This is a genomic window from Terriglobales bacterium (genome assembly GCA_035651655.1).
GTDB lineage: Bacteria > Acidobacteriota > Terriglobia > Terriglobales > Acidobacteriaceae > DASRFG01.
The window spans coordinates 1-114,505 of sequence record DASRFG010000025.1 but is presented as its reverse complement, the minus strand read 5'-3'; the positions used below and the strand labels follow the sequence as shown (position 1 = coordinate 114,505).

107 protein-coding genes and 1 tRNA gene (1 of these 108 cut by a window edge) are annotated in these 114,505 nt (G+C 57.7%); 43 read left to right on the top strand and 65 right to left on the bottom strand.

Annotated features, from left to right (window positions below):
- The 3 genes from ccsA to VFA76_12615 form a co-directional block, all read right to left on the bottom strand.
- Positions 1–79 carry the start of a cytochrome c biogenesis protein CcsA gene (gene ccsA / locus VFA76_12625; GenBank protein ID HZR32683.1) on the bottom strand. 710 nt of this gene lie to the left of the window's left edge, so only the first 79 of its 789 coding nucleotides appear in the window; its start codon is at positions 77–79; its stop codon lies beyond the left edge, outside the window.
- Positions 80–602: 523 nt separating this feature from the next.
- Positions 603–977, bottom strand: a complete 375-nt coding sequence (locus VFA76_12620; GenBank protein HZR32682.1) for a hypothetical protein — start codon at positions 975–977, stop codon at positions 603–605.
- Between the two features lie 5 nt (positions 978–982).
- A complete protein-coding gene (locus VFA76_12615) occupies positions 983–1,975 on the bottom strand; it encodes a hypothetical protein (GenBank protein ID HZR32681.1) in 993 nt (330 codons plus the stop codon).
- A 116-nt stretch (positions 1,976–2,091) separates the two neighbouring features.
- Here VFA76_12615 and mutS point away from each other — a divergent pair, with 116 nt between their 5' ends.
- The 7 genes from mutS (at position 2,092) to VFA76_12580 (ending at position 12,289) form a co-directional block, all read left to right on the top strand.
- Positions 2,092–4,767: a DNA mismatch repair protein MutS gene (gene mutS, locus VFA76_12610; GenBank protein HZR32680.1), complete on the top strand. Its 2,676-nt coding sequence runs from the start codon at positions 2,092–2,094 to the stop codon at positions 4,765–4,767.
- Positions 4,768–4,826: 59 nt separating this feature from the next.
- On the top strand, positions 4,827–5,948 hold the full coding sequence (gene nagZ, locus VFA76_12605; protein ID HZR32679.1) for a beta-N-acetylhexosaminidase: 1,122 nt from the start codon (positions 4,827–4,829) through the stop codon (positions 5,946–5,948).
- On the top strand, positions 5,945–7,141 hold the full coding sequence (locus VFA76_12600; GenBank protein HZR32678.1) for an anhydro-N-acetylmuramic acid kinase: 1,197 nt from the start codon (positions 5,945–5,947) through the stop codon (positions 7,139–7,141). The genes nagZ and VFA76_12600 overlap by 4 nt, the downstream gene beginning before the upstream one ends.
- 118 nt (positions 7,142–7,259) lie before the next feature.
- Positions 7,260–8,780 (top strand): ABC transporter substrate-binding protein, encoded by a 1,521-nt coding sequence (locus tag VFA76_12595; protein HZR32677.1) that lies wholly within the window; start codon positions 7,260–7,262, stop codon positions 8,778–8,780.
- 68 nt (positions 8,781–8,848) lie between these two features.
- Positions 8,849–9,640 carry a TIGR00282 family metallophosphoesterase gene (locus VFA76_12590; protein HZR32676.1) on the top strand — a complete coding sequence of 264 codons (792 nt, stop codon included), beginning with the start codon at positions 8,849–8,851 and terminating at the stop codon, positions 9,638–9,640.
- 24 nt (positions 9,641–9,664) lie between these two features.
- The gene (locus tag VFA76_12585; GenBank protein ID HZR32675.1) at positions 9,665–10,378 is read left to right on the top strand and encodes an HAD hydrolase-like protein; all 714 of its coding nucleotides are present in this window, start codon (positions 9,665–9,667) and stop codon (positions 10,376–10,378) included.
- 90 nt (positions 10,379–10,468) lie between these two features.
- The gene (locus VFA76_12580) at positions 10,469–12,289 is read left to right on the top strand and encodes a hypothetical protein (protein ID HZR32674.1); all 1,821 of its coding nucleotides are present in this window, start codon (positions 10,469–10,471) and stop codon (positions 12,287–12,289) included.
- A gap of 21 nt (positions 12,290–12,310) precedes the next feature.
- On the opposite strand, the gene VFA76_12575 is transcribed toward VFA76_12580, so the two are convergent.
- The 5 genes from VFA76_12575 to VFA76_12555 form a co-directional block, all read right to left on the bottom strand.
- Positions 12,311–13,225 carry a thioredoxin domain-containing protein gene (locus VFA76_12575; protein ID HZR32673.1) on the bottom strand — a complete coding sequence of 305 codons (915 nt, stop codon included), beginning with the start codon at positions 13,223–13,225 and terminating at the stop codon, positions 12,311–12,313.
- A 12-nt stretch (positions 13,226–13,237) separates the two neighbouring features.
- Positions 13,238–14,878, bottom strand: coding sequence for an NAD+ synthase (locus VFA76_12570; protein ID HZR32672.1), 1,641 nt, complete (start codon positions 14,876–14,878; stop codon positions 13,238–13,240).
- Positions 14,879–14,959: 81 nt separating this feature from the next.
- Positions 14,960–15,928, bottom strand: a complete 969-nt coding sequence (locus VFA76_12565; protein HZR32671.1) for a carbohydrate kinase family protein — start codon at positions 15,926–15,928, stop codon at positions 14,960–14,962.
- Positions 15,929–15,969: 41 nt separating this feature from the next.
- Complete coding sequence (locus tag VFA76_12560) at positions 15,970–17,097, bottom strand: nucleoside hydrolase (protein HZR32670.1); 1,128 nt, start codon at positions 17,095–17,097, stop codon at positions 15,970–15,972.
- A 24-nt stretch (positions 17,098–17,121) separates the two neighbouring features.
- Positions 17,122–18,207, bottom strand: coding sequence for a queuosine salvage family protein (locus tag VFA76_12555; GenBank protein HZR32669.1), 1,086 nt, complete (start codon positions 18,205–18,207; stop codon positions 17,122–17,124).
- 603 nt (positions 18,208–18,810) lie between these two features.
- Between VFA76_12555 and VFA76_12550 the strand changes: the two genes are divergently transcribed.
- From VFA76_12550 to VFA76_12540, 3 genes are all read left to right on the top strand, one after another.
- Positions 18,811–19,401, top strand: coding sequence for a hypothetical protein (locus VFA76_12550; GenBank protein HZR32668.1), 591 nt, complete (start codon positions 18,811–18,813; stop codon positions 19,399–19,401).
- A gap of 77 nt (positions 19,402–19,478) precedes the next feature.
- Positions 19,479–20,753, top strand: coding sequence for a hypothetical protein (locus VFA76_12545; protein ID HZR32667.1), 1,275 nt, complete (start codon positions 19,479–19,481; stop codon positions 20,751–20,753).
- Complete coding sequence (locus tag VFA76_12540) at positions 20,750–21,856, top strand: putative Ig domain-containing protein (protein ID HZR32666.1); 1,107 nt, start codon at positions 20,750–20,752, stop codon at positions 21,854–21,856. Before VFA76_12545 ends, VFA76_12540 begins: the two co-directional genes overlap by 4 nt.
- A gap of 111 nt (positions 21,857–21,967) precedes the next feature.
- Here VFA76_12540 and VFA76_12535 read toward each other — a convergent pair whose 3' ends face one another.
- The 7 genes from VFA76_12535 to gnd form a co-directional block, all read right to left on the bottom strand.
- Positions 21,968–23,461 carry a hypothetical protein gene (locus tag VFA76_12535; GenBank protein ID HZR32665.1) on the bottom strand — a complete coding sequence of 498 codons (1,494 nt, stop codon included), beginning with the start codon at positions 23,459–23,461 and terminating at the stop codon, positions 21,968–21,970.
- 24 nt (positions 23,462–23,485) lie between these two features.
- Positions 23,486–24,880, bottom strand: coding sequence for an NAD-dependent succinate-semialdehyde dehydrogenase (locus VFA76_12530; GenBank protein HZR32664.1), 1,395 nt, complete (start codon positions 24,878–24,880; stop codon positions 23,486–23,488).
- Positions 24,881–24,996: 116 nt separating this feature from the next.
- The gene (rpiA, locus tag VFA76_12525; protein ID HZR32663.1) at positions 24,997–25,746 is read right to left on the bottom strand and encodes a ribose-5-phosphate isomerase RpiA; all 750 of its coding nucleotides are present in this window, start codon (positions 25,744–25,746) and stop codon (positions 24,997–24,999) included.
- 106 nt (positions 25,747–25,852) lie between these two features.
- On the bottom strand, positions 25,853–26,821 hold the full coding sequence (egtD, locus tag VFA76_12520; protein HZR32662.1) for an L-histidine N(alpha)-methyltransferase: 969 nt from the start codon (positions 26,819–26,821) through the stop codon (positions 25,853–25,855).
- Positions 26,822–26,836: 15 nt separating this feature from the next.
- Positions 26,837–28,198, bottom strand: coding sequence for an SUMF1/EgtB/PvdO family nonheme iron enzyme (locus tag VFA76_12515; protein ID HZR32661.1), 1,362 nt, complete (start codon positions 28,196–28,198; stop codon positions 26,837–26,839).
- 206 nt (positions 28,199–28,404) lie between these two features.
- Positions 28,405–29,106, bottom strand: a complete 702-nt coding sequence (locus VFA76_12510) for an HAD family hydrolase (GenBank protein HZR32660.1) — start codon at positions 29,104–29,106, stop codon at positions 28,405–28,407.
- 45 nt (positions 29,107–29,151) lie between these two features.
- On the bottom strand, positions 29,152–30,162 hold the full coding sequence (gene gnd, locus VFA76_12505) for a decarboxylating 6-phosphogluconate dehydrogenase (protein HZR32659.1): 1,011 nt from the start codon (positions 30,160–30,162) through the stop codon (positions 29,152–29,154).
- Positions 30,163–30,379: 217 nt separating this feature from the next.
- On the opposite strand from gnd, the gene VFA76_12500 reads away from it, so the two are divergent.
- Positions 30,380–30,456: transfer RNA gene (locus VFA76_12500), tRNA-Met, on the top strand.
- A 17-nt stretch (positions 30,457–30,473) separates the two neighbouring features.
- Here the strand turns inward: VFA76_12500 and VFA76_12495 are convergent.
- Positions 30,474–33,128, bottom strand: coding sequence for a protein kinase (locus tag VFA76_12495; protein HZR32658.1), 2,655 nt, complete (start codon positions 33,126–33,128; stop codon positions 30,474–30,476).
- A 660-nt stretch (positions 33,129–33,788) separates the two neighbouring features.
- On the opposite strand from VFA76_12495, the gene VFA76_12490 reads away from it, so the two are divergent.
- From VFA76_12490 to VFA76_12470, 5 genes are all read left to right on the top strand, one after another.
- Entirely contained in the window at positions 33,789–34,328 is a 540-nt protein-coding gene (locus tag VFA76_12490) for a CPBP family intramembrane glutamic endopeptidase (protein HZR32657.1), read from the top strand.
- Positions 34,329–34,736: 408 nt separating this feature from the next.
- Positions 34,737–35,366, top strand: coding sequence for a hypothetical protein (locus VFA76_12485; protein ID HZR32656.1), 630 nt, complete (start codon positions 34,737–34,739; stop codon positions 35,364–35,366).
- Positions 35,367–35,384: 18 nt separating this feature from the next.
- Positions 35,385–35,777 carry a GntR family transcriptional regulator gene (locus VFA76_12480; protein ID HZR32655.1) on the top strand — a complete coding sequence of 131 codons (393 nt, stop codon included), beginning with the start codon at positions 35,385–35,387 and terminating at the stop codon, positions 35,775–35,777.
- A gap of 4 nt (positions 35,778–35,781) precedes the next feature.
- Positions 35,782–36,657 carry an ABC transporter ATP-binding protein gene (locus VFA76_12475; GenBank protein HZR32654.1) on the top strand — a complete coding sequence of 292 codons (876 nt, stop codon included), beginning with the start codon at positions 35,782–35,784 and terminating at the stop codon, positions 36,655–36,657.
- Complete coding sequence (locus tag VFA76_12470; protein ID HZR32653.1) at positions 36,654–37,589, top strand: ABC transporter permease; 936 nt, start codon at positions 36,654–36,656, stop codon at positions 37,587–37,589. The genes VFA76_12475 and VFA76_12470 overlap by 4 nt, the downstream gene beginning before the upstream one ends.
- 23 nt (positions 37,590–37,612) lie before the next feature.
- Here VFA76_12470 and VFA76_12465 read toward each other — a convergent pair whose 3' ends face one another.
- The 3 genes from VFA76_12465 to VFA76_12455 all read right to left on the bottom strand — a co-directional run bounded on the left by VFA76_12465 (position 37,613) and on the right by VFA76_12455 (position 41,042).
- Complete coding sequence (locus VFA76_12465) at positions 37,613–38,668, bottom strand: class I SAM-dependent methyltransferase (protein HZR32652.1); 1,056 nt, start codon at positions 38,666–38,668, stop codon at positions 37,613–37,615.
- Positions 38,669–38,852: 184 nt separating this feature from the next.
- Positions 38,853–40,361, bottom strand: coding sequence for an AsmA-like C-terminal region-containing protein (locus tag VFA76_12460; GenBank protein ID HZR32651.1), 1,509 nt, complete (start codon positions 40,359–40,361; stop codon positions 38,853–38,855).
- Positions 40,362–40,643: 282 nt separating this feature from the next.
- Complete coding sequence (locus tag VFA76_12455; protein HZR32650.1) at positions 40,644–41,042, bottom strand: hypothetical protein; 399 nt, start codon at positions 41,040–41,042, stop codon at positions 40,644–40,646.
- Positions 41,043–41,176: 134 nt separating this feature from the next.
- Between VFA76_12455 and VFA76_12450 the strand changes: the two genes are divergently transcribed.
- On the top strand, positions 41,177–42,118 hold the full coding sequence (locus VFA76_12450; GenBank protein ID HZR32649.1) for a universal stress protein: 942 nt from the start codon (positions 41,177–41,179) through the stop codon (positions 42,116–42,118).
- Between the two features lie 62 nt (positions 42,119–42,180).
- Here the strand turns inward: VFA76_12450 and VFA76_12445 are convergent, their stop codons facing one another.
- Entirely contained in the window at positions 42,181–42,903 is a 723-nt protein-coding gene (locus tag VFA76_12445) for a Crp/Fnr family transcriptional regulator (protein HZR32648.1), read from the bottom strand.
- 246 nt (positions 42,904–43,149) lie between these two features.
- On the opposite strand from VFA76_12445, the gene VFA76_12440 reads away from it, so the two are divergent.
- Both VFA76_12440 and VFA76_12435 read left to right on the top strand, forming a co-directional pair.
- Entirely contained in the window at positions 43,150–43,398 is a 249-nt protein-coding gene (locus VFA76_12440) for a hypothetical protein (protein ID HZR32647.1), read from the top strand.
- Between the two features lie 26 nt (positions 43,399–43,424).
- Positions 43,425–44,528: an alcohol dehydrogenase catalytic domain-containing protein gene (locus tag VFA76_12435; GenBank protein HZR32646.1), complete on the top strand. Its 1,104-nt coding sequence runs from the start codon at positions 43,425–43,427 to the stop codon at positions 44,526–44,528.
- A 36-nt stretch (positions 44,529–44,564) separates the two neighbouring features.
- On the opposite strand, the gene modA is transcribed toward VFA76_12435, so the two are convergent.
- From modA to VFA76_12405, 6 genes are all read right to left on the bottom strand, one after another.
- Entirely contained in the window at positions 44,565–45,356 is a 792-nt protein-coding gene (gene modA / locus VFA76_12430; protein ID HZR32645.1) for a molybdate ABC transporter substrate-binding protein, read from the bottom strand.
- A 193-nt stretch (positions 45,357–45,549) separates the two neighbouring features.
- A complete protein-coding gene (locus VFA76_12425) occupies positions 45,550–47,007 on the bottom strand; it encodes a glycosyltransferase (protein ID HZR32644.1) in 1,458 nt (485 codons plus the stop codon).
- Complete coding sequence (locus VFA76_12420; protein HZR32643.1) at positions 47,004–48,239, bottom strand: HEAT repeat domain-containing protein; 1,236 nt, start codon at positions 48,237–48,239, stop codon at positions 47,004–47,006. Before VFA76_12420 ends, VFA76_12425 begins: the two co-directional genes overlap by 4 nt.
- Positions 48,240–48,336: 97 nt before the next feature.
- A complete protein-coding gene (locus VFA76_12415; GenBank protein ID HZR32642.1) occupies positions 48,337–49,575 on the bottom strand; it encodes a tetratricopeptide repeat protein in 1,239 nt (412 codons plus the stop codon).
- Positions 49,576–49,680: 105 nt separating this feature from the next.
- Positions 49,681–50,343 carry a cation transporter gene (locus VFA76_12410; protein ID HZR32641.1) on the bottom strand — a complete coding sequence of 221 codons (663 nt, stop codon included), beginning with the start codon at positions 50,341–50,343 and terminating at the stop codon, positions 49,681–49,683.
- Positions 50,344–50,348: 5 nt separating this feature from the next.
- The gene (locus VFA76_12405) at positions 50,349–51,731 is read right to left on the bottom strand and encodes a radical SAM protein (protein HZR32640.1); all 1,383 of its coding nucleotides are present in this window, start codon (positions 51,729–51,731) and stop codon (positions 50,349–50,351) included.
- Between the two features lie 332 nt (positions 51,732–52,063).
- Between VFA76_12405 and VFA76_12400 the strand changes: the two genes are divergently transcribed.
- Positions 52,064–54,190: a M13 family metallopeptidase gene (locus VFA76_12400; protein ID HZR32639.1), complete on the top strand. Its 2,127-nt coding sequence runs from the start codon at positions 52,064–52,066 to the stop codon at positions 54,188–54,190.
- Positions 54,191–54,229: 39 nt separating this feature from the next.
- On the opposite strand, the gene VFA76_12395 is transcribed toward VFA76_12400, so the two are convergent.
- The 9 genes from VFA76_12395 to VFA76_12355 are packed head-to-tail and all read right to left on the bottom strand — an operon-like array spanning position 54,230 to position 63,610.
- A complete protein-coding gene (locus tag VFA76_12395) occupies positions 54,230–55,531 on the bottom strand; it encodes a GRP family sugar transporter (protein HZR32638.1) in 1,302 nt (433 codons plus the stop codon).
- 19 nt (positions 55,532–55,550) lie between these two features.
- Positions 55,551–55,688, bottom strand: a complete 138-nt coding sequence (locus VFA76_12390) for a translocated intimin receptor Tir (protein HZR32637.1) — start codon at positions 55,686–55,688, stop codon at positions 55,551–55,553.
- Between the two features lie 16 nt (positions 55,689–55,704).
- The gene (gene iolB / locus VFA76_12385; protein HZR32636.1) at positions 55,705–56,559 is read right to left on the bottom strand and encodes a 5-deoxy-glucuronate isomerase; all 855 of its coding nucleotides are present in this window, start codon (positions 56,557–56,559) and stop codon (positions 55,705–55,707) included.
- Complete coding sequence (gene iolD, locus VFA76_12380; GenBank protein ID HZR32635.1) at positions 56,556–58,475, bottom strand: 3D-(3,5/4)-trihydroxycyclohexane-1,2-dione acylhydrolase (decyclizing); 1,920 nt, start codon at positions 58,473–58,475, stop codon at positions 56,556–56,558. The genes iolB and iolD overlap by 4 nt, the downstream gene beginning before the upstream one ends.
- A gap of 14 nt (positions 58,476–58,489) precedes the next feature.
- Positions 58,490–59,599: a LacI family DNA-binding transcriptional regulator gene (locus tag VFA76_12375; protein ID HZR32634.1), complete on the bottom strand. Its 1,110-nt coding sequence runs from the start codon at positions 59,597–59,599 to the stop codon at positions 58,490–58,492.
- 17 nt (positions 59,600–59,616) lie between these two features.
- On the bottom strand, positions 59,617–60,582 hold the full coding sequence (gene iolC / locus VFA76_12370) for a 5-dehydro-2-deoxygluconokinase (GenBank protein ID HZR32633.1): 966 nt from the start codon (positions 60,580–60,582) through the stop codon (positions 59,617–59,619).
- A complete protein-coding gene (locus tag VFA76_12365) occupies positions 60,579–61,658 on the bottom strand; it encodes a deoxyribose-phosphate aldolase (protein ID HZR32632.1) in 1,080 nt (359 codons plus the stop codon). The genes iolC and VFA76_12365 overlap by 4 nt, the downstream gene beginning before the upstream one ends.
- 6 nt (positions 61,659–61,664) lie before the next feature.
- A complete protein-coding gene (locus VFA76_12360; protein ID HZR32631.1) occupies positions 61,665–62,525 on the bottom strand; it encodes a TIM barrel protein in 861 nt (286 codons plus the stop codon).
- Positions 62,526–62,572: 47 nt separating this feature from the next.
- Positions 62,573–63,610 carry a Gfo/Idh/MocA family oxidoreductase gene (locus VFA76_12355; protein HZR32630.1) on the bottom strand — a complete coding sequence of 346 codons (1,038 nt, stop codon included), beginning with the start codon at positions 63,608–63,610 and terminating at the stop codon, positions 62,573–62,575.
- 314 nt (positions 63,611–63,924) lie between these two features.
- Between VFA76_12355 and VFA76_12350 the strand changes: the two genes are divergently transcribed.
- Positions 63,925–64,953: a threonine/serine dehydratase gene (locus VFA76_12350; GenBank protein HZR32629.1), complete on the top strand. Its 1,029-nt coding sequence runs from the start codon at positions 63,925–63,927 to the stop codon at positions 64,951–64,953.
- 49 nt (positions 64,954–65,002) lie between these two features.
- Here the strand turns inward: VFA76_12350 and VFA76_12345 are convergent, their stop codons facing one another.
- Both VFA76_12345 and VFA76_12340 read right to left on the bottom strand, forming a co-directional pair.
- A complete protein-coding gene (locus VFA76_12345; GenBank protein HZR32628.1) occupies positions 65,003–65,332 on the bottom strand; it encodes a redoxin domain-containing protein in 330 nt (109 codons plus the stop codon).
- A gap of 9 nt (positions 65,333–65,341) precedes the next feature.
- A complete protein-coding gene (locus VFA76_12340; protein HZR32627.1) occupies positions 65,342–65,614 on the bottom strand; it encodes a hypothetical protein in 273 nt (90 codons plus the stop codon).
- Positions 65,615–65,784: 170 nt separating this feature from the next.
- On the opposite strand from VFA76_12340, the gene VFA76_12335 reads away from it, so the two are divergent.
- The 3 genes from VFA76_12335 to VFA76_12325 all read left to right on the top strand — a co-directional run bounded on the left by VFA76_12335 (position 65,785) and on the right by VFA76_12325 (position 69,630).
- Positions 65,785–67,566 carry a long-chain fatty acid--CoA ligase gene (locus VFA76_12335; protein ID HZR32626.1) on the top strand — a complete coding sequence of 594 codons (1,782 nt, stop codon included), beginning with the start codon at positions 65,785–65,787 and terminating at the stop codon, positions 67,564–67,566.
- Positions 67,567–67,630: 64 nt separating this feature from the next.
- Complete coding sequence (locus tag VFA76_12330) at positions 67,631–68,806, top strand: hypothetical protein (protein HZR32625.1); 1,176 nt, start codon at positions 67,631–67,633, stop codon at positions 68,804–68,806.
- A 53-nt stretch (positions 68,807–68,859) separates the two neighbouring features.
- Positions 68,860–69,630 carry a thiazole synthase gene (locus VFA76_12325; GenBank protein ID HZR32624.1) on the top strand — a complete coding sequence of 257 codons (771 nt, stop codon included), beginning with the start codon at positions 68,860–68,862 and terminating at the stop codon, positions 69,628–69,630.
- A gap of 146 nt (positions 69,631–69,776) precedes the next feature.
- On the opposite strand, the gene VFA76_12320 is transcribed toward VFA76_12325, so the two are convergent.
- The 5 genes from VFA76_12320 to VFA76_12300 form a co-directional block, all read right to left on the bottom strand.
- Positions 69,777–70,535, bottom strand: coding sequence for a glucose 1-dehydrogenase (locus VFA76_12320; protein HZR32623.1), 759 nt, complete (start codon positions 70,533–70,535; stop codon positions 69,777–69,779).
- Positions 70,536–70,626: 91 nt separating this feature from the next.
- Positions 70,627–70,893 carry a helix-turn-helix domain-containing protein gene (locus tag VFA76_12315; GenBank protein ID HZR32622.1) on the bottom strand — a complete coding sequence of 89 codons (267 nt, stop codon included), beginning with the start codon at positions 70,891–70,893 and terminating at the stop codon, positions 70,627–70,629.
- Positions 70,894–71,075: 182 nt separating this feature from the next.
- The gene (locus VFA76_12310) at positions 71,076–71,453 is read right to left on the bottom strand and encodes a hypothetical protein (GenBank protein HZR32621.1); all 378 of its coding nucleotides are present in this window, start codon (positions 71,451–71,453) and stop codon (positions 71,076–71,078) included.
- A gap of 213 nt (positions 71,454–71,666) precedes the next feature.
- A complete protein-coding gene (locus VFA76_12305; GenBank protein ID HZR32620.1) occupies positions 71,667–72,059 on the bottom strand; it encodes a septum formation initiator family protein in 393 nt (130 codons plus the stop codon).
- Positions 72,044–73,456 (bottom strand): phosphoglucomutase/phosphomannomutase family protein, encoded by a 1,413-nt coding sequence (locus tag VFA76_12300; protein ID HZR32619.1) that lies wholly within the window; start codon positions 73,454–73,456, stop codon positions 72,044–72,046. The genes VFA76_12305 and VFA76_12300 overlap by 16 nt, the downstream gene beginning before the upstream one ends.
- A 105-nt stretch (positions 73,457–73,561) precedes the next feature.
- On the opposite strand from VFA76_12300, the gene cutA reads away from it, so the two are divergent.
- On the top strand, positions 73,562–73,876 hold the full coding sequence (gene cutA / locus VFA76_12295; protein ID HZR32618.1) for a divalent-cation tolerance protein CutA: 315 nt from the start codon (positions 73,562–73,564) through the stop codon (positions 73,874–73,876).
- A 3-nt stretch (positions 73,877–73,879) separates the two neighbouring features.
- On the opposite strand, the gene VFA76_12290 is transcribed toward cutA, so the two are convergent.
- From VFA76_12290 to VFA76_12275, 4 genes are all read right to left on the bottom strand, one after another.
- Positions 73,880–74,722, bottom strand: coding sequence for a methyltransferase domain-containing protein (locus tag VFA76_12290; protein ID HZR32617.1), 843 nt, complete (start codon positions 74,720–74,722; stop codon positions 73,880–73,882).
- Positions 74,723–74,735: 13 nt separating this feature from the next.
- A complete protein-coding gene (locus VFA76_12285) occupies positions 74,736–75,137 on the bottom strand; it encodes a DUF6496 domain-containing protein (GenBank protein HZR32616.1) in 402 nt (133 codons plus the stop codon).
- A gap of 123 nt (positions 75,138–75,260) precedes the next feature.
- A complete protein-coding gene (locus tag VFA76_12280) occupies positions 75,261–76,280 on the bottom strand; it encodes an aldo/keto reductase (protein ID HZR32615.1) in 1,020 nt (339 codons plus the stop codon).
- 57 nt (positions 76,281–76,337) lie between these two features.
- Entirely contained in the window at positions 76,338–77,762 is a 1,425-nt protein-coding gene (locus VFA76_12275) for a nicotinate phosphoribosyltransferase (GenBank protein ID HZR32614.1), read from the bottom strand.
- Positions 77,763–77,948: 186 nt separating this feature from the next.
- Here VFA76_12275 and VFA76_12270 point away from each other — a divergent pair, with 186 nt between their 5' ends.
- The 3 genes from VFA76_12270 to VFA76_12260 all read left to right on the top strand — a co-directional run bounded on the left by VFA76_12270 (position 77,949) and on the right by VFA76_12260 (position 79,910).
- On the top strand, positions 77,949–78,653 hold the full coding sequence (locus VFA76_12270) for a PilZ domain-containing protein (protein ID HZR32613.1): 705 nt from the start codon (positions 77,949–77,951) through the stop codon (positions 78,651–78,653).
- A 303-nt stretch (positions 78,654–78,956) separates the two neighbouring features.
- Entirely contained in the window at positions 78,957–79,184 is a 228-nt protein-coding gene (locus VFA76_12265; GenBank protein HZR32612.1) for a hypothetical protein, read from the top strand.
- Positions 79,185–79,286: 102 nt separating this feature from the next.
- The gene (locus VFA76_12260; GenBank protein ID HZR32611.1) at positions 79,287–79,910 is read left to right on the top strand and encodes a DUF4126 domain-containing protein; all 624 of its coding nucleotides are present in this window, start codon (positions 79,287–79,289) and stop codon (positions 79,908–79,910) included.
- An 8-nt stretch (positions 79,911–79,918) separates the two neighbouring features.
- Here VFA76_12260 and VFA76_12255 read toward each other — a convergent pair whose 3' ends face one another.
- From VFA76_12255 to VFA76_12235, 5 genes are all read right to left on the bottom strand, one after another.
- Positions 79,919–80,317, bottom strand: coding sequence for a response regulator (locus VFA76_12255; protein ID HZR32610.1), 399 nt, complete (start codon positions 80,315–80,317; stop codon positions 79,919–79,921).
- 27 nt (positions 80,318–80,344) lie between these two features.
- A complete protein-coding gene (locus VFA76_12250) occupies positions 80,345–80,653 on the bottom strand; it encodes a hypothetical protein (GenBank protein ID HZR32609.1) in 309 nt (102 codons plus the stop codon).
- 212 nt (positions 80,654–80,865) lie between these two features.
- On the bottom strand, positions 80,866–81,675 hold the full coding sequence (locus tag VFA76_12245; GenBank protein HZR32608.1) for an N-acetylmuramidase domain-containing protein: 810 nt from the start codon (positions 81,673–81,675) through the stop codon (positions 80,866–80,868).
- A 394-nt stretch (positions 81,676–82,069) separates the two neighbouring features.
- Complete coding sequence (locus tag VFA76_12240) at positions 82,070–82,633, bottom strand: hypothetical protein (protein HZR32607.1); 564 nt, start codon at positions 82,631–82,633, stop codon at positions 82,070–82,072.
- A 7-nt stretch (positions 82,634–82,640) separates the two neighbouring features.
- Entirely contained in the window at positions 82,641–83,108 is a 468-nt protein-coding gene (locus VFA76_12235; GenBank protein HZR32606.1) for a hypothetical protein, read from the bottom strand.
- Between the two features lie 1,188 nt (positions 83,109–84,296).
- Here VFA76_12235 and ribB point away from each other — a divergent pair.
- Entirely contained in the window at positions 84,297–85,526 is a 1,230-nt protein-coding gene (gene ribB, locus VFA76_12230; GenBank protein ID HZR32605.1) for a 3,4-dihydroxy-2-butanone-4-phosphate synthase, read from the top strand.
- Between the two features lie 105 nt (positions 85,527–85,631).
- On the opposite strand, the gene VFA76_12225 is transcribed toward ribB, so the two are convergent.
- From VFA76_12225 to VFA76_12200, 6 genes are all read right to left on the bottom strand, one after another.
- Complete coding sequence (locus VFA76_12225) at positions 85,632–85,895, bottom strand: hypothetical protein (GenBank protein ID HZR32604.1); 264 nt, start codon at positions 85,893–85,895, stop codon at positions 85,632–85,634.
- Positions 85,896–85,926: 31 nt separating this feature from the next.
- Complete coding sequence (locus VFA76_12220; GenBank protein ID HZR32603.1) at positions 85,927–86,400, bottom strand: MerR family transcriptional regulator; 474 nt, start codon at positions 86,398–86,400, stop codon at positions 85,927–85,929.
- 135 nt (positions 86,401–86,535) lie between these two features.
- Complete coding sequence (gene thiS / locus VFA76_12215) at positions 86,536–86,745, bottom strand: sulfur carrier protein ThiS (GenBank protein HZR32602.1); 210 nt, start codon at positions 86,743–86,745, stop codon at positions 86,536–86,538.
- Between the two features lie 47 nt (positions 86,746–86,792).
- The gene (locus VFA76_12210; protein ID HZR32601.1) at positions 86,793–87,293 is read right to left on the bottom strand and encodes a hypothetical protein; all 501 of its coding nucleotides are present in this window, start codon (positions 87,291–87,293) and stop codon (positions 86,793–86,795) included.
- 111 nt (positions 87,294–87,404) lie between these two features.
- Positions 87,405–88,352 (bottom strand): hypothetical protein, encoded by a 948-nt coding sequence (locus tag VFA76_12205; protein ID HZR32600.1) that lies wholly within the window; start codon positions 88,350–88,352, stop codon positions 87,405–87,407.
- Positions 88,353–88,525: 173 nt separating this feature from the next.
- Entirely contained in the window at positions 88,526–89,098 is a 573-nt protein-coding gene (locus VFA76_12200; protein HZR32599.1) for a hypothetical protein, read from the bottom strand.
- Positions 89,099–89,288: 190 nt separating this feature from the next.
- Between VFA76_12200 and ndhC the strand changes: the two genes are divergently transcribed.
- The 13 genes from ndhC to VFA76_12135 all read left to right on the top strand — a co-directional run bounded on the left by ndhC (position 89,289) and on the right by VFA76_12135 (position 103,132).
- Positions 89,289–89,678, top strand: coding sequence for an NADH-quinone oxidoreductase subunit A (gene ndhC / locus VFA76_12195; GenBank protein ID HZR32598.1), 390 nt, complete (start codon positions 89,289–89,291; stop codon positions 89,676–89,678).
- Between the two features lie 3 nt (positions 89,679–89,681).
- A complete protein-coding gene (locus tag VFA76_12190; protein HZR32597.1) occupies positions 89,682–90,179 on the top strand; it encodes an NADH-quinone oxidoreductase subunit C in 498 nt (165 codons plus the stop codon).
- A gap of 2 nt (positions 90,180–90,181) precedes the next feature.
- Positions 90,182–91,387: an NADH dehydrogenase (quinone) subunit D gene (nuoD, locus tag VFA76_12185; GenBank protein ID HZR32596.1), complete on the top strand. Its 1,206-nt coding sequence runs from the start codon at positions 90,182–90,184 to the stop codon at positions 91,385–91,387.
- 85 nt (positions 91,388–91,472) lie between these two features.
- Positions 91,473–91,871 (top strand): four helix bundle protein, encoded by a 399-nt coding sequence (locus VFA76_12180; protein HZR32595.1) that lies wholly within the window; start codon positions 91,473–91,475, stop codon positions 91,869–91,871.
- On the top strand, positions 91,868–92,344 hold the full coding sequence (locus tag VFA76_12175) for an NAD(P)H-dependent oxidoreductase subunit E (GenBank protein ID HZR32594.1): 477 nt from the start codon (positions 91,868–91,870) through the stop codon (positions 92,342–92,344). Before VFA76_12180 ends, VFA76_12175 begins: the two co-directional genes overlap by 4 nt.
- Before the next feature lie 61 nt (positions 92,345–92,405).
- On the top strand, positions 92,406–93,713 hold the full coding sequence (nuoF, locus tag VFA76_12170; protein ID HZR32593.1) for an NADH-quinone oxidoreductase subunit NuoF: 1,308 nt from the start codon (positions 92,406–92,408) through the stop codon (positions 93,711–93,713).
- A 78-nt stretch (positions 93,714–93,791) separates the two neighbouring features.
- The gene (nuoG, locus tag VFA76_12165; protein ID HZR32592.1) at positions 93,792–96,158 is read left to right on the top strand and encodes an NADH-quinone oxidoreductase subunit NuoG; all 2,367 of its coding nucleotides are present in this window, start codon (positions 93,792–93,794) and stop codon (positions 96,156–96,158) included.
- A gap of 12 nt (positions 96,159–96,170) precedes the next feature.
- A complete protein-coding gene (gene nuoH / locus VFA76_12160; protein ID HZR32591.1) occupies positions 96,171–97,208 on the top strand; it encodes an NADH-quinone oxidoreductase subunit NuoH in 1,038 nt (345 codons plus the stop codon).
- Between the two features lie 60 nt (positions 97,209–97,268).
- A complete protein-coding gene (locus tag VFA76_12155; protein ID HZR32590.1) occupies positions 97,269–97,841 on the top strand; it encodes an NADH-quinone oxidoreductase subunit J in 573 nt (190 codons plus the stop codon).
- Entirely contained in the window at positions 97,841–98,143 is a 303-nt protein-coding gene (gene nuoK / locus VFA76_12150; protein ID HZR32589.1) for an NADH-quinone oxidoreductase subunit NuoK, read from the top strand. Before VFA76_12155 ends, nuoK begins: the two co-directional genes overlap by 1 nt.
- The gene (nuoL, locus tag VFA76_12145; GenBank protein ID HZR32588.1) at positions 98,140–100,164 is read left to right on the top strand and encodes an NADH-quinone oxidoreductase subunit L; all 2,025 of its coding nucleotides are present in this window, start codon (positions 98,140–98,142) and stop codon (positions 100,162–100,164) included. The genes nuoK and nuoL overlap by 4 nt, the downstream gene beginning before the upstream one ends.
- Positions 100,161–101,675 (top strand): NADH-quinone oxidoreductase subunit M, encoded by a 1,515-nt coding sequence (locus VFA76_12140; protein HZR32587.1) that lies wholly within the window; start codon positions 100,161–100,163, stop codon positions 101,673–101,675. Before nuoL ends, VFA76_12140 begins: the two co-directional genes overlap by 4 nt.
- Entirely contained in the window at positions 101,675–103,132 is a 1,458-nt protein-coding gene (locus tag VFA76_12135; GenBank protein HZR32586.1) for an NADH-quinone oxidoreductase subunit N, read from the top strand. The genes VFA76_12140 and VFA76_12135 overlap by 1 nt, the downstream gene beginning before the upstream one ends.
- A 247-nt stretch (positions 103,133–103,379) precedes the next feature.
- Here the strand turns inward: VFA76_12135 and VFA76_12130 are convergent, their stop codons facing one another.
- Both VFA76_12130 and VFA76_12125 read right to left on the bottom strand, forming a co-directional pair.
- The gene (locus VFA76_12130; GenBank protein HZR32585.1) at positions 103,380–104,090 is read right to left on the bottom strand and encodes a hypothetical protein; all 711 of its coding nucleotides are present in this window, start codon (positions 104,088–104,090) and stop codon (positions 103,380–103,382) included.
- Entirely contained in the window at positions 104,087–105,001 is a 915-nt protein-coding gene (locus VFA76_12125) for an ABC transporter ATP-binding protein (GenBank protein HZR32584.1), read from the bottom strand. The genes VFA76_12130 and VFA76_12125 overlap by 4 nt, the downstream gene beginning before the upstream one ends.
- Before the next feature lie 181 nt (positions 105,002–105,182).
- On the opposite strand from VFA76_12125, the gene VFA76_12120 reads away from it, so the two are divergent.
- On the top strand, positions 105,183–108,443 hold the full coding sequence (locus tag VFA76_12120; protein ID HZR32583.1) for a hypothetical protein: 3,261 nt from the start codon (positions 105,183–105,185) through the stop codon (positions 108,441–108,443).
- 13 nt (positions 108,444–108,456) lie between these two features.
- On the opposite strand, the gene VFA76_12115 is transcribed toward VFA76_12120, so the two are convergent.
- The 6 genes from VFA76_12115 to VFA76_12090 all read right to left on the bottom strand — a co-directional run.
- Positions 108,457–109,491 (bottom strand): LacI family DNA-binding transcriptional regulator, encoded by a 1,035-nt coding sequence (locus VFA76_12115; GenBank protein HZR32582.1) that lies wholly within the window; start codon positions 109,489–109,491, stop codon positions 108,457–108,459.
- Positions 109,492–109,571: 80 nt separating this feature from the next.
- A complete protein-coding gene (gene pheA, locus VFA76_12110) occupies positions 109,572–110,378 on the bottom strand; it encodes a prephenate dehydratase (protein ID HZR32581.1) in 807 nt (268 codons plus the stop codon).
- Complete coding sequence (aroF, locus tag VFA76_12105) at positions 110,375–111,415, bottom strand: 3-deoxy-7-phosphoheptulonate synthase (GenBank protein HZR32580.1); 1,041 nt, start codon at positions 111,413–111,415, stop codon at positions 110,375–110,377. The genes pheA and aroF overlap by 4 nt, the downstream gene beginning before the upstream one ends.
- A 228-nt stretch (positions 111,416–111,643) precedes the next feature.
- On the bottom strand, positions 111,644–112,684 hold the full coding sequence (gene ilvC / locus VFA76_12100) for a ketol-acid reductoisomerase (protein HZR32579.1): 1,041 nt from the start codon (positions 112,682–112,684) through the stop codon (positions 111,644–111,646).
- 106 nt (positions 112,685–112,790) lie between these two features.
- A complete protein-coding gene (gene ilvN, locus VFA76_12095) occupies positions 112,791–113,348 on the bottom strand; it encodes an acetolactate synthase small subunit (GenBank protein HZR32578.1) in 558 nt (185 codons plus the stop codon).
- 4 nt (positions 113,349–113,352) lie between these two features.
- A partial coding sequence (locus VFA76_12090) for a thiamine pyrophosphate-dependent enzyme (protein HZR32577.1) occupies positions 113,353–114,505 on the bottom strand: 1,153 nt, incomplete at its 5' end.

Sequence of the window (114,505 nt, the reverse complement as noted above, 5' to 3'; positions counted from 1 at the left end):
GCGCGAGGCGAGCCAGCAGGTCGCTGCGCCGGGTCAGCAGAAGGAGCGCGTACACCATTCCCATGGCGTAGAAAACCACCGCTACTCGCAACCAGAGAAGAGGCATACCAGGAGCCGCACGTCCAAGCCCGCCTATTTGAGTCACGGGCAGGTGTCTCTATTTTTGTGCAGTAGCGATTATATTCTGCCCGCCCAGGGGAAACGAGAGTTTAAGCAGCCTCAGGTGCTGGGAAGGTCGGTTTCAGGACTGCGGCAGGGTTGGATAGTACGGGAGAGAGGACTATCATAGGTTCCAGCTGTAGCATCCTATCTGACATGCTGGCCTTGAACTGGAAGCCGTTAACCAGGGTGGTGAAGTCCCGCCTTCTGCTGGACACCAGCCGGGACCTGCTGACTGTCTCCCGACAGCTCATTCAGACCTCCCGTGGCAGGCGTGTCGCCGGCGAGATAGCGTGGGCTCGCCATCTCGCGCGCGCCTGCGCAGCGAGCAAGAAAAGTTAAGACCGTCCGCTGGGCTCAAGGCGGTGTGCAAGTCAAAAGGTCCATTCGTTAGCGCTTCGAGTTTTCAGTCAGCGCTCTCACAGGAATGACAAAAGAAGGTTTCATTCCAGGCGCAAGTCTGCCAGCAGCTCGTCGATGTTCGTGGCGTCCACGGACAAGCGACGGCTATCTTTTTTCAAGTTTTCGATCTCGTCGAAGCCGCGCAGCAGGCGCATCTTGGCGGCGGCGTATTGCTCGGTGTCGCTTAAATTGCGGCCGTGGGCGGCACGCCAGGATTCGAGGGCAGCGTCGCGCAGGAAAATGCTCACCGCGTAAGTGGTCTTGCGATCGGGAGTGACGTCGAAGATGTATTCCGTGGCGGGCGCTTCGGGAGCATCGGCCAGAGCGGGACGCTTGCCGACAAAGTAGTACTGGTAAACGTATCCCATCTGCCCGGTGTAGGTCTTCATGCGGCGAGGGTTGCCGATGGAGTTCATTGAAGTCAGGCTCCCGCAGAAGCTTCGCGCAGGCGCTGGGCGGCGGTTTCCGAGCTCAGCGGGCTGTAATACACCTCTTTGAAGGTGTAGGACTTGGCCTTGCTGGCGATGATGGGCATGATCTCGATGTGCCAGTGGTAGTCCTCGTCGATGGTCTTCCAATACTCCAAGCTGCTGGACTCATGCAAACTATTGGGCGATGTGTGCAGGACCAGATGGAAGTCCTCGGTGATGGAGCGAATGCGGTCCAAGGTCCGGCGCAAGAGGGTGGCAAGATCGAGCAACGCCCCTGGCCGAACCAGGGCCGCGCGCTCGAAGGCGGCTTCGTGGAAGCGGGGCACGATCCAGGTTTCATAGGGAACACGCGGGGCGTAAGGACAAAGAGCGGTGTAGTCGCCGCGAGTTTCGATGATGCGCACCCCTTGCCGCTCCTCCTGCGCCAGGATGTCGCAGAAGACGCAACGCTCTTTTTGGCCGTAATAGTCGCGGCTGGCGCGCAGCTCGTAGAGCACACGGCGGGGAACGAAGGTGGTGCCGGTGAGTTGCGAGGTGGGGTGCTCGAACTCCTGGCCGGCAACATTGCCGTAATCCTTGAAGATGCTGACGTATTTGAAACGCTGGTCGCGTTTTAGGTCCTGGATGCGTTGTCCGGCCAGGACCAGGAAGCGCTCGATTTCGGCATCGCTGGCCCGCCACAAATGGCGATCATGACGAACGTTCTCCACTAGCACCTCATGGGCCCCCACCGAAGACATGCGGTCGTAGATGCCCTCTCCGCGCCGTTGCGGATCTCCCTCCACCCGGTAGAGCGGCGCGGGATGCACCACGGCGCGCGCCGACCAGGGGCCGCCGTCGAGTGAAGGCATGGAGGAAACTACTTGCGGCTGCGAGGGCGCATCGGGACAGAAGCGGCAGAAGCGCTCCTCGCGGCGGGGCGCATCGGGAGCGTCTCCGGTGATCACCCAGGAGCGAGTGATGGGGTCCTTGCGCAGTTCCATGCACTGTAGGAAACCACCGCCGCGAGCTAGAGTCAACCGCGGGGTTGGCAGCTACCAAAGTGTGGCGAGTTCCCACAGCTGGCTTTGTTATAATCCGGCCACCTACTCCGGTGCAGATGACCGAGCCTTCCACGCCGTTGATGCGGCAGTACACCGCCATAAAAAAAGAGCACCCGCAGGCGTTGCTTTTCTTCCGGCTGGGCGATTTTTACGAGCTGTTCTTCGAAGACGCCGTTGTGGCGGCCCGCGAGCTGCAGATCACGCTGACGGCGCGCAATAAGGAAAAGGGCAATGCGGTGCCCATGTGCGGTGTGCCTTACCACAGCGCCGAGGGGTACATCTCCAAGCTGATCCGCAAGGGCTTCAAGGTAGCAATTTGCGACCAGATGGAAGACGCGCGCCTGGCCAAAAAGCTAGTACGGCGCGAGGTGACGCGGGTGGTCACGCCGGGAACGGCGGCCGATTCGTCACTTGGTTCCGAAGAAAACAATTTTCTGGCCGCGCTGGCCAAGGTGGGGAATGCGGTGGGTTTTGCCGCGCTCGACCTCTCAACCGGCGAGTTCCGGGCAACCGAGTTTCAGGGCGCCGACGCCGAGCGCCGCATCCGGGACGAGCTGCAGCAGTTGCGCCCGCGCGAGCTGCTGTTTGGGTCCTCGGCGCCGCTGTTTGAGGTGTCGCCAGTCAGGAATGGAAACCCTCAAGCGCGGCAAAAGACTGCGCCCGCTTCTCTGCCCCGCATGGCGGGCGATGGCATCGTCAGCTGGGCGGAGACGCCGCTGGATGACTGGATCTTCGCGCCCGATCATGCCATTCCGTTAGTAGAAAATCATTTTGGAGTGCTCTCGCTCGAGGGCTTTGGCCTGGCCGGGAAGCCGGCGGCGGCGACCGCGGCAGGCGCCATCCTGCACTACGCCCGCAGCACCCAGCGCGGCACGCTCGACCACATTGATCGCATCGGGTTTTATGAGCGCCAGAATTGCCTGGTGCTGGACGCGGTGACGGTGCGCAACCTGGAGCTGACGGAGCCGTTGTTCGCGGGCGCGGCGGATGGCGTAACTCTGTTCCGCGCCGTGGATGCGACGGTCACGCCCATGGGCAAGCGCCTGCTGCGCGCCTGGATGCTACGGCCCTCGGTTGATGTATCCGAGATCAATGGCCGGCTGGACGCCGTGGAAGCCGCGGTGAAGGACACGGTCGCCCGGGAAGACATGCGCCGGGCGCTGCAGGGAATTCTCGACCTGGAGCGACTGTTGAGCCGGGTGACCCTTGAAACCGCAAACCCGCGCGACGTGCTGGCGTTGGCTGCGTCGCTGGCGAAAATTCCGGCGGTGAAGGCGGCGCTGGGACAGCTCTCGGCGGAGCGGCTGCGCAGCCTACATGCGGCTTTGGATGAACTGGCGAACCTGCGGCACCGCATTGATACCACCATCGTGCCCGAGCCGCCGCTGAGCTTTGCCGATGGCGGCGTGATTCGCAGCGGTGTGGACGCCGCGCTCGACGAGTTGCGCGACCTGAGCCGCAACAGCAAGCAATATCTGGCGCAGGTGGAGCAGCGCGAGCGGCAGCGCACGGGAATCGCTTCCTTAAAGGTAAAGTTTAACTCTGTCTTCGGCTACTACCTGGAGATTTCGAAGGCCAACCAGCACCTGGCGCCGCAGGACTACGAGCGCAAACAGACGCTGGTGAATGCCGAGCGTTTCACCACGCCCGAGCTGAAAGAGTACGAAGCCAAGATCCTCGACGCCCAGGAAAAGATCGTCGAGATCGAGCGACGGCTGTTTACCGAGCTGCGGGGGGCCATCGCCACCGAGGCGCGACGGATTCGGCAAACCGCGCTGGCCATTGCCGAGGCCGACCTGCTGGCTGCTTTCGCGCATGTGGCCGCGGTGCGGAACTATTGCCGGCCGAAGTTTGACGATGGCGGCGACATTGAGATTGTCGAAGGTCGCCACCCGGTGATCGAGCAGCCTGAGCTGACTACGAGCAGCGAGCGCTTTATAGCCAACGATCTGTATCTCAACCCGACCACGGACACCATCCTCATCCTCACCGGGCCCAACATGGGCGGCAAGTCAACCTACCTGCGGCAGGCGGCGCTGATCGTGATCCTGGCGCAGATGGGATCGTTTGTGCCGGCGCGGGCGGCACGGCTGGGCGTAATTGACCGGGTATTTACCCGCATCGGCGCCAGCGACAACCTAGCCCGCGGGCGCTCGACGTTTATGGTGGAGATGACGGAAACCGCCGCCATCCTGCACACCGCGACGCCACGTTCGTTGGTGCTGCTCGATGAGGTCGGTCGCGGCACGGCGACTTACGATGGATTGGCCATTGCCTGGGCGGCCATTGAATATTTGCAAGCGCGAACCCGGGCAAAGACCCTCTTCGCGACCCACTACCACGAGCTGACCGAGCTGGCGGAAAAGCTCTCGGGCGTGAAGAACTATCACGTTTCCGTGAAGGAAACCGGCGGCGGGATTGTCTTCCTGCGCAAGGTTGAGCCGGGACCGGCTGACCGCAGCTACGGAATCGAGGTCGCCAAGTTGGCGGGATTGCCGCTGGAGGTGATCCATCGGGCGCGGGAAGTATTGGCGGAGCACGAGAGCGCAGAGCATCGGCTCACGGGCGAGCTGGCAGGGGATGAGGCCGCGCGATCCACGGTGCAGCTCACCATGTTCACGCCGCTCTCGGAAAAAATCCTGGAGCAGCTGCGGGCCGCCGACCTGGATCGGCTGACGCCCCTCGAAGCCATGAATCTGCTGGCGGAGCTGAAGAAGCAGGTGGCTGGTTGAAGATCTTTCCCTTCCAATCGGCGTTCTCGCCAGCTCGGCGCTGAGCAGGTTTTGATCTGATGGCGAAAACCACCGATCTCCGCGCTGCGGCGGGCCAAACCCTCATCATGGGCTTTTCGGGCGCGCAGATGTCGTCGAGCCTGCGCGGCCTGCTGCGCGAGATCCAGCCCGCTGGCGTGATCCTGTTTGCCCATAATATTCAGACTCCACAACAGACCTGGGAACTCTTGGACGATTGCGCGGCGCAGGTTTCGACACCGCTCCTCGCCTGCGTGGACATGGAGGGCGGCAAGGTGGACCGCTTGCGCAACGCGCTGGCGCCGTCACCTTCGGCCGCCGATGTGTTTGCTACCGGCGACAAGAAACTATTTCGCAAGCACGGGCAAATTATCGGGGAGGCGGTAAGCGCCTTTGGGTTTAATACGGATTTTGCCCCGGTGGTGGACCTGGCCTTTGAGGCTTCGCGGTCGGCATTGGCGTCGCGGGCGGTTTCGGCCGATCCGAAGCAGGTCATCACCTATGCACGTGAGTTTCTGGCCGGGCTGCGAAAGGCTCGCGTTCTGAGCTGCGGGAAGCATTTCCCCGGCCTGGGTGAAGGCACGCTGGACAGTCACTACGACCAGCCGGTAATCGAGAAAAGTTGGAAGAAATTGTGGGCGGAGGACTTGCTGCCTTACCGCAAACTCAGAAGCGACTTCCCTCTTGTGATTGTCGGACATGCTGCGTATCCGGCGATAACGCGAGACCACACGCCAGCATCGCTCTCCAAAAAACTCATTGGTGAGGTGTTGCGAAAAAAGATCGGGTATCGAGGGCTGGTGCTTTCCGACGATCTCGACATGGGCGGGGCGCTGGCGGGACGCTCGGTCGCGGAGGCAGCGGTGGCCAGTCTGCGCGCCGGGTGCGATATTTTTCTTCTCTGCCAGAAACAAGAAAACGTGCTGCCCGCCTGGGAGGCAGTGGTGCGGGAGACGGAGCGCGACCGCAAGTTCGCCAAGCAGGTACGCGCCGCCAGCCAGCGGGTGCTGAAGTTCAAGCGCAGGGCCCTGCCGCGCCGCCGGCAAGCGGCGCCTTGGCCGGCGGTGATTGAGCGGCTTGGCCGCGAGCTTTGGGAGCTGGGTGAGCAGGTGCGCATCGAAGGAATTAATCGCCCCGGCAATCGCGGTGAGGAGTCGGCGTGATCGTCGCCGGGGTGATGAGCGGCACATCCGCCGATGGCATCAACGTGGCGGTTTTGCGGGTCGGCGATTCTGGCGGCAGCCAGCAGAGTCTTCCGAAATTTGAGCTGCTGGCTCACGCCGAGTATCCCTTTCCGCGCCCGGTGAGGCAGAAAATTCTGGCCACCATGAACGCCGAGCAGGCGAGCGTCGCCGACCTGGCGCGGCTTAATTTTCTTCTGGGTGAGCTTTACGCGGAGGGGGTGCGCAATACACTGGAAAAACTCAACCGGGGCACCGTTAAAGTAATACTTGAACTTGTGGGCTGCCATGGGCAGACGCTCTATCACCAGGGCGAGCCGGCGGTCTTCCTCGGCCGGAAAGTGAGCACTACCTGGCAGACGGGCGAGGCGGCGATCATCGCTGCCCGCCTGGGTGTGCCGGTGGTGTCCGATTTTCGGCCGGCCGACATGGCCGCCGGGGGCAAGGGCGCGCCGCTGGTTCCCTTTCTCGATTATTTGCTGTACCGCGATGCGCGGGCAGGCCGTATCGTGCAAAACATCGGCGGCATCGCCAATCTGAGCGCGCTTCCGGCGGCCGCCACTCCTGAGCAGGTGATTGCCTTCGATACCGGGCCGGGGAACATGGTGATGGACGCGGTCGTCTCAAAACTTTTCGGCAAGAATTACGACCGCGATGGCCGCATCGCCGCTGGCGGAAGGGTTATGGAGAAGGTGGTCACTTCCCTGTTGCGGCAGCCGTTCTTCCTAAGGCAGCCGCCGAAGACCGCGGGACGCGAGGAATTCGGCCGCGAGTTCGTGCGCGATTTTCTGCGGCGCTGCGGAAAGGCCCCGAAGCAGGATGTTGTGGCCACGGCCACCGCGCTGACCTCGCGCTCGATTACGCAGGCGATCCGCGATTTTGTGCTGCGTGGAGCGCGCCCGGGGGGCTCAAACTCGGGAGCCTTCCGCGATTTCATCGTCTCTGGGGGCGGCGCCCGCAATCCCACGCTGATGGGCATGCTCGGCGACAAACTCAAGCCGCTGGGTTTGAAGGTGCGCCGGACTGATGAGTTTGGATTACCCGCCGAAGCCAAGGAGGCCGCGGCCTTTGCGCTGCTCGCCTACCAGACCTGGCGGCGGCTGCCCTCGAACATTCCCTCAGCCACAGGCGCGAAGCGTCCGGCAATCCTGGGCAAGGTTTCTTATGCCGGCTAACTTCAGCCGCACCGCGCACCCGATTGTCATCCCAGGCGAGGATCGACTGCTCCATCACACTGTCATCCCGAGCGAGGGCCGACTGAAAAGTCGAGGCCCGAGCCGAGGGAGCTTGGTTTTGCAATTCACCCCTCGCTTGCTTTTCCTTCTCTCCCTCCTCCTCGCCACACTCTCCTGCACACATGGCCCCGATCCCAACACGCTGGTGATGATCATCGAGAGCAGCCCCACGAACCTTGATCCGCGCGTTGGCCTGGACGCACAATCGGAGCGCATCGGCGGCCTGATCTTCGACGACCTGCTCACCCGGGACGAGCACATGAACGTGCAGCCCTGGCTGGCGGAGCGCTGGGAGATGCCGGATGCGCTCACCTACGTTTTTCATCTCCACCACGGCGTGCGCTTTCACGATGGCCGCCCGCTCACGTCGCGCGATGTGAAGTGGACCTTCGACTCGCTGCTCCAAGGCAAGATTCGCAGCACCAAGTCTGCCGCCTATCGTTTTGTTGACCGGGTGGAAGCGCCTGACGATTACACGGTTGTATTTCATTTAAAAGAGCCGTTCGCGACCCTGCCGTGGAACGTATCAGGGGGTGCGATCGGCATCGTGCCCTATGGCAGCGGACCGGAGATTGCGCTCCATCCCATCGGTTCGGGGCCGTATCGCTTTGTTTCGGCGCAACTGGACAAGGAAGTCATCATCGAACGCAACGACGATTACTGGGGCGCAAAGGCGAGGCTGAAGCGCGTGCGCTTCGCGGTGGTGCCGGACACCACCACGCGCGCTCTCGAACTGCGCAAGGGGAGCGCCGACCTTGCCATCAACGCGCTCACCTCTGACATGATCGTGGCCATACGCCGCGACCGGTCGCTCGAAATCCTGGACGGTCCGGGAACGATTTACGCCTACCTGGCGTTCAACGCCCGCGATCCCATTGTGAAGGACGCACGCGTGCGCCAGGCAATCGCTTACTCGATAGATCGCCGGCCGTTCATGCACTACCTGTGGCGAGATCTGGCGCGCCCTGCCAAAAGTCCGCTTCCGCCAGAGAGCTGGGCTTACGATCCCAGCCTCCCCGATTACGCATACGACCCCGAGCGAGCGCGGCGGTTGCTCGATGAGGCGGGATATCCGGCGACCAAAGGAGTGCGTTTTCACCTGACCATGAAGACCTCAACCGAGGAGAGCACGCGCCTGATTGCAGCCGTGCTGCAACAGCAATTGCGCGAGATCGGCATCGCGCTCGACATCCGGACCTTCGAGTTCGCAACCTTCTTCTCAGATGTGACCAAGGGCGCCTTCCAGATGTACTCGCTGCGCTGGATCGGCGGCAATCAGGACCCGGACATCTTCGAATACGTCTTCCATTCCGACAAATTTCCGCCGCATGGCGCCAATCGCAGCTACTACTCGAACCCGCAGGTGGATGCGCTGATTGACCGGGCGCGGCGCGAATCCGACCAGCAGCGGCGCAAGCACCTCTACCGCCGCATCCAGCAAATTCTGGCCAACGACTTGCCCTACATCAATCTCTGGTATTTGGACAACGTGCTGGTGCACACGCGACGGGTCAGGAATCTGGAGCTGAATCCGGCGGGCAATTACGACTTTCTGCGCAGTGCGGAATTGGCGAACTGAGTACCTCAGCCAGGCACGCGACGGTGCGTGTTACCATCGAAAGTTGGTTGAAGCTGGAGCTTCGCGCCGTGCGCATCCTCTTTATTGGCGATATTTTCGGCAAACCGGGACGTACCATCGTCCGCCAGAGGCTTGCCAGTCTGGCCAAGGAGAAGCGCGCCGATCTGATCATCGCCAACGGCGAGAACGCGGCCGCCGGCTTCGGCATTACTCCGCCGCTGGCGGAGGAGTTGTTCGACTGTGGGATCGAAGTAATCACCACCGGCAACCACGTCTGGGACAAGAAAGAAATCATCGCCTACTACGAGTCGGCGAACGGCAGCGGGCCGGCGCGGCGTCTGCTGCGCCCGGCGAATTATCCCGCGAGCCTGCCAGGGTGGGGAGTTTTTGAGGGTAAGACCCGCCAGGGCGAGGCCTACGCGGTGATGAATCTGCAGGGCCGGGTGTTCATGAGCGCCAATGACGATCCCTTTCGGAAAGCCGACGAATTGCTGTCGCAGATCAAGGCCAAGGTAATCTTTGTGGATTTCCACGCCGAAGCCACCTCGGAAAAAATCGCCCTGGGCTGGTACCTGGATGGAAAGGTTACGGCGTTGGTGGGAACGCATACCCACGTGCCTACCGCGGACGAGCGCATCCTGCCCAAAGGGACGGCGTATCTGACCGACGTGGGAATGACCGGGCCTTTCGACGGCGTCATTGGGGTGCAAAAGGAGCAGATCATCGCGCGTTTTCTGAACAACATGCCGGTGCGCTTTGAACCGGCGACCGGTGATGTGAAGCTCTGCGGAGTGGTGGTGGAGTGCGATGCCGCAACCGGCCGAGCCAGCGCGATTGAGCGGGTGATGATCCGCGAGTAAGCCGGCATTTCCGAAATTGATTTCATGTCTGCGCAGACCAAACCCCTCAGCAGCAACCATTCTTTCCGGTGGATGAGCGCCGACGCCTACCTGTTTGATATTGACGGCACACTGGTCAATTCGCGCGACGGTGTGCACTACAACGCCTTTCACGTTGCGTTGCAGAAGGTGTACGGGCTGACGACAAAAATTGATAGCGTGCCGGTACATGGTAATACCGACCTGGGAATTCTGCGGGCGGTGACTCTGAACGGCGGCATCTCAGAGGCTGATTTTCTAGCCAAGCTGCCGGCGGCGATTGACATTATGTGCGAGGAAGCCAGGCGCAATGCGGGCAAGATGGCGCCACAGGTCTGCCCCTCGGTGGTAGAAATGCTTTTGAGGTTGCAGACCGCAGGAAAATTGCTCGGAGTGGTCTCGGGAAATCTGGAACCCATTGGCTGGTTGAAATTGCAAGCAGCGGAACTACGGCAGTTCTTTGCTTTTGGTTCTTTCAGCGGGCCGAACGAATTGCGGGCCGATATCTTCCGGCAGGGGATTGGCGAGGCCCGGCGGCAATTGGGGGAGGGGGCGCAGGTCTGCATTGTGGGCGACACGCCTTCGGACATCCAAGCGGCCCGCCAACTGCAAGTGCCCGTGATCTCCGTGGCGACGGGCATGTTCAGCCAGGAAGAACTGTTGTCGCATGGCCCTGATACCTGCGTAACCTGCTGCACCGATCTGCTGCAACTGGCGTGAGCTTTGCCGTTCCCTGTTGTATGGAGCCGGAAACAATCCTCTGATTAAAGCGCTGCAATTCGGCCATGGACGGGTAAAATCGGGGTACGAATGAGAATTCTGGTGGCCATTTTAGCCATGGTGGGTGCTGCGGCTGGGGCCGGAGACCTCCCGCCCGCAACTTCCTGCCAACCGGGCGCGGCAAAGTGCTCGCACTCCAAGGATGACCTGAAGCAGGCACGCGAGGCCTTCGAGCGCGGAGTGAAGCTGCGGCGCTCGGGGAAGAATCGGGAGGCGTTCGAATCGTTTGAGCATGCGGCCCGGCTGGTCCCGGAAAACACCGACTATCTGAGCGCGCAGGAGATCACGCGTCAACAAGTTGTGTTTGAGCATTTGCAACGTGGCAACGCGAGTCTTCTGGCGAAAAAACAGGTGGAGGCGCAAGCGGAATTTCGTGCGGCCTCGCAACTCGACCCTAGCAACGAATTTGCCAGGCAACGTATGCGCGACGCGCTGGGCGAGTGGACGCCTGGTGCCAGGCCGGCGCAGACACGCGTCCTCGCCGAGGCGGGTGAGATTCAGGTCCGGCCCCAAGAGGTTGTGGCCGACTTCCACTTTACCGGCGATTCAAGAGAGCTGTTGCAGCAGGTCGTGAAAACCTACGGCCTTACCGCCATAATGGATGAGTCGGTGCAGCCGCGGCGGGTGAAATTCGACGTCACCAACGTGAATTTTTTTACCGCCATGCGGCAGGCCTGCCTGGTGACCAAAACTTTTTGGGCGCCACTCGACGAAAAGCAACTGATGATCGCGGCTGACACGCAACAGAACCATCGGCAATTTGACCGCATGGCGATGCGCACCATTTACATTCCAGCGGTCACCTCACCGCAGCAACTAAATGATGTGGTCAACATGCTGCGCACGCTTTTTGAGGTGCGCTTCGTGAGCCAACAGGTGGCCAGCTCCACCATTACGGTCCGCGCTCCGCAGCAGGTTCTGGAGGCGGCCACCCGGCTGCTCGAAAATCTCGACGAGTCTCGTCCGCAGGTGCTGCTGGATGTGCAATTGTTCGAAGTGAGCCACACCTTCACGCGGAATATGGGAATCAATGCACCGGCACAGTTCAGCATCTTCAATATTCCCGCGGGCGCACTGGCGTTGCTCGGGGGACAGAACATTCAGCAGCTCATCAATCAGCTGATCTCGAGCGGCGGAATCAACCAGGCCGATACCACCAAGCTTTCGGCGCTCTTGGCACAACTTCAGAACCAGCAGAGTAATTCGATTTTTTCTCAGCCCCTGGCCACCTTCGGAGGCGGCAAAACCTTGACGGGAATTTCCATTCCGCAAGTGACCGCCACCCTCTCCTTGAATGAGTCCTGGGCGACCACCCTCGACCACGTGACCCTGCATGCTGCTCAGGGCGATTCTGCGACCTTTCGCGCTGGAACACGGTTTCCGATTTTGAATGCCAGCTTTGCCCCCGTGTTCAATACGCCTGCGATTGCGAACGTAATTCAGAATGGCAGCTTCACCGCGCCCTTCCCGTCCTTTAATTACGAGGACTTGGGGCTAACGTTGAAGGCCAAGCCGGCGATTCACGGCAGTTCCAGTGTGACCCTGAACCTGGAACTTCAGCTGCGGGCACTCGGCGGACAGAGCATTAATGGCGTGCCCATCATCAATACCCGCGAATATAAGGGCATGATCATGGTGAAAAACGGAGAGCCGGCCGTGGTGGCAGGCACAATTTCCAACCAGGAGATCAAGAGCCTGCAAGGCCTACCGTTAGTTGCGCAGGTGCCGGGAATAAACAAGATCACAGGATCGAACCAGAACCAGCAGGACGACAACGAACTGCTGGTGGTGATTACCCCCCACGTGTTGAGCACGCCCACCTCGGAGAGCACCGAGGTGTGGTTGCCGTAGTAAGCCTGATCGGCGGTCGACCTACTTCGCCGGTTTCGCCTGGTAGTCCACCATGCTTTTCAGCAGTTCGTAAGGCACGCCACCGATTCCCATCTTTCGACCGTTGATGAAGAGGGTTGGAGTGCTGTTCACGTCCACTACTTTGCCCAATTGGAGAGACTGCTCCACCCGAGCACGAGCATTGGCGGAGGCGGCGCAGGTGGAGGCGGTTTGGCCATTGGCGCCGGCGGCGGTGGCTGCTGCGGTGAGCTTCTCTTCGGCGTTGGACTCGGTGATGTTCTGCTGATCGTCGTACACCGCCTTTATGAATTTCCAAAAGGCGTCGTTGTTCTGCTGGGCAACGCAGTCGGCGAAGGCCGCGGCTTTGTAGGCCCAGTTGTGCATGGGAAGAGGAAAATTCTGGAAGACAAAACGGACGTTGGGTTCTTCGCTCAGCAACCGGTCAATGGTGGGCTGCGCGTCTTTGCAGTGCGGGCACTGTAGATCGCTGAATTCCACCAGCAGGACGGGAGCGTTCGCCGGACCACGCGCCGGACCGCGGGCAGCTTTTTCCAACTCGGCTCGCGCGGGCGCGAACGGATCGGCGCCGAAAGGGATCATCTCGCCGGTGACGGCATAGTGCTGGCCGGGAGTGACGAAGAAGGTGGCCATCTGCTGCCCTTGCGCGTTGCTCATCAATACCGACACCTCGGCGATGGTAGGGTCGTGCGACGGCCGGATGGAGTCGATCTTCCAGGTGACCGACGGATCATGCCCGAACATGCTTTTCATGAAGGCGTTGACCGTATCTTCCGAAGGCAATGTGCCGGGCGCATCCGCCTTCACCGGAGCGTTAGCCGCAGCGGGATGAGGTTTGGACGGCGCAGGCTTGTGCTGGGCGGCGGCCAGGCTGACGATCAAGATTGTAAGAACCAGATAAGAGCAGTAGCGGTGCATTGATTCCTTTCGTTAATACTCATATTTTGCGGCAATCGGGAAACGACGGCCGATACCGAAGGCCTTCTCGGAAATCTTGATTCCCGGCGCCGCCTGCTGGCGCTTGTACTCGGAGCGATCAATCATGCAGATCACCCGCCGGACCAGCGCCAAATCGAATTTGCGCTCGCGGGCGATCTGTTCCGCTGTCTTCAGGTCTTCAACATAGTCTTCGAGAATGCGATCGAGAACATCGTAGGGCGGTAAAGTGTCGGTATCTTTTTGGTGGGGGCGCAATTCGGCGGAGGGCGGTTTCTCGAAGATGGACTCGGGAATGACAGTACGGCGTGAATTTACGTACTTCGCCAAACGGTATACCAGTATCTTAGGAACATCGGAGATGACTGCCAAGCCACCGGCCATGTCGCCGTAGAGAGTGCAGTAGCCGACTGCGAGCTCCGACTTGTTCCCGGTGCTGAGCACGATGCCGCCAAACTTGTTGGAGAGTGCCATCAGCAGGTTACCGCGGATGCGTGACTGGATGTTCTCTTCCGTCACATCCGGAGGCAGCCCGGCAAAGATCGGATCGAGCGCCTGACGATAGCTGGCGAATAGTCCGCTAATCGGGATGGTCTCAAAACGAATGCCGAGATTATCGGCGAGAGCTTGAGAATCCGCGATGCTGCTCTGGGAAGAATAGGGACTGGGCATGGTCACACCCAGAACGTTCTCCGGACCCAGAGCGTTGACCGCGATCGTGGCAGTGAGTGAGGAATCGATGCCGCCGCTGAGGCCGATGGTGACCCGGTCGAAACCGCACTTGCGGCAGTAATCGCGGGTGCCGAGCACCAGCGCGGCATACACGCTGGCCTCGCCCTCTTCTATTTGCTGGTGCATTTCGCCGGTGAGCGCGTCGGGATCGAAGTAGATCAGGTCTTCCTCAAAGGATTTTCCCTGGGCGACGACGCGGCCGTCGGGAGCGATCACCACACTGGCACCATCGAAGACCAGGCTGTCGTTTCCGCCGACCAGATTGACCATAACGACAGGTACGCGGTTGTTGGTGGCGATGGAGGCGAGCATCTTGCGCCGCAATTCACGTTTGCCCATCCAAAAGGGCGAGGCGGAGATGTTAAGCACGAAATTGCCACCGCCGGTGATCAGCGCCTCGATGGGATCGAAACCATAGAGGCGGCGGTCCCAGAAGTGTTTGTCATTCCATGCGTCTTCGCATATGGTGAGCGCCATTTGTTTGCCGCAAAATTGGAATATTTCTTGTTTCTGCGCGGGAGCGAAGTTGCGCATTTCGTCGAAAACGTCGTAGGTGGGCAGGAGCATTTTCGACTGCACGAGGGCGACCTCACCGTCGCGCAGCAACGCTCCGGAGTTCATCACTCGCTTGCCGGTTTCGGCTTGCGCCGGAGTGGCCACCCCGCAGATGACCGCGATACCGCGTGTCTCTTTGGCAATGCGCTCGAGCGCCTCCTGATTGTGGGCGATGAAATTGGGGCGCTCCACCAGATCGCGCGGCGGGTAGCCGCAAATGGCCAGCTCAGGAAAAAGAATGAGGCCGGCGCCGGCGGCTTGCGCACGCCGAGAAAAATCAATGATCTTCGCGGCATTGCCGCTGAAATCACCGATGGTGGTGTTGATTTGCCCCAGGGCAATCTTCACACTTTAAGTGTAAAGCAGCGGGTGGGCGCGGGACTAGCGTAGCATCACCGCTGCGCTCGGAATGACAACACGAATTTTCTGCTACACCGCCACTGCGCCCTCAGCCCTGGAAGCGACCAGCGCATTGACCTCTCCGAGGCTGGCCATGGCGCGAGCGCCAACTTTGGTGCAGCACAGGGCGGCGCAGGCATTGGCGAACTGACCGACGCGTTCGTGGTCCCAGCCCTGAAGCAGACCATAAGATAGTCCGCCCATAAAGGCGTCACCGGCGCCGGTTGTGTCCACCACCTTGACCTTGAAAGACGGGATGTGGCTGCTGCGATCGCCGGCGGCAACCATGCACCCTTCCGCGCCCATGGTGATGGCCACCAACTTCGGCCCCAAAGCGAGCATCTTTTTTGCGATGCGGTCGTAGTCGGTTTCACCGGTCAGCTCTCGGGCGGCAGCCTTGCAAGGCTTCAGCACGTCAATGGTGCGCAGAATGCCCGTCAGCTCCGCTTCGCTGCCGAGGCCAGACGTGACTACATACGAGGGGGCGACATCGAGATCGAAGATCGTCTTCACTCCGGCGCTGCGGGCCACGCGAATGGCTTCGAGCACGGGCGCCAGCGGCAACTGAGAAGCTTCGGTATGGAAGTGTCGCGAATCGCGGATGTCCTTGGCGAAGCGCGATTGGATATCTTTCGGTGTAATCCTGGCGGTGATATTGGGAAACATATAGATGCAGCGCTCGCCTTCGGAATCTACCGGAATCCAGGTGAGCGAGGAGAGCTCTCCTTTCCGCACTTCGACGCCGGACAAGTCCATACCGTCGTCCTCAAAAGCCTTAGTGATAATGCGGCCGTTTTCGTCGTCGCCGATGAAGCCGATCCAGCCGGTCTTTGCGCCCAAGCGGGCGACCTGCGTGAGGTTGTTGGCGGTGACCCCGCCTGCGTGCACTTCAAGACGGGTAGCGTTGACCTTCTCGTCCGCGCCGATCAGCTTGGGCACGATGGCGAAGAAGTCAACCGTGCAACTGCCAAGCCCGATCACATCCATCTTCGTCGCCATAAATACTCCTTAAAGTAACGCTTTAATAATGAACTGATCTTCTAGCGCCCTGCCCTCGCCGGCGGCGTCGGACGCTTCATCAAATCTATGAACATGGAATAAAACTTATCTTTGTTCAGGTCTTCCTGCACGATGGCTAGTTGCTCGCCCAAACCGGGGTTCTGGCCCTCAGCCCAGCTCAGAGTGTTTCCGTAACTGGCACCGTGGTCAATATCAATGTCCAGGTAGACCTTGCGCTGCTTGGTAATGATCGAAGGATCGAGCCAGGCGGCAGCGGCAAGCTCGTCCCACATGTATTCCTCGTCCGCCCACTTGGCCAGATACTGCGCAGCCGGAGTATTGGCGGCGGCGATCTGCGCGATCATAGGTTTCTTCAGCCGAGTTTTGATAGAAATATCGACCGTCGTGACCGTAATCTTCGGCCAGGGCGCGCGCAGCACCATGTGCGTGGCCTCAGGGTCCCACCAGAAATTAAATTCGCGGCGCGGGTTGCTGGCAAATTCGGCATCTTCGGGCGCGGGATTCAAGCTGCCGCCCATCACTACTAATTCTTTAGCCAGACTGGGAAACTCGTGGTCGAGTGCGATGGCCAGCGCCAGGTTAGTTAAAGGCCCGCCGGCGTAGATGGTGACCTCGTGCGGATATTGGCGAACCATGCGGACCAGGAAGTGAGCGGCATCCTCGTTGGCCGGCTTGGTAGTGGGATTGCCTTCGGGGAGCGTCGGCACCACGAATGGCCCGTGGTAGTCCTGGTTCCAGGCGCCGGTGTAATTCCCCAGCTTGCGTTCGTTCCATGCGCCTTTGTAGGGAACCTTGCCGTACAATTTTTCCCAGCGGGTGATCTCTTCCTTATTGTTGATCAGAGGAAAAATTGCGCCGGGGACAACCGGAATGTCGGTGCGACCGATGATCTCCAACATGCGCAGCGTGTGCGCAACCTCTTCGTCGCGCCACTGGTCGCCACTTACGACGGTGATGCCCAGGGTCTCGACCTCGGGAGATTGGACAAATACGAGGATGGCTTGATGGTCGGTGGTGGCTGGCCCACGACAGTCCTGATCAATGATGACTTTGCGGCGGTTTCCGGCTTGCGGGTAGGCGGTCTGAATAGAAAGTAACAGGGCTGCAGAGATGACGGCGAACCGCAGACATCGGGTAGATACGGGCATTCGTTTTTCCTCAAGTGGCCGCTATCAATACATGATGGTGCGAGTGAGATGGTGCGGCCAGAATGTCGTGTGGTAATGCGTCCATAAGCGAGCGTCAATCTGCGGAATAATCACTTGCATGTCTGATGGACGCCGCTTGTTGACCTCTTCCCGCAGCAGCGCCGTGGCATAGAGCGTGTGCGCGCGAATTTCGATTTCCTGGGTGCTGTCGCGCGGCACCATGCGGTGCTGGTTGATGGTTTCTTCCAGCCCCGGCGAATATTGCAGGATGTCCATCACGCGTAACGCCGCCGGAACAATGTAGTCGGCAAAGGCGGTCATCTTTTCGGGATCTTGCAGCTGGAAGCCGCCTTTGGCATGTAACGCACTGTAAAGCATCCAGACACCGAGCTGCGGAAGCTTGTAGATCTTTATCTGTTTGCCGTCGTAGGTGCTCACATCATTGAAGCGAGGAAACTCGGCGACGAGTTTGTCCACCAGTCCCCTTCCGTTGTCATAAACCCGCGGCGATGCCGATTTGACGAAATTGTAAAAGTGCCCGTCATAGCGCGACGCCAGGACGCCGCCCACTTCGTGAAAGATGGCGACGCGCTCGTCCAGCATGGGCATCTCGATGTTGCCCCGGAAAATGCGCTCGAGCTCGGCACGGGTCACCCGGCTGAGGAACTTGCCATCCAGAATTGGGATGTTCTCGTCGAGGGCACGCTTGAGGCAGCCAAACATCGCGTCCGAATCCGACCAATGCTTGCCGGCGAAGTCCACCTGGAACTTGATATTGGTGCTGAAGTCGGTGAAGGCGAAGTCAATGGCGTCAGCCACCAGGATGAAATCAATCGCCTGCCGGGGATTGTCGCCGATCCCGAAGGGTAGGCCGAACTCGGGCAGAGGCAGCTCTTCATAGGCCATCCAACCGGCGTGCTCCCCAATTTTGGCGACATTGGTGTGGACGTCGCGGGAGTTCTCAATGACTGGACGGAGGCTGTCCAGGACGGGGCTGCCGATGGGTTGGGGCCAGCGCAGCTGGGAGGCGGCGTTGCGATTGTCAGTCCCAGGGACTGAGCGGGGTTGTTTTATAGGGGCCAAGCTGCGCGCAAGCGGCAGAGCGACCACACTCCCTCCCATCTTTTTCAAAAAGTCACGGCGATCTGGACGACCGCTCGCATCTTCCGTGGGTCCGGTCCGCTGCATGTTGGGAAGGCGGTGGAATTAAACGATTAAACCCCAGGCGGTGTCAAGCCACGAGAGATCGAGGCTCACCGAATGGACACCAGATAGGAGGCATGTAACGGTTCGTTCATCTGTCGGGTCAATCCTCCACAGTGTGTTCCAATAATTAAAAATGGAAGTTTGCTTCCTACGATAGTGGAAATTGTGCTCAGCAGTGTGTGGCGGAGATAACTATGCCCGACTTGAGTTCATCGGTTCATTCCTGTTGATCCTTCAAGGGATAAGAGCGTTTTGCGCATTCCAACTTAAGAATGGAGCAACTCTGGAACTAAAGATGCTGGCAGCTTCGGAGGACGTGTATTTTCTCTGTTCGCAAAATCGGAAAATGCGAATTAGGGGGTTGCATTCGGTGCCATCTCTGCTAACATACCCCTCCACTTTAGGCACCGCAGTTCGGCGCTTTAGGTTTTAAGACTATTTGTGGGTTATATGTACCGTATTTCCCGAAGTCACGCCACCGCCATCTCACCCCACCGGGAGTTTTCGATGCAATTCCTCCGAGCTCTCTGCTTCGTGCTTACCGTATGCCTGGCGGTTTCGGGCTGGGCGCAACACGGCGCCGTCACTGCGCCGCAAAATCTGTCTGCCCTGGTTAGCAACGCCGGGACAATCGTTCATGGGCACGTTCTTTTTGCGCGGGTTGAGCCGCATCCCCAGTTCCAGAACCTACCTACGGTGGTAGTCACCATGAAGGTGGACGAAGTGATGAAGGGACAAGCCGACAAGACCTTCACTTTTCGGCAGTTTCTCTGGGACATTCGCGACCGTTTGAATGCCGGGGGCTATCGCAAAGGGGAGGAATTAGTGCTCATGCTGACTACTCCCAGCGAATACGGCTTGTCGGCGCCGGTGGGCATGGAGCAAGGCCGCTTCCGGATATCCCAATTATCAGGTCGCCTGGTAGCTGAGAACGGTCGCGGCAACATCGGCTTGCTTGCCGGGGTGCAGCGGGACGCAGCAATGCGGGGAGTGTCACTTTCCGAGCGGTCGGTGCGGGCGCTGACGGCGCAGGCCGGGCCATTGCCGCTGAACGACATGAAGCAACTGGTAGCCGACTTAGCCAGGAGCAACCGATGAACATTCGTGGCAGGCACCTCCTCCTATTTGCGTTTGTATTGGCTGCCTGTTGCGCGGCCTTTGCCGGCGGACCTCTGATGCTGAGCAGTTCCGGCGCGCCTCTGGTCTGGAGAACATTCCCCGTCAGTTATCGGGTGGACAGCGGGCCGATGTCTATCGACAAGTCGGGTAAGGTGAAAATTACACACGCGCAGGGCGTAGCCCGCGTTAACAGCATGTTCGCCAACTGGTCCAATGTTCCGACAGCCGCCATCAGCTATGCGAATGCGGGTCCGCTTCTTGGGGTGGCGGGGGGAGACGCCAAGACGGTGGGCGACCTGAACACATTATTCAGCTCCTGCTCCCACAGACAACAGAACCCGGTAGTTTTTGACGCCAATGGAAGCATACTCACCGGACTTTTTGGCGCGCGGAGCGGGGTAATTGGGTTTAGTTCTCTCTGCGCGGTGGATCCCAGCGCTGGAACGATTCTTTCAGCCATGTTGCTGATGGGTGGCGAGTGGCAGGACTTGGATCCCAGCAACGGCGAGTTATCGAACAGCCAGTTCGATGAGGCGATCACGCATGAAATTGGTCATCTTTCGGGGCTGGGACACTCGCAAATCAACTTTGATGTGTTGTTCCAGCCTCAGGATCATTGCTCCCCCACCGACGTGGCCGGCTTGCCCTTGATGTTCCCCTTCGCCCATTGCCAGACTCGGCCTAGTCCACTGTCTCCCGATGACATGGCGTGGATATCCTTTCTCTACCCCGTGGCCACGACGGGTGGGGGAAAAACTGCCTTCAGCTCGGTGTATGGGATCGTCACCGGAACCATCTTTTTTTCCGATGGTAAGACGCCGGTGCAAGGTGCGAATGTAATTGCACGCCAGGTCGGCAATCCTAGAGCGGTGGCGGTTTCGTCGGTCTCGGGGTACCAATTCACGGGCAACCTGGGCCAGTCAATCACCAGCAACTATCTGCAATGCGCACCGGCGAGCCAATGTCCACCTCGTGGTTTTCTTGATGACAACACGGGTGGCGACGTCTTCGGTGGACGCGCCCCCGGAATGTTGGGTTCTTACCAGATGCCTGTGCCTGGGGGCAACCAGTACACGATAGAGGCGGAATCTGTGTTCGGTGCATTTACGGCTGGTTCGAGCGTGGGGCCGCTGGATCCGCCAATCCCGATACCCGGCTCCGCAGCCACCAGTTCCCCGTTTTCCGTAACCGCGGGAACAACCGGGCCGGCAGTGGATCTCACGCTCAGCAATACCCCGCAGATTCTGGATGGCTTTGAAGGCTCGTTGCTCTTGATTCCCGATGATTTGCGGGCGATCCATGGCAGCGTGAACCAGGAGCGCGGCCTATGAAGAGCGCATCTCTTTTCATCATGGTGTGCGTAGTAGCAGGTATGGTCGCGTGTGGCGGGGGAGGCTCGGCTCCGCCACCACCACCACCCCCAGCGCACCTTACTGTGACATCGAACGTGGCAGCTGGACAGGTGGGAGTGATCTACCAGCAGCAACTGCATGCCAGTGGCGGTGCGCCTCCTTATAAATTCAGCTCGGGTACGCTACTGCCACTGGGGCTCACGATGGATAAGAACGGTGCGATCAGCGGAATTCCGGCGGCCGCTGGGGCAGCGCATTTTACGGTGAACGTCACCGATTCTGGGACAGGAACCGGGACGGGCACAGTTCATCTGAATGTCACGGCGGCGCCATTCGCCATCACGACCACGAGCTTGCCCGATGCCGTGGTGAACCACTTCTATGAAGTTCAGTTGGCGACCCTCGGGACTGCCGGCCCTGGATTCTGGACACTCAGTGGTTCTTTGCCCACTGGCATGGGGTTCAGTGCGCTGGGAATTGTGACCGGCACACCAACCGTGACAGGGTCTTTCTCCTTTACCGTTAGCGTGCCTGATAGCATTGGCACTATCGCCACCCAGGCGCTCACCTTAAACGTGGTTTCCTCGGCGGCGCGCAATGACGATATCGCCCACGCAACGCCGATTACGCGGGGGAAATTTACTGCCTCCCTCAGCCCCGGATTTGACGCCAGCACCGGCTTGCTTGCGCCTGCCGATTCTGATTTTTATGCTGTGAACACTGTGGGCGGGGCAACCTACACCATTGAATCATTTGCCGACAGACTGATACCTACACCCTCGCAGATGGATACCGTCATAGAACTAGTGGACTCGAATGGGCAACGCCTGCAGACCTGTGACGATCCGGCGCTGGATGCGGCCACCGCGCCTCTTGTTCCACCCAAGCTGGTTGGGGGATTCTTCGACCAATGCATCAACGATGACGTGCAGATTGGCGGGTCAACCCGCGACTCGCGAATACTTCTGCGGGTCCCGGGCGCGTTGGGGGCCCCGACCACGTTCTTTGTTCACGTATTCGAATTCCGTGGTATGGCCCGGCCGGATTTTATCTACCAACTGTCGGTGGATGGGTCGAATTAGTTTTCAGATCTTCATTACAAAGGACACAAGGCTTTAACCACAGAGAGCACAGAGTCCACAGAGGGGCCAGGCTTTCTAAAGCGACACCAACAGCTCTAAAACGCTGGAGCTTCAATCAGTATTCCTCCTCTGTGCCCTCTGTGGTTTATTGAGAGCCACCCCAAGCAAAAGTAATACCGCCCACCCGGCCAATAACGGTACCAGACTCGTTAGGCCGCGCAGTCCAACTAGCGTTCCTAAATTGAATCCATTCTCGTTGAGCGGGATGCGGCCACTGCGGAAGGCTGGCCAGAGATAGTCGCGAACCGGATATTTGATGGCGTCCGGTGGACTGATGGTGGTGCTGACAGCAATCAGAGATTGTGCAGCGCCGATCAGGGCGAATCCGAGCAGCACGCCACGCAGCCACGGGCGCGCCGTCATCCAGAAGGGCGCCAGGCCGAGGCAGATGAATGGCAGTCCCGGCGAGAGGTAGCGGGGACCATAGATCCATCCGGCGTACCAATCCAGAAACGAAGCGTTGAAAAGGAGAAAGTAGAGAGCAATCGCCGCGGCGGCGAGAGTGCTGCTGCGCGCTTCCCGCTGCTTCCAAAGGGTGACGAAGCCAAAAGGAGCCAGGATAAGCACCGGCGCCAGGGGCAGCAGCCCGCGGCGGGTGCCGATCAACAGGTGAAGTAATACATTAAGTTTGGGGTAAGTCACTCCGAAAAAACCGGTGTGCACGGTCTGGGAAAAAGTAGCATGGTGGCTGTAGCCCAGGTTGAAGAGCGATCCAAAAGCCGCCACCTGATAAGCCCAAAGCACGGCAAAACACAGGGAGGCCGCGCCGGTTACCGCCAGGACCACACGGCGGAGACGATCTGCTCCGCCGGCCCGCGCGTGCACGGCGGCAAGAACCGCCAGGATCACCGCTGGTATTGCCGCGGGAAACTCGCTGATCGTAGCCCATCCGGCGAAAAATCCGACTGCCGATCCGAGCCAAATGTCGTGACGCGGGCTGCGGAACCTTCGGAGTGCAACTGCGGCAGCGAACGCGAACACCAGACAAGAAGCCGTGAAAGCGTGGCTCAAGAACCCCGTTCCGTAAGCCCACATGGGAGTGGCAAGCGCATAGCAGAGAGCCGCAAAGAAAGCGCCGTTGGCCGAACACCCAAGCCAAAGGCAGATGAAATACAAGCAGCCCGCTGCGAGGGCACCAGGAACGACGACGGTGGTGAGCGTGGCAAGGTAGTTCAAAAACCAGAGCGAGCGGCGCGATGTGGGGTTTGCGCCGGCGGCAATGAGGACGGCACGCGCAGCCGCCACAACCGGCACGGCAGCGAGCGCCTGACCGGGAGCTTTGTCGGAATAATAGTGGCCATTCCAGAGCGCTTTGTCGCCGGTGTTTTGCTGGTAACTATCAATGCAGAGCGTGTGCTGCTCGACGATGGCCCGCACCAGATCAAAACGCGAATTGGAATTCGCGCTGGTGCCAGCATAGAAGTAAGCATAGGAAACAAAAACAACCACTACGATGAACCCTGCGCGAGCGTTGTGACGGGGGTTAACGGTCCCGCAAAGTGTGGCTGGAGCGGGGGTCGGCGCGGAAGTCGTGAGTTGTTCCACTAATCTCGACAGCGCGTCAGCAAGCTAGGCAGCCACCTGCGTCTTCTTGGCGGCTTCCTGTATCCAGATGGTCTTGATGAGCGTGAACTCGCGGATGCCATGCACTCCTAGCTCGCGGCCGTATCCGGACTCTTTGATGCCCCCAAATGGGAGACGCGGATCGGAGGCCACCATTTTGTTGATGAAGACCATGCCGGCCTCGAGTTCGTTGATGAAGCGTTCACGCTCGCCTGCGTCATTGGTCCACGCGCTGGCGCCCAGGCCGAAGCGGCTGTCATTGGCAATACGAATCGCGTCATCCACATCTTTGGCGTGAAAGATGGACGCCACCGGGCCGAACAGCTCTTCGTTATAGGCCGGCGAGTTCTTGGGAATATTGGTGAGCACCGTGGGCTCGTAGAAGTTTCCTTTTCCGGGGCGGCGCTTCCCTCCAGTGAGAAGCCGGGCTCCGGCTTCAATTGACTTCTTCACGTCCCGTTCAAGGTCGGTGACCCCGTCCGGGGTAGCAAGAGGTCCCAGCTCAGTTTGCTCGTGGAGCGGGTCGCCGATATTCAGCGCTTCCATCTTCTTCACGAACTCGCGCTCGAACTGCTCCGCAATAGGCTGGGCAACGATGAAGCGCTTGGCTGCGATGCAGGACTGGCCGTTGTTGATGATTCGGGCCTTGACAGCCGTCGAAACCGCGTCGTCCAGGTCGGCACTGGGCATAACAATAAAAGGATCGCTGCCTCCGAGTTCCAGCACCACTTTCTTGATTCTCTTGCCGGCACCGGTCGCCACCTGGACACCTGCTTCCACGCTGCCGGTGAGGGTGGCCGCGACGATCCGCGGGTCGGCGAGGACTCTATCCACTTGCTTGGCGGGAATGAGGAGAGTTTGGAAGGCGCCTTCCGGAAAACCCGCCCTATGGAAAATGTCGGCGATGGCGAGCGCGCACTGCGGGACGTTCGAGGCGTGCTTCAGCAGGCCGACGTTGCCGACCATCAAGCTGGGAGCGGCAAAGCGAAATACCTGCCAGAAAGGAAAATTCCACGGCATGACCGCCAACACCGGCCCCAGCGGCTGGTAACGCACGTAGCTGCGGCTGGCGGTGGTCTCCACGATCTCATCGGCGAGGAAGCGTTCCGCATTCTCTGCGTAGTAGCGGCAGACCCAGGCGCACTTGGCGGCTTCATCAATGGCGGAGCGCAGCGTCTTTCCCATCTCCCAGGTCATCAGCCGGCCCAACGCTTCTTTTTCGGCCTCGATGATTTCGGCTGCTTTGATCATCCAGCGAGAGCGCTGCGCGAAAGGAACCTTACGATAATTGCGAAAGGTTTCAGCCGCGAGAGCGATCTTGGCGTCGAGTTGCGAATCGGAGAGCGGCTCGAAGGTCTTCAGAACTTCACCGGTTGCGGGATTGATGCTGGCAATCGCCATTTCTGCTCTACCTCCGGGTATGTGTGCGACGGCAGGCCGGATTGCAGCATGGTCGGCCCTATGACACGAAGCTTAAGGATACAGGAATCGCCGCAACCGGTCAGCTAGGTTCGGCGTCAAGGCAAGTCGTTGAAATCCGAGGCCGGGCGCGGCGGCTGGCCGGCACGCAGGACAAGAACATCTTTGCCGTCGCCGACCAGGGCGGCGCGTGCGTACCCGACAAACAAGCCGTGTTCCGCAATTCCAGGAATGTCTTTTAGCCGGGCAGCCAGGCTGACTGGATCTCTGATCACGCGGAAATGGCAATCGAGTACGCAGTTCTGCTGATCGGTTAGGAATGGTTGGTTCGCCGTCATTCTCTGGATCGGCTCAGCGCCCAGTTCTGCAATCTGATCCATCACCCAGGGCAATGCAAAGGGCACGACCTCGACGGGCAGCGGAAACGCGCCCAGCCGCTCCACGCGTTTGGAAGAGTCGGCGATGACCAGGAAATAACGGCATGCGCGAGCGACCACTTTCTCCCGCAGCAGGGCTCCCCCTCCGCCCTTTATTAAACTCAGATCGGGAGCGATTTCGTCCGCACCGTCCACCCCAAGGTCGAGCTGCAGCCCGCGCCTGGGCTTAATCAATGGAATGCCCTCTTTCCTGGCCCGGGTCTCACTTTCGTTTGAGGAGGCGATGGCTTCGATGCGTAGTCCCTCGCTGCGCACGCGCTCGCCGAGAAAAGTGATGAAGTAATTGGCGGTGGAGCCGGTGCCGAGTCCGAGCCGCATGCCGCTCTTGACCCATCCGACAGCGGCGCGAGCGACAGTCTGTTTTTCCTGGTCCAGTTGTTCTTTGGTTTTTTGGAGAGTGGGGAGGGTCATTGGTCAGGAAGAGTTTACAACGGTTTATCGCAGCGCTAAAGCGCCGCCCCACCCAAGGGCAGCAGCGTCGCCCAGAGATGACTGAAATCGCCGAGCAAGGGGGGCCTCACTCGGCGATCAACAGGTTTTCGGCGAAGGGCCACTCGTGGTCGATCCACTGGGCGTCACAGCGGAAGCCGGCAGCAGCGGCGATCTCTGGCACCTCTTCGCGAAAATACTTGTGACTACTTTCCGTCCAAATGGTTTCGCCCTTAAGAAAGGTGACTGAGAGCTCGGATTTCGGAATATTGACGGTTTGCTTCCGCAGAGAGCGGAGATGCATTTCCACGCTGCGGGCCTGACTATTGAACTTGGCAACGTGCTCGAATTGCTCTAAATCAAAGTCCGCGTCGAGCTCGCGATTGATGCGGGCGAGCAGATTCAAATTGAAGGCGGCGGTCACACCGGTGGCGTCATCGTAGGCATCGAGCAATTGGGGTCTGGGTTTCATTAGATCAGTGCCCAGCAGGAGCGCGTCGCCGGGTTGCAGAATTTTCCGCACTTCAGCCAGGAAGCGGGCGCCTGCGGGCCGGTCAAAATTGCCAATGGTGCTTCCCAGGAACAGCACCAGCAGGTGCTCGCCATTTTTGCGGCGCTCCGCCACTTCACGTAAACCATCCAGATATTCGCGCTCAAAACCAACAATGCTGATGGAATCGATGTCGCCCAGCTCACGCTTGCACATGGCAAGGGCGGCGGGCGAAATCTCAATCGGACAATAAGATGTGTGCTGATTCCGGGAGAGGGCCTTCAGGATCCAGCGCGTCTTTTTGCCGCTTCCGCTACCGAGTTCGGCCACGGTGACGCGCGCGGGAAGACGGGAGACGATGTCGTAGGCGTTGCGCCGCAGTAGCCGCTGATCGGCGCGTGTAAGGCCATACTCGGGAAGCAGGCTAATCACCTCGAACAGCGCTGAACCGACATCGTCATAGAGATACTTGGAAAGAAGTTCTTTCTGTCCGGGCTTGGACAATCCTTCGCGCACGTCGGCCGCGAATTCATAAACCGGTTCGGGGGTAATCGCATGTACCAGCATGGTGTCCCGTGGGCCTCAATTAATGACGCAGCGAAATCCTGAATAGACGTACTGGTAATGCGACTGGAACCAGTTGCGGAAAGAACGTCGCAACATGCAGGCGGCGGTGCGCGCCGACCCGCCTTTCATAACGTAGTGCTTGCCATCGAAAAAATCGGCTGAGTATCCCAGATAGAACGGAAATGGCTGGAAGCCGGCAAAGGGCGCGAAGATGGTAGAAGTCCACTCCCATCCATTGCCGAGTAAACCGGCGACGCCGAATGCGCTCTCGCCTTCGGGGAAAGCGGCGACTGGAGCCGGGTCCCAGCTATGAAAGTCGAGGTTCCCTAATTTCGCGGATGGCGGTTCAGAACCCCAGGGGTAGGCACGTTCAGCGCCCTCCGATGTTCCATAGGCGGCGCGGTGCCACTGCGCTTCGGTCGGCAACGACTTCCCTGTCCAACGCGCGTACGCGCTGGCCTCGGCGTGGCTTACATAAACTGGCCACTCGAGCGGCAGCGGTACTTCTTCAAACATGGTGCGGTAATGCCAATGACCGTCCTGCAGATTCCAGAAGATGGGGTGAGAAATGCTGTGCCGGTTTTTCCAGTTCCAATCGGCATCCTGCCACAACTCGCGATTTTCGTAACCGCCCTGCTTGATGAACTCGAGGTACTGCGCGTTGGTGACTTTGTATTTATCAATAGCAAACGCGGGAACAGAAACGGCGTGCGCTTCAAATTCGTTGTCCCAACCAAAAGTCTGATCTTTACGCGGGAGTCCGAGGGTCGCAATGCCGGCAGGAATCTTGATCATTTCTGGGATGCCGAATGGGATCGGCATTTTCGGCATTCGCGGCTTCTCGACTTTTTGGTTAAGGGGCAACTGGTGCAGCATGTATGTCAGGGTTTCGGCGTGCATCAGCCGATGCTCGATGGCGACATTGAGCAACACCGAAGCTGAAAACTCGTGTGATGCAAGTGAATCCGCAGAAGAGTTCGCAGAAGCGCTCGCAGAAAAAAGATCCGCGTTTTCGAGTGCCCTGTCCAGAATCTGCCGAACATGAGCGACATAATTCCGTACCTCGGCCAGCGAAGGCCAGTCTGCGGGCTGGTCGGTGGGCAGGCCACCGCCGACCGGATCAATGCCGAAAGCGAACAGCCGGTCAAATTGAGGATTAATTGGGTTGGCGCTCAGCAGCCGATCGCGGAGAAGGTTCCAGTCAAAGGCTTCGAGATGACCGAGATAAAAGATGATGCGATGTCTTTCCGGAATCGGGCGCTCATATAGGAAGTCGGGGCGCACGATATCGAAAAGTTCATCGGTGCGGAAGCGAGCATCCGCCAGGCGATCGAGGAGTTCGTGGCGGATGGCGACTTGCTTCTGCGCAGTAGGCATTCGGCCTCCTGAAGTGGGTTCCCTTTCAGTTCCCGTACAAACCTCGAACGGGTCGCACCGCAACAGTCTTAGATGCGGAGGATGCAGGGCTAGTCACAAATCCTGTTCAGAAAAGGGCTGCCGGATGCGGTATCACGAAGAAGCTTTCTGCGATTTTTGGACAAGAAATTGCAAAGGGAGGCTGGCAAGCCTATCAGCGAGCTGGTTCAGGCGCGCGCCCGAGGCTTGCGGCTGTTGCCACCCCGCTCGAGCATGCCGCGAAGATCAAGGTCTACGAGTTCGCCGATGCGGCCAATGCTAAGGTCCGCAGGCGGATTACTGGCCAGAATTTCGGGATCGTTGGCGTAGTGTCCCTGGCGTGGAAAAACGGTTGTGACGCGAGTTTTCCAGATCTTTTTCACCTCCGTCAGAATGCGCAGCTTGTCGTCAATGAAAACGTAGTGATCAGCGGGAAAGCGCTCGGCAACATCGTCGAGTTCTCGTTCCTTATGGACGTAAATCAGCACACTGCCATCCACGGCCTCCCACAATCCTGAGCGCCGGACCTTACGCGGCTGAAAGACGACGTCCCCGTCAGAGAGAATCACCGGACGTCCGAACTGCTTTACATACTCAAGGGCGTCTATCGAATTAGGAAAGAGCCGATTGGCAAAAGGGTATTCGAGCAGAAAATCCGACACTGTCATCAAATGCGGGTCGCGCGGATACTCGGCACGGTAGCGTTGCAGAGCGCCGAGATAATCGGCGTACCCCATCTCCGTACGCAGCTCTTCAAAGATCGCCCAGTAGCGTTGCTGGCGCTCGTGGCCGACTTCCCGCTCCAGGTGGCGTCTGAGGTCGGCGGCGATGCGGTCGTTGTCGAGAAGCGTGTTGTCAACGTCGAAGAGGAAGACGACGGTTTTACGCATAAAAATCTGGTTGCTCCGATTACGCACTGGGCCGATGGCCGCCGATTACTTGGTTTCCACGTGGCCGCCGAATTCGAAACGCATGGCCGAAAGCAGCCGATCGGCAAAATCGGCCTCGCCGCGTGAACTGAAGCGCTGAAACAGCGCGGAACTCAGCACCGGCACGGGCGCGCCTTCATCAATGGCGGCGGCAATGGTCCAGCGTCCTTCCCCGGAGTCCGAAACCCGGCCTGAGAACTTTGCGAGATCGGGCGACTTGCTCAAGGCGATGGCGGTGAGATCGAGGAGCCACGATGCGATCACGCTGCCGCGCCGCCAAACCTCGGCGATATCGCCGAGGTTGAAATCAAATTGATAATGCGTGGGCTCACGGAGGGGGGTGGTCTCGGCATCTGTCGAGCGATCCTGCTTGCCGACATTTGCGTGTTTCAGAATATTAAAACCTTCGGCGTAGGCGCCCATCAGACCATATTCAATTCCGTTGTGTACCATTTTCACAAAATGTCCGGCACCGGAGGGACCACAATAGAGGTAACCTTCTTCGGCGGTGCCGGCGCTCTTCTCGCGGCCAGGCGTGGGCGCGGTGGAGGCACGTCCCGGAGCCAATGTCCGAAAGATGGGATCCAGGCGCTCGACGACGGGTTTGGGGCCGCCAATCATCAGGCAATAGCCGCGTTCCAGTCCCCACACCCCGCCGCTGGTGCCCGCGTCCACATAATGGAGACCCCTGGCGGCGAGTTCGTGGGCGCGCCGAATGTCGTCAATGTAATAGGAGTTGCCACCGTCAATGACGGCGTCGTCTTTGGAGAGGCGCGGCGCCAGATCAGTCAGAGTACGGTCTACGATGGCGGCGGGAATCATCAGCCACGCGGCGCGGGGAGGCTTGAGCTTGGCAACAAAATCATCGAGCGATGAGCTGCCGACGGCGCCTTCTTTGACCATCGCCTGTACGGCGTCCGCGGTGCGGTCGTAGACCACGCATTGATGGCCACCGCGCAGCAGGCGACGCACCATATTGGCTCCCATTCTTCCCAGCCCGATCATTCCGAGTTGCATCTGGTCCTCCGGCGAGTGCGACAGCAATTCTAAGCGAGCGGCGAATTGTGTGCCGGATTGAGCTTAGTTCTGGTCGGATTCGGAGAGAACGAAGTTGGAGCAAGATTATCGCCGGCCATTATCGTGGGGCTCACTAAGTTGATGAACGGGGCTGATGGCGGACTATGGAGGGGGTCTCACGGTTTGACCGTGCCAGCGGTGGTTGTTATCATCAATTCGCGGGGTGGAGCAGTCTGGTAGCTCGTTGGGCTCATAACCCAAAGGTCGGTGGTTCAAATCCACCCCCCGCAACCAACCCTCAAGCAGCGGGCTTATTTCTCTTTCAGCTTCGCAGGCCAGTTGAGAATGATGGACATGGGTTCGGACTCCGCCTGCCTTAATTGCGTGAGAATCAGAAATCGCTGGCCGTCCCGGCTGACGTCGTAGGCGAGTTGGTCATTCGTGGATACTGGTTGCCGAGGAGTGGCCTGGAAAAGTACTACGGGCAGGCCGGCATCGAAATTGACCCCGGTCGTCACTGGCACGGCCATCATCTTGCTGTCCGAAGAAACATAGAACAGTTCCTTGCCATCGCCCCTCCACCGAGGCTGTTCTCCGCCCCCCGCCGAAACTTGCCACTTGCCGCGTGCATCCGGAAATGAGGTCACATAAATTTCCCACTTGCCAGTCTCATTGGAGGCGTAGGCGACCCATTTCCCGTCCGGCGAGAATTGGCCATTGCGGACGATGGATACCGCCTTGAGAAACAAATTGCTCCTAAGCCCCGGGAGAGTTAGGAACCACAGATCTGGGCCTCGCGTGTACAGGATGTACTCTCCGTTCCTGAACCAGTCATTGGGAATCTTGTGAAAGTCATCGTGCACGATGACCTTCTCTTCTTGTGCCCCGTCAGAATTCTTCATATATAAATCGACATCGAGTACGCGGTTTGAGCTAAATACCAATCGGGAGCCGTCCGGACTCCAAATGGGCACCACGTCAAAGCCGGGATCGAAGGTAAGACGCTTTGCCCTCTCGCGCTGCAATTCATACGTCCATACGTCGGTGTTCAAGCTTGCCATGTCAGTCTTGTCCACAGCGACTGATCTTCCATTCGGAGCCAGGAACACGTTGCCATACACCTCGGGCTTGCCCACCGCCCCCGCTTCATTGCCCTTGCGGTCAAACCAGAGTGGTTGTGAGAGCGCGAACCCTCCACCAGTCTGGGCCAGCAGCAGATCATTATCGGAGACTGCAAACACGGCCCTCTTGACTTGCGGCTGGTACTGAATGTCGGTCAGAATGGCCTTCGATTCTCCTAGCAATGCGAACCGTTTTAAATCGAATCGCTGGGCGAACAAGGTCTTCTCTTGGGGAAACAGCAGGTAGCCAGGAGCGGCATACGCCGCGTTGCCGGATGCTTTTACGACGAAGTGCTTCTCGTTCGAATCCAGCGAACCCACGTAGATAGCATCTACCTCCTTCCTTCCAGCGAAATTGGCTGTCATGTAGAGGTAATGCCTTCCATCGGGCAAAAACATCGGCCAGCGATGGCTTTGCTCCCCGCGACTCGGATCCGGCCTGCTGATCGGTGTCGGCGTTCCACCCGAACCAGAGACTCGATACATGCTGCCGCCAATTGGCCCCGTAATAGCGTCTGGGGTGAAAATAATCACGCCGTCTTTGTTCCAAGTACCACCACGGCCGGCAGGGGCATCGCAGAGAACCTGCACCGGGCCTCCGGGTACCTCCAGCTTCTTTAATTTTCCCTCGGCAAAGAAGGCCAGGGATCGGCCGTCAGCGGACCAGAACGGATAGGTTGCACCTTCGGTATCGACGAGGTGGTTCCCGTCTGACGATCCCAGCTCATAAATCCAGATCACATTTTTGCGCGCCGTTTCCGAGTACCCGACCACAGCGAGGGTGTGTCCGTTGGGAGCTATAGCGATATCCCGCGCGGGAAACGGAAACGGCGCATGAAAATGCATCGTTTGTTCGGCGGGCTTTGAGTTTCGCCACCAAATAAGCGTAACGATCAGCGCGACGGCCAAACCACCAACGAGAAGCCAAGCTAGTGTTTCTCTGGATTTGCTTCTCGCCCTCGGGAGTAATGCGCCAAGCGTTTGCGTACCACTGTCGCTAATCCACTTCAGCTCGCTCGCCAGATCACCCGCGGATTGCCACCGTTCATCGGGGTTTTTTGCCAGGCATTTCTTCACCACGTGGTCCAGCGGCGGCGGTGTCATCGGCTGCAGCGTGGTGATCGGTGCTGGCTCTTTTTCTAGAATCGCGGAGGCGACGCTCAACTGGCTCTTCCCTTCAAAAGCCCGCTGCCCCGTCAACATTTCGTACAGCACAGCGCCAAGCGAAAAAATATCACTCCGGCCATCCAGTTCTTTGCCTTCAACCTGTTCAGGCGACATGTACTGGAAGGTTCCGACAATCGTCCCCTGCTCCGTCACCGGCACCTGCTGCTTCGGGGCTGTCTGTGTAGCCAGGTCCCCTAGCGAGGCCGCTGGCTTAGCCAAGCCAAAATCCAGCAGCTTCGCTCCGGATTTCGTAAGCATGATGTTTCCCGGCTTCAAATCGCGGTGCACAATTCCCTTGTGGTGTGCCTTATCGAGCGCGTCGGCGATTTGCGCGCCATACTTCACGACTTGCTCGAGCGGCAACGGCCCTTTATCCAGGCGTTTGGCCAGCGTCTCTCCCTCCACACACTCCATCACCAGGTAATCGACGCCATCCTGGTGTCCAACATCGTGAAGTACGCAAATGTGTGGATGATTCAGATTGGAAACAGCCTTGGCTTCGTGTTCGAAGCGCTGCTTTCGGGTTGAATCGGAAGAAAACTGCGGGGGCAAAATCTTGATAGCGACGTCTCGTCCTAACCGGGTATCCCTTGCCCGATACACCTCGCCCATCCCACCCACCCCGAGGGGCGCCTGAATCTCATAAGGCCCGAGTTTCGTTCCTGAAGTGAGAGGCACGATATGTGCGATTATAAACCGCAGAAACCTAAACGGTTGCGCAGCAACCACGGACGCAGTTTCTTTATTTCGGTCAACCGACGCTCGGCCACAGTGTGCCGGGAAGTAGTCGCGACTCCTCGCTCGTCCTCGCCGAACTGTTCTTCGGCTGGGTCGCAAACTCTGACGAATTGACGAAAGCGCTCCACCCCAATCGACTGCCGCGCGGCGCTAGAGCATGCTGAGAACTGCATACCCTGATCTGCGTCCAAAGCCTGCTCACTGTTGACCTAACGTCGCGCTAGCACGGTTCACCTTTAATGTGTTCGCGTCAGGTACACTCACCTGGTGCTATCTGCAGCAGCAATTAAGCCAGCAGGTTGGTTGGCGACGGCGCTTCTATTCGGCGGTCCGACATTGGTTTTCGCTCTCCTCTTTCATCGGCTAGGGCCGGATCTTTGGCGTCATGGGACTTCCTGGTGGCACATTTTCCACTTGTTGCTAATCCTGCCGCTTGCGTTGATGTTGGTTGCCGCGCTAGTGGGCGCGGCTCTTGATCTTCCCTCCGTCTCCGTGAGAAGCCTGAGGCAACGGTTGCGGCTCTCCGCACCAAGAGGGACCGCCTGGCTATGGGCAGCCGCTCTCTCCGGGTTTATGTTTGGGGGGAATTGGGCGGATCTCGTGGCTGTCGCGGCATCCTCGCTCGCCCTGTGGAAAGAGAAAACAAGCCGATGGTGGGCATTCGTTGCGATTCTGGCAGCCATGCTCGTCAAGCGTAACGTTGGTCTCTTGCAACCGACTCTGCAGTCTGTAAGATTCTTTGACCCTTCTGGGTTCCACCGCGCGTTCTTCAGCCATTTCGGCCCACAGGACTTCATGGGCGTTCACTTGAAGGGGGCCTGGTGGATTCTCGTCTACTACGCAGTTGTAATGCTGGTGTGCAACATCGGCGGCGAGGAACTGTGGTGGCGCGGTTATGTGTTGCCACGACAGGAACTGGCATTTGGGAGGACTGCATGGGTAGTCCACGGCATCTTTTGGTCAGCCTTCCACCTATTCATGCAGCCGACCCTTTGGGACACAGTACGCATGGCGGTCACAGGTGTCGCGCTTTCCTTCGTTGCACAACACACAAGAAATACCTGGCCGGGCTTACTCGGCCACACTTTTGGCAATTTGACTTTCTTCCTAAGCCTCGTAAAGGGCGTCACGTCCCGCTGACACCCGCGCCTATCGATTGATCGAGTTTTTCCAAATCGGTCGCAATTCGGAAGCAAGCCAGAATTACAGAGCGTGCATGCGAGCTATGCGGCGAGACGAATCAGTTCCATGCTGAACGGCAGGACTAAACAATTCGGATGGTTGCAGGCCCCCGCAACCAAACCTTGCGTCATCATCGATGGACGGGTGAGCTCGTCTATTTTATTTGGGGTGCATTTTGAAGTTGGTCGCCCGCACGAGCGGGCGCCCCGCCCCGGCAAATCAAAAAACTTCTTGACAACTATCATAGTGTTGTAGTTGACTATATCACTAGATGACGTGCCGAGGTTATCTGCGCTGCCTGTTCGCACCTGCGTACGCCAGCCCTTAACCCTGACCCGGAAAAATGAAATTTTAAGGAGAATGCATATGAAATCCCCGCGTTTTATGCTGTTCGTGGTTCTGATCTCGCTCTCGACCGTGGCTTTAGCGCAGTCCGACGCGCACATGTCCTCTGACAAACCCGCGCCCTCGGAGGCGCAGAAGTCTGCCCCTCCAAAGTCCGAAGCTCAAAAGTCCTTCGAAGAACTGAAGACCCTCGCCGGTTCCTGGATAGGCCCGGTGACCGTCGTCCCGCCACAGCCTGAGATGAGCGATGATAAGCCTATGGCTGTTTCGCTACGCGTGACCTCTCGGGGAAACGCGCTCGTACACGAGATGCAGGAATCAGGAACGCCGCTCGATGCTAAGAGTTATGACCATCCGGTTACCATGCTCTACCTGGACGGTGCTCGCCTGCTCCTGACCCACTATTGCGATGCTGGAAACCGACCGCGGATGGTTGCCAGGACGTCGTCCCAGGGGAAGAAAGTGGAATTTGATTTTCTCGACGTTGCCGGCGGCACACAGTATGGACACATGCATCATGCAGTGTTCACAATTATTGACAACAACCACCACATTGAGGACTGGACTTACATGACGCCAGGAGACAAGCCTATCCACGCGCACTTCGACCTGCAGCGGACAAATGCTGGAAGCAGCACATCTGGTAACTGAGACGACCTGGAAGAATTGATGGACCGTGAGTGGAACAGCAATCAACCGATCTATCGCCAGCTGCGCGACCGCGTGGTGGCGATGATCCTGGAGGGCGTGCTCAAGGAAGGCGATCCGCTGCCCTCGGTGCGCAACGTCGCGGTTGAATATCGGGTGAATCCGCTCACGGTTCTCAAGGGTTATCAGCAACTGGTGGACGAGGGCCTGGTCGAAACTAGGCGAGGCCTGGGCATGTTTATCAACGCCGGGGCGCGCGGTTTGCTGCTGCAGACAGAACGCCAGAAATTTCTCACTGAAGAATGGCCCCGAATCGACGCAACCATTCAGCGGCTCGGCCTGAAAGCGGAAGAACTGCTGAATGGAAGTTCCAGCCGCAAAGCGAAATCAAAAGCCAAAGAGGAGGAGCGCTGAAGCCATGGCATACATAGAAGCTCGCGGTCTGCGAAAGGCCTTCGGCGCGACCATTGCGCTGGACGGCGTCAATTTGCGGGTCGAGGAGGGACGCATCCTCGGGCTGATCGGTCCGAACGGCGCCGGCAAAACCACCGCGCTGAACGCCATCCTTGGCCTGACGGCGTATGAGGGAGAGCTGAGAGTGCTCGGACGCGATCCCTGGATGGAGCGCGATCAGCTCATGCGCGATGTCTGCTTTATCGCCGATGTCGCCGTGCTGCCACGCTGGGCACGGGTGGCCCAGCTGCTCGAGTACGTTGCCGGCGTGCATCCCCGCTTCGATCGCGCCAAGGCGGAAAGCCTTCTGGCAAGGACGACCATCGGGCGAGACCGCAAAGTCCGGGAATTGTCGAAGGGCATGGTGACCCAACTGCACCTCGCTTTGGTGATGGCCATTGACGCGCGCTTGCTGGTCCTCGATGAGCCGACGCTTGGTCTCGATATTCTCTTTCGCAAGCAGTTCTACGATTCACTGTTGAACGACTACTTCGACCGCAGCCGCACGGTGGTGGTAGCAACCCATCAGGTGGAAGAGATCGAGCACGTGCTCACCGACCTCATGTTCATTGATCGCGGCCGCATCGTCTTCGATCGCAGCATGGAAGAAGTGGAGTCGCGCTACTCGGAAGTGGCAGTGAACCCCGAGCAGGTCGCCGCTGCCAGAGCGCTCCATCCCATGTATGAGCGCCAGGCGCTGGGCCGCAGCATTCTGATGTTCGATGGTCTGGATCGTCAGCAACTGGCTGCTCTCGGGGACGTACGGACACCCAGCATCGCCGACTTGTTCGTTGCCGTGATGGGTAATCAGGCCGGCCAGGCACAAGGAGCCGCAAGATGACTACTCAATCGAACGCCCTGCAGGAGTCTGCGATCGAGTCGCAGAGGACCGCGCCCGCGGTTGTATCAGCCACTCGGCCGTTGTACTGGTCGGTGCGACGCGAACTGTGGGAGAACCGTTCCATCTATCTCGCGCCGCTGGGCGTCGCTTCGGCGTTTCTAGTCGGGTTTCTGATTAGCCTGATTCAACTGCCGGCCAAGATGCGTGGCCTGTCGGCTCTCGACCCAGCACACCAGAGGGAAGCGATCGCAAGGCCGTACGACATCGCGGCCGGTCTGATGATGCTCACCGGCATCATCGTGAGTGTGTTTTATTGCCTCGATGCGCTACATGGCGAGCGTCGCGATCGCAGCATTTTGTTCTGGAAGTCGCTGCCCGTATCCGACCGCACCACGGTGCTCGCGAAGGCGAGCATTCCACTTGTAGTTGTCCCACTGCTCACGTCTGCGGTTGCGGTCGGCATGTACTGGATCATGCTGCTGCTGAGCAGCGCTGTAGTGCTGGGGAGCGGTCAGAGTGTCGCGACGCTGTGGACGCAAGTTTCGTTCTTGCAGATGTCACTGCTGCTGCTCTACCACATTTTTACCGCCCATACGCTCTGGCCTGCGCCAATCTACGGGTGGCTGCTGCTGGTCTCAGGGTGGGCACGGCGAGCAACATTTTTATGGGCTGCGTTACCGCTGATCGCGATCGCCGGCGTCGAGGGGATTGCCTTCCACAGTTCGCACTTCGCTGCTCTGGTGGGATCCAGATTGATCGGCGCCGAGCCACCTACTGGCTACACACCGACGAATGTCTTCCCCACAGATCCAATGACGCATATCATGCCGGCTCATTTCCTGAGCAGCCCAGGACTGTGGATTGGCCTCGCAGTGACCGCTGCATTCCTCGCTGCAGGGGTGCGGTTGCGCCGCTATCAGGGACCGATCTGATTTTCAGTCGCGTTGAAGCCCTTTCAGGGCCGAGCTTCGTAAACAATATTAAAGGGCGTTTCCGTCGCGCGGCGAAAACGACTGAAACCGGCTGAGGTTACGACATCCCGGATGCGCGCCTCTCCAGATTGCGCCCCCAGGCAGAGGCCCACCTCCTGCGATCGCGAAGAGGGTGTGCACAGCAGCGTGGAGAATGAGTAGTAAACCCTGCCCACAGGAGTCAGATTGTCTTTTAAGTTGTCGTTTGCGAATGGTTCCACGATCATCCAGGTGCCATCACTCTTTAACGACTTGCGAACGTGGGCGGCTGCGCCTTTCGGGTCTCCCATGTCGTGCAGGCAGTCGAAAACCGCGACGAAATCGAAGTCTTTTCCGGGATAGTCTTTCGCTTTGGCCACTTCAAATTTGACCCGGTCGGCAACCCCTTCGCGCTTGGCGGACTCGCGCGCGCCTTCAATTGACTTGTCGTGGTAATCGAATCCCACGAATTGCGACTTGGGAAATGCCTTAGCCATCAGGATCGTGGAAGCACCTTTTCCGCAACCCACATCGGCCACTCGCGCGCCGGCTTCCAGCTTCTTCTTAACGTCTTGGAGCGCTGGGATCCAACTGTTCACCAGGTTGGCGGCGTAGCCGGGCCGGAAGAACTTCTCGCACCCATGAAACACATCGTCATGATGCTCGTGCCAGCCCATGCCTGCTCCGGTGCGAAACGACTCGGCGATTCGTGGAACGGCTGCGAGAGAACCCAGAGCCAACTGGAATGCGCCGGGCAGATATGCCGGGCTGTCTTCCTTTGCCAGGGCGAAGGCCTGTTCCTCGCTGAGACTGAACTTGTCAGTTTTCTCGTCGTAAGTGACGTAGCCGCCTGCCGCTTGCGAAGCCAGCCATTCGCGCACGTAGCGCTCATCAGTTTTGGTTTTCGCCGCAAGTTCAGCAGATGTCATGGGATGGCCAGCCAGGGCTTTGTAAAGTCCCAGCTTCTCCCCGATAACCACCATGCCGGTATGTACCGCGGCACCGAGGTCGGTGACGAACCGCCCCACAAATGCATTGAGCTTATCCATGTCGAGCGCCATAAAAGGCTCCTTCTCTCTATTAACTCTGTCGCAAGGGAGATAATTTTAGCGCAGCTCGGCGCATATTACTTTTAGTCCGGGATATGAGTGGCAGCAGGGTAGGTGACCAACCTGCCCATCGCAAGAAGCTCCACGAGTTGGCCAGCTGCGCTTCCGGAGTTTGCAATCCGGGTAGCAGGCATGGCTATGGCTCGTGGGAAGAGGCCCGCTTTTCTTTCTGAGGAGTAGAAGAGACATGATACGAAGGGTGATGGTAGGTGCCGGTAATGCTGATGGGGAAGGGAGCGCCGGGACGGTTGTTGTTGAGGAATGGGTCGAGCGCTTTCACCAGAAAAGATTTAACACCAGAGGTAGCCTGGGACAATTTGGCCTGCATTCGCAGAATCCCGTGCAGATTTACGCGCTGACTGAGCAAGTCATAGGTGCCGTGCATCTCCGCATCCGCACCGGGAACCTTGAAGGACAAGTTCGTAAGTTTTGCAACCCCATCATTCACCACGACATGGCCCTTGAGGTCGGAGACGACATCGGCGGGATCTTCCACCTCGGCGTGTCCGCGCGCCCGTTCGCTGAGTTGATCCATTTGCTGTTGAGTTGCCGGTTTAGTGAAGCGCGCGTCGTCAACCCCGAAGTCGCCTTGTAATTGCAACTTTCTGAGAAACGGCTTTTGTCCAGGAGGAATCGTAGCATCGGCCTTGAGGCTGACCACACCAGACAATGGCGGCTTAGGCGATCTGACGATCAGAAACAGAAGATCTTGTATTCTCCCTTCGCGAACCATCAAGTTGAGTGACGCAGTCTTTCCTTTTTCGCCGGGGCGACCCTCGATATTGCCATGGGAGATAACGTCCGTATTCCAAAAATGCGCATTCACATCCTGAAGTATCACGTCCCCGTTGGTGGCATTCACTGAGGCACGAAATTGCGTGGTTAGCCGCACACGATGGTGATTGCGGGTCAGCTCGAAGGCGGGTACGTCGGTGGCGCCTTGAACACCTAAATTTCTCATGGTTCCTTGAAACTTGCCGTTGGAGGAAAGCACGCCGGCTATGCCCTTGAAGACGCCCAGGTCGGCGCGCTTGAATGAATACTCACCCGTAACCGGAGCCTGTGCAGGATTCCCTATCCAAGGTCCTAAATTGCCGCGGGCAACCACTTCCCCGGGCGGGGTGGGGATCAGTAGGGAAGTCGAGAAGGGCATGGCTCGACCGGTGCCCCAGTTCTGCATACTAAATTGGTGAATCGCGAACCTTATTGGCGGCTTATTGGGATTGTGAGACGTGAAATCCAGCAGCGCGTCATTGGTGAGCATCTGCCCGATCTCCAATTTATTGTTTGAGCTCTGCTGTGCGGCGCTGGTCGCTTGAGGTCGGGAGCTGCTGCTTCCCAGGGGTGGCACAATTATGCGCATTCCTTCGGCGCGAAGAACCGATATGTAATGAGTAAGAAGGCCAGTGTAAGTTCCCTGGACAACGAGTCGCCGGATGGTAATCAGCGGCGGAGTTTGAGGGTCTAGACTGCGCCGAAAGGTCAACCCTTCGGCGATGCATCCGGGATGCGGAAAAAATGTTTGTTGAAAACTCCTGATCTCTACCCTGCTCGCGGTTGCATGCGCAAGATCTTTTACTACTCGTTTGCGAGTAAAGGGCCACTTTTGGCTGAGCGTGATAGTCGAGACAGCAACAACTGCCATGAGGGCGCCTGCGAATATCAAGAGCCAGGTTTTTGTGCGGGTTCGACGGGATGACCTTGGGACCAAAGATATATACCCTGACCGGCTGGATTGCGGAGACGCATTGGTGTTGGGAAATCCCATGGAACAAATTTAGACTTCCCCTTAGATGTTGTGGAGTAGCAGTAGATGCCAGCTGAAAGAAGGTTGCTGTGGATCGGTGAGTGATCGCCAACAACTCAGGCATCCGGTTTGTGGGGCAAAAATCCGGCGCGCCGCCTTTAAAGAACTCGTGGTGCTCAATCAGGCTCGCGCAACTGATTGGCATTGGGACGCGGCGGGTGAGTCTTCCTCTTCAAGCCGCTTAATAGAGTTTCGCAGCCACTCTCGCAGGTTCTCTTCCAGCTCTGCCTGCGTGCCCCAGGCGTGAAGCGAGTCCACGGTCTGCCCACGATCATTCAGCGGAATGAAATGGCAGGGACGGGATTCCGCGCGGTGCTCAGCAGGGACGAAGTGCATCAACGTGCACTCGTTGCAAGGATGCGGTCGAGACGGGTCGTTAAAATTCAGGCAGATCGGCGAATCCACGAAAGTTACGGTGGGCCTCCAAGGTGTCCGCGTGGAGCGGCCGTAGCCTCCGTCTTCTAGAAAGCGCAGCTCGAACTTCAGCATATCTAATACTTGCTTCTGGCTATTATTCATGACGCACCTCGGACGACTTCAGCCTATTCCAGAGCGAACAATCTGGTTGTGATGGATATCACGGCGCGCGGTGACAGCTCGCACCGTTGCGGAATGAACAACATGCGAGGCTAGACGCGATCAGGAGGTGCTCCGTGGAGCTTTTGGAACAAAAAACGAGCAGCAGCGTCGCGATAAAAAACGTCCTTTTTGCCACCGATTTTTCGGCCGCGTCCAGCGCGGCGTTACCCTATGCAATCGCGATATGTCAGCATTACGAGAGCATGCTGCACGCGGAACACGTGATGTTTCCGCAGGCACTGTTTGTCGCACCAGAAGTGACCGACCCACAGGTGATTGACAGCATGTATGAGAGTGCGCGCCTGAGGGCCGAAAAGGAAATGAAGCGTTTGGGTTCCCACTTATCCGGCGTTCCGCATCGTCTTCACCTTGGGATCGGGGACGTCTGGGAAGTGCTCGCGGAGACCGCTAGAGCCAACAATATTGATTTGGTAGTAGTGGGTACGCACGGGCGCACAGGAGTCGAGAAGATTGTGATGGGCTCAATTGCGGAGGACATCTTCCGGCACGCGCGCTGCCCCGTACTGACGGTTGGCCCAAAGATTTCGGGACGCTCCAAATCGCGCGTGATCTGCGGAACCGGTGGGGATTGTTCGCCGATTGATATTGAGTTTCGCCAAATTGTGTTTGCGACGGATTTTTCTCCGCACTCACTGGCCGCGGCACCTTATGCAGTTTCGCTGGCCCAGGAATTCGGGGCGCGCCTCACTTTGCTGCACGTATTGGACTACAAAGTGGCTGGACCTCGACCAGCCGTGATTGAACGAACTGTAAACAGGCTCACTGATCTGGTCTCAGAAGAAGCGGGTTTATGGTGTACCCCAATTCCGATGGTGAAATTTGGTGCGGCGGCGGATTGCATTTTGGAGACCGCCGCTGATCGTGGGGCGGACCTCATCGTAATGGGAGTGCGGCCGGCTACCGGATTGAATGGAGCTGGGACCCACCTTCCCTGGGCGATAGCTCACCGGGTGGTCTCGCTGGCCAATTGTCCGGTGCTGACGATCCGCGGCTGAAGCTTGGTGTTGTGGGATCTGAGTGGTTACCGAAAGGGCGTGAATGTTCCGATGTTCACGCCCTACGAATTTACCAGCTTCTCAAGCGCCGCGCGGTTGCGAATAACCAGAGTGGAGCCCTTTAACTGAATCAATTGCTTCTTCTTGAGTTCAGTGAAGCTGCGGGTCACGGTTTCACGTGAGGAACCTATCAATTGCGCAATCTCTTCATGGGTTAGCGTGACTTTCACACGCTGCTCCAGACCCTTGGTTTCCGCGTTCTCTGACCATTCCAGGAGCAACTTGGCCAGCTTCTCCGAGGAGGTATGAGATAGGCCAAGAGAGCGAATTTCAGTATATGCAGAGTAATAGTTGTTGCTGAGTTCCTGCGCCACCCGCAGGGCTACCTCGCCATTCTCCTTAAGGAAATGAAGAAAATTATTGCGTTCCACAAAATTGGCTTGTGCCGGCCCCAAGGTCTCAGCGGTAACCTCATAGGGGCGTCCCGAAACGCTTGCACTCAGTCCAAGCACCTCGCCGGGCTCCGCAATCCTGAGGATGAGGCTGCGGCCATCCGCTGCCGATGTGGAAAGTTTGGCGCGGCCGCTACAAAGAATAAAGATGCCCCGGGCGTTCTGGCCTTCTACGAACAGAACTGCCCCTTTGGGATAGGTTGCGCTCGACTTAATTTTTTGCAGGTTCTCCAGTGCGGTGCGCGAAAGACTACAAAAAAGAAAGTCTTCTCTCGATTTGCAGGTCACGCAACTATCAATGATGGGCAGTCCGTAGGGCGATTCCGCGGGCATATGTCTGTCGCCCCATAATATACCCTTCTTCCATTTAGGCAAGGTACACGCAAATATCTGAATTTAGTGGAGTTGTAGCTTGTGTACCCCGTATCTCTGGTTGCCGCCTTTGTGCTGCTTGTGATGCGAATAGCCGGCACATAAGGGTTTCCCAAGAGGCTACCTTCCCCGAATCTCTTTGTGACGGGGGTCACAACCCCGGGTGATACCCCCCACGGTGCTTCCTGTTATGCGCGAGCAAGAATCATGACTGAAGACAGAGGTGAGCGAATGTCGAGCGAGGGAACATCAAAGAAGACAGAGGCGATTATCGTCCGCGAACTGGATGCAGACGTGTTTCATAAGCGGGTCATAAGCCTGGAGGACAAGGGCTACGTCGCGCGTCGCGAAACTTACCGAATCCTCGCCGATATGAATCCCGAAAACGGCATCATCACTCATGTCTACAGCATAGAAATGTACAAACAAAGTGATGACCGTGCTGCAGCTTCTTAAAACGCCAACCGAAGGGAGGACAGACAATGGCAACACTTACGGCACCATCTTTCTTACCGCGCACTCCTAAAAGTGGTTCAACCATGAAAGCATTGGTATTCCGGGCAGCCAATCAGATTGGGTTGGAAGAAGTACCCATTCCACGAGCGGGTTATGGCGAAGCAGTAATTCGCGTGACCCTGACCACGATTTGCGGCACTGATCTTCATATTCTTCGAGGCGAGTATCCGGTAAAGCCGGGCTTGGTGCTGGGCCACGAGCCGGTAGGCATTATCCATGAACTGGGGCCCGGCGTGAGTGGCTACGAAGTCGGCGACCGCGTGCTGGTGGGAGCAATCACACCATGCGGGCAGTGCAATTTCTGCCTGAGCGGCAAATGGTCGCAATGCGGCGGACCTCTGGGCGGGTGGAAGTTTGGCAATACCATCAACGGTGCTCAGGCCGAATTTCTGCTGGTTCCCCATGCCCAGGCGAATCTCGCCAAAATTCCCGACGAGCTGAGCGACGAGGAAGTGGTTCTGCTGGCCGATATAGCATCCACGGGATTTTCGGCCGCAGAAACCGGGGATGTGAAGATAGGCGACACGGTGGCGGTTTTTGCCCAGGGCCCGATCGGGCTATGTGCTACGGCCGGAGCACGGCTTAGAGGCGCCAGCACCATCATTGCGGTGGAGTCGGATCCCACCCGAATTCAGATGTCTCGGCGCATGGGAGCTGACTTCGTGCTCAATTTCCTTGAAGTGGATGTGGTGAGCCAAATCAAGAAGCTGACCGGCGGAGGCGTGGATGTGGCTATCGAAGCGCTCGGTACACAACAAACCTTCGAAAGCGCTCTCAGGGTGTTGAAACCTGGAGGAGTTCTTTCCAGCCTTGGCGTCTATTCCGGCAAGCTCTCACTTCCGGTGGATGCCTTTCACGCCGGCATTGGCGACCAGAAGATCGTCACCACCTTGTGCCCGGGGGGCAAAGAGCGGATGCGTCGCTTGATGGAAATTGTGAGACACCACAGGGTTGACTTGAGCCCACTGCTGACTCATGTTTTCTCCCTCGACCAGGTTGTTGAAGCCTACAGCTTCTTTGGGGACCGCCAAGATGGGGTGATCAAAGTGGCAGTGCGGCCGTCGCTTTGAAGGTAGATGTTGAGAAAGTGAAAAGGCCGGAACGGGTCAATTGGCCACTGTTCCGGCCTTTGGCACTACAAATCCATACACCTGCATTAGTCTTGCAATCTCCGGTTTCTTCAAATAAGCGAGAAACTGCTGCGCTACTTCCTTATGGTGCGAGGACTTCAGAGTCACGCATACCTGTTCGATCGCCGGATACCATGACTCGGGAATGAGCCAGTACTTCCCTTTTCCCTGCATTGCCGGCGCCAGGACCAATGAGAGGGCGACGATCCCAACGTCCGCGTTACCCGTTTCGACGAATTGAGCCGCTTGGGAAATGTTCTCACCCAGCACCAGCTTGCGCTGGACCTGTTCGTAAATGCCTTCGTGGCGTAGCGCAGCTACGGCGGCTCGACCGTACGGCGCATGTTGAGGATTAGCTATGGCGATTTTGGAAATCGCGCGCTCCAGAACCAGCTTTAGACCATGGTCCACAGCAACATTGGAACCTTTCCGTGCCCAGAGCACAATATTGCCATTGGCGTAGTGATAGAGCGTCCCCGGCTCGACCAGGCCATCAGTTTCGAGCTGCCGGGGATAACCGATGTCGGCAGAGAAAAACATATCGAAAGGGGCGCCATTTTTAATTTGATTGGTGAAGTTCCCGGAAGAACCGAAGACCAGCTTTATAGAGTTTCCGGTGTCCTTTTCGAACCTGGCGGCGATGTCTTTGAATGCGAACTGCAGGTCGGCCGCGGCGGCAACCGTGATCTCTTCTGCGGCGGCCGAGGTCAGGAAGAACACGACCAATGCGAACGCGCACAGCCTGGAGATACGAGGAAAAGCCATCATGCAGTTCACCTCAAAACTTATAAAGTAGATCGAGCTGGAAGCGCTTCAAAGGGACACTGCTGGCCTCGCTTCAGGCCGGGGCCAGGGCAGCGCTCTGCAGATTACTGTCGAGCGTGCAACCGCGCGTTGCGCCATATTCTGCCAAATTAACAAAACCGACAGCCCGCTGCCTCCACGGTGGTGCGCTACCCTCTTATTGAGGAACAACCGTACTTGCCTCTGCCTCGTGGGACTGAGCTCTGGCGGAGCCGGTCTCGCCAAAGCCGACACGCCTGACCTGCTTCCACACCACATCTCCTCGCCAATACTGCCACAGACCTTGCATACGCCAGAACATCTGCAGCTGCCGGTACGGGAAGTATTCGAGAAAACAAAACATTATCAGCAGAGCGACGTCCCGCTTGCGGTTGTACCGACGATAGGTAATTTCTTCCTGCAATACCGCGCCCACAGATATCAGCGAGCCGAAGGTATAACCAAAGATCAGAAATTGCAGAAAAAAATGGATGCTCATGACTCCAAGCAACGCTGCTGTCAGCATGCTGGCATAGCCGACCAACTCAATAATAGGAGCGGCCAATTCAAAGAGCCATTGGTAGGGCATGGCGATCCAGCCCAGCCTGCCAAAACGCTTGCGAAATAGCATGTCGCGGTTTTGTAAGAGCACGTCATACAGGCCCTTATGCCACCGGGCGCGTTGCCGAGCCAGAGATCTAATGTCCGCAGGAACCTCGGTCCAGCAAACCGGATCGGGAACGAAGGGAATTTTATAGTCCACGCCCTGATCGCGCATCAGGCGGTGAAGGCGAACCACAAGGTCAATGTCCTCTCCGATCGCGCTGTGCCGATAACCGCCCATTTCGACGATAAAATCGCGCCGAAAAACCCCGAACGCACCGGAGATGACGGTCATCATGTTGTAGAGGGCCCAGCCCTCGCGGCCAATCAGGAAAGCACGCAGGTACTCAATGACTTGCAGAATTTCCAAGGGCCGTCGCGGGAGTTGCACCGTCGTCAGTCGGCCGCGCTCAACTAACGAGCCGTTCAGCACCCGGACGACGCCGCCCACGGCAGCAATCTGGCTGGGGCGAGAGAAGACGCCGCCCATCATGCGCAGCAACGCATCCTTTTCCAGCAAAGAGTCGGCGTCCACTACGCATACATAAGGACTCGAGGTGGCGTTCAGACCGGCATTGACCGCATCGGCTTTGTTCCCGCCGGATTTTTTGTCAACCACGAGCAGACGACGGTCTACGGTACTGATGTAGAGGGCATGAACTTCCGCGCAACGCACCTCCGGAACGTATAAGAGGTTCGCCTTCCTCAACTTGAAATGTTCTTGCACCTGCTTCAACGTGCCATCGGTCGAGCCATCGTTGATTAAGACTATTTCAAGCTCTGGGTAATCAATTCCCAGCAGCGAGCGAATGGATTCAACTACGCACCCTTCCTCGTTGCGCGCAGGCACCAGAAGAGCGATGGGCGGAGTGAAGGGAGAACGGTCTACGTGTTCGAGCTTGAGGCTGGCCAGACGACGTTGATGCATGATGTTGGCGCTGATGGCACTGACCAGCAGGAATAAATAGGTGAGGTTTGTAAACAAGTAATAGCAGAACAGCGCCAGGTTGATGGCGTTCAACAAGGCAATCATTGCGACACTACTTCCTCGAGCTTTTGCCAGCGCAAATTCTTCTTGAGCTTCTCGGCGCCGGTGCGAAGCGCTTCGACCAGCATTTCGTTTGCCCGGTGCGCCGTAGTGGAGTGCCGCAATTCGACAAGCAGTTTTTCGTAAATGTCCGATCGTTCCAATTCGGAAATCATCGCCTGCAGGGCATATTGGTCCTGGGTTGCGATCACATTGTGAAGGATGTAATCCAGCTCCGCTTCAAACTTCACCAAGGCAGCCGCGGCCCGTACGCGTATGCTGCGGTTGCGGTCGCAGAGACAGCGGACCAGGGCCGGAATGGCACGTGAATCCTGAATTGCGCTGAGCGCGGCGACTGCGCGCAAGCGTACCTCCCATTCGGGATCGGCGGAGAGCACGGACAACACAGGAAAAGCAGATGCAGGATCGGCGCTGGCCAGAGCGCGAGCGGCGGATGCACGTACCTCAGGGAGAGGATCGCAGGCCAACATCAGAAGATCGTCACCGATTTCGGGGGTGGCCAACTCGGAAACTACGCGCGCTAGTATTTCGCGAGGCTTACCCTGGGCCCGGCGAAGGGGCGGCAGCAGGACTGAAAGCTTACTGCGGGAGCACCGCAATAAGGCATTCTGCAACGGGATTTCGGGGACCGTCAGTGTGCCATCGGGTTCAACCGCACCAGTGAGCAGATAATCCACGGCTTCAGGAAGACCAATCTGCCCCAGTCCGCGCACTGCCGCCAGGCGATTTTCGGCATTGGGATCGCGTAAAGCTTCAGCCAGAGCAGCAATCGCCTCGGGAGCGCGCGTACGCCCCAAAGTGGTGAGCGCCTCGCGTCTCTCCCAGCCTTTGCGAGTGCGCGATTCATGAATGCGCATTTCCAGAAGTCCGGAGGAACGCAGGCAGGAGATCAGCGGCGCCGCCTGGTCGTCGGAGGTAGCATCAAGGGTATCGAGCAGAATTTGTTCAACGATTTTGCGGTCGAGATATTTGAAGAGCCACGTCCGAGGCGGAACCACACCCGAAACAATCTGCGGCCATTTATTACGAATGACTAAAGCGCGAGCATTGCGGATCCGAAAAAATAGAGCGCGGTAGAGCCGCCTTAAACAGATATAGACAAGCAGGGCGGCAATTGCCCAGAGCGAGGCCACAATCGCTCTGACCACCAGCCCGGCGGGGCCAAGGCGGTCAATCCAGCGAAAAAATACTTCGATGGCTAAAGGCAGAGCTGGCATCCTACGCTGATCGTAGGGTCAAGTGTGCACGCCAGTAAGGTAACCAAGGTAATTCAAGACCCCTTTGTAACCTGTAAGTTAGGAGGTAACTTTGCCGCTAGAAACGAATTCCGTAGCTGAATCCGATGCTGATGGCGGAGCGCGCCTGGGAACGGTCCTGGCTGGCTACGAAGCCCGTGATGTCCTGATGGCTGGTGAGCTGCAAACGGCTACCGCCGCCGATGGTACGTGCGGCAAAGCGACCGATCTGGTCCGCCTGGGCGAAATTCTCGCTGCCCACGGCGTAGAAGAGATTCGCGGTAAGCCGCGACTGGAGGGGAAAACTGAAGCGCGACGCACCGGACACCTGCCAGCCAGCGGCGCTATTTGAAAAATGAGACCGGGCCGGAGAAACGGCGAATGACCAGGTAGTGTTCCCCGGAAGGTACAGCATCGCTGTGGGCGAAAACACCAATACGCGAGCGCCGGAAAACCAGTACCAGTGCTGGCCATAGCTGGTTTCAACCGCACGAATCATCGAATTCCTTCCCAGTTTCCAGCCGTGGCCGAAGTCGAAAAAGGCTTCGCAGCGCGGTATCACCGTCTGGTCATGAGCGATGGCGCCGCCTACAGTGAGCGCGTTGGCGCCGGGAAGCCGGCGCGTAACGCTGACCATGAACTTGCCAGCATCCTCGCCATAACGCTGATACGAACTGCCGGAGAAGCTAGTCGCCCAACGAGATGTCCACTGAGAACGCAGACTAACCGTCTGTGCCTGCGCCGTGTCCGTGTAATTGAAGAAGTCGGTGTCGTTACCTATGCGCAGCTCGTGGCGTAGTTCTGAGCTTAGGCTAGCCAGACCTGTGGCAGCATCTTTATTCTGCTGATCCAATCGCAATGCGGCGCGAAAGTCTTGTCGAGCTTCGGACGGCCGCCCTAGTGACCGCAACACGCGAGCGCGGTGAACGAGAACGTCAGGGTTTGAAGGCTCCAAAGAACAAGCGTGATTGAGTAACGGCAGCGCCTCCGCGGAACGCTGCTGCCATGCCAGAACGTCTGAAAGGCCAATCAGGATTTCCACGTCATCCGGCGAACTCTGAAGCACCAGCTTGTATTCGGATTCGGCGGCGTGCCAATCGCCGTTCCAGGCGTGCAATCGTGCGCGCCACCCTACGGCCTCAAGATCGTGGGGAGCGTCTTTGAGACGCTGATCCACAATCCCAGCAGCAGCGGTTAGATCGTGCTTTTCGACACGCTCACGAACGCGGCTCTGCCAGTCGGCAGCGCTTTGCGCCGATGACGGTAGTGCGGCGGCCAGCGCCAGAAGCGTCCCGAAAAATAAGAGGCGTTTGAACATGAAACGAGCCTGTACCCGCAGGGATTTTAGGTAGTCGGGGAGGAAAGGGTTAGATAACTAGGGTAACGGCATGCCCAATTGCTGGGTGAGCTATGAGCCCAGCATTTAACCAGAACAGCACGTTTGGGCCTTGAGGCCTTGAACACCTTCGCGCGCAATTAGCGGGACCATCAGCAATCCGCCAAGAGGGTCTGCCCACCACAATCCGAAAGCGGCGTTGAGCACCAAACCCACGAGAAGAATCGCCGAGAGATAGGCGCAGAATTCAGCCTGCTTGGCGTCTGCGCGCATGGCTAGGCTGTTAAGAGAGGTGCCGACCTGTCGCTTAGCGCGGGCGAGCAAGGGCATGATTAGAAGAGAAATACAGGCCAGAACAATACCAGCGATACTGTGCTCGGCAGCACGTCGGCCTAAGAGGTCGCGGGTAGATTCATAGGCGATGTAAACCGCCAGCACAAGGAAGCAAACACCGACACTGCGCAAGGCGAGACGTTCATTGTGTTCGCGCCGTTCTTCATCCGCGTCCACGGACATGCGCCACAGCAGCACAACACCCGAAGTCACTTCGATGAAGCTGTCAATTCCGAACCCGATCAGGGATATGCTGCCGGCGAGCGCACCTGCCGTGACTGCTATCAACCCTTCAACACTGTTCCAGGCAAGCGTGAAGTATTCCAGGAACTGACCACGTCTGGCCGAGGTTTCTCTGCTGGATATCGCATCATCAGCCATGCCTGATGATAATTCAGGGCTGGCTGATGACAGCAATACCGTTAGTCGTCGAAGCTGCGGGCTCCATCCTGGAAACCGTTCTTGGCTTGCTTCCAAAGCCATTTAATGACACGAGCATCGTTGTAGCAGTACGCCAGATTATGATTCAGCGTAGAAAAACAGTGCCGCTGGCAGGTGCTTTTCATGTCGGTCAGCTGACCGCGATCGAACTTCGGCCGGTCAATGTTTCCCCAGTCGAAGGTGGAGGCATACATGGGAAAGCAAGGCGCGACTGTGCCGTCAGTGCGGATGATCACGTTGTTCTGGCCGGCACGGCAGTTCCACTCCGCGAAATGCAGCTCACCGTCGGCGTCTTGCACGATGCCCGGCATGGAAGCAAGCACTTGTTTGCCATGGCCATTACTGTTGCTGCCGTCGCCATTCCAGCCATACTTTTCTAAGTCAACGCCGGAAGACATGCGCATGAAGGCCTTGATTTCCTGAAGTCGCTGCACGGAGTTCACCATCTGGTAGCCGGACTTGTTTTTCTCGATTAGCCAATCCACCAGAGCATCTATGTCGCGCCAGTCCTCCGGACGGATGTAGGTGGGATTGTCGGAAAGATGCTTGAAATGATCATCCTGTTCGAGCATCGGGGTCTCGTTGATGTGGTAGTCGGTGGCTACTCGGTGGTCGTGGGCGTATTCCGTGAGCATGCGTATGTCTTCGGTGTTATTGCGACAGATGTTCATATTAAAGAACACCAGGTACTCATAGACATATTGCTTGCGCAGCACGTACTCGAGGTTCTTTTGCGCCGGAACAAGGGCCTTCGGGAGGCTGGGTTTAAGGTCCCATGAGTCCATGGCGAAGTTGAAAACCGCAACCCCGGCGTCGCCTAAGCGATCGGTGACATCGGGACGGAGTAGGCGGCCATTTGTCCCGATATACACCCAGAAGCCCTTCTTTGCCGCGTAGTAAACAACCTTGTGGGCGAATTGCGGTCGCAGCAGAGGCTCCCCACCCATCAACGCAAGAACGCGGCAGCCATGATCATGGAGCCAATCAATGGAGCGGCGCGCCACATCTTCGGTCATGCCTTTCACTTTGTTGTCGAATGCCCAGCAATACCAGCAATCCAGGTTGCACTTGTACTCGAGAAAGAGGTACGAAGTAATCGGGTGGAAGTCCCCGGGCAACACCCGCGACCGCACATAGGGCAATAACCACCCACGAGCAGCGCCATAGATTCGTTTTGCGTCCCATGTGCGCCGCTCAGGAGGAGTATCGGGGCCGGGATCACTCAGTCGCTCCGGGAATCGCGGAAAGACCGGATCCGGAAGCCTCATTCCTTTCGCCGCGGCTGGCGACGGCGGAGTGGGAGTTGAGTTCATCAGGAGATCATGAATGGCAACATCAATGCGAAACTTGGCGGGGGAAGCCATGGCGAGATACCTCCGAAATACGTGATGCTCGAAGACTCTCAGCGGAACACAAACAATTTAGGGCTACGGCGCGTAAAACCGGTTTATTTTATGTCAATTGCACGGCTAGTATGCAATACACCAGAAGCACTATAAGCTGTGTTTTTGTTTAGTTTTGGACCAATATTTCCACAGGGCGATTCGCAATTGAAGGCCGTGCTCCAGGACCGTATTCACATTTGGAACTCCCTTACGAAAATAACATTTTGTTGTGACAGGCCGCTGGTATTCAGGGCCGAAGATTTTGCGTCAAGCACGGATTACAGTGTAAGTTCTTTTTGCCAGAGGTGAACATGCGCAGGTATTTGACAGTCGTTATCTTGATTTTTTGCTTCGCAGGCGCCGCGTTATCGCAAGGTGCGGGAACCGGTTCGGACAATGCTGCTGTGGCGAAGACTAATGGCGCAGCAGAGCTCCCTAAGCTGGAGAAGTTTGATCGTTCGCTGCTGGATGCCAGCAAGGATCCATGCACAGATTTCTACCAGTACACGTGCTCCAAGTGGGTGGCGGCGCATCCGATTTCGTCGGACATGCCGGTGAGCAGCACCGAGCTGCCATTATTCCTGTACAACCAGACCATCCTGCGCAATGCGCTGGAGGCAGCTGCTGCTAACAAGCAGGCGACCGGGAGCGAGCGCCAGATCGGTGATTACTGGCAGAGCTGCATGGATGAGTCCGGACGCAACGCCAAGGGAAAGACGTGGCTGCAGCCGCACCTAGGCCAAATTGCCTCGCTGAAATCCAAGAAGGACCTGCCGCGCGTGCTCGCCTACTTGCACAGGAATTTTCCTGCGAGCTGGGCAATGTGGAATGAGGACGACAATGGCACTAAGGCGCCTATTTTCGGCTTCGGCCCGGCACAGGACCTGAAAGATGCCTCCTTGATGGTTGCAGGGGTGGATCAGGGCGGGATGGCGCTACCCTCGATTGACTATTACCTGGATGGGTCGCCACAGATGAAGTCGTTGCGCGACAAATATATACAGCATGTTCAGAAGCTGCTGGTACTTGCCGGAGAACCCTCGGACCGTGCAACCGCGGACGCGAAAACGGTCCTGGAGATCGAGACCGCTTTCGCCAAAGCTTCCATGGATAACGTCACCCGGCGCAATCCAGAGAAGATCTACAACAAGCGCAGCTTGCAAGAGCTCAAGACCGCAGTGCCGGATTTTGGTTGGGACGAATATTTGAAGCTGATGGGCACACCCAGTGTCCCCTTCTACATCGTGAGCACTCCAGGTTTCCTGACTGCGGTTGAGCAGCAGATCAAGACCCGCTCGGTGGAAGACTGGCGTGCTTATCTGCGGTGGTGGATGGTGCACCGCGCGGCACCGTATCTGGGAAACGACTTTGAAGGGACTAATTTTGAATACTTTGGCACCGCGCTATCGGGCACCCCACAGATGCTGCCGCGGTGGCGGCGCTGTGTGGGATCGGCCGACCGGTACCTGGGCGAAGCCCTCGGCCAGGCCTACGTGAACATTGCTTTTCCTGCTGAGAGCAAGCAGCGCGCCAACGAGCTGGTAGGCAGGATCCGCCAGGCGCTGGTGAGCGAAATCAACGATCTGGATTGGATGAGCGATCAGACCAAGAAGCAAGCTCTGATTAAGCAAGAAGCCACCCTGCAGAAGATCGGCTATCCGGATAAGTGGCGCGACTATAGTTCGGTGAAAGTTGTCGCCGATAACTATCTCTCGAACGTGAATGCGGCTACCGGGTTCGAGGAGCACCGTCAAATCAGCAAAATCGGCAAGCCGGTGGACCGTACTGAATGGACCATGACTCCTTCAACCATCAACGCCTATGAAGACCCGCAGATGAACACCATCAACTTCCCTGCTGGTATTTTGCAGCTTCCATTTTTTGGCGGGGACCAGGACGACGCCTCAAACTACGGTGCCATTGGGATGGTGATCGGCCATGAGGCCATCCACGGCTTCGACGATCAGGGCCGCAAATTCGACGCTCGAGGCAATCTGCGCGACTGGTGGACCCCCGAAGACAGCAAGCGCTACGACGAAAAAGACAAGTGCATTGTGGACCAATACACGCAAGATATCCCCGAATATGGCGTGAAGCAGAATGGCAAACTGACCGCCGGCGAAGATACCGCTGATAACGGCGGCTTGCACCTGGCGATGCTGGCCTTGGAGGACAAATATAAGTCGATGGGTAAGTCTCTCGACAGTGCCGAGGCAGACGGACTGACACCTCGGCAACGGTTCTTTCTAGCCAACGCCTTCAGCTGGTGTTCGGATGTGCGTCCTGAAGCAGCGCGCAACCAGGTGATTACCAATCCGCACTCGTTAGATCGGTTCCGGGTAAATTGGCCGATGTCGAACTCGCCTGAATTTCAGCAGGCGTTTGGGTGCAAGCAGGGTCAACCGATGGTGCACGCCACGCAATGCCGGGTTTGGTGAGGTGACGATTTAGCAGAACCTGGTTTAGCAGAACCTGATTTAGCAGAACCGGGTAGTGCGCCAGAGAGCAAGCGTACAGCCGGCCAGCAAGATCAGCATGGCGACTGAGACGGCGAGCGCCCAACCCCAATTGATATCCATGCGGGGGAGACGCGCCATGGAGGCAAGGGCCAAGAACACGACGCTCACCACGCCGACGAGAACCCAGTCGAGGACGGTTCGACGGCTCTCCCCGGCTTCGAATTCTTTGCCTTCCATGCTGGCGCGCACGTAGCCGTCCTGAATCCCGTACTTCTTGCCTTCGCGCTCCGCGGCATCCCGCCAGCGTGAATGCTCCTTGCCAGTAGCGGAGGATAAGGCGATCGCTACCGCGCCCAGCGCCATCAGAATGCATCCGCCGATTACCTGCACATAAACCTTGTGCGCGCTGCCATGCAGCTCATGAAACACCAGAATGCCCCACAACATTCCCCAGAGCTGGTTGGTGTTGGAGAGGGGAACCCCGCGACTGATGCCCACGTATTTAGCGGCATACTGCTGGAATAAATCTCCAATTACCCACACGAAGCCTCCCAGCATCAGCCAGAAGAGCACATCGCGAGCCGTAACGAGCTCATGCCAAAGCGGAGCAGCGCCTTTGTAGCCAAGCGCCAGCACCAGCATGGTGCCCAGTTCGCCGACCGTAAAAAAGGTAATGAAGGAGAGCGGATTCATCCCAGTCAAATACGCTTTGCGGTAGGGAATATACATGGTTCCCCACAGCACTCCAGCGCCGAGAGCTGCGATGACGCCCACTGTAGCCCTTCCCGCGGCGGCCTGACTGGAGGAAGCAAAGGCCAGTAGAGTAGCTCCGCCGAACATCACGACTGCTCCACCCATCACGCCCAGCCACCGACTCCATCCCGCTTGGCGAAGTTCATTGAACAGCAGAAAACCCCAGAAGATGCCGAGTAAGCTGTTGGTGTTCCACAAGGGAAACGCGATGCTCAGACCGACATCGCGGATCGCATAGATGGTCAGGGTGTTCGCCACCGCCCACATACAACCCGCGAGCACCGCCCAAATAATGAGATGAGGCGCTTGACCCACATCCTTGCGGATGGAGTCCGTTCCGCGAACGAAGGCGGGGACACTCCAGCGCGCCAGGAACACGCCCGCTACCATGATGAGAGAAATAGTGATGGGCGAGAGGCTGGCCTGTGCCATCTTGATAGGAGCTTCGGCGCCGCCCAGCCAAGCTCCGGCGGCGAACCCACAGAAGATGCCGAGAGCCTGCAGGCTCCGCAGACGGCTTGCCTGCATCGGATGTTGAACGGCAGCAGCGGTGGCAGCAGAGTCCAAGTGTCCTCCTCGGTGTCCTTCAGTGGAGCTGATGCAAAAAGAACAGACCTGCAATCAGAACAATCAGTGGAATCCAGAAATGAATGTCGCCGATTATGGTGCTGACAATGCTGCCGGTGCGGACGGGCGCGGAGCTTCCTTTTGCTGGATCAGTCACGCTTGTCTCCTTCAGTTCAGGCGCCCGGTGCTTTGACCAAGGGAACCCGCGGGTCCATCTGCTTCCAGGTAGAGCGCACCCAGACGTGATCGGGATCTTCTGTATTGGAGAGCTGGCGAGCGCTCCCCGCCAGGCAATTCAGGTAATAGACGTTGTATCCATGGCCGGCGACTACAGGATGAAAACCGTCCCGAACCAGGACCACATCGCCATCCCGGGCAGTGACCGTGAGATCGCGCGTCCCGTCCCGCGTGTAGAGGCGCTGGTGAGCGTAGCCCTCCGGGCGATCGATGCGATAGTAGTAAATTTCGTCGAGGTCAACTTCGGCCGGGGGGTTGTGTACGTCATGCTTGTGCGGCGGGAAGCTGGACCAGTTTCCGCTCGGGGTATAGACCTCCACCAGCATGAGTTTATCCGCGGGAAACTCCGGCGGCATCACGTCTACGATTTGGCGAGAGGCATTGCTGCCCCCGCGAAGACTGGTGTTGACATCCTTGGGAGTGATTAAACGTGGTTGCAGTTTCGCCGTTGAGGGCACGCGGCATTCGGCAAATTCGCATGCCGTTTCAGCCTTCAGCTGCAGGTGATTTCCTGCTGGCAGGTAAACCGCATACGGAAGGCCGTCAAATACATTTTTGCGCTGCCCGATCCGCTGTTGCCCCTGACCCCAGTCGGCAACGCATTTGCCACCCAGAATTACGATGGCGGCTTCTTCCTTCTCGGTGCGCAGGCTCCATTCACCTGCCGGAGCCAGCCGGTGAACGAAAAAGCTCATCCACTGCCACTTTGCTTGTTGGCGTGGCAGGCTGAGCAAATCACCATTCCCATGGGCGGATGGTTGCGAATGAACCAGGAAGTCTTCCAGCTTCATGATCTTTCCCGTTTGGTCCGGCTTGGTGCCGAAGCGGTCTGCACCTGGGACTCATTGTCCTGTGGAAAAAAGTAGCGTTCCTTGCGCTTCGCCTCAGCATAGAGGCTCTGGGCAGCCCGAACATTTTCTATCTTCGAAGTCTCTGCGATCGGCACATCCCACCAGGATTCGAAACCGGGAACGCGCTTGTTGATGTCAGTCTCGATGACCACGACCGAGGTGCGGTCGTTGTTCTTCGCCTGCTTGAGCGCTTCCTGCAACTCCTGTCGGGTGTTTGCCCGCACCACGCGCGCCCCAAGACTGGCGGCATTGGCTGCCAGATCGAGCTTGATCACGTCGCCATTCAGGCCGCCGTTGCGGCGATAACGATACTCCGTCCCAAAACCGCTACTGCCACACGCACGGCTTAGTCCTCCGATGCTGCTGAAGCCGTGGTTATCGAGCACAACAATGTTTAATTTGTATCCCTCCTGGAGGGAGGTGACGATCTCCTGCGACATCATCAGGTAAGAGCCATCGCCGACCAGCACGTAAACTTCGCGGTCGGGATCGGCCATTTTGACGCCCAGCCCACCGGCAATTTCATATCCCATGCAGGAATAGCCGTACTCCAGGTGATAGCCCTTGGGATCGCGGGTGCGCCACAGCTTATGCAGGTCGCCAGGCAAACTTCCGGCCGCACAGACCACCACATCGCGCGGGCCGCTGAAGCTGTTGACGGCGCCAATAACCTCGCCCTGGCCGATGGGCAAACCGCTGGGCTCGGTGTAAATGCGCTCGACTTGTTGGTCCCACTCCTCACGATAGCGCGCAATGCGGCGCGCATAGCGCTCGTCCACGGAGTAATCGTCGAGCGCGGCTTCCAGTTCGTCCAGGGTGGCGCGGGCATCGGAGACAACCGGCAGAGCGGAATGCTTGTAGGCGTCGAATTCCGTAATGTTGATGTTGATGAAGCGTACTTCCGGGTTTTGGAACGCAGTTTTGGAGGCAGTAGTGAAGTCGGAGTAGCGAGTACCGACGCCGATGATCAGGTCGGCTTCGCGCGCCAGAATATTTGCGCCGGGCGTCCCCGTAACGCCGATTGCCCCAAGCGATTGAGGATGATTGTACGCAAGAGAGCCCTTCCCTGCCTGGGTCTCGCTCACGGGAATGCCAGTGCGGTCGGCAAAACGCGCGAGCACTTCGGTGGCATCGGAATAGATCACACCTCCGCCGGCCACGATCAGCGGTTGCTGTGCGGAACGGATCCATTCGATGGCGGTGCGAAGAATGTCGGCGTCTGCCCGCGGGCGCGCAATAGTCCAAACGCGCTTCTCAAAGAACTCTGCCGGATAGTCGAAGGCTTCTGCCTGAACGTCTTGCGGCAGCGCGAGGGTGACCGCGCCGGTATCAGCCTGCGACGTCAAAACACGCATGGCTTCTGGTAAAGCAGTAAGAATTTGTTCGGGACGCTGAATGCGGTCCCAGTAGCGGGACACTGGCTTGAAGCAATCGTTGACCGAAATGTCCTGCGACGACGAAGACTCGAGTTGCTGCAACACAGGGGCTACGTTACGGCGCGCAAAAATGTCCCCGGGCAGCAAGAGCACTGGTACGCGATTGATGGTGGCAACTGCGGCGCCGGTAATCATGTTAGTAGCGCCCGGGCCGATGGAGCTGGTACAGGCGAGGGTCCGCAGGCGATTGCTCATCTTTGCAAAGGCGGCGGAGGTGTGCACCATGGCCTGTTCGTTACGGCAGAGGTAGTACGGGAAGTCGGGATTCTCCTGCAGCGCCTCGCCGATGCCGGCGATATTGCCATGGCCAAAGATTCCAAAGCAGCCGGCGAAGAAGCGATTCTCTTTGCCGTCACGCTCCACGTACTGCTGCTTCAGGAATTCGATGAGGGCTTGCGCCATCGTAAGTCTTCGGGTCATATTCGAGTCCTCTGCTATTCCGAAACCGCCTTAGCGGCGAAAACCTTGTCAATCATTGCGACCGGCTCGTTCACCGAAGTTCGCTTCCTGAGCATGAATCCACAGGATTCCCTGACCCGCAACTCGGGCGGCAATTTAAGCTCGACAAAGCGGGTATGTTTGCCAGAAATGCGGTCCAGCAGCATCTGCACGGCGGCGGCGCCGATCTCGTATTTGGGAAGCTCCACAGTAGTCAATCGCGGCCGAAAACAACTGAGCCAGGGATAATCGTCGAAACTCGCCAGCCCGAAATCCGCGGGACAGCTCAAACCTATTTCCTCCGCCGCCTTCATAACGCCAACCGTCATCAGGTAATTAGCGACAAATATGGCATTGGGCTGGCGTGGGAGCAACGCTATGCCGGCACGGTAACCGGACTCGATGTGATAGTCGCCTTCGACCACCAACTCGGGCTCATATTGCAATCCATGCATCTCGAGTGCTTTGCGAAAACCGTGCCAGCGCGCCTTGCCGTTGCTGACGTTCAAGGGACCACTTACCAGCGCGATCCTGCGATGCCCGATACGGGCCAGATGGGAAACCGCTTCAAAGGCTCCCTTTTCGTCGTCCGTGACAACGGCGTCACTCTTAAGGTCTGAGGAGGTACGCATTAAGAGCACAACCGGGACCTTGGAATCCGCCAGCAATTTTTGCAAAGACGCGCTTAGGTGACCAGGAGCTTTGTTAAGCAAAATTCCGTCCACCCGTTTTGAGAGCAATAGTTCCAGATACTGCTCTTCTTTGTCGCGCTGGTCATCGCTATTACAAAGCAGCACACTGTATCCCGCCTTCTGCGCGGCATCTTCGGCCCCTCGCACCAGCAGCGGGAAAAATGGGTTAACGATGTCGCGTAACACAATTCCTATGCTGAAAGTCTGGCGCTTGGCGAGACCGCGAGCCAGGAGGTTGGGACGGTAATTCAGCTTCTGAACGGCGGCCTCAACCCGGCGGCGGAGGGTTGCACTTACCTGGCCGTTGTTGTTGACTACGGCCGAGACCGTGAACACCGACACGCGCGCGTGGCGGGCAACATCATAGATATTGATCGCTTTGTGAAGCCTTTTCTTGCGAGGCTTGCCTTTCATCACACTCTCCCTGAAAGCTAAACCGCAGCCGTTCCCGCCGCGCTGTTCATGACTTCTTCCAACTCGTCCAGCCGAGGCATGGCGTCCGAGCAGCTAACCCGGCTGACAACCACAGCCGCTGCGGCATTTCCATAACGCAAACACTCGGCCAGCGGGTGTCCCTTGTAAAGCGCGTATAGAAAGCCGCTGGCGAAGCCGTCCCCTCCGCCGATGGCGCACGTGACCGGCATGGGGAAAGGACCGGCCGAAAAAAACTCGGTATGTGTGTGCGCTTCTACTCCTCTTGGCCCCAGTTTGCGGATCAACAAGTTCACGCCGGAATCCAAGACCGCGGCGACCTGCGATTTGCAGTCTGTTTTGCCGGTGAGGATTGCCAGTTCCTCTTCGTTGGCAAAAACCACGTCCGCTAATGGCAGAACAGTATGCGCAAGCCGACCGGCGGCTTCCGGAGAAGGCCAGGAGTTGGCGCGGTAGTCCACATCAAACACTGTGCGCAGCCCGGCGGAGCGAGCGGTCTTCAAAGCTTCCATCGCGGATTCGCGTGAGGGAGAAGCCGCCAGGGTTGTTCCGTTCGTCACAAACATACCGGCCCTCTTGATTTGCTCCCGCTCGGCATCACCCACCACCACCTGCATGTCGGCGGGATTGCTGCGATAGAACACCTGGGAAAAGTTGTGAGGCGGAGAAACTTCGCTCAAACAAAGAGAGGTGTTGTAACCCTCGACCAGACGCACACAGCTGGTATTTATCTTCTCCCGTTTTAGAAAGTCGAGCAGGTAGCTGGCCAGCAAATCTTTACCGATCGCGCTGATGATGGCGACCCGCAATCCCAGCCGCGCCAGTCCCACTGCGGTGTTGGCGCTGGAACCACCTAAATGACGCGAGAAGTGTTCGACCTCACCCAAAGGACGGTTATGTTCGATCGCATAAAGGTCATAGCCTATGCGACCTAGAACACAGACGTCCAAAGGAGGTGGGGTCATTGTTGCCGCCTCCGGCGGGACGCACTGCCGTTGGATCGGGGAGCAACCAGTACAGGAACGTTGCTCTCCAGCAGCTGCACTGCCTGGTCGAAGCTGATGCCGCGATGAATCAGTGCCGTAAGTGCGCGGCACATCGGCAGCGGATCACGGTCCTGGGGAAAAAGTAGATTGCGCCCAATCACCGCTCCACGGACGCGGGGGCTGGAACTGAGTCCCGCAGCGAAGTCTCTGAGGGTCTCGACTGGGCTTTCGCGGGCTGGTCCGCCAAGAAGAAGGATGGGCAAGGTTGTGGAACGGCAAACGCGTGCGAAGTTCTCCACGTACGGGAGCTTCAACCAAACGTGAGCGGACGATTCGCCCAGTGCGGCTGCAATTCCGCAATGCCGCACCAAAGCGGCAGCGTCCTGAATGGTGTGATAGCCATCTGCCCCGCGTTTAACCTCAAGCGCTTCGACAAAGGCGGGAAGTTTATGGCGGCGCAGTGCATTCACGGCTTCGGCGCAAGCCTGGATGGTTCGGCCCGAAGCCGGATCCTGAGGATCCAGGCGGTACAGCATTTTCCCGCCATCGCAGCGCAGTCGGGCGATACCTTCAGCGGTCATGCCGGTGAAGGTATCGTCCATTTCAAACGCCGTACCGGAAAGGCCACCTCGGTTCATACTGCCCACCAGTACGCGGCCATCAAGGAATCCGCCGCCCTTTTTATCGCGCTCCAAATGGGAAAGGATGAGCAGGTCGTCAATCAGGTCACTAGTAGCAAGAATGCCGTCCAGGCCTGGGTCCTCCAGCAGGCGGCGAACCCGGGCCAGCAACTGGTAACGGTCACCCATGGCAAGTTGATCATTGCGAATTTTGGTGACGCCGCGTCCCGCATGGTCTGCCGCCACCAGGGCCAGTTTTCCATCAGCGGTCAACCGCGAACGCCGTTTGCGGCGCCGGGCCTCGCGTTCAACAATCTCGGGATGATGCACGCGAATTTCGGTGATCTGGTCGAACAGGCTGAGCGGCAGCGACTTCTCCGGGTTAAATGTTTCGGGTTGAGCCAGCACTGCAGCCGTTTGGAGAAAACTCATCATCAATTTTCAAACTCCTAGTTTTTTTAGAAAGGTCCGTCCGGCAACTGCATTATCCAAGGGCGCAGTGGCATTGCGTCCACCAGCAAGCACGTCTTGCTCAACCACAACCCAGCCATCAAACCCGTTTTTGCCGATAGCCTGCAAGATGCCGGGAAAGTCCACGACACCTTTTCCCAAAGGAGCAAATACTCCCCGTCGAACGGCAGCGTAAAAGTCCAGGCGCTTGTCGCGGGCTTCTTCCAGGCGTTTCTTGTCAATGTCTTTCAAGTGCAGACAGCGCAGGCGGTCCAGGTAGCGAGCCAGCACCGCGACCGGGTCCCCGCCGCCGAAAACACAGTGCCCGGTGTCGAGACACAAGCCCAGATCGTTCGGAGCAAATAAAGAGAACAGGTGCTCAATTTCTTCAGGCGTCTCTATATGAGTGCCGGCGTGATGGTGGAAAGCGAGACGCAAACCGAACTTGCCGCATATATTCAGCACCTCAGTGATGGCATGTTTCGCTTGACGCCAATCTTTCTCGGTGTAGGAGTGCTGCTGCGTCTTCGAAGCGCGTCCGGCGACCGCCGAGCGTTCGGCGGTAATCTCATCGGAAAGAATCAGAAGATGGCACGCCAGGTCATTCAAGAGTTTCGCGGTTCGCTCTACTTGCTCAAGACCTGGCTTGAGAGCTTCGGCGTTCGCCAACTCGAAGGCAATGAATGCCGAGCACAGGGTCAATTTTCGGCGCTCTAATTCTTTCTGCAAGGCGGAAGGGTCGCTGGGCAAAAAACCAAAGGGGCCGAGCTCGGTCCCGGCATAGCCGGCTTGTGCGATTTCGTCCAGCACACGTGTGTAGGGGTATTCAGGTGGAAGTGGTACGGATTCCATAATCCCCCAGCTCACCGGTGCGCTAGCTGCCCGAATCGTCATAAGTTTTATCTGGAATTCGCCATCTCCGTCTGCATCTGCGGTGGCACTAACACCGAACGCGACTGTCGCTGAGAAGCATCGGCTGCCAATGCAATTGCCAGGGCCTTGCGCGCGTCCTCTCCGGTTACGCTCGCCGGCTTCTCCGCCAAAATCCGTTGTACGAAATCACGCACCTCGTTCAAGTAGGCGTCGGCGAACCGCACCAGGAAGTGGTCCACAACGTCGTGGCTCACTCCATCCGCGGTCAACACGCTGAGAGCGGTCTGGCGCAGATAGCCGATGCGGAGGGTGGCTTTTGATCCCACCACTTCTGTAAAAATGTCGTATCCGTAGCGGCTCTGCCGGAACGATTCGACGTTGCCGATGGCGCCGCCCTCAAACCGCAGATTCACGATTCCCGCGTCCAGTTCACCCAGCTTGGCGATCTCAGGATTGGCCAGCATCCCGCCAAAGGCATGCACTTCCAGCACCTCATCGCGCATCAACCATCGCGCGAGGTCGAACTCATGGATGGTGGAATCCAGAAACAACGTGCCGCTGCCCGACTTATAAAAACTGAGTGGGGGCGGTTCGCGATCGCGGCCAATTGCCTTAAAGATGATGGGTGTTCCGATCTCTCCCGCTTCGATCCGGCGATGGGCCTCACTGTAAGCGGGATCGTAGCGGCGCATGAACCCGACCTGCAGAACAATGTGGCTTTTGCGGGCGGCAGCTATGGCGGCATCAACCCCTTCCAGGGTCATGGCCAGCGGTTTTTCGCACAGGATGTGCTTGCGAGCTGCAGCGGCGGTCTCGACCGCAGCCAAGTGAAACTTTGACGGCGAGGCGATAACCACCGCGTCGATATCTTTGCGTTCTACCAAGGCCTCGACGCTGGGATAGGAGTGCTCAATCTCAAGGTCCGCGGCCAGACGACGCGCAGCCTCCAGATCCACGTCGGCAACCGCAATCAGTTTCGCTTCTGGGATGCGGGAACGCAGGTTCTCAGCATGGCATCTTCCCATGCGCCCGGCCCCAACCACCCCTACACCTAATTTGGCCATTGTCGTTGACTCGCATCCATGCCGGATGGCTCATCAAGGGAAATTTCCTAATCGCTTAGAGGGCAACCGAGAATTCACCTGCGCCCTTGCAACAGTCCCGCTGGATTTACGCCTTTGCAGCTCGGAATGTCAAGATTTTTCTGACCGGCGGAAACCCCTATTGCCATGTTCCCTAACAGCTTAGGGCAATTTCGCGATTCTGCCAACAGAAACTATGCAGCCCCTCGGAAGGTGGGTCGTACCGGGCCGGATCTCGGCGCGCTGACTGGCTAGGCGAACCCTACAAGCGGTGTGAAATCTATTACACTTTCGGCATGGCGGTCGCGCAGACTAATCCCAGCGGTAGCTCTTCCCATCTGGTAAGAGCCGTCTTACAGGCTGAGAAGTTGATCCGCCCACACATTCGGGAAACTCCACTCGAACCTTCGGCCTATTTGAGCGACGCCGCGAACTGCGAGGTTTACCTCAAATTAGAGCACCTGCAGCACACGGGATCGTTCAAATTGCGGGGTGCGATGAACAAGGTTTTCTCGCTCTCCCCTGAGCAACTGAAGGCAGGCATTGTTGCGGCTTCCACGGGAAACCACGGCATGGCAGTCTCCTACGCCGCACAAAAACGCGGTCTGACTCCCACCATTTACATGAAGGGTGGCGCCTCCCCCGATAAGGTCGCTCTGATCAAGTCCTTTGGTGGGAAGGCGGAATTCTACGGCGATAATCCGGTAGACGCCGAGAATCATGCGCGTGAGATCTCACGACAGACCGGCCAAGTCTTCATCTCGCCATACAACGACCCGCAAGTGATTGCCGGACAAGGCACCTTGGGGGTAGAAATCTATCGGCAGCTTGATTCCGTGGACGTGGTGTTTGTCGCAGTGGGTGGCGGTGGCCTGATTTCGGGAATGGCCAGCTATCTGAAGTCGGTAAAACCGGGAGTGAAGGTCGTGGGATGCTGGCCCGAAAATTCACGGGTGATGTATGAGTGCATCAAGGCCGGACGGGTGATTGATTTTCCCGAGCAGCCGACGATTTCTGATAGCACTGCGGGCGGTGTGGAGGATGGCGCGATCACAGTAGACCTTTGCCGCGAGTTGATTGACGATTTTGTGTTGGTCTCGGAGCGCGAAATTGTGGATGCCATGCACCTGATCTTGCGCCACGAGCGCTGGATGGTAGAGGGGGCCGCCGGTGTGGCGGTTGCGGCATTGCTGAAGCGGAAGTCGGCTTACTCGGGAAAGAAGGTGGTGCCGCTTCTTTGCGGGCGAAACATTCCGTTCGAGAAGATGAAGGCGGTGTTTGAACCGGCGATTCACCACCAAAGCCAGGAAGGAGCACGAGGTTAACACCAGGTGCTTCCCTGGGCTCAGTACTGACCACTGGCAGAACTAACTCTCAGTTCTTGTGACCGTGGCGCTCGCACGCCTCGACGGTCTTGCTCGGATCGACGGCCTCTCTATCCACCTGCTCGTTGATGATCTTGCCCGACTTGTCTATGAGGAAGGTGGCTCGCCGGGCGGTTTCCATGGAAACACCGTCAACGTCCTCTTTCTTGGCGAGGCCGTACTTGCGGGTGACTTCCCCACCCCAGTCTCCCAAGAGGGGAAAATTGACGCCGGTTTGTTGGGCGAAAGCAAAATTCGAGAAGGGGCTGTCCATACTCACACCCAGAACCTGGGTGTCGGCGGCTTCCAGCTTGCCAATATTCTGCTGGAAAGCCTTCATTTCCTTGGCTCAACCGCCGGTAAATGCAAAAACATAAAATGCCAAGGCCACATTTTTCTTGCCCCGGAACTCGTGCAACGACACTTTCTTCAGGTCCTTGCCGTCGAAGCTCAGCAAGGTGAAGTCAGGGGCGGAGTCTCCAACTTTCAGCCTGAGCGGCGGGTCTTTCTCTGGTTTCGTGTTGGCCTTCTTTTGAGCAGCGAGCAGCTGGGCTGAGAACTGCGGCTGCATAAAAGCGGTGGCCAAAATGCAGCCCATCATTATCAGAAGCTGTTTTTTCATAGGCAAGTCCTTCAAGCGCCGAGCTTAATCTTTTAAGAAACGGCAGTCAACGATGGTTACTGCGGTGACCGGAGTTGCGGTTGCCGAAGACACCGTTCTAACAGTAAAGTCTTCTCCATACAGTTTTCATCCAACGCTCGCCGCAAAATACGGAAAATACAGGCCCCGGAATGAGTCTGAACACGGTCAACGCTATTTTCTACCGGGTAGTGGAGCGGCAATCCGGCCACGCCATGCTTTCCAAGCAAGCCGGAAAGTGGACCCCGATTTCATCCAGCGAGTTCTACCGTGCGGTGGCGGGAGTGGCGCGCGCACTGCAGGACGAGGGAATAGGTAAGGGCGACCGGGTCGCCATCCTGAGCGAAAATCGAGTGGAATGGGCGGTGGCGGATTTTGCCACCCTGCTGCTGGGCGGAGTGGTGGTGCCGATCTACTGCACCTTGACCTCGGAGCAGACGGCGCAGCTCCTGAATGACGCTGGCGTGAGCGTTATCTTCGTGTCTACGGCGGACCAGCTGAAGAAGTTTCTGTCCATCAAAGATAAGACCCAGGTACGAAAAGCCGTGATCATGGATGATGTCGGTGGGACAGATGCCGCGTCCATGCATCTCCTGATGAGCGCTGGGCCGCACGAGCGTGATGGCAAACTCAATGAGCGAGCCGCGAGCATCGGGCCCGATGACCTGGCCACCATTATCTACACGTCGGGCACAACCGGGACACCAAAAGGGGCGATGCTGACGCACGGCAACCTGGCTTCGAACGTGGAGTATTCGTTGCGCTCATTCCCCTTCACCGAGGAAGACGTTTATGTCTCGTTCTTGCCGCTAGCGCACGTAACTGCGCGCCACGTGGACTATTCCTGCTTCTATCATGGCATCACCATTGCGTACTGCTCGTTCCTTGATCAGTTGCCCGCAACCCTGCTGGAGGTCAGGCCGACAATGTTTGTTGCCGTTCCGCGGGTGTACGAGAAGATCTATGCCCAAGTGCAGCAGAAGACCCGCAGCGGGTTGAAGCGAGCGATCTATAACTGGGGAATAAAGGTTGGACACGCGCATCGCGACCAGACACTGAATGACCGCCGGCCGTCGTCGCTGAGCTGGAGGCTGGCGAATATTCTGCTTTATTCCCAAGTACGAAAAGGAATGGGCGGACGCGGTCGGATTTTTTTCTCGGGTGGTGCTCCGCTGGGCCGCGATCTCGGGGAGTGGTTTGCGGACCTCGGCATTCGCATTGACGAAGGCTACGGCCTCACTGAGACGTCCCCCATCATGGCACTGAACAATCCCCAGGCGCACAAGCTGGGAACGGTGGGCAAGCCGCTGGAGAATGTGGAAGTAAAGATTGCCGAGGATGGGGAGATTCTCGTCCGCGGGCCATCGGTTTTTAAGGGCTACTGGAACCTACCGGAAGAGACGCGCAACGCCTTTGTGGACGGCTGGTTCAAGACGGGCGACATTGGGGCGCTCGATAATGAAGGGTTTCTCAGGGTAACCGACCGCAAGAAAGACCTGCTTAAGACCTCCGGCGGAAAGTTCATCGCGCCCCAGCCCATAGAGAAGGCGTTGATATTGAATCCGATGGTAGGAGCTGCAGTCGTGCTGGGCGACCGGCGGAAATTTCCCTCGGTCGTAATTGTCCCGCAGTTTTCGATTTTGGAGGATTGGGCAGGCGCTAACGGCATAGCTTTTTCATCGCGGGAAGAACTGGTCGCGAACCCCAAAGTACGCGCGCTTTACGAAGGAATTGTGGCAGACTTAAACCGCCGACTCGCCCGTTACGAGCAGCTCAAGAAATTTTTGCTGCTGCCGAATGAGTTCTCAATTGCCGATGGAACCCTCACACCCAGCATGAAGCAGCGCCGTCACCGCATTGAGGAACTCTACCGTCGTCAGATCGAGGAGATGTATGCCGAGCCGGCGGTGGCAGCTTTGGAAGCCAGGTCTTGAGGCCTCTCTGCCGCAAAAGAAGGCCGCCGGTTGCCGCTAACTGGTGTAGCATTTATTGAAGCTCATGGGCACTGGTCTCCGCAAATCGGCGTTGCTGGCTGCGGTAGCGGCAATGGTGTGCCTTTCTGCCGTTACCACACGGGCACAAACCCCTTCCGACCCGCAAAGTGACGACACCAAGTCCTGGCATGCCACCCGCGAGCAACAGAATGTTTCTGGAGACCTGTACCCGACCCGCACTACGGAAAGCCACACCCTCATTAATGGACGCACTATTGACAAAGAAACAGTAGAAGGCCGTGATTCTGAAGGGCACTACCACCCCTATTACGATACGGAAAAAGAGTCCACGAAAGTGGACGCCAGCACCACCCGGACCGTGGAGCGCGTGTTCGCCCGAGGCCCAACGGGCGAGAGAAAGCTGATCCGCGTAATCGAGGAAGAATCGCGCAGCCTACCCGGTGGCGATGAAAAGGTATTTCGAACCACGTCGAATCTGGATTTACAGGATCGGCTGCAGGTAGTGACTCGCGAGAATCGGGAGACGAAGCAGGTGAGCCGCGACGTGCGCGAGACCAATACGACGGTATCCTCTCCGGACGTTAACGGCGGCTTTTCGCCCACGGTGAAGACGCAAGAACGCGAGACCCGCAAGAACGACAACACCATCGAATTTCGTAAATCAACTTTGTTGCAAGCCGGCGACGGAAACTGGCAAGTGCATGAGATTCGTGAAGGCACGATCATAGAAGACAAGAGCGAAGGTGGTAAGCACACCACAAAAGAGGAACGGGTCTCGCGGCCGGACGGCAATGGCAATCTGGCGGTGGTAGAGCGAACGGTCACAAAATCGGACGCGGCCGCTGGCGAGAAGAAGCAAAAAGTAGAGAAATATTCGAGCAACATCCCGGGGACAGCGGCGGATGGCAGCTTGCGGCTCGAGCAGCGTGTCTCAACCGTAACTCAGCTGGGTGCCAACGGCGAGCAGAAGACCGAAGAACAGGTTGAGCAGCGCAATTTAGGAAATCCGAGCTTTGGCCTTCAGCCCGCGCAAAAGACAATTGATATTGTCCGCACCAACCTAAGTGGCGGAACTGAAGAAACCCTGACCATCCAGATCCCAGGCCCTGGCGCGGGGCCGACTACGGTCTGGGTGGATACCAAAAAATCAGACAAGAAATCGGCGGTCCAAGTGGATACCAAGCCCGTGGACGCGAAGCCTTCGGCCAAGCCTCATTAGCTCACCCGGCTGCTCTATGGAATTGAGCGCCAACCTACCCTTACAATACCCCCATGGACGCCTTAGTCATCGCCGGACGGCAATTTCACTCGCGGCTTATCGTCGGCACCGGAAAATACAAGTCATTCCAGGAAACTGCGCGGGCCATCGAGGCCAGTGGCGCGGAGATGGTGACGGTAGCCGTGCGCCGGGTGAATCTGGACCGCAGCAAGGAATCGCTGCTCGACTACATTGACGCGGAAAAATACTTTCTGCTGCCCAACACTGCCGGGTGCTACAGCGCCGACGAGGCCATTCGGGCCGCGCGCCTGGCGCGCGAAGTAGGCCTTTCAGACTGGGTAAAGCTGGAGGTGATCGGCGACGAGCGCACCCTCTATCCCGACGTGCAGGCGACGCTCGAGGCGACTCGCGTCCTGGTAAAGGAAGGCTTTACCGTTCTTCCCTACACCTCAGATGACATTGTGGTTGCGAAGCGGCTGATTGATGCAGGCGCGGCCGCGGTCATGCCCCTTGGCGCACCTATCGGCAGCGGCATGGGAATCCAGAACCAGGCCAACATTCGCATCCTTCGCGAAATGATTACCGGTGTTCCGCTGATTGTTGACGCCGGTGTGGGAACCGCGTCCGACGCGGCCATAGGCATGGAACTGGGCGCCGATGCCGTGCTGATGAATTCTGGCATCGCCAACGCTCAGGAGCCGGTGCTGATGGCTGAAGCCATGAAAAATGCCGTGATTGCCGGACGAACGGCCTATCTCGCCGGCAGGATGACCAAAAAGCTGTATGCCACCGCAAGCTCGCCGCTGGAAGGCGTGGCGCGATAGTGGGGACTCACGCCTCAACGCCAGAGCCGCGTTAGGAAGCGACTCTGCCGCTGGCATCAACGTGGTCCGTGCGGATAGCGCCCTATCAATGTGGGCTTTAGCCCCTGTGCGATCATCCACGTCTATAAAAAATACGCCTAGCTGGATTACAAGCGCAGCCCCCCGCCAACCAACAGCTCCTCCCCTGTGATCCAGCCCGAGTCTTCAGAGGCCAGGAAAAGTGCCGCGCTGGCAATGTCCTCCGATGTACCCATGCGGCCGAGTGGAGTGCGACTCACGACATAGTCCTGGAAATCCGTGTTGTGATTTTGACTTAGCATGGTCCGAACGCCTTCAGTGTCGGTGGCGCCGGGAGCTAGAGTGTTCACACGAATCTTGCGCGGCCCGAGCTCTTGAGCTAAGGAACGAGTGATCACATCCACGGCTCCTTTGGTCGCGCTATACACAGAAGCGCCTGCAGGTGGAGTTTTGGAGACTATGGAACTGATGTTGATAATGGAGCCGCCTTTGTCGCCGATAATCGCCGCAGCCTCTTGCGTGGCCAGCAAAAGCCCAAGCACGTTGGTGTCAAAATGCTTGCGGAAATGCTGCTCGTCTATGGCCTCCAGAGGTTTCAAATCATAAATGCCGGCATTGTTCACCAGGACATCAACCGTTCCGTACGCCTTCTTGGTCTCCTGAAAGAGCTTTTTTACCTGGTCCTGTTTGGAGACATCGGCCTGGACAGCCACTGCCTTGCCGCCATTGGCTTCAACAGCTTTGACAACTTTTTCTGCGCCGGCTTTGTCCGTGGAGTAATTCACCACCACGTTGGCGCCTTCAGAACCCAGCTTTGCCGCGATGGCTGCGCCAATTCCCTTCGAGGCCCCGGTTACGACCACAACTTTTCCTGTGAGCTTACCCATACGTCCTCCTGCATCGAGCTCGTTGCCTATAGTTCGATGACTGTCTAACTGATGAGCGCGGGAAGAAAAGGATTCAGCCGGTTGTGGAAAACTAAAGTTTGGAGAGGGTGGCGAGGTAGTCGTTCCAGACCTTTTTCCGCACTTTCATGTGCATAAACTTCGAAGTCTTCCGTAGGTTAATCAACCCCGCCCGGCTCAATTCCTTAAGATGGTAGGAGAGCGTGGCGGCACTGATGGGCAAATCGCAGCGCAGGTTCATGCACGCGAGCTCATCCTGGGCGGCGATACGGGAGAGGATCTGGTACCGCATGGGATCGGCCAAAGCTTTGGTAATTCGGTGGAATTGCGATTTGGTCACAGTGTGATTCTATTATGACCTCAGCTAGAGCTGAGTTCCTGGCGAGCCAAGCTCGCCCGGGCAGCCGAGGGCGGCTGCCCCACGCAATCTGAAATAGAGGGCGCCGCGCCGGGCGCGACCTAAATAAAAAGGCAGCCCGCAGGCTGCCTCGGAACTGAACATTCATTCGAACCGCCAACTACTCAGTGCATATCCTTCATCTCGCCTGCTTTCTTGTCGCCCTTCATGGCCAGCATCTTGACGCTGTCCACATGAAGAGTGTCGTTTTCCACCGAACCCTTCACTGCCACATGATGACCCATGTGGTCTTTTAAAGTGTCAGCATTATCCACGTTCAGGACCTTGTGATCTTTGTCGGTGACGAACACCGTCTTTTCGCCGTTGCCGACGCATTTGTTCCCGCAATTTTCGTGCCCAGCAGCCGCCCCTTTGGCGCCGCACTTGGAGTCACTGACCCAGCCCTTCACAGTTGAAGCCTTGTCGGCGTCCTTCGCCACCGCCACTACCACCAGACAACACACCACTGACATGACCAGCAAAACCAGCAGCAGTTTCTTCATAGAATCGCTCTCCTGTTAAGTTAAAGAATCACTTTAAGTTACAAGTTCCGCCGGTGGAACTCGACTCCAGCGGCGCACGGTCGCAACACCAGCCACGACGAGGAAGAATCCCCTTTTACTCCGGCCCGCTCGCGACCGCAAGCAGAATCCACCTTTGCAACTTGAACACTCAGGTTCCACTGAAAAGACCAACAAATGTTTAAAAGGTTACGATTATTTTCTTGCGGAATTTGTGGGAGGCAGGTCACGCCGGGATTCCGGGACCACGTAAACCACTTCTCCAGGCCGCGCATAGCGCAATTGTTCGCGTGCCTCTTTTTCAATGGCCTGGGGATCGGACTTCAGTGCCTGGATTTCGTGCATGTAGCGGTCGTTTTCTTGTTGTAATTGTTTAAGCTCAACCTGCAAGCTGCCGTATTCCGAGCGCTTTTGTTGGTACACGACCATCCCATTGGCGCCGAAGATGACGTGCAGTCCCAGCCACATGGCCAGCACTCCGATACCGCCGGTGGCCAGCTTGCGCCGGCGCAGGTAGAGAGCTCGGGCAATTGCCGCTGCGCGTTGGGTGGAAGCTTCCCCAGATTGGAACTTTATTCGAATATCCATTTCTCCGCTGCAGCCATTAGTTTGTCTAAGCCTTCCGCAGTCCGCGCTTCGGCATACACCCGCACCACCGGCTCCGTGCCGGAAAGGCGATAGCACACCCACGAGCCGTCGTCGAGCACCAGCTTTAATCCGTCGGTGCGGACCACCTGCTCTACTTTATGACCGAAAACTTCGCGCGGCTCGGAACTCAGCTTTGTAGTGAACTTCTGTTTCACCTCCGGCGTCAAGCGGAAGTTCTCGCGCCGGGGATAAAAGGAACCAACTTTGCCAAATAGTTCACGTAATTGTTGCTGCAGTGGCTTGCCGCGGCGGGCCACCATCTCACAGCAAAGCAATCCCGCGAGAATTCCGTCTTTTTCCGGCACGTGATAACGGATGGAAAGTCCGGCACTCTCCTCGCCGCCAATGCAGATCTTGTCCTGCTTGATCAGTTCGCCGATGTATTTGAAGCCGACTGGCGTCTCGTGGAGCTCGATCTTTTGTTTGTCGGCGATGGCGTTGATGAGGTTGGTAGTGGCAACCGACTTTGCCACACCGTTGCGCCAGCCGCGGGTCTCCACCAGGTAATCGAAGAGTAGAGCGATGATGTAATTGGGTTGAATGAAGGTCCCATCCTGGTCGAGGATGCCAAAGCGGTCAGCATCGCCATCGGTAGCGATGCCGATGTGGGCTTTGATCTCGCGCATTTTGTCGCGCAGCATGGAAAGCAAGTGGTCGTCCGGTTCGGGAGCGTGCCCCCCGAAGAGAACGTCGCGGTAGTTGTGAACGGTGGCCACGCTGATGCCGTCCTGCTCAAGCAGGCGATCGGGGTACTCACGCGCGGCGCCGTAAAAGGGATCGAAGCCAATACGAAGGCCCGCTTTTTTTATGGAATTCAGATCTACGATTTCGGCGAGTCGCGTGAGGTAGGCGGGACGAACGTCAATGGTCCGGGACTCGGCAGGGGTGGAGGTTTGAGCCGTGCTCGGAGCGCCGCCGGAGTCCGCCGCCGCGATCTCCGCCTCAATCTTCTTGGTGACCTCTGGCAACGCCGGAGCGCCATCCGGCGTGGAAAATTTTATGCCGTTGTATTCCGGCGGATTGTGGGAGGCGGTGAAATTAATCGCCCCGTCGGTCTGCAGGCGTATGACTTCGAAGGCGATGGCGGGAGTGGGAGCAGCCTCGGAGGCAAGTAGCGGCCTGATCCCGTGTCGGGTGAGAATCTCCGCAGCGAGGCTGCAAAAAGCTTCGCCCAGAAAACGCGGATCGCGGCCCACAATGATGCACGCTCCGCTCGGTTTTTCCGAGAGGACATAGCGCGCAATGCCGGTCACGGCTCGGCGCACGTTGGCAAAGGTGAAGTCTTCGGCCATTACGGCGCGCCATCCTGAAGTCCCGAACTTGATCGGCAAAGCCATATTCCTCACTTATGATGTAAGCCCCAAGCCGGGTGCTACTGTACGGGTAAGCATGTATTAGCTTCGGCTCACGCCGGGGTTCAAAGCAGCATCCGATTCTAAATTATGACCGACAAAAGAATTGTTCTCTCCACTGCCGGTTCGCAAGCTGAGGCGGAAAAGATCGCGCAGGCGTTGGTGGAGCGGGGGATAGCGGCTTGTGTGAATGTCGTGCCCGTCCATTCGGTCTACCGTTGGCAGGGGAAGGTAGAGAGCGCTGCTGAATTCCTGCTGATCATCAAGACCACGGCGGCCCGCTACGCGCAGGTGGAGACCGCGATTCGCGAGTTACATTCTTATGATTTGCCGGAATCTGTGCAGATACCGATCGAAGCGGGCAGTGATAAGTATCTGGAGTGGATTGCTGATTCCGTCAAATAGCCGCTACTTTGGCCGGCGGGCGCTGAGGTTGAGGCGCCAATAGTCGAGGGTGAAGGGCGGATTATCGTCCTCGGCAGCGCGGGTAAGTTCGTCTACGAACAGCGTCCGCAGGTCAGGATCCGGAATACACTCCATGTGGCGACGGAAAATCACGCTGGGCAGGAACTCACGGTAGTGCTGTGCGTCGGAGAGCACGACCGGCGCGGATTCCAGCCAGCTTCGGATTTCGATAAATCCCGCGTTGCGGAGCCGGTCCGCAGTGGTTTCGGCGCCCGCGAATTCCCAGGGAGATTGCCAGTCGGCAAAGAAATCTGCGAACGGCGACCGATGCATCAGCTTTTCCGCCCGCGCCAGCAATTTCGCAAGATTGGGCCCGCCACCGCACTGTGCTTCCAACCAGCCACCTGGCCGAAGCCCGGAAAAAAGGCTGCGAAATAATTGGTCGTGGTCTCTGATCCAATGAAACGCAGCAGTGCTAAAAACAGCATCTGCGACCCCAGAGAGGGGCAGCTCCTGAACATCCGACAGCACAAAAGACACTCGCCCATCGAAGCGGGGCTGTAGATGCTCGCGCGCCTCGCGCAACATATTTTGCGAAAGGTCGACCGCGATGACGTGACCGCGGGGAAGAAGCTCTAACAACTGTTCCGTAAGTCGCCCGGTGCCGCAACCGGCGTCAATAACAGTTTCGTCGCCGCGAAGGCGCAGCCGGGAGAGCACCTTCTCTCCCCACCCGACCTGCGGCGACGAAACGCGGTGATAGACCTCGGAGTTCCACTCGCGGGAAGCGCCGGCCTTTTCGACGGTCACGCCTCCCAATATAGGTCGGCCGCGCGCTTTCGCCAATCGATGATCTGGCCTATGCCGCCCTCCGCCGCCGGGCAGCGCTGCGGGCCTGGCGTGAGAGCGATTGCCGCGAGGCCGCGCTCCGCGGTTTCTTCTTCAAAGCACGCGACACTGCACGCGACCGCTTGGGATTGGTCTTACGCCGCCGAGAGCTCTTACCCTTCTTCAGATCGCGGCTCGCCTGCTTGCGGGTACGCGACGACGCCTTGCCTTTGGCCGGTGGTTTCAGTTTCACTCCGGCGCGCCGGGCCTTGGAAAGCCCAATCGCAATTGCCTGCTTGGTTGAAGCCGCTCCGTGTTTTCCCTCGCGGATGTGATGAATCTCCTCGCGCACAAACTCACCGGCTTGCGTGCTTGGGGACTTCCCTTCCCGCGCGTCTTCCTGCGCTCGTTCAATGGTCTCTTCGTCTGGCATCGGTTCTCCTCCTTGTCGTTGGCCAAAAGCTTGGTCCTGCTCTGCAATTTTCGATGAAAGCACCGGCAGGCGAGATTGCCCGTCGTACGGGGAGTGCCCGGAGCATTGGGAACTGCCGGATGACTATCCGAGCCACTCCGGATTGTGAGCGGTGGAGTCGAACTGGTCGCTGGTCTTGTAGAGCTCGAACTCTCCTTTCTGCGCGGACTTGTCGGTCTTGGCCAGAAGCGCGGCCACTTCGGACTGGCTCAAGGGATGGAACTCGCGGGCGGCTTTCAAAGCCTGCTGCAGGATTTCCATGGAATCGCACCCGGTAATTACCACGCTAGTGGGCAGATTCATGGCGTAGTGCAGGCACTCGATAGGTGTGACGGTGTGGCTGTTCAGGATCAGCTTGTCACCCATCGGCTTCATTCCGAGCACCCCGATTTTGTGTTCCAGAAGCATGGGTAGGACTTTCTTTCCGAAGCTGTTGAAGTGTGCGTCCATTACATTGAGAGGCATCTGCACCGTATCGAAGGTGAAATTGTGTTTAAAGCCGGTGCTCAGCATTTTCAGATGGACGTCTGGACTCTTGTGGCCGGTGAATCCGATGTATCGAATCTTGCCGGCCTTCTTAGCTTCCAGGGCAGCTTCCATGCCGCCGCCGGCGCCGAAGATACGGTCCGGATCTCCCATGCGGATCACTTCATGAAACTGCCAGAGGTCGAGGTGGTCGGTCTGCAGCCGCTTCAGCGATTCGTCCAACTGCTGGGCGGCGGACTTTTTGGTCTGGCCGTCAACCTTGGTCATCAGGAATGCTTTCTGCCGATATCCGTCGCGCAGCGCCTTTCCCATGCGAATCTCGCTCTTACCTTCGTTGTAATCCCAACTGTTGTCGAGAAAGTTGACGCCGTTGTCGAGTGCAGTGCGCACAATGCGGATGGCTTCCTTCTCGTCGGGGACTCCAAGGTGAAAACCACCAATTCCGACGATCGAGACCTTTTCGCCGGTTCTGCCAAGCGTCCGATATTGCATGCTGCCTCTCTTCTCTTCAGCTCCCGCTTTTGATGCCAATCCCGAGGCGATTTTTGTGGAGGCAATCGCGCCGATGGCTGCGCTTGCCAGGAAGTCCCGCCGCGACCAAGCGTTATTGCTGGGCATGTTGACCTCCTACGGATCAGGAATCCGATTCAACGCGAGTAGATTCGGCAAGGGCCCTTAGCGGTTCACCATTTGCGTTAGATCAACCTCGGCGCGCTCGCGGATGTCATCCAGACGGTACTCTTTTTTCAGCTCTCCATTAAGAAAGACGGTTTGCAAAAGACCCGTGGTGGCTCCGGCGCCGGCGGATGTGGTCACGGTCTCGAAACCGTGATCATGCTCGACGAGCGCCAGGCGTCCGCGCTTCTGCCCTTTACTCTGGTCGGTGATGGGTTGCTTATAAACTTCTCGGGTCTCCCCATTGATGACGATGCTTGACGATTTGAACGCGAATTTCTGGGTGTCGCGATTAAGTTGCTGCAACAGCGCCCCGCCCATGCCAAACGCAATGTTGTCCGCCGACCAGCCGGCGCGGGTGATGGTAGCGAGCACATCCTGAATCGTCCAGTAGTTCACGCCGTCGCCTTGAATGAGGCGCACCTTGGGGTCGAGTACTTTGTAGCCTTTGGAGTTAGTCTCAAAGCCAAACTTGCGGCCCAGAATTTCCAATACGTTCAGGACAATGGTCTTGGGATCGCCGGAATCGGGGCGTATCACCAGCACACCGTCCCTGGCCAGAACCTTTTCGCGAAGCTCCTCGCCCCAGATGTGCTCGCAGGCATTGAAGACGTCGTAGGAATCGCTGACGCAAGCCACAGTTCCCCTGGGAAATTGCTTGAGCATATTTTCGTAGGCTTCACGTTCGTGGTCCCGGCCCCAGGCAGTAATGGTGGAGTGTTCAGCGGCGGGAACACTGAATCCCGGCATTCCCTTGACACCGTAGTAGGCCTGCAGCAGGCGGATACCGGCGGTGGTGTCCGTACCTTGAAAATTCACCAGATGGGCAGCGCCCCCAATGCCTGCGGTTTCCTCGCTGGAGACACCGCGATAACCAAAGTCGTGCAGCTTGAAAGGAATCAGCGAAGGATCACCGGTCCGCTTTAAGTGGAACAAGAAAACCTTCTTGATCTCGCGCGACAGCGTGGCCACGGTGATGGGGTACCAGATCTTTAGCAGTAGGGTCTCAAGATAATTGGTGAGCCAGGGAGCGCTGGGATCGGTGTTTTCTACTGTGGCTAGTACATTTGATACCGGAACCACGGTTCCTTCCGGTACAGCTTTGATTTCGATCGGCAGGCGTCCGCCCCAACGTTGGTAGAGCTCGGTCCAACCCTTGCGATTGAAGTAACCGGGGTGACCAAAGTGGACGCGGCAAAACTCGTCGGCTTCGTCTATGTCCTGGAGGCTGAACACTTCACCCTGCAAATAGTGTTTGAGGTAGTACTGCAATCCAAAAAAGACCAACTCGCCGAACATTCCGCCGCGGGATTCGACGTAGCTGTAAACCTTTTCTGTTCCCGGGGGGTATTGCCGCCAGTGGGTAAATTTGTAGGTATCCGTCATCAGCAGAAGATTGGGACGGATGCCATTATTGTCTTTCATGCAGCAATGATAACGAATGGGCGCGTGTTGGCGCTGATCTTAGAAACATGTCCTTCGCTGCGCTCAGCATGACAAAGCAAAACCTAGGTTCCTCGGCACACTCGGGATGACAAAAGAAGCTTTGACTTACCTCGGTAACTTTGTGCGCGCTGAAGGCTAACCTACGATGTAAAGAAGAAGGTGTTTATGGGTCGTCGCCGTCATCCGCGGACAGAGGTCAAGCTGCGGGTCCAACTCTGGGGAACCGACCAAAGTGGCCACCGTTTCATGGAGGTCGCTTGGACGGAGGACCTGAGCCAGAGCGGCACTCACATCCGCGGAGTCTGTGCACCGCTGCGGCTGGGTCAGGTTGTTGGCCTGACTTACGGAGAACAGCAAAACGAATTTCGCGTGGCCTGGGTGGGAGAGCCGGGCACGCCCTACGAAAGTCACGCCGGGCTGGTAGAGCTCCGAGCCAGCACCTCGATCTGGGGGGTGAACCTGCCACCGGCTCGCCCCGATAATTACGTCTCGCCCAGCGACCGCCGACAGCACGCACGATTCAAATGCTTTATCAGCGCACTTTTGCGTCCGGCAGGAACTACCTTGCCCGTATGGGGGCAGGTAACGGACATAAGCTCGGGCGGGTGCTATGTGCAGACTGGCACGCCCCTGGCCGTGAACAGCCGGCTAACTATCGAGCTGCTGATGAATGATTCCCGCCTAAAAGCTGAAGGCATGGTGTGCAGCAATCATCCGGGACAAGGCATGGGGCTAAAGTTTTTGGAAATGTCTGACCAGCATCACGCGCAGGTGCAGCAGTTCGTGAAATGGTTTGCCTCCACAGATTCGGCTGCGGCTGGGGCCGGGAGCCAGCCACCTATTCCGCCCACCACTCGCCGACGCACTTAGATGGACCGTTGACACTCTAGTTAACAGTCCAAACGGGTAGGATTTTAACCTGAGTGTCCCAAATTAGGCCGTGGTCGCGGCTTTCAGCCATTCCTGTAACCCTTCTTAGGAGTCCTGCAGCAACTCTCTTTTTTCCATTGACTTATGGGCAAAAGGATTGCTAAACTGCGCGGTTTTGGACGTGCTGTTTGGGCCAATCTGTAAGGCGCTGCAATAAATGTACCTTAGAGTGAATCCTTAACCCGGCCACGAGAATCCAAATTTGTTACAGTACAAAAATTCATATTAAGGGCAGAACTTATCATGGCTAAGCGACGCGGAAATCCGAACTGGGGGAAGCCCGAGCCCATTGGGCCCGTGGTTCCTACGGTTACCGAATTTGAGCAGGTGGTTCGCGAGTACAAGCTCCAGCCAGATCAATACTTGCGCTCCACTCGGCTGCGCGAATGGGCGCGCCGTAACAAGAACTCGAAGTACATTCCTGAGCCCTTGCTTGAGGCTTGGGGCTTTGAGATCGAATCAACCCTGTAATTGATTTTAGAAAGCCTGCACAGGCCGCCATTCGGCGGCCTTTTCTTTTCGAACCCCGCCTTTTCAAAGAGTACGGCTGTGCAGTTCTCGTAAACTGTGGGCATGCACCTACCGATTGCCGGCGGCGATCTCGCAGCCCTGATTATTGCCACCAGTTTTGCAGCGGGGCTGAACGTTTACGCCACGGTGGCGACGCTGGGAGCGCTTGGCCGCGCGAATCTTCTCAGTCTTCCTCCCGGGCTGCATCCGGTGATGAGCTGGTACGTTATCGGCGCATGTGTTCTGCTTTTTATAATCGAATTTTTTGCCGACAAAATTCCCGCATTCGACCTGGTGTGGAATGCGCTGCATACGTTTGTTCGTGTTCCCATAGCAGCGCTGCTGGCTTATGGCGCTACCAGCCAGCTCTCTCCGGGCATGCAGTTGCTGGCCGTAGTCATCGGCGGAGGAATCGCGCTGGCTGCGCACGGCGGAAAAATCGCGGCACGTACTGTAGTGACACCCTCGCCCGAACCACTCTCCAACATTGGCTTGAGCCTGGGCGAGGACGCGCTGGCAGTCTTTCTCACCTGGTTTGCAACCCGGCATCCGTACTGGAGCGCAGCCATCGTGTTGCTAGCTCTGGGCGTTATCGTGGTGATGGTGCGGCTGGTGATCCGTGCAATGCGAGCGTTATTCCGCGGCGCTGAACGGGAATTATCTCCCTCAACGCCGGCGAAGGGTTAAGTCTGAATCTAGCTGGCTTTAGCGGCTTTGGAGGGATACAGCGAGGTCAGCCGGGTCAGCAGCTCGGGAGGAGAGATTGGCTTTGCCAGCACCTCGAATTCAATGCCCTGTGCGCGCGCATTCTCCAGCATGTGCGAATAGTTGGTGTGGCCCGTAATCAGCAGGATCTTACAGTCGGGCAGGGTCTGGCGAATCTGCAACGCAGTGTCCACGCCGTTGCGATCCGGGAGTCTTATGTCAATGATGGCAACATCAGCCGCTACGCCAGAAGCGGCCTCGATGGCAACCGCGGCCGTCGGAGCAGTGATGGCGAGATACCCGGCGCTGCGCAGCAATTCCGCCATGCTGAACGTGACCAGGTGATCGTCGTCCACCACGAGCACCACCGGTTTGCCTTCAAGGACCATTGCTAGACAGGGTATTTTCTTTTTAGGTTAGGCTGCTTGATCGCACTCAACCGCCTGCTCGGCATCCGAACTCGAGCGCAACCCGGATTGGAGCCACGCCTGAACGAGCGCGCTCTGACCCAATCTCACGAGCAGCCATTGTGCGACCACGCTATTGCGTCTAACGTGGCCGGCAATCTGATCGCCGGAGAGCGGGTACCAGGGACTTCCAGTGCGCGGATCGGATTTGCCGGCGGCGTCCAGAATCCGCGTTTCCACTACGCCCGCCAGTATACGGTAGTCGCGGACGGGTGACCCGTCAGCTGGTTCAACTCGTAGCCGATCGCTTGCTGGCATAACTTCCCTCCCAGCTGAACTGTACGGACAAAAAGATGCCACGGAGAGGGGGGTGGTTGTCAACACTGTTGACCTAAATTCTGCGCCTCGTGTCACCAGACAGAAGTGAGATGCTGACCCGCTGGGATCGCCTGTTAGGTGATGGGCTGCAGCAGCTTGCACGGGTAGCAACCCAGAGCGCAAGCAGAAGCTCTCGGGTTGATCCGAACTCCTCACCATCTAGGTGAAACTGGCTCCTTCGCCTGAGTGGTAAGCGCGGAGGCCAGTCGCGCCACGGTGGGGGCGTCAATCGTCTTCACACCTGTTGGTTCGCCCTGCGACTGGAACTGAGCCAGGGCGGCCAGGGTGCGGGTTCCAGCGACACCGTCTATCCTCCCGGGAGGAAATCCGAGGTAAGCCAAGTACAGCTGGGCGGCGCGGATGGTGAGGTCCGGTGAGGGACCAGCGGAATATTTCCGGAAGGCTTGCTTGAGGCGAACATCGTAGCGGTTGGTAGCGTAGTTAGGCCCGTTATAACCACGCGCAAAGGTGGCCCAATCGTGAGCTAGCAGGGGAGCGCCGAGGCCTGCGCCCTGCAGAAAGCTACTCATAGCGGCGATCTGGCGGTCTTCGGATTCGCCCATGGCTGCGACCATCTCTTCCACATCCTGAAAGCCGGCGAGCAGGTGGTTTGCGCCCATGATCTGGCCGATTCCCCAGGACGCGCTCTGCAGCGCGGCGGCACGGTCTTTTTCGATGGCAGCAGCCAGGCGAAGGTATTGGTGCGCGCCGCGGGCGCCGTATCCGCCGGGGATGGGAGCGCTGATTTCGCCGTCGTCGTCGAAGCGGCCGCGGGTCAAGCGATGGAAGACATGGCGCTCGTAGAGAATTTGCGGACGGCGGTCGGGGAGGTATCCGCACCCGGACGTTTCGACGGAGAGCACGGCCCAGATCTCCGGCGGGTGCACGCCCAAAGCGTCAGTGACGGCGGCGAGGCCGTCGGCTGAGAGTGCCCAGGCGGGGCCCTGGAACGGAAGTCGCATGGAGTTTTATGTGTAGGAGTGTGGCAAGTCGCGTATGCGGTCTACCCCACCCCTCCCCCTCCCTCGGTTAGCAGAATCAAAGATTTGGGTGGGATTGGCAGCCGAAATCTTTGAATTAAAAACAGTTACATACAAAATCTTGACATCGAGCAAGTTATTTCTTAAAGAAGCAGGATGTCGCGAAAATGAAACTTGCAGAAGCGTGGCTGAGCTGGGGGATATTTGTCAAGAAATTGTTGCGAGAGGGATTCCTCGCAGGGCTAAAGCGCTGCTCGGAATGAGAGATCGGTGAGGGTTTTGTCGTCAAATCGTTCGAATGGGGAGTAGCCGATCAGCGGCTGGTCGTCTTTGCGCATTGTTGAGACTTCGGGATGAGATGCTCATGCTCCTCGAATCATTGGGCATTCACCGTCTGGCTTGGGGCGTCAGACGCTTTTTCCAGTTTTTCGAGATCGCGCAAGAGTTGTCTGTTGATCTTGTCGGCTACGTCCGCGGTTGCGCCTTTGTATTTGGCTCCGGTACTTTCCTGGGTGCTGGTCCAGACAACGTCCCCGTCGGTGTCCACTAGGCGAACGGCCACACGCGCATCGCTGATGGTTTCAGTTGATACGCTCGAATCGGCCATCGCGGCAGATCGAACACGTGTACCTTCACTCGTCGAATGAAGCTCCTGTGAGGTCTTCTCCAAAGCAGTACCCTTCAAAACGGCATCCGCTCTGTCCTTGTTCTCAGTTACGACAAAACGCTTGCTCTCGCTCAATTTGTTTATAAGCATTGCCTGAACTTGCTTCGAGATCACGTCATCACCGAAGCTGTCGACATAGATTCGACGGATCTGGAGCAGTTTCTTGCCAAGATCGTCTGTCAGCACGGACGTGGGTCGTGGGTTCGACGAGGAACCGTTAGGAGCGGGCTGCTGTGCTGCAAGTGCCGCGAGTAACAGGATGGTAGAAATCATAGGGCTCCTAGTTGCCCTTCCCGCTTTTGCGGGCCTCATCATCTTGGTATTCAATTTTGCGGCCGGTGCGCGCTTCCAGGCTCGCGAGCGTGACACGAACGACATCTTTCCCTAGTTCGAAGACTGCGGCTTGTTGCTTGTCATTTTCATCCTGATAGCCGAGTGTCAGGAAATGCTTCCGTTTCTTTGAGAAAAGTGCCAAGGGTGTGACCATGATAGCGACACCCAGCCGCCGCCCGGCCTTTTGGCCGTATTCAAGATCGTTCACCCGGTCGTATGGGATCTTCAACTCGCCGTGACCATAAGAAAAGACGAATACCTTCTCATCCGAGGTCGAAGATCTGCCTTCAGTTCCTTCTTTTAAGGAGTTTACGGTTCCTCCCACATACATGGTCTTGTTGCTCCCGAGCCCGGCGAACAGACCTGCGTCCATCAACAGCAGCATCGTGAGGGATAATGCCAGTGACCGCTTCATAGGCCCTCCATCAGAGGGCTTGAATTATGCGCCTGGAATTCTGAATGTCAAGTGAGTTGTTCTGTAAGCAAAACGTGTTGGAGGGGTAGAGGGATTCCTCGCAGGGCTAAAGCCCGCTCGGAATGACAATTGATTTGGGCCTTTCCCAGGGCTGACGCCCTGGGCTAAAAGCTGTTTCGCCCTCCGGGCTCGATCTCGGAATGACAATTGATTTGGACCTTTCCCAGGGCTGACGCCCTGGGCTAAAAGCTGTTTCGCCCTCCGGGCTCGATCTAGGAATGACAATTGATCGGGGTCTTTCCCAGGGCTAACGCCCTGCGCTAAAAGCTGTTTCGCCCTCCGGGCTCGATCCCGGAATGACAATTGATCGGGACCTTTCCCAGGGCTGACGCCCTGGGATAAAAGCTGTTTCGCCCTCCGGGCTGGAGTGAGGAGGAGAGCATCGGGCAATTATGGAATCGGGGATGGGAGCATCGGGGACTTGCGGAATTGGCTAAAGAAAATTGGAAGGCTGGCGAGCGGAGCTCGCCCGGACAGCCGAGGGCGGCTGTCCCCACGTGATTTCAGCTTTACAGCCGAGGGCGGCTGTCCCCACGTGATTTCAGCTTTACAGCCGAGGGCGGCTGTCCCTACGTGATTTCAGCTTTACAGCCGAGGGCGGCTGTCCCCACGTGATTTCAGCTTTACAGCCGAGGGCGGCTGTCCCCACGTGATTTCAGTTTTACCGAGAGGGCTGATGTTCCCACGTGATTTCAGTTTTACCGAGAGGGCTGATGTTCCCACGTGATTTGAGTTTGTAGCCGAGAAGGCGGCTTATGCCTTCTTCTTGCGGCCGAGGGGGATGTCGGCAAGAGAAACCAGGTAGTCCACGTGGCTGAGTTCGCGTTCGCCTCTGTTGCTCAGCGGAAGAAGCGGGGGCCCTCGTCGCGAGCTTCGGGCGCGTGAGGGGGAATGCGCAGAGGGCGCTTGATACCGTTTTTCTTCTGTTTAGTGGCGCGACGGGCCATGAACCTGCCCAGGCAAATGAGGTGAGTGGAGCATAACAAGATTCTTGCACCAATCAGCTGTCAACTTCCATGACATCTACTATGGGTAGGATTGGAGGGCCTCGGGTAATTAAAGAAGGCGGATAATCGGGTAGATTGTAATTAGACCTGAGGCAAGTACTGCTACAATTCTGGTGCATATATGACCGTAAAACCGCCATTTTGCGACGTAGAGAGCGCGATCGAGGACATTCGGGCGGGAAAAATGATCGTCGTAGTGGATGACGAAGACCGCGAGAATGAAGGCGATCTGACGCTCGCGGCAGAGAAGGTGACGCCTGAAGCCATCAATTTTATGGCGCGCTACGGGCGGGGACTGATTTGCCTGGCGATGACGGAGGAGCGGCTGGACCATCTGCGCATCGGGCCAATGACGGCGGAGAATACATCGCAGTACGGAACCGCGTTCTGCGAGGCAATTGACGCGCGCGAAGGAGTGACCACGGGAATCTCCGCATTCGATCGGTCGCGGACGATCAAAGTAGCCATTGATCCGGCAACGCGGCCGGCGGACCTGGCAAGACCGGGACACGTCTTTCCCTTACGCGCGAAAAAAGGTGGCGTGCTGGTGCGCGCCGGTCAGACTGAAGCTGCAGTTGATCTGGCGCGGCTGGGGGGGCTGGTGCCGGCGGGAATTATCTGCGAAATCATGAAAGATGATGGTTCGATGGCGCGCGTGCCTGACCTGATCGAGTTTTGCCGCGAGCACGGACTGCGCATGCTGACGGTGGCGGAGCTTATTCGCTATCGCATGCAGCACGAACGCTATGTTGATCGTGTGGGGGAAGCGCTGCTGCCGACGCGCTATGGCGAATTTCGCATGATCGCGTATGAAAGCGCAGTAGAGGGAGGCGAGTCGCACATTGCGTTGGTCAAGGGAAACTGGCCAGGCGGGGATGTGGAGCAGCGCGAAGGAGGACACGGCGACATAGCGGATTGGAAAAAAGATCCGCGGGCGTTAGAGCCGGTGCTGGTGAGGATGCACTCGCACTGTCTGGTGGGCGACGTTTTTGGCACGACCTGGTGCGACTGCCACGAGACGATTGAACGGTCTATGCAGCTTATAGCCGAGCAGGGGCGAGGCGCGCTGATTTATCTGCACCAGACGTCGAAGGGATTTTCAGTAGAGAAGGCGGACGAGCGGACGATGCTGGCATTCCATCGTGAGGTGCGGCACCCGGCAGGGCCGGAAGCGGAACGTAAAACGCTGCGCGAGATCGGAATTGGGGCGCAGATATTATCGGACTTGGGATTGAGGCGGATACGGCTGTTGACCAACCACCCGCGGAAGGTCGCGGGGCTGGAAGGATTCGGGATTGAGATTGTGGAGCAGGTGCCCATCAAGGCGACGCGGGAAAGCTTGCACGGCTAAAGCCCTGGCCACATCTAAATGGCAAGTCTAAAATGCAGCGCTAAGCGCTGCCCCACCGGAGAGCAGCTCGCCTCAAGAAAGCAGCCAAGGCGAGACCCTGTTGGGTCACCAGGGTTTGCGAGGAACGATTTCGCTGTCGTTAATAAAAAACTGGGCTGAGCACCTGTCAGAGCCGCAGATCACGGGGAGCAATCCTGCGATCTGCTTGCGAGTGATGAGCCCCAGGGTGGCGCAGTGGGGACAGGAGAGCACTGCCCAGTAAGGATCCTCTTTTTCGCCTACCTCACCAGCATTCTCGAGGACGAATAACGTTCCCGGCCCCATCTGCTCGGGAATCCATTCGCTGAGGACGTTCAGTTCTCCGACCATCGCACCTCCTCTGAATTCGCCAATAAAATTCTCACGACGTCCTGCGACTCGTACGGCGAGAAGCGCTGGCTGCCGCACTTCCCTTCTTGTTGCGAATGTTGGCTCGAATCTGGCGTAGCGTGTCGCTCAAGCAGATGCTGAGCAACGGCTGCCGGGAATTCTTCAAAAGATCCACAATCTGCCGCGCCGAAGTCTCTAGATAGAGATGCGAGCCGTCGGTGAGCAGGTGATACTGGGATGCGCCGGTGACGGTCTTTGCCAGTCGTTGACTGAACTCGCGCTGCAAAAAGCGGATGACTTTACGGACCCGCTGCAGTGGGAAGCCGCGACGGCGCAACTCGCAGATGACGGCGACCTCGGCCACATCGTCCAAGGAATAAATACGGCTGTGGCCGCGGCGCTCGGGGACGACAATGCCACGCTCGTCCCACCATTGCAGCTGGCGCGGCGTAATGCCGGTTAGAGAGACGACATCGCGCGATGTGAACACCGGTTCAGATGCCATTTGTTTCAAACAATAACTAGCTTGAATGTTTGAAACATTGTAGGCATGAGTTGGCAGAGGTCAATGTGGAAATCGAGGGTGGAATACGGTTGTTAACGGGGAAGCAGATCCTTCGCTGGGCTGGGGATGACAGGGTTAAAGGCAGGAGCCACCGCCGACGAAGTGGACGATCTCGAGGCGGTCGCCCTCTTGGAGAGCGGTCTGAGGCCAGCGGTCGCGGGCGATGATATTGCGATTGAGCTCGATGGCGACGCGGTCGGCTTTCATGCCGAGATGGTCGAGCAACGCGGAAAGGGTGAGGTGGGATGGGAAATCGCGCTCTTCCCCGTTAATGTGAAGCTTCATGGGGTTATTTTCGCATGTAGGGCGGGGACACCGATGGTAAAGCTCGGCTAGTCCTTTCCAGTCGGCTTTGGAGGACCGCGCCTGGCGGAGCTTCTGAGCGGAGAAAGATAGCGCACGGCCAGTTGGCGATTCTGGCCATTCATCAGCCACACATCCACAACGAAGAATTCACCCCTTTGGCCCAGGGATCGGGAGTCTTGCTGCAGGATGAAGCTGACCAGATCGGCGTTGCCGAAGCTGCGAGCTGCCATCTGGCGGATGGCAAAGCTGCGAATTTGACTTCTGAGGACCGAATGTAACCACTCCTCACGTGGTGCCGGGTCGGGCACGGGAGACCACTGCTCGAAGTCGTCGGCCAGAAGCTTCTGTAGCGAGGCCTGATCCTGTTTTTGAATGGCCTGGAAGAGTTGTTTCTCCAAACCTGAGTACAACGCAACCTGACGGGTGGTGGTGACAATGCGGGTCTGGGAGTAGGCAGGCGCCGGAGCAGGGGCATTTGCGGCCAGAAATATCGCTGCCAGTAGGACAGGTGTCCTGGGGAATGTCATGTACGTGTCCTAATTCTGATTTAGGTTGGCCGTAAAAAGGGCCGCTCTGATGAGGAGCGGCCCAGCACGGCTAACTAAGGGTCGTTGTCCGACTCGGGCACGACGACCGGATTACTGTGTATAGAACTTCCCGCCGAGCGTCTGATCGCAACCGCCGCCGCGTGCGTTTTCCCAGTTCATTTGGATGAGCCAGTTATGCGAGCCGAAAGTCTCGTTGTAAGCGCCATTACCGATGGTGCCGACGGTGGGCCCGAATTTCCAAGCGCATTTGTCGGCGTTCTCCGCACCGGACGCGTCATACCAGGCGTTGAGGTCGGGATCAGAGATGGTCTCCTCGGTCTCATGGGCCATGATGCTGGCCATGCCATCGGCGCCGCTGTTGCCGTTCGGACTGACGGTTTCCATTTCGCAGGCGGCGGGACAGCGGTCAGGATTACCCACGAAGGAGAATTTAATGTCGCTCCCGAGAATGGTCCCACTGGTGTGCCAGCCGCAATACTTGGTGCAGAATCCAGAGCTCTCTCTCACGTCCGAGGAAGTAAGCACGAAATAGAGGCCATTGGTGTCCTTGGGCAGACGGCCGCTGCTGATCGCATTGGTAACAACTTTCTGCACGCCAGAATCACTCAACCGAGTGCCTTGGGAGTAGGCGTCAGTGGTAGAGCTCTTCAAAGCGACGTTGCCGCTGACGTTAGAGGTAGTGTCACCGTAGGTGGAATTGATCTTTTCGTAGCCTGATCCGCCGATTCCGCCAGAGCTGGCGAAAAGACTATTGAGCAGGCTTACAGTTCCTGGGCGGTCAGAGGCGTGCGTACCGTTGGTCCAGTTCCCGTACCAGATGAAATAGACGTTCACGTTGCCCGGCATGATGGGACCGCCGTGGTAGAGGATTCCGTTGCCCGTGGTGACGGCGCGTGGCGTGGCAGCTCGCGGCCCATTCACCTGCTCTGCGGACCAGCCTTTGCCGGTGGGAACCATGTGAGAAGAATGTTTTGCGACCTGCGCGTTGGCCAGGGCGCCACACACAACCAGTACTAAAAGCAGCGACAGCTTTTGCATCGAGCCTCCGAAGGGAAACAAAGGGTTGAAGTTCTGCGGGAACTCACAGCAGAGTAGAGTTATGTTAGTGTCGCCCGAAACCCGCGTCAATCCTTATTTTGCGAGGAGCAGCAGATTTTTTGAGGAGGATTACTGCCGCTTTCTTAACCCTTCAGTTAGAGGAAAGCAAGCGCTCAATGCTTCTTGCGCAAGCGGAATTTGCGGGTGGTGACGCGTCCGGAATGGGTGGCCTGGATAAGAATGTTGGAGTTGGAGAGAGAGGCAGCACTGGCAATTTTGAGCTCGGCGTGCCCGCTGGAGTCGCTCACCGCCTGGCAGTAGAGGGGGGGATCCTGACCGAGCTTGACGCGGGAGGTAATCTGGGCGCCTTGGACCGCCGCCCCTTCGCCTTCACAGACCATGAGGCGCACCACCAGGGCGTCCTCAGAGGATGCGGAATCGGCGTTGAGCCATTCCAGTTTCAGCGGGCGAGAGTGGTTTTCCGGTTTGTCGAGAATGCTTTCCAGCCGGCCTTCGCGGACGGCGGTAAGCACCGACTTGTGCTGCTCACGCAGCATTTTTTCCATCTTCTTCTCGGAGAAATCCGCATCGGCGACCTTGTCGGAGTAGGAAGTGGTGTGTTTGCCGATGCAGCGACCGCGGACGAAAACCTGAGTTTGCAGGATGCGCTCGGGCTCTCGCGCCTCACTTTGCACGTGATACACGGTGTCGCCGGACTTCACGTCGGTATTGAAGCCGAAAATCATTTTGACCTATTGCCTGCGGGGCTGCTTGGGACGCTGGAGAGTACGCTGCCAGACATCATAAAGCCGCGCCGCGTAAAGCGCACGGCGGAAGGTAAATTCCTCCCTTTGGTGCGCTTGACACTAGCGAGTACGAAAACCTAATCTAGATTGTTTACTCTCTTATTTGCCGCAGATTATATATAGCCAGCCCATGCCGGACAATTACTTCGCTCGCTACCTGCCGTTACTGATTCACTTCCTGGTCGCCTTTGGGCTGGCGACTGTAATCGTCATTTTGTCGTCAATCATGGGCCAACACCGGCCCAGCCGGGTCAAATTCCAGGCCTATGAGTGCGGAATGACGCCCATAGGCAACGCTCGCGAACGCTTCTCGGTGAAGTTCTACCTGGTGGCCATGCTTTTCATTCTCTTCGACGTAGAGGCGGTGTTTCTTTACCCCTGGGCCATCCTGCTGCAGGAGCTAAAGATGTTCGGATTTTGGGAGATGCTGGTTTATATCGGCATCGTGCTGGTGGGCTTCTTCTATGTATGGAAGAAAGGCGTGCTGGACTGGAACAAACCGCATCGGGGAGAGATCTAGCCCATGCCCCTGGTCCCCGCGATCAACGATGTGGACAAACTAGCCGACCGCCCCGTGCTGGCGCTGCTATTGGCCACCAACCGCGCAGCAGTGTCAGCGGCAAAGTTTGACCGCAATGAGCTGACCATCTGGGTGGAGCGGGGCTTTATCCGCGAGGCCTGTGCCATTCTGCGGGACGATAAGACCCTGCAATTCACCTTTCTTAGTGATTTGACCTGTGTGGATTGGTATCCCTCGGAGCCGCGGTTTGAGGTTGTGTATGAGCTGCTTTCGATCCCACGCAAAGAGCGGGTGCGGCTTAAGGTTCGGCTGCCGGGGTCCGATCCCAGCGTGGAGTCGCTGACTTCAGTGTGGCCCTCGGCAAACTTTTTTGAACGTGAAGTCTTTGATTTGTTCGGAGTCCGCTTTCAAGGCCATCCTTATTTGCGCCGCATTTTGATGCCGGAAGACTGGGAGGGGTATCCCATGCGCAAGGATTACCCAGTCGAGGGCTACCGGTAATCATGGCACACCTTTCCGCAACCCCGGTGATTGAGCGCGAGCAAGACCGCACCATGATCCTGAACATGGGACCGCAGCACCCATCCACTCACGGAGTGCTGCGCCTGGTGCTGGAAATTGATGGCGAGACGGTGGTGCGGATCATGCCGGACATTGGATACCTGCACACCGGGATCGAGAAAACCTGCGAGGCGAAGTTTTATCAACAGGTGGTGCCGCTGACGGATCGCATTGACTACCTCTGCCCAATGACCAACAACCTGTGCTACGTGCTGGCAGTGGAGAAGCTGCTGGGGATGGAGATCCCGCCGCGAGCGCAGTGGATCCGGGTGATGCTGAATGAGTTGACGCGCATCAACTCGCACTTGGTGTGGTTGGGAACGCATGCGCTGGATATCGGCGCGATGTCGGTGTTTCTGTATTGCTTCCGAGAGCGGGAGGATGTGCTACGGCTGTTCGAAATGGTCAGCGGGCAGCGCATGATGACCTCTTATTTCCGCGTGGGTGGCCTGGCACTGGAACCGCCGCTGGGATTCTTTGAGAGGGTAAGGAAGTTCGTGGACCGCTTCCCCGACCGAGTGGACGAGTACGAGGACCTGCTGACCAGCAATCCGATTTGGATGGAGCGGACAAAGGGTGTGGGGTACATCTCGCCGGAGGATGCGCTGGCCCTGGGTGCGACCGGACCGACGCTGCGGGCGGCAGGGATTGATTTTGATTTACGGCGCGACATGCCGTACTCCGGTTACGGAAATTTTCAATTCGATGTACCCGTCTCGACCGACAGTGACGTGTTTGCGCGATATATGCTGCGCGTGCACGAGATGCGCGAGTCCACCAACATGGTGCTGCAGGCGCTAGCGGGCGTGCCGGAAGGGCCGATCAAAGCGGAGGCACCCAAGGTTGTCCTCCCGGACCGAGAGGCCATGAAGACGCAGATGGAAGCCCTGATCTACCACTTCAAGATCATTACGGAAGGATTCGCGGTGCCGGCGGGAGAGGTGTACCAGGCAGTGGAATCACCGCGAGGAGAAATGGGCTACTACGTGGTAAGCGACGGGACAGCGAAACCTTATCGGGTGCACATGCGCGCGCCGTCGTTCGCAAATTTGCAGGCGTTGCCCAAAATGTGCGAAGGCCGACTAATTGCGGATGTGGTGGCGGCAATTGGGAGCATAGATATTGTGCTGGGAGAAATAGACAGATAATCGGGCAATTGCGGAATTGGGTAATCGGGAAATTGGAAAGCGCGTTGTCACTGACGGGTGGGCGAATTGAGTGCAATATGGCGACATGCAAAGCAAACCGGAAGAATTGCGGAACCGCACGAAGGCCTTTGCTTTACGGGTCATCAGATTGTTTCGGGCACTACCTCGCAGCGGGGAGGCGCAGGTGCTAGGAAAGCAAATTTTGAGAAGCGGTACATCCGTCGCTGCGAATTATCGTGCCGCCTGTCGCGCCAGGTCGCGGGTTGAGTTTGCGGCTCGAATTGGAATCGTGGTTGAGGAAGCTGATGAAACAGTGCTGTGGCTGGAATTGCTTGCTCAGAGTGGCATGCTCCGGACAGAGCGGATTGGGCCATTACTGAAAGAGGCGCAGGAGTTGACGGCAATTTTCACTACTGCATACAAAACGGCACGCAGTCCGCAGAGCTCAATTACGCAATTACCCGATTCGCCGATTACGCAATGAGGTTCTCTGAACAGTTCGAGCAACGGTTTACGGAGATGCTGACGCATTATCCGACTAAGCGGTCGGTGCTCGTGCCCACCTTGCTCTATGTCCAGGACGAGATCGGATATCTGAGTGACGAAGCCATACACGAGATCGCGCAGCGCCTTGATTTGAGCGATCTGGAAGTGCGCAACGTGATCAGCTATTACTCGATGCTGACCACGGAGCCACGAGGAAAGTACAACGTGCAGGTGTGCCGAAACATCAGCTGCATGTTGCGCGGCGCGGACGACATTATTGAACACGTTGAGAAGAAGCTGGGCATAGGCCATAAGGAAAGAACGCGGGACGGGCTGTTTTCGTTTGAGCACGTGGAGTGCATTGGGGCGTGTAGCTGGGCGCCAGCAATGCAGGTGAACTACGACTTCCACGAGAACCTGACAGCGGAGAAAGTGGATAGCGTGCTGGAAAAATACAGGCAATCGGGTTAGCGGTCGGATTGCCCGGCGGGTCCATTGAGCGATTACAAATTGCGCAATTAGCAATTCACGAATGCCAGACCTGGTTTCACATCCCGACGAGGTAAAGATCATATCGCGGCGTTTTGGTAAAGGCGCCGCAAACCTTGATCGCTATCTCGAGCTCGACGGCTACAAGGCTGTCCAGAAGGCGCTGGAGATCGGCCCGGACGCGATCATTAATGAGGTCAAGGCGTCGAACCTGCGGGGCCGGGGCGGCGCCGGATTTCCGACGGGGATGAAGTGGTCTTTTGTGCCCAAGCAATCTGCCAAACCCAAGTACATCTTGTGCAACGGGGATGAGAGCGAGCCGGGGACGTGCAAGGACCGACTCATTCTGGAGCACGATCCCCACGCGGTAATTGAGGGAGTGGTAATCGCCGGCCTGGCAGTGGGATCGCAAACGGGATACATCTACATCCGGGGCGAGTACCGCTACCTGCTAGAGATCATGCAGAAGGCACTGGCCGATGCGTATGCTCGCGGATTTTTGGGCAAGAACATTTTCGGCAGCGGACGCCAGTTTGATGTTTATTGGCATGGCGGAGCGGGCGCCTACGAGGTTGGCGAAGAATCGGCGCTGATGGAATCGCTGGAGGGAAAGCGCGGTATTCCACGCATTCGGCCTCCCTTCCCTGCCGTGGTCGGGCTGTGGGGCGGCCCCACGGTCATTAATAATGTGGAGACGCTGGCCAGCGTGCCGCACATCATGCTGGGCGGCGGCCAATGGTACGCGGGTCTGGGCACGCCCAAAAACGGTGGCACTCGATTGTTCTGCCTGAGCGGCCACGTGGAGCGGCCGGGGGTTTACGAGCTCCCGATGGGCTACAACCTCAAAAAAATGATCTATGAGGTCGGTGGCGGGATGGGGAATGGGCGGAAGCTCAAGGCGTGCACGCCGGGCGGGTCATCCACTCCGGTGCTGACCGCAGACGAGTGCGATGTGGGCATGGACTTTGACCAGATGATGAAAGCGGGATCCATGCTGGGCTCGGGCGGAGTGGTGGCGCTGGACGACACTACCTGCATGGTGAAGTATGCGCTGCGGATCATGAAGTTTTATCAGCACGAAAGCTGTGGCTGGTGCATTCCTTGCCGTGAAGGCACGGACTGGCTGGACAAGACGTTGACGCGGCTGCACTCCGGGAGTGGGCTCAAGCGAGATATTGATAATGTGCTGTACCTCTCCGAGAACATGCTGGGGAGAACATTTTGCCCGTTGGGTGACGCGGCGGCAATGCCGACGATCTCTATTGTGAAGAAGTTTCGCAAAGAATTTGAGGAGCACCTGGAAGGCCGGCAGTGCCCGTACCAGGCCGAACCGGCGATGGCAATCGGGTAATTGCAGATCGCGTAATCGCGGAATCGGGTAATCAGTAGCTTCCACAATTGCGCAATTCCCCGATTACACAATTTTCTTATGGCTGACGTAACCATCACGGTGGATGGTAAGAAGGTCACGGCGCCTGCGGGTACGCTGCTGATCGAGGCCTGCAAGAGTGTGGGCATCGAGGTGCCGTCATTCTGTTACTACCCCGGATTGTCTTTGCAGGGCGCCTGCCGCATGTGCCTGGTGAAAATCGAGAAGATGCCGAAGTTGCAGACCGCATGCACCACGGCGATTACCGATGGCATGGTGGTCAGCACCGAGATTGAAGAGGTAAAGCAGGCGCGCAAGTCCATGCTAGAGATGCTGCTGGCGAACCACCCGCTGGATTGCCCGGTTTGCGATGCGGGCGGTGAGTGCGAACTGCAGGACATGACGTTTGCCTATGGGGCCGCAAACTCAAAATTCATCGAGATCAAGAACCACAAAGACGAGCAGCAGTGGTCGCCGGTCGTGTTCTTTGACCGGCCACGCTGCATCTTGTGCTATCGCTGTGTGCGGGTGTGCGGCGAGGGCATGGACGTTTGGGCGCTCGGGGTGCAGAACCGGGGCGTAGTTTCGGTGATCGCGCCTAATAAAGAAGACCACTTGGAGTGCGAAGAGTGCGGCATGTGCATAGATATCTGCCCCGTCGGTGCGCTCACATCCGGTGCGTATCGGTACAAGACGCGCCCCTGGGAGATGAAGCACGTGGGTACGATCTGCACGCACTGCGGCGATGGATGCAAGACCACACTGGGTGTGCGGCGGGCATCGACCGGAATGGAAATCGTGCGCGGCGACAATCGGGACAAGGGCGGTATCAATGGCGACTTCCTGTGCATTAAGGGGCGTTACGCGTTTGATTTCGCCGAGCACAAGGACCGCATCACGCAGCCGCTGATCCGCAAAAATGGCGAATTGGAGCCGGCGACCTTTGAGGAAGCTTACGAGCTGATCGCGCAGCGGCTGAAAGAGATTCGCGCGCGCGACGGCGGGCAGGCGATTGGCGTGGTGGGTTCGACTCGCACCACCAATGAAGAGAATTATCTGTTGCAGAAGTTTGCGCGGGTAGTGCTTGGTACTAACAATATTGATCACCATCGCACCACAGACTTCCCAGGATTTGTGAGTGCGCTCGCGGGAAAGAAAGAGACCACCGCGAGCATGCGCGAGGTGTTCAATGCGCCGGCCATTTTGTTGGTTGGCAATAAGCCGACCGACCAACATCCGCTTTTGGCGTGGCAGATACGTAACAACGTGCGGTTACACCGGGCGCGGCTGTACGTGATGAACTCGTATCCAATTAAATTGCGGCGACAGGCGACAAGCTTCACGCTGTTGCCGCCGGGAGCGGAGGGGAGAGCTGCAGAGTTTCTGGCGGGAGATGACGGCGCGGCGGATGCGATTGTAAGCGGGGAAACAACGCGCGACGCTTTGGTCGCGCTGCGCGACAAGCTGCGTGGAGAGCAGAACCTGGTCATTATTTTCGGATCGGAGTTGCGCGGCGCTGATATCGCTGCACTGGTGCGGTTCGGGTCGGTGATTCCTGGCGCAAAGTTCATCTGTTTGGCGGACTACGCTAACTCGCGAGGCGCGGCGGACATGGGTCTCTATCCCGATCTGCTGCCGGGTTACATTCCGGTCGCGGCGGGGACGAAGTTTCATCAGGAATGGGGCGGCGAAGTGCCCAGCGCCCCGGGCCTAGATCTGGGCCAGATGGTGGAGGCCGCCAAACGAGACCGGCTCAAGGCGTTGTATGTAGTGGGAGCAAATCCGGTTGCCCGCTACAACATAGACCCGTTTGCATTAGAAAAGGTGTTTCTGGTGGTGCAGGACATGTTCCTGACGGAAACAGCGATGCTGGCGCAGGTGGTGCTGCCGGCGGCGAGCGGGTATGAGAAGTCGGGCACGTTTACCAACACTTGCGGCGATCTGCAGCTGGTGAAAAAAGCCGGCGACGTGACCGGCACCAAAAGCGACTTCGAAATGATCGTGAGGGTGGCGGAGCGGATGGGCTTTGATGCACATCGCCTGGTTCCGTTTGGGCGAGCCTTGCGAGCGGACCTGGGCCAGTCGCGCGGCGCGCAATCGGGCGAGTCCGACCGGCATTCAGTCTGGCTGGAGGCCCACGGGCTCGAGCCCAAAGTGAGCCCGCTGGATCCCACCGCCATGCTGGACGAAATCCAGCGCCTGGTGCCGGGATACGAGGTATCGCGTATGGGGGTAATGGCAGGCAACGACCAGCACACATTCATAGAAGAGAATGTTGCCGGGCCGCTGCCGTCGCATCCGGAATTGATCGTGCCTGCCGAAGATACGCTTTTCACCTCCGGTACTCTGGGCCGTTACTCGCGAACCCTCAATTCAGTGCTTGAAAGCCGACGAGAAGTTCCGGCCGACAAAGAAGTGGAAGTCTAACCAATGCCGGCGATGAACATTCAGACCTTTATCGTCGTGTCGGTGATCAAGACGGTGATCGCGGTGTTTTTGCTGCTCACGTCGGTGGCCTACACGGTCTGGCTGGAACGCAAGCTGGTCGGGCACATGCAGAACCGCTGGGGACCGACCCGGGTAGGCCCCTTTGGGCTGCTGCAGCCGTTGGCGGATGGAATCAAGTTCCTGCTCAAGGAAGACCTGACGCCGCCCAATGTTTACAAGCCACTTTATATCGGCGCCCCCATGCTCGCGCTGACACTGGCGCTGATGTCGGTGGCGGTGATCCCGATTGGTGGATGGATAACGGTGGGACACATTCAAACACCCTTGCAGATCACGGATGTGAACGTGGGATTGTTGGTGATTCTGGGAATCACATCCATCGGGGTGTATGGAGTGGCGCTGGCGGGGTGGTCATCGAACAGCAAGTATTCCCTGCTGGGCGGTCTGCGGGCTAGCGCGCAGATGGTGAGCTATGAAGTTTCGCTGGGCCTGGCGTTGGTGAGCGTGCTAATTCTTGCCGGGAGCCTGAGCCTGCGGGACATTGTTGACGCACAGGCGGGCACCTGGTGGGGATGGCTGCCAAAATGGTTTCTGTTCAAAGGCCAGTTTGTGGCCTTTTTTGTGTATCTCATGGCGGCGTTTGCAGAGACAAATCGCGTGCCCTTCGACCTGCCGGAAGCAGAAACCGAGCTCGTGGCCGGGTACCACACCGAGTACAGCTCGATGAAATTTGCCATGTTCTTTATGGCCGAATACGCAAATATGTTCACGGTGGCATGCCTGGCTTCTCTGCTGTTTCTGGGGGGGTGGCACGGGCCGCTGTTTGGACCGCCGCTGCTGCAACAGCTGTTGCCGGTATTCTGGTTTGGGCTACGCATATTCTTCTTCATCTTTCTGTACATCTGGATCCGCGGCACGCTGCCGCGCTTCCGCTATGACCAGCTGATGGCGTTTGGCTGGAAGTTCCTGTTGCCGGTTGCTATTGCCAATCTGATGATTACGGGTCTGGTGGTGGCACTCAGGTCGTAAACAACTGCGCCGGGTACACTGGCGCGCAACCAGCATTCGTAAAGGACGAACCACCGCATCATGCTGCACCTGGTTTTATTCTTCGTGTTTGCGGCCATCTGTGTTGGCGGGGCGATCAACCTGCTGGCACAGCGTCACCCGATCAACAGCGCGCTGTCGCTGATCGTGGTGATGGGCTCGCTCGCGGTGGAATATCTGCTGCTGGGGGCGGAGTTCGTGGCGGTGATCCAGGTGATCGTGTACGCCGGCGCGATCATGGTGCTGTTTGTGTTTGTCATCATGCTGCTGAATGCCGGCGTGGAGGAACAGACCAAAGGCAGCCGCGTGGCGTTAATTGTTGGTTTTCCTGGAATGCTGGCGGTGGCGCTGCTGCTGGTCTGGGTGCTGGCGCGGAGCGGCAACCCTCCAGTCCCGTTGGGCGCTGAATATGGCTCGGCGAAAGCAATTGGGTGGCTGCTGTTTCACGATTTCCTCTTGCCTTTCGAGGTGACGTCGGTGCTGATCCTGATTGCCATCATGGGAGCGGTGGTGCTGGCCTCGCCGATGCGGAGGCGTTTTCCCGAACCGGAGCCGGAAGCTCAGGAAACCGAACCGGTGGGCGTGGAGACCGCTAGCGCGGGGAGGCAAAGCTGATGGTGCCTCTTTCTTATTACCTGATCCTGAGCGCGATACTGTTCGCGTGCGGCGTGGCCGGATTTCTGGTTAAGCGCAACATCATTACGATTTTCATTTCGATTGAGTTAATGCTGAACGGGGTGAATCTGTCTTTTGTGGCATTCGCCGCGCACTGGCATCGGCTGAGCGGGCAGGTGTTTGTGTTCTTCGTGATGGTAGTGGCTGCGGCGGAAGCTGCCGTGGGCCTGGCGATCATCATTTCTATCTTCCGCACGCGCGAGACTTTAAATGTGGACGAAGTGAATCTGCTGAAACTATGAACGTTAACTTCCACTTGTGGTTGATTCCGCTGCTGCCGCTGGTTGGGGCAGGGATCAATGGGCTGCTGGGACGGCGTTTTTCCAGACCGCTGGTTGCTGCGGTCGGGCTGACGTTTGTGGCGGCGTCGGTGGCCACGGCGTGGTGGGTGGCGATCCAGTTCTGGGGACTGCCGCTGCAAGCGATCCCGCATAGCGAGCGGCTAGCGCCATGGATCATTTCGGGAAATTTCAGCGTGGATTTTGGTTTCTACCTGGACCAGCTGGCGCTGGTGATGGTGTTGATCGTCACCAACGTAGGATTTTTGATTCACATTTATTCGGTCGGATACATGTGGGAAGAGGGCGGGTTCTACCGCTACTTCGCCTATCTGAACCTGTTCATGTTCTTCATGCTCACGCTGGTGCTGGCCAGCAACTACCTGGTGATGTTTATCGGATGGGAGGGCGTGGGACTGGCTTCGTATCTACTCATCGGATTCTTTTTTACCCGGGACTCGGCGGCAGCCGCGGGGAAAAAAGCGTTCATTGTTAACCGCATCGGCGATTTCGGATTTCTGATTGGGCTGTTCCTGCTTATCCAGCATTTCGGTTCGCTCGACTACGACAAGGTCTTTCCGGCAGTTTCGAATATGGCGATTGAGACCGGTGGCATCGGGTTGTTGACCGCGATCGGTCTGCTGCTGCTGACGGGAGCGTGCGGCAAGTCAGCACAGATACCTCTTTATGTGTGGCTGCCGGATGCGATGGAGGGTCCTACGCCGGTCTCGTCGCTGATCCACGCGGCCACCATGGTGACCGCGGGCGTCTACATGGTGGCGCGCTCGCATGTGATCTTTGACCGCGCGCCCGGCGCGCTGATGGCGGTGGCGATCATCGGCACGATCACGGCGCTGTTTGCGGCGATGATTGGCACGGTGCAGACGGACATCAAGAAGGTGCTGGCATATTCCACAATTTCGCAGCTGGGATACATGTTCCTGGCATGCGGAGTGGCTGCTTATTCGGCGGGCATCTTCCACTTAATGACACACGCGTTCTTTAAGGGGCTGCTCTTCCTGGCGGCAGGCTCGGTGATTCACGCACTCGGCGGCGAGCAGGACATGCGCAACATGGGCGGGTTGCGAAAGGAAATTCCATGGACGTTCTGGACGATGACCGCCGGGACAATGGCGATCGCGGGCATTCCCTTCTTCAGCGGCTTCTTCAGCAAAGATCAGATCCTATGGAAGGCATGGTCGAGTCCGTACGGCAGCTTGGCATATTGGTTGGTGGGAATATTTACCGCGCTGCTGACATCCTTTTATATGTTTCGCCTGTGGTTCATGACGTTTTTTGGCGAATACCGCGGATCACTTGAGCACCATCACGAGCCCGCAGGCCAGGAGACGCACGCACATCAGGGGCATATCCACGAAAGCCCCAAGATCATGCTCGTGCCGATGACGATCCTGGCGGTGCTGTCTGTAGTGGGTGGATATGTGGGAGTTCCCGATGCACTGGACGGCCACAACCATTTCGACCGATTCTTATCCCCGGTTTTCAAAGTGAGCGCGGAAGCGATGCCGGCCGGGTTAAAACCTGGTGAACCGCCGCCCGTAGCCGCAGAGCAGAGAGCGCGGGAAGGAAATGTTGAGCTGGAACTCACTGGGGTTTCGGTGGGTGCGGCGTTTCTGGGACTGTTTCTCGCATGGCTGCTGTACTACCGCCGACGCGATTTGCCCGACCGAATCGCGGCCGGGCTGGGATGGTTCTACGGAGCGGTGCGCGACAAGTTCTATATAGACGAGCTGTATCAGGCGGTGATAGTCAGCCCCTTGATCAATGGTTCGGAACGCGTGCTGTGGAAGGGTGTTGATGTAGCGGGCATAGATGCGACTGCGGATGACAGCGCCTATGAGGCTCGCAGCCTCTCTGATCGGCTGCGACGGATGCAGTCCGGCAACTTGCGGTCATACGCGGGATGGGTGGCGCTGGGCGCTGCGCTGGCTGTGGCGTTCATGATTTGGAAGGGGACGCGATGAACGGCGCGAATTGGAACGATTCCATCCTCACCCTCGTGACGTTTATTCCGACTGCGGGCGCGCTGCTGCTACTGGTATTTCCGAGGCGCGCGCGGGACATCCGGTGGTTCGCTCTCTTCGTTTCTCTGATCACCTTCATTCTTTCACTGCACCTGCCGACCTATTTTAGCCACGCGCGGACGGGATTTCAGTACGAGATCAACCTGCAATGGATTTCGTCGCCGAACATTCATTATCACCTGGGGATTGACGGCATCTCCATGTGGCTGGTGGTACTGACGACCTTCCTCACGCCGCTTTGCGTGCTTATTTCGTGGAACTCAGTTAATGAGCGAGTGAAGGAGTTCTTCATCCTGCTGCTGGTGCTGGAGACGGCGCTGATTGGCGTGTTTGTCGCTCTAGACCTGTTCTTCTTTTATTTTTTCTGGGAGTTCACGCTGATTCCGATGGCATTACTGATCGGCATGTACGGCCACCAGCGGCGGGTATACGCGGCGGTAAAATTTTTCCTGTTCACCATGATCGGGTCTGCATTCATGCTGGCGGCCATAATCTGGCTGTATGCGAAGACCGGAAGCTTTGATTACCTGGTGGTGCAAGATGCGATACGCAGCGGCTCGGCGGGAATCAGCCCGGTGGCGCTGGGCTGGCTATTTCTGGGATTTTTTGTAGCCTTTGCAGTGAAGGTGCCAATCTTTCCGCTGCACACCTGGTTGCCCGACGCGCACTTTGAAGCGCCAACTGCCGGTTCGGTGTTGCTGGCCGGCGTGCTGCTGAAGATGGGGACGTATGGCCTGCTGCGGTTTAACGTCGGGCTCTTCCCCGAGCAGTCGCGGCAAAACGCTCCCTGGGTGGTGACGCTGGCGATCATCGGGATTATCTATGGCGCGTTGGTGGCGATGGTGCAGCCCAACCTGAAGAAGTTGGTCGCTTACTCTTCCGTGAGCCATCTCGGGTTCGTGGTGCTAGGCATTTTCAGCTTTACGCAGATTGGCGTGGATGGCGCGGTGTACCAGATGCTGAGCCATGGAATTTCCACCGGAGCGTTGTTCATGCTGGTGGGAATTCTGTACGAGCGCCGACACACATTCGACATTGCGGAATTTGGCGGGCTGGCGACGCCGATGCCGATTTTTGCGGCGTTTTTCATGGTGATCATGCTTTCGTCACTCGGGCTGCCGCTGCTGAATGGATTTGTGGGGGAATTTCTGGTGCTGAGCGGTGCGTTCCAGGCTCGACACATCTATGGAATCCTGGCGGCAACGGGTGTGATCTGGAGCGCGGCTTATCTGCTTTGGATGTATCAGCGCGTGTTCTTCGGGAAGGTGCGAAATCCGGTGAACGAAACGCTGCCCGATCTGAGCGGCCGCGAGCGTGCGGCGCTGTGGCCGACTGCGTTGATGGCACTCACCATGGGCGTGGCGCCCATTGTATGGCTGGGTTCGATTGATCCGGCGGTACACACGGTGCTTGGACCCCTGGCGCAAACCGTGGCGCAGGCGGTGCGCTGATGCCAACCTGGATCGATTACGTTCGCATCCTGCCGGAACTTGTTCTGACGGTGTTCGGCATGATCATCATGCTGGCTGATCCGCTTCTGCCCGAAGAACGCCGGATGAAACCGCAGGGGATTATCGCCTTGATCGGCGCGCTGGCGGCGGTGGCGGCAAGTATCTACCAGATGCAGTACCCCGGGCCAGCGTTCTGGAACACGGTGCAGGTGGACAACTTCAGCATCTTCTTCCATTTGCTCGTCACCATTGCCGCAGTGCTGGTGATCATGGCGTCATTCGATTACCTCGAAGTACAAGAAATTCACGCCGGCGAGTATTTCGCGTTGATTTTGATGGGCACGGTAGGGATGGCGCTCATGTCCTCGGCGGTGGAGCTGTTGCTGATCTTCATCGCGCTGGAGATTTCTTCGATCTCTACCTATATTCTGGCGGGATTCCGCCGGCGGGACGCGGGCAGCGCGGAGTCGTCGCTGAAGTATTTTCTGCTGGGATCGTTTGCGACGGCGTTCTTCCTGTACGGAATCGCGCTGATGTTCGGGGCGACCGGATCCACTGATGTCCCGCAAATTGGAATGTCGCTGCGGACATCGGCGCCGCTGATGGCTTTTGTGGCGTATGGGTTGATGTTCGTAGGACTGGGATTCAAGATTGCCTCGGCCCCGTTCCATGTATGGACCCCGGACGTTTATGAAGGAGCGCCAGCGCCGGTGGTGGCGTTCATGTCCACTGCACCGAAGATGGCGGTGTTCGCAGTATTACTGCGGATCTTGTTTGAGACGTTGGGGCCAAGCCTCTACGTAAGCGGACGACCCGTGTGGTTCTGGTGGATCTGGGTATCGGCCGCGGTCTCGATGAGCCTGGGCAATTTGGGCGCGCTGGTGCAAAACAACATCAAGCGATTGCTGGCTTATTCTGCAATTGCGCACGCCGGGTACCTGCTGATGGCATTTGCAGCGGCGCCAGAAACCGGCATTTCTGCCGCGATGTTTTATACCGCGGCGTACACGGTGATGAATCTGGGCGCGTTTGTGGTGGTCAGCCATTTCGCCAATGCGGGCGAACGTTATGTGACGCTGGATGACTACACGGGGCTAGGCCGACGTTCTCCGGCGCTGGCGGCGACGCTGACCGTATTTCTGATTTCGCTGATTGGAATTCCTGCAACGGCGGGCTTCTTTGCCAAATTCTATGTGTTCAGCGCGGCGCTGAAGGCGAATCTAGTCGCGCTGACATTGATTGCGGTGCTGAACAGCGCGATTGGCGCTTATTACTATCTGCGGGTGATTGTGGTGATGTACATGCGTGATCCACGGCAGGAAGTGCCGGTGCTCAGGATTCCCATGGGAGTGGCGGCGACGCTGACGCTTAGCGTGCTGGCGACAATCTATCTGGGGATCCTGCCGGGACGGGTGATTGAATACGCGAGCCGGTCGGCGCAGGACATCTTGCGGTAATCCAAAATCCGGGGATTCTGTTTCTAACCACAGAGGCCACAGAGGCACACGGAGAAATACCTCTGGATTTTTATTACTCACGGCGAGAATCCTCATCACAAAGGGGCGAAGGGGAACGAAGGGATTCGAAGGCCAGTGGCCGGGGAGTCTGTTTCTAACCACAGAGGCCACAGAGGCACACGGAGGAATACCTCTGGAATCTTTACTACTCCACGGTGAGCAAATGGGGCACCTTCCGCAATTCCGATTATTCCACGGCTACTGCGACATCTTTCCAATGAAAGAGTGATGAAGCCGCGAGCCACATAAGCACGGCTTCAACGAATCCCAGGATCACGGGGGCCCATCCCAGCGATGGGGGGCTTTCGAAAGAAAATCTCATGAACGTGTCCATGAGCGGATAAACCGGAATTGCGTAGCCCCATCCGCGACCGAGCACCTGCGCCACAATCCCAGGAGTACCGAGAAAAACCAACGTAGCCGCAGTAGCGAAGAGAGGATTCAGGAACACGGAAAAGAAAACTGCCACGGAGGCGCCCAACAAAGAAGAAGCCAGCAATGCGGCCATGAGGAGCCACAGCTGGCGGGGAGGAAATCCAAATTGTCCCAACACCCAAGACCCGGTGAGTCCCATGGCGAAGCAATACAAAGTACTGGCAAAGGCGACGCCGGAGAGTAGTCCTGCGATGTATTGGCGGCGGGTGACCGCCTTGGAAAGCACGGCGAGAATGCGACGCGATTTGCGCTCATTGTGAATGGCGGACGCGCCGAAAAAAACGCTGAACGCGATGCCGTAGATGGCGAGCTGTTTGAACAGAAGGACTACGTCATCACGAGAATTGCGGATATCGAGAGAAGCGCCGAGAGCGGCGAGACCGAGAACCCAAAGCAATAAAACCAGGATGGGCCAGCGCTGCTCGCGCACGAAGTTAGAGGCGATGAGATAAACCGGCTTCATTCGCGTGCTCCGACCGCCGCTTCCGCCGTAACTTCCAGAAAAAGATCTTCCAGCGAACGCTTCAGCGGATTCACGCTGACGATTTCCCCACCCATGGCCCAGACGCGTTCCACAGCTTGCCGCTGAGCGGAGGCAAGAACGGTGAAGGCCACCACACCGTTGTTGGTGACGGCATCGGGAAAGAGGTTAGGGGCGATGTTGCGGGCGACGATCTCTGCCTTGTCACGTGACTGCAACAGGTCCGCAGTCTTGCCGAGCCTCGCCAGCCGACCGCGGTGCAGTACCGCGACCCGATCGCAAACCAACTCTACCTCCGAGAGAAGGTGCGAGCTGAGGAAGACGGTTTTTCCGGCGGCCTTGGCTTGCAGCAATATTTCCCGCACCACGACGCGCGCAATGGGATCGAGCGCGGAGGTAGGCTCGTCAAGGATGAGCAGTTCCGGGTTGTTGACCAGTGCCTGCGCCAGTCCCACGCGCTGCAGCATGCCGCGGGAGAATTTGCCTACGTTGCGGCCAGCGTCAGAGCTGAGATTTACGGCCTGCAAGGCTTCACGGGTGCTCTCGCCCAGGATGTCTCCACCCATTCCATTCAGCCCGCCGTAGAATTTAATCAGGCGAGATGCCGGACGGTGATAGAGAGCGACATTTTCCGCGAGGAAACCTATGCGGCGGCGAGTTTCAGCGTCGCCGAAGGGACGACCGAGCATCTGACCGCTTCCGCTGGTGGGGCGCATAAAGCCCATGGCGAGGTGGATGGCTGTGGTCTTCCCTGCTCCGTTCGGCCCAAGAAAGCCAAAAATCTCGCCCTGCTCGACTTGCAAGGAAAAGTGATCGAGCGCCCGAACCGGGTTGCGGTGCAGGAACCCGCTATATTCCTTGGTGATGTTTTCAAATTGGAGGGCGGCGGGCATCTCAAGGTATTTTAGCGATGCAGCGGCGTCTTAGATAACGTGACCGAAGTTTTGCGCGCGGGCACATGTCAGGGGCGCTAGCCTGGCCATGGCATCTGAGAGGGCGCCATTGATTTTTCGCTTTCGCCATCGGCATGCTGTGGAATACCATACACGGCTATCCCTACGGAGATATTTACATATGAAACCCACTATCCGCGCCATCGTCTACTTCTTAGCTTGTTCACTGGTTTTATGCGCATCGCTCATTTCCGCTCCAGCCCAGCAGCAAGGCGAAAAATCGGGTGAGCGATCGGGTGAAAAGGCGGCGGAAAAACAGGCCCAGAAACCGCAGGACGAGAAGAACAAGGAAAAAGAAGAAGAGACCCACGGATTGCGCTATCGCCAGGTGGGGCCATTTCGCGGCGGGAGGTCGCTGACAGCGACCGGAGTCCCTGGTGATCCGAATGTCTATTATTTCGGCGGAACAGGGGGGGGAGTGTGGAAATCAACTGATGGCGCCAACAGCTGGAAGCCTGTTTTCGACAAGGAGGGCAGCTCGGCAATCGGCAGCCTCGCGGTTGCGTACTTCGATCCCAATATCGTGTATGTGGGGACGGGCGAGGGATGCATTCGCGGCAATGCTGCGCAGGGCGACGGAGTTTACAAGTCAGTAGATGCGGGCAAGACTTGGACGAACATCGGGCTGCGTGACACGCGGGCCATCGGAAAACTAATCGTGGATCCGCGGAACCCGAATATTGTGTTTGTCGCGGCGCTCGGTCATCCGTTCGGCCCTAACCTGGAGCGCGGGATTTTTCGCACGACTGATGGCGGGAAGACGTGGGAGAAGGTTCTCTACAAGGACGAAAACACGGGCGGAATTGATGTTGCGTTCGACCCCGGCAACCCGCACATTATTTTTGCCGCACTGTGGCAGGTGAGGCGTATGCCCTGGGGCCTGAACAGTGGTGGCCCAGGGAGCGGCCTGTATCGCTCGACTGATGGCGGCACGACCTGGAAACGATTGAGCGGCAATGGTCTGCCTGACGGACCTTACGGGCGCATCGGTGTGGTGGTGGGGGCCAACTCCGATCGTGTTTATTCCTTGATTGAAGCCAAAGAGGGCGGACTCTACCGATCGGACGATGGCGGCGATAAATGGGAACTGGTGAATCCCGACCACCGGCTGACGCAGCGCGCGTGGTATTACATGCACCTCACGCCTGATCCGAAGGATCCGAATGGATTGTGGATCATGAACGTGGATTTTTTCCATTCCACGGATGGCGGACACACATTCAATAAAGTTAAGGTGCCGCATGGCGACAATCACGGTTTGTGGATTGATCCAACGAATTCCAAACGCATGATCGCCACCAACGATGGCGGAGCCACAGTGAGCGTGGACGGCGGCAAAAGCTGGACGACGCAGAACAACCAGCCCACGGCGCAGTTCTATCACGTGATTACGGACAACCGGTTCCCCTATTACATCTACGGCGCTCAGCAAGATAACACAACGGTTGGAATCGCCAGCCGGGATGATTTTGGCCCAATTGGACGGCAGGATTGGTATCCGGTGGGTGGAGGTGAGTCCGGCTACATCGCGCCTTACCCGCCTGATCCGAACATTGTTTATGCGGGCGAGTACCAAGGGCAACTCACGCGATTCGATAAGCGCACGGCAGAAATAAAAGAGATTTCTATAGTGCCGCAACTGACGGATGCCAACGGGGCTGCCAAGCTGGAGCATCGGTTCCAGTGGACGGCGCCCCTGATCATTTCTCCACATGATGCGAATGTGGTTTATCACGCCGGCGAACGGGTTTTTAAGACCTCAGATGGTGGCATGCACTGGGAGGCCATCAGCCCCGATTTGACGCGCAATGACAAGTCGAAGCAGATTGCGTCAGGCGGAATCGAGATAGACGACTCGGGAACTGAATACTACGACACGGTTTTTGCGCTGGCTGAATCGCCGCTGCAGAAGGGGCTGATGTGGGCAGGAACGGATGATGGACTGGTACAAATAACGAGCGATGGAGGGAAAAGCTGGAAGAACGTCACTCCCAAAGATACGCCGGAATGGAGCCGGGTCAGCCTGATCGAAGCATCGCCGCATGAGGCGGGCAAGGCTTACGTTGCGGTGGACCGGCACCAGAATGACGATTTGCGGCCCTACATATACAAGACCAGCGACTTCGGCAAGACCTGGTCGAAGATCACAGTTGGCATTCCTGACAACGTTTTTGTGCGAGCGGTGCGGGAGGATCCGAAGAAGAAGGGGCTGCTCTTTGCTGGAACGGAAAACGGAGTGTTCGTTTCCTATGACGATGGCGCGCGTTGGAGTTCGCTGCGGTTGAATCTTCCTAATACCCCGGTGCATGACCTGGTAATTCACGGGGACGATCTCGTGTTGGCAACGCACGGACGGTCGTTCTGGCTGCTTGACGATATTGGCCCGCTGCGGCAGTACAGCGACACCGTGGCAAATGAAGACGTGCACCTGTACGCTCCGACCAACGCAGTGCGTTGGCGTGCTCCGCATGGGTGGGCAGTAAAGGGAGTAACCGCGGGTGAAAATCCTCCACCGGGTGCAGCGATTTACTTCAACTTGAAGGCGGTGCCAAAGCAGACCACTCTGGAGATACTGGACGCGAGCGGCGGTTTGGTAAAGAAGGTCACACAGAGTGATCTGGAACAGCCGGACGAGCCACTCGATCCGGAGGACGAAAAACCGAAAAAACAATTGGATTTGAAGCCGGGAATGAACCGCTACGTTTGGGACCTGCGGTATCAGGATGTGCCGCGGCTGCCGAACTATTATCTATATGAATATCAGGATGGCACCAGGGGAGCCATGGCATTGCCGGGGAAATACCAGGTACGGCTGACAGCGGATGGCAAAAGTTATACCGCGCCACTGGAACTGACCATGGATCCGCGGGCACGCGTGTCTATGGCGGATTTGCAGAAGCAGTTCACCCTGGTGCGGCAGATCCAAGCGCAACTGGCACGGGTCTACGACACGGTGAAGCAAGAATGGGACCTGCGCGCACAAACCCACGATTTGCAAACTCGGCTCGCAAACAGTGATGGAGGAGCAAAGCTGGTCCTGGCCGCGAGCAAGCAACTCGATAGCAAGATGGCCGGTGTGGAAGATGCGCTAGTGCAGATGAAGATTTCCGCTAATGAAGATTCGCTGCGTTATCCGCCAGCGCTGGACGCGAGACTGGCATACCTGGCCAATTCTGTGGGCGGCGATAACGATTCTGCGCCAACTGCCGCCGCCTATGCCGAGTGGGAAAGTCTTAAAAAGCAATCGGAGGAGCAACTGGGGGCGTGGTCGAATATTCTCTCCACCGATCTGGCCAACTTCGAAAAGGTAATGGAGCAGCAGAACATGAAAGCGCTCTTCGTGCAGCGAAGCGGGGAGAGCGCCAGCGGCGGAGGAAAATAGCCGGAGATCCGACTTAGGATCTTTGCGGCGGTGGCCCTACTGATTCGCGGTTCGCCAGGACCGCCTTCATTACAATGTGCTGAGAGGGCCGGGCCCTGCCATTCAAGCGCTCAAAGAGCAGGGATGCGGCCTGAGCGCCCATGTCGTAGCCGGGCTGAGCGACGGTGGTCAATGCAGGATTGGTAAAAGCGGCGATCTCCAGATCGTCAAAGCCCACCAGGGACAAATCCTGCGGGCATCGCAATTCGAGCAGGCGCAGTGCCGAGAGAACGCCGAGAGCGATCAGGTCATTGGCGGCAAAGATCGCGGTGGGGGGACGAGGAGACTGCAATAAAAGAAGCGCTTTCTGGTATCCACTCTGCCGATCAAACTCACCTTCCATGATGTAAGTTGCCTTTGGAGTCAAACCGGCTTCTCGCAATGCGATTTTGAAACCCTTCAAGCGCTCGCGGGCATTCAGAACGTGCAGCGGTCCAGTGATGGTGGCTAAGAGACTATGCCCGGCATCAATCAACACGCGGGTAGCCTCATAAGCTCCGTGCACGTTGTCCACGGTGATAGTGTCGCCTTGCCAGTTCGGCGCACGGCGGTCAACACAGATCACGGGCGTTCCTGTAGAGCGGCTTCCCTGCTCTATTTTGGCCAGTTGGCTGTCAGCCGAGGGGATCACGATCAGACCAGCCATACGGTAGGCGCGCAACTCATCGAAGTACACGCGCTCTTTGGCGGCATCGTTATCGGTGTTGCAAAGCATGAGGCGATAGGATTTTTGGTAAGCCACATCTTCAATGCCGCGGACGACCTGCGGAAAAAAGGGATTGGAAATGTCAGGGATAATGACGCCGATGATGGTGGTTTGGTTGCGGCGCAGACCGCGCGCGAGCAGGCTGGGTTGATACCCCAGGCGATCAATGGCCTTTTGTACGCGGCGACGGACGGCCTCACGAACGCCTGCTGTGTTATTAATGACATGCGACACGGTACCCACAGAAACACGGGCACCGGCAGCGATCTGGCGCATGGTAACTTTCTTCGCGTCGCGTCGCATCGTTCCTTTTTTAGAGCACAACAGTATACGGCGCGTGGCCGGGTGTGAGTTTATCTATTCGGAAATTGTTTATCGGCGGGTCAGCCGGCAGGGTAAATGCCCAGGACTTTGATCCACTCCGCTACTTCGGCTAAATGGCGCAAGGCGTTTTGAGAGACAGCGTCGTCACCACGCAGAAAATCCACGTAGAAAACGTATTCCCAGGGCCGCCCACGGACGGGACGGGACTCTATCTTTGACAAGCTTATCTCGCGAAGCGCAAAGACACTGAGGGCCTTGAACAGCGCGCCGGGAACATTTTTTAGCGAAAAAGCGATGGAAGTTTTATTCGCTTTGGGAAGAATCTGCCGGCGTCTGGAGACAAGAAAGAAGCGGGTGAAATTGCGGCGGTCGTCTTCCAGACCGGATTGCACGATATGAGCGCCGTATTCGGCTGCAGCCTGGCGTGGGGCGATCGCCGCGGCATCGCGGAGATTATGAGCCATGATGTGCTTCACGCTGCCCGCAGTGTCATAGAAAGGTTCTGGGCGGATTTTCTTATGACGCTTGAAGAAGTCGCGGCACTGGTCCAAGGCCACCGGGTGGGAAAACACTCTACAAATGTTATGTAGCTTCACACCGGGAGCGGCGATCAGGTGGTGGCTGATCCGCAGTCTAAATTCGCGGCCAACGAAGACGTTGTAAGCGAGCAGGAGATCGAAATGTTCGTTAACCGATCCGGCCAACGAATTTTCGATGGGGATGACTGCCGCAGCCACGCTGCGGTTCTTAAGGCGCGCGAAGACTTCTATGGAGCGAGCGCAGGGCACAACCGAACATCTGGGAACCATGCGTAGAGCGGCCTCGTGACTGAAGCAACCAGGCTCGCCCTGGATGGCAATCTTCATTGGCCGACAGCATGCCTGAGGGCCGGCGATTTAGCTGCTTCCGGCAGGGGACCACTCAGCGCCTGCATCAAGGCAGCAAAGCCTGTGAAATCGAGCGACTGAGGCCCGTCGGAGAGGGCGCGCTCCGGACAAGGATGAACTTCGATGATCAGGCCATCCGCGCCAAGAGCGATGGCCGCGCGGCAGAGGGGTGCGATCAAGCTGCGACGGCCAGTACCGTGAGAAGGATCGGCGAGCACAGGTAGGTGAGAGAGCTCGCGCGCCAGGGCAATAGCGGCCAAGTCCAGCGTATTCCGGGTTTCAGTTTCGAAGGTCTTGATGCCACGTTCGCAGAGGACTACCTGCGAGTTACCGCCGGCCAGCAAATACTCGGCTGCAAGCAGCCATTCTTTTACCGTGGCCGAAGGACCGCGCTTGAGCAGCACCGGCTTATTGATTTTCGAAAGGCGGCGCAGCAGGTTGAAGTTCTGCATGTTACGCGCGCCCACCTGGAGCATGTCCGCATGGTCGCAGATCACGTCCACGTCCTCGGTCCCCATCACCTCGGTGACCACCGGCAGGCCGGTCTCTTCCCGGGCCTCGGAGAGAATCTGCAACGCTTCTTCACCCAGACCCTGGAAATCGTAAGGCGAGGTGCGTGGCTTGTAAGCACCACCGCGCAACATGACGGCTCCGGCCTGCTTTACTGCGCGGGCAGTGGAAAGCATCTGCTCGCGCGATTCTACTGAGCAGGGGCCGGCGATGACCACTACTTCCCCGTCCCCAATACGGACGCCTCCTACATCAACGACGGTGCGGCGTGGACGGCCCTGGAAACTTACCAGCTTGAAGGGTTGAGCGATGGCGACGACGGCTTCTACGCCGGCGGCTGCCTGCAGGGCCTCCAGTTCGTGGCGGCGGCCACCACTGCCGACACAGGCGACGATGGTGCGCTCGGCACCACGGGTGACGATGGCCTGAAACCCAGCCTCCTGGACGCGGTCAATGATGTGCTGGATTTCCTGTTCGGAAGCGCCTTCTCTCATGTTAACGATCATGGAAAACTCCTTAAATCGAGTTCGCGGACAAGAGTGTCCGCGCTACAAAAAACAAAAGCCGCGATCTTGAGGATCGCGGCTGCTCAGTGAACTTTGGGGCGACTACGTTCTTGCCCGCGCACGGTTCGCCAGCGCCGCTTCCTCACGCCAGAAGCGGAAAAATTGGGCGCCGAAACTAAATCGAACCGCGTACATGGGGAAGCACTATATCCGGGTTGGAGTGGGCTGTCAATCGGCAGCCGCCACAGGCACGGCTTTCGAGGACTGTTTCACTTTCACCGGCTGCAAAAATGGCATCAGGCTGCGTAACTGTTCGCCGACTCTTTCCAGGAGTTGCTCCTGTTCTCTGGCGCGCTGGGCGTCGAACCACGGGCGCCCGGCTTCGTTCTCGCCAATCCACTGGCGCGCGTAGGTGCCATCCTGGATCTCTTTGAGCATCTTGCGCATAGTCTGCCGAGTCTGCTCGGTGACGATCTTGGGGCCGCCAGTGTAATCACCGTGCTCGGCGGTATCGCTGACCGAGTAACGCATGTAGTTGAGGCCGCCACGATAAATGAGATCAACGATCAGCTTGAGCTCGTGCAGGCACTCGAAATAGGCGATCTCCGGCTGGTAGCCAGCCTCGACCAGGGTTTCAAATCCCGCTTTGATGAGGGCGCTGACACCGCCGCAAAGGACGGCTTGCTCGCCGAACAGATCGGTTTCAGTCTCTTCGGAAAATGTGGTTTCGATCACTCCAGCGCGGGTGGCGCCGAGTGCCTTAGCGTAGGAAAGCGCTTGCTGGCGGGCGTGGCCGGTGGCGTCCTGATGGATGGCGAGGAGCGCGGGGGTTCCGCCCCCCTCGACGAAGACCTCGCGGACACGGTGCCCCGGAGCTTTGGGTGCAATCATAGTGACGTCAATATCCGAAGGGCAGGAGATTGTGCCGTAACGGATATTGAAGCCGTGGGCAAACATCAGCGTCTTGCCGGCTTTCAAGTGCGGCTTGATGTGGGCTTCATAAAGCTGCGGCTGGGTGGTGTCAGGGACGAGAATCATGATGACGTCGCCCCACTTGGCGGCGTCTGCAACCGAGGTAACGGTCAGGCCGGCGGCTTGCGCCTTAGACCGCGATTTGCTGCCCTCATGCAAACCGACGCGCACCTCGACCCCGCTGTCTTTCAGGTTGAGAGCGTGAGCGTGACCCTGCGATCCGTAGCCGATGATGGCGACCTTCTTTTTGCGAATAGGAGCCAGATCGGCTGCGTCGTCATGATAAATCTTTGCCATAAGAGTTCCTTTCGATACCGCAGCGGCTAAAGCCGCTTTTATTCTGCCGTTGGATTGACACGACTAAGTCGTGCCCTGATACAAAAACCGTGCCCCGTTCGACATCTCAGACGGAGAAGGAAATCGAGCCGGGAACGGGCTCGTCTTCTTCGCCAGTTTCTGCACCCGCAGCGGCGGCGGCTGCGGATTTCGCACCCCGGCGGATGGCCACGCGTCCGGTGCGCGTCATCTCCAAAATTCCGAACGGCCGCAACACTTCGAGCAGGCCGTCAATCTTGTCTTCGGTGCCGGTAATCTCAATCCCCAGAGAGTCGGGCGAAACATCCACCACTTTGGCGCGAAACACGCGTACCAGTTCCATGATGTGCGAGCGCTGTGCATGATCGGCGGTGACACGAATCATCGCCAACTCGCGATATACGGCGGGGGTAGCGGTCACGTCTTCAATCAGCAGGACATTGATCAGCTTATAGAGATGAGCTTCCAGGCGGAGCGCGCCGTGCTCGTCGGTGTCAACAACAATGGTCATGCGCGACACGCCTGGCTTCTCGGTGCGGCCGACCGTCAGAGAATCAATGTTGAAGGCGCGGCGGCGGAATAACGAGGCCACGCGCGCCAGCACTCCGGGTTTGTCTTCGACATGAACTACGAATGTATGCAACATAAATTTAAGCGTCTTCCGCGGTTTCGACGAGCACGCCGGGACGGCGGATCATCTGGTGCAGGTCCGCGCCCGCGGCGACCATGGGATAAACCGTATCCTCCTGCTCGACCTTGAAATTAATCAACACCGGGCCGTCATGGTCGCGAGCGGAATTGATGCTGGGTACGACCTCGGAACGCGAAGTCACGGTCAAAGCGCGGATTCCGAAAGCTTCAGCCAACTTGGCGAAGTCAGGATTCAGCAGCGGCGTGGACTGATAGTTGCGCCCGTAAAAGAATTCCTGCCACTGGCGAACCATGCCAAGAAAACCATTGTTAATGATGGCAATGTTCACTTTGAGCTTTTCCTGAACAATGGTCGCAAGTTCGGACATGGTCATCTGAAAGCCGCCATCGCCGACAACAACCCAGACTTCAGCTTCGGGACGCGCGACTTTGGCGCCGATAGCTGCGGGTAGAGCGAACCCCATCGTGCCAAGACCGCCGGAGGTGATGAGCGAACGCGGGCTCTCATGGTGGTAGTACTGCGCCTCCCACATCTGGTGCTGGCCGACGTCGGTCACAACCAGCGCCTTGCCTTCGGTAGCACGCCAGAGATCGTTGATCACGTGGGCGGCGTAGAGATGGCCATTGTCGGGCAGGTTCTGAATGTCGCGGACGGCGGAATCGCCCTTCAACTTGCGAAGGTACTGCAGCCATTGTTTGTGTTGGCAAGGCTCCAATTCCTCGAGCAACTCGCGCACGACGGCGCGCACATCGCCGACCAGCGCCACGTCAACTTTCACGTTCTTGTTGATCTCGGCGGGATCAATATCAACGTGGATCTTCTTGGCTTGCGGAGCGTAGGTTTTCAGATTGCCGGTGACGCGATCGTCGAAACGCATGCCGAGCGCGATGAGGAGATCGGCTTCCTGGATCATGGTGTTGACCCAGGCTTCGCCATGCATGCCCATCATGCCCAGGTTCAGCACGTGCGAAGAAGGGAAGTGACCGAGACCCAGCAGCGTCATAGCCACCGGAATCGAAGCCTTCTCCGCCAGAGCTTGCACCTCGTGCTCCGCGCCTGATACGGCAATTCCGTGGCCCGCGAGAATGAGCGGCCGCTTCGAAGCGTGAATTAGCTCTAGCGCCTTTGTGAAAGCTTCCTTCGCTGGTGAA

What these genes read in the sequence shown, in the direction of transcription:
- VFA76_12115 (HZR32582.1), bottom strand. Translation starts at nt 109,491, where the DNA reads ATGCGACGCGACGCGAAGAAAGTTACCATGCGCCAGATCGCTGCCGGT.
- iolD (HZR32635.1), bottom strand. Translation starts at nt 58,475, where the DNA reads ATGACCCGAAGACTTACGATGGCGCAAGCCCTCATCGAATTCCTGAAG.
- VFA76_12340 (HZR32627.1), bottom strand. Translation starts at nt 65,614, where the DNA reads ATGAAAAAACAGCTTCTGATAATGATGGGCTGCATTTTGGCCACCGCT.
- mutS (HZR32680.1), top strand. Translation starts at nt 2,092, where the DNA reads ATGACCGAGCCTTCCACGCCGTTGATGCGGCAGTACACCGCCATAAAA.
- ilvN (HZR32578.1), bottom strand. Translation starts at nt 113,348, where the DNA reads ATGTTGCATACATTCGTAGTTCATGTCGAAGACAAACCCGGAGTGCTG.
- VFA76_12220 (HZR32603.1), bottom strand. Translation starts at nt 86,400, where the DNA reads ATGGCATCTGAACCGGTGTTCACATCGCGCGATGTCGTCTCTCTAACC.
- ribB (HZR32605.1), top strand. Translation starts at nt 84,297, where the DNA reads ATGACCGTAAAACCGCCATTTTGCGACGTAGAGAGCGCGATCGAGGAC.
- VFA76_12345 (HZR32628.1), bottom strand. Translation starts at nt 65,332, where the DNA reads ATGAAGGCTTTCCAGCAGAATATTGGCAAGCTGGAAGCCGCCGACACC.
- ilvC (HZR32579.1), bottom strand. Translation starts at nt 112,684, where the DNA reads ATGGCAAAGATTTATCATGACGACGCAGCCGATCTGGCTCCTATTCGC.
- VFA76_12200 (HZR32599.1), bottom strand. Translation starts at nt 89,098, where the DNA reads ATGATTTTCGGCTTCAATACCGACGTGAAGTCCGGCGACACCGTGTAT.
- egtD (HZR32662.1), bottom strand. Translation starts at nt 26,821, where the DNA reads ATGCTGGTACATGCGATTACCCCCGAACCGGTTTATGAATTCGCGGCC.
- VFA76_12585 (HZR32675.1), top strand. Translation starts at nt 9,665, where the DNA reads ATGTCTGCGCAGACCAAACCCCTCAGCAGCAACCATTCTTTCCGGTGG.
- VFA76_12235 (HZR32606.1), bottom strand. Translation starts at nt 83,108, where the DNA reads ATGAAGCGGTCACTGGCATTATCCCTCACGATGCTGCTGTTGATGGAC.
- VFA76_12465 (HZR32652.1), bottom strand. Translation starts at nt 38,668, where the DNA reads ATGGCGCTCGACATGGATAAGCTCAATGCATTTGTGGGGCGGTTCGTC.
- VFA76_12455 (HZR32650.1), bottom strand. Translation starts at nt 41,042, where the DNA reads ATGAATAATAGCCAGAAGCAAGTATTAGATATGCTGAAGTTCGAGCTG.
- VFA76_12425 (HZR32644.1), bottom strand. Translation starts at nt 47,007, where the DNA reads ATGATTGCCTTGTTGAACGCCATCAACCTGGCGCTGTTCTGCTATTAC.
- VFA76_12205 (HZR32600.1), bottom strand. Translation starts at nt 88,352, where the DNA reads ATGCAAAAGCTGTCGCTGCTTTTAGTACTGGTTGTGTGTGGCGCCCTG.
- VFA76_12375 (HZR32634.1), bottom strand. Translation starts at nt 59,599, where the DNA reads ATGAAAGGCAAGCCTCGCAAGAAAAGGCTTCACAAAGCGATCAATATC.
- ndhC (HZR32598.1), top strand. Translation starts at nt 89,289, where the DNA reads ATGCCGGACAATTACTTCGCTCGCTACCTGCCGTTACTGATTCACTTC.
- iolB (HZR32636.1), bottom strand. Translation starts at nt 56,559, where the DNA reads ATGAAGCTGGAAGACTTCCTGGTTCATTCGCAACCATCCGCCCATGGG.
- aroF (HZR32580.1), bottom strand. Translation starts at nt 111,415, where the DNA reads ATGATCGTTAACATGAGAGAAGGCGCTTCCGAACAGGAAATCCAGCAC.
- VFA76_12565 (HZR32671.1), bottom strand. Translation starts at nt 15,928, where the DNA reads ATGGCGACGAAGATGGATGTGATCGGGCTTGGCAGTTGCACGGTTGAC.
- VFA76_12135 (HZR32586.1), top strand. Translation starts at nt 101,675, where the DNA reads ATGCCAACCTGGATCGATTACGTTCGCATCCTGCCGGAACTTGTTCTG.
- VFA76_12280 (HZR32615.1), bottom strand. Translation starts at nt 76,280, where the DNA reads ATGCCCAGCAATAACGCTTGGTCGCGGCGGGACTTCCTGGCAAGCGCA.
- VFA76_12440 (HZR32647.1), top strand. Translation starts at nt 43,150, where the DNA reads ATGACTGAAGACAGAGGTGAGCGAATGTCGAGCGAGGGAACATCAAAG.
- VFA76_12335 (HZR32626.1), top strand. Translation starts at nt 65,785, where the DNA reads ATGAGTCTGAACACGGTCAACGCTATTTTCTACCGGGTAGTGGAGCGG.
- VFA76_12285 (HZR32616.1), bottom strand. Translation starts at nt 75,137, where the DNA reads ATGCCAGACGAAGAGACCATTGAACGAGCGCAGGAAGACGCGCGGGAA.
- VFA76_12540 (HZR32666.1), top strand. Translation starts at nt 20,750, where the DNA reads ATGAAGAGCGCATCTCTTTTCATCATGGTGTGCGTAGTAGCAGGTATG.
- VFA76_12325 (HZR32624.1), top strand. Translation starts at nt 68,860, where the DNA reads ATGGACGCCTTAGTCATCGCCGGACGGCAATTTCACTCGCGGCTTATC.
- VFA76_12365 (HZR32632.1), bottom strand. Translation starts at nt 61,658, where the DNA reads ATGATGAGTTTTCTCCAAACGGCTGCAGTGCTGGCTCAACCCGAAACA.
- VFA76_12445 (HZR32648.1), bottom strand. Translation starts at nt 42,903, where the DNA reads ATGCCCGCGGAATCGCCCTACGGACTGCCCATCATTGATAGTTGCGTG.
- VFA76_12125 (HZR32584.1), bottom strand. Translation starts at nt 105,001, where the DNA reads ATGCCCGCCGCCCTCCAATTTGAAAACATCACCAAGGAATATAGCGGG.
- iolC (HZR32633.1), bottom strand. Translation starts at nt 60,582, where the DNA reads ATGACCCCACCTCCTTTGGACGTCTGTGTTCTAGGTCGCATAGGCTAT.
- nuoK (HZR32589.1), top strand. Translation starts at nt 97,841, where the DNA reads ATGGTGCCTCTTTCTTATTACCTGATCCTGAGCGCGATACTGTTCGCG.
- VFA76_12265 (HZR32612.1), top strand. Translation starts at nt 78,957, where the DNA reads ATGGCTAAGCGACGCGGAAATCCGAACTGGGGGAAGCCCGAGCCCATT.
- VFA76_12360 (HZR32631.1), bottom strand. Translation starts at nt 62,525, where the DNA reads ATGGAATCCGTACCACTTCCACCTGAATACCCCTACACACGTGTGCTG.
- VFA76_12250 (HZR32609.1), bottom strand. Translation starts at nt 80,653, where the DNA reads ATGCCAGCAAGCGATCGGCTACGAGTTGAACCAGCTGACGGGTCACCC.
- VFA76_12545 (HZR32667.1), top strand. Translation starts at nt 19,479, where the DNA reads ATGCTGAGCAGTTCCGGCGCGCCTCTGGTCTGGAGAACATTCCCCGTC.
- VFA76_12305 (HZR32620.1), bottom strand. Translation starts at nt 72,059, where the DNA reads ATGGATATTCGAATAAAGTTCCAATCTGGGGAAGCTTCCACCCAACGC.
- VFA76_12480 (HZR32655.1), top strand. Translation starts at nt 35,385, where the DNA reads ATGGACCGTGAGTGGAACAGCAATCAACCGATCTATCGCCAGCTGCGC.
- VFA76_12320 (HZR32623.1), bottom strand. Translation starts at nt 70,535, where the DNA reads ATGGGTAAGCTCACAGGAAAAGTTGTGGTCGTAACCGGGGCCTCGAAG.
- modA (HZR32645.1), bottom strand. Translation starts at nt 45,356, where the DNA reads ATGATGGCTTTTCCTCGTATCTCCAGGCTGTGCGCGTTCGCATTGGTC.
- VFA76_12435 (HZR32646.1), top strand. Translation starts at nt 43,425, where the DNA reads ATGGCAACACTTACGGCACCATCTTTCTTACCGCGCACTCCTAAAAGT.
- VFA76_12510 (HZR32660.1), bottom strand. Translation starts at nt 29,106, where the DNA reads ATGCGTAAAACCGTCGTCTTCCTCTTCGACGTTGACAACACGCTTCTC.
- cutA (HZR32618.1), top strand. Translation starts at nt 73,562, where the DNA reads ATGACCGACAAAAGAATTGTTCTCTCCACTGCCGGTTCGCAAGCTGAG.
- gnd (HZR32659.1), bottom strand. Translation starts at nt 30,162, where the DNA reads ATGCAACTCGGAATGATCGGGCTGGGAAGAATGGGAGCCAATATGGTG.
- VFA76_12415 (HZR32642.1), bottom strand. Translation starts at nt 49,575, where the DNA reads ATGTTCAAACGCCTCTTATTTTTCGGGACGCTTCTGGCGCTGGCCGCC.
- VFA76_12190 (HZR32597.1), top strand. Translation starts at nt 89,682, where the DNA reads ATGCCCCTGGTCCCCGCGATCAACGATGTGGACAAACTAGCCGACCGC.
- VFA76_12300 (HZR32619.1), bottom strand. Translation starts at nt 73,456, where the DNA reads ATGGCTTTGCCGATCAAGTTCGGGACTTCAGGATGGCGCGCCGTAATG.
- VFA76_12615 (HZR32681.1), bottom strand. Translation starts at nt 1,975, where the DNA reads ATGGAACTGCGCAAGGACCCCATCACTCGCTCCTGGGTGATCACCGGA.
- VFA76_12310 (HZR32621.1), bottom strand. Translation starts at nt 71,453, where the DNA reads ATGAAGAAACTGCTGCTGGTTTTGCTGGTCATGTCAGTGGTGTGTTGT.
- VFA76_12260 (HZR32611.1), top strand. Translation starts at nt 79,287, where the DNA reads ATGCACCTACCGATTGCCGGCGGCGATCTCGCAGCCCTGATTATTGCC.
- VFA76_12130 (HZR32585.1), bottom strand. Translation starts at nt 104,090, where the DNA reads ATGAAGCCGGTTTATCTCATCGCCTCTAACTTCGTGCGCGAGCAGCGC.
- VFA76_12140 (HZR32587.1), top strand. Translation starts at nt 100,161, where the DNA reads ATGAACGGCGCGAATTGGAACGATTCCATCCTCACCCTCGTGACGTTT.
- VFA76_12460 (HZR32651.1), bottom strand. Translation starts at nt 40,361, where the DNA reads ATGGCAGTTGTTGCTGTCTCGACTATCACGCTCAGCCAAAAGTGGCCC.
- pheA (HZR32581.1), bottom strand. Translation starts at nt 110,378, where the DNA reads ATGAAGATTGCCATCCAGGGCGAGCCTGGTTGCTTCAGTCACGAGGCC.
- nuoF (HZR32593.1), top strand. Translation starts at nt 92,406, where the DNA reads ATGCCAGACCTGGTTTCACATCCCGACGAGGTAAAGATCATATCGCGG.
- VFA76_12470 (HZR32653.1), top strand. Translation starts at nt 36,654, where the DNA reads ATGACTACTCAATCGAACGCCCTGCAGGAGTCTGCGATCGAGTCGCAG.
- VFA76_12560 (HZR32670.1), bottom strand. Translation starts at nt 17,097, where the DNA reads ATGCCCGTATCTACCCGATGTCTGCGGTTCGCCGTCATCTCTGCAGCC.
- VFA76_12405 (HZR32640.1), bottom strand. Translation starts at nt 51,731, where the DNA reads ATGGCTTCCCCCGCCAAGTTTCGCATTGATGTTGCCATTCATGATCTC.
- rpiA (HZR32663.1), bottom strand. Translation starts at nt 25,746, where the DNA reads ATGACCCTCCCCACTCTCCAAAAAACCAAAGAACAACTGGACCAGGAA.
- VFA76_12255 (HZR32610.1), bottom strand. Translation starts at nt 80,317, where the DNA reads ATGGTCCTTGAAGGCAAACCGGTGGTGCTCGTGGTGGACGACGATCAC.
- nuoD (HZR32596.1), top strand. Translation starts at nt 90,182, where the DNA reads ATGGCACACCTTTCCGCAACCCCGGTGATTGAGCGCGAGCAAGACCGC.
- nuoH (HZR32591.1), top strand. Translation starts at nt 96,171, where the DNA reads ATGAACATTCAGACCTTTATCGTCGTGTCGGTGATCAAGACGGTGATC.
- VFA76_12420 (HZR32643.1), bottom strand. Translation starts at nt 48,239, where the DNA reads ATGCCAGCTCTGCCTTTAGCCATCGAAGTATTTTTTCGCTGGATTGAC.
- VFA76_12155 (HZR32590.1), top strand. Translation starts at nt 97,269, where the DNA reads ATGCTGCACCTGGTTTTATTCTTCGTGTTTGCGGCCATCTGTGTTGGC.
- VFA76_12620 (HZR32682.1), bottom strand. Translation starts at nt 977, where the DNA reads ATGAACTCCATCGGCAACCCTCGCCGCATGAAGACCTACACCGGGCAG.
- VFA76_12550 (HZR32668.1), top strand. Translation starts at nt 18,811, where the DNA reads ATGCAATTCCTCCGAGCTCTCTGCTTCGTGCTTACCGTATGCCTGGCG.
- VFA76_12210 (HZR32601.1), bottom strand. Translation starts at nt 87,293, where the DNA reads ATGACATTCCCCAGGACACCTGTCCTACTGGCAGCGATATTTCTGGCC.
- VFA76_12240 (HZR32607.1), bottom strand. Translation starts at nt 82,633, where the DNA reads ATGATTTCTACCATCCTGTTACTCGCGGCACTTGCAGCACAGCAGCCC.
- nagZ (HZR32679.1), top strand. Translation starts at nt 4,827, where the DNA reads ATGGCGAAAACCACCGATCTCCGCGCTGCGGCGGGCCAAACCCTCATC.
- VFA76_12575 (HZR32673.1), bottom strand. Translation starts at nt 13,225, where the DNA reads ATGCACCGCTACTGCTCTTATCTGGTTCTTACAATCTTGATCGTCAGC.
- VFA76_12485 (HZR32656.1), top strand. Translation starts at nt 34,737, where the DNA reads ATGAAATCCCCGCGTTTTATGCTGTTCGTGGTTCTGATCTCGCTCTCG.
- VFA76_12120 (HZR32583.1), top strand. Translation starts at nt 105,183, where the DNA reads ATGAAACCCACTATCCGCGCCATCGTCTACTTCTTAGCTTGTTCACTG.
- VFA76_12350 (HZR32629.1), top strand. Translation starts at nt 63,925, where the DNA reads ATGGCGGTCGCGCAGACTAATCCCAGCGGTAGCTCTTCCCATCTGGTA.
- nuoL (HZR32588.1), top strand. Translation starts at nt 98,140, where the DNA reads ATGAACGTTAACTTCCACTTGTGGTTGATTCCGCTGCTGCCGCTGGTT.
- VFA76_12330 (HZR32625.1), top strand. Translation starts at nt 67,631, where the DNA reads ATGGGCACTGGTCTCCGCAAATCGGCGTTGCTGGCTGCGGTAGCGGCA.
- VFA76_12355 (HZR32630.1), bottom strand. Translation starts at nt 63,610, where the DNA reads ATGGCCAAATTAGGTGTAGGGGTGGTTGGGGCCGGGCGCATGGGAAGA.
- VFA76_12245 (HZR32608.1), bottom strand. Translation starts at nt 81,675, where the DNA reads ATGCGACTTCCGTTCCAGGGCCCCGCCTGGGCACTCTCAGCCGACGGC.
- VFA76_12270 (HZR32613.1), top strand. Translation starts at nt 77,949, where the DNA reads ATGGGTCGTCGCCGTCATCCGCGGACAGAGGTCAAGCTGCGGGTCCAA.
- VFA76_12275 (HZR32614.1), bottom strand. Translation starts at nt 77,762, where the DNA reads ATGAAAGACAATAATGGCATCCGTCCCAATCTTCTGCTGATGACGGAT.
- VFA76_12580 (HZR32674.1), top strand. Translation starts at nt 10,469, where the DNA reads ATGAGAATTCTGGTGGCCATTTTAGCCATGGTGGGTGCTGCGGCTGGG.
- VFA76_12530 (HZR32664.1), bottom strand. Translation starts at nt 24,880, where the DNA reads ATGGCGATTGCCAGCATCAATCCCGCAACCGGTGAAGTTCTGAAGACC.
- thiS (HZR32602.1), bottom strand. Translation starts at nt 86,745, where the DNA reads ATGAAGCTTCACATTAACGGGGAAGAGCGCGATTTCCCATCCCACCTC.
- VFA76_12180 (HZR32595.1), top strand. Translation starts at nt 91,473, where the DNA reads ATGCAAAGCAAACCGGAAGAATTGCGGAACCGCACGAAGGCCTTTGCT.
- VFA76_12175 (HZR32594.1), top strand. Translation starts at nt 91,868, where the DNA reads ATGAGGTTCTCTGAACAGTTCGAGCAACGGTTTACGGAGATGCTGACG.
- nuoG (HZR32592.1), top strand. Translation starts at nt 93,792, where the DNA reads ATGGCTGACGTAACCATCACGGTGGATGGTAAGAAGGTCACGGCGCCT.
- VFA76_12515 (HZR32661.1), bottom strand. Translation starts at nt 28,198, where the DNA reads ATGCCTACTGCGCAGAAGCAAGTCGCCATCCGCCACGAACTCCTCGAT.
- VFA76_12225 (HZR32604.1), bottom strand. Translation starts at nt 85,895, where the DNA reads ATGGTCGGAGAACTGAACGTCCTCAGCGAATGGATTCCCGAGCAGATG.
- VFA76_12400 (HZR32639.1), top strand. Translation starts at nt 52,064, where the DNA reads ATGCGCAGGTATTTGACAGTCGTTATCTTGATTTTTTGCTTCGCAGGC.
- VFA76_12475 (HZR32654.1), top strand. Translation starts at nt 35,782, where the DNA reads ATGGCATACATAGAAGCTCGCGGTCTGCGAAAGGCCTTCGGCGCGACC.